115 protein-coding genes and 1 riboswitch (1 of these 116 running past the window's edge) are annotated in these 113,770 nt (G+C 68.2%); of the genes, 46 read left to right on the top strand and 69 right to left on the bottom strand.

Annotation, left to right across the window (positions count from 1 at the left end; all coding sequences use genetic code 11):
* Positions 1 to 468: the 5' portion of a DUF4097 family beta strand repeat-containing protein gene (locus tag EV651_RS10130; RefSeq protein ID WP_133784378.1), read on the bottom strand. It extends 381 nt beyond the left edge of the window; 468 of the gene's 849 nt are visible here — the first part of the coding sequence; the start codon lies at positions 466 to 468; the stop codon falls past the left edge of the window.
* On the bottom strand, positions 456 to 1,232 hold the full coding sequence (locus tag EV651_RS10125; protein WP_133784376.1) for a hypothetical protein: 777 nt from the start codon (positions 1,230 to 1,232) through the stop codon (positions 456 to 458). The genes EV651_RS10130 and EV651_RS10125 overlap by 13 nt, the downstream gene beginning before the upstream one ends.
* A gap of 100 nt (positions 1,233 to 1,332) precedes the next feature.
* On the opposite strand from EV651_RS10125, the gene EV651_RS10120 reads away from it, so the two are divergent.
* Positions 1,333 to 2,127, top strand: a complete 795-nt coding sequence (locus tag EV651_RS10120; RefSeq protein ID WP_133784374.1) for an SDR family NAD(P)-dependent oxidoreductase — start codon at positions 1,333 to 1,335, stop codon at positions 2,125 to 2,127.
* On the opposite strand, the gene EV651_RS10115 is transcribed toward EV651_RS10120, so the two are convergent.
* On the bottom strand, positions 2,062 to 2,823 hold the full coding sequence (locus EV651_RS10115) for a CPBP family intramembrane glutamic endopeptidase (RefSeq protein ID WP_133784372.1): 762 nt from the start codon (positions 2,821 to 2,823) through the stop codon (positions 2,062 to 2,064). The genes EV651_RS10120 and EV651_RS10115 overlap by 66 nt on opposite strands.
* Positions 2,732 to 3,412: a TetR/AcrR family transcriptional regulator gene (locus EV651_RS10110; RefSeq protein WP_166658556.1), complete on the bottom strand. Its 681-nt coding sequence runs from the start codon at positions 3,410 to 3,412 to the stop codon at positions 2,732 to 2,734. The genes EV651_RS10115 and EV651_RS10110 overlap by 92 nt, the downstream gene beginning before the upstream one ends.
* 187 nt (positions 3,413 to 3,599) lie before the next feature.
* On the opposite strand from EV651_RS10110, the gene EV651_RS41290 reads away from it, so the two are divergent.
* A complete protein-coding gene (locus EV651_RS41290) occupies positions 3,600 to 5,756 on the top strand; it encodes a hypothetical protein (RefSeq protein ID WP_166658555.1) in 2,157 nt (718 codons plus the stop codon).
* Here the strand turns inward: EV651_RS41290 and EV651_RS10090 are convergent.
* Positions 5,729 to 6,112: a hypothetical protein gene (locus EV651_RS10090; protein ID WP_202870249.1), complete on the bottom strand. Its 384-nt coding sequence runs from the start codon at positions 6,110 to 6,112 to the stop codon at positions 5,729 to 5,731. The genes EV651_RS41290 and EV651_RS10090 overlap by 28 nt on opposite strands.
* Positions 6,113 to 6,217: 105 nt before the next feature.
* On the opposite strand from EV651_RS10090, the gene EV651_RS10085 reads away from it, so the two are divergent.
* The gene (locus EV651_RS10085; protein WP_133784364.1) at positions 6,218 to 8,713 is read left to right on the top strand and encodes a polysaccharide lyase family 8 super-sandwich domain-containing protein; all 2,496 of its coding nucleotides are present in this window, start codon (positions 6,218 to 6,220) and stop codon (positions 8,711 to 8,713) included.
* Here the strand turns inward: EV651_RS10085 and EV651_RS10080 are convergent.
* The 9 genes from EV651_RS10080 to EV651_RS10040 are packed head-to-tail and all read right to left on the bottom strand — an operon-like array spanning position 8,691 to position 15,774.
* Complete coding sequence (locus EV651_RS10080; protein ID WP_133784362.1) at positions 8,691 to 9,200, bottom strand: MarR family winged helix-turn-helix transcriptional regulator; 510 nt, start codon at positions 9,198 to 9,200, stop codon at positions 8,691 to 8,693. The genes EV651_RS10085 and EV651_RS10080 overlap by 23 nt on opposite strands.
* Positions 9,197 to 9,796: a DJ-1/PfpI family protein gene (locus EV651_RS10075; RefSeq protein ID WP_202870248.1), complete on the bottom strand. Its 600-nt coding sequence runs from the start codon at positions 9,794 to 9,796 to the stop codon at positions 9,197 to 9,199. The genes EV651_RS10080 and EV651_RS10075 overlap by 4 nt, the downstream gene beginning before the upstream one ends.
* Before the next feature lie 32 nt (positions 9,797 to 9,828).
* On the bottom strand, positions 9,829 to 10,224 hold the full coding sequence (locus tag EV651_RS10070) for a type II toxin-antitoxin system VapC family toxin (RefSeq protein ID WP_133784358.1): 396 nt from the start codon (positions 10,222 to 10,224) through the stop codon (positions 9,829 to 9,831).
* The gene (locus EV651_RS10065; protein ID WP_133784356.1) at positions 10,224 to 10,457 is read right to left on the bottom strand and encodes a hypothetical protein; all 234 of its coding nucleotides are present in this window, start codon (positions 10,455 to 10,457) and stop codon (positions 10,224 to 10,226) included. Before EV651_RS10065 ends, EV651_RS10070 begins: the two co-directional genes overlap by 1 nt.
* 24 nt (positions 10,458 to 10,481) lie before the next feature.
* On the bottom strand, positions 10,482 to 11,654 hold the full coding sequence (locus EV651_RS10060; protein WP_133784353.1) for an MFS transporter: 1,173 nt from the start codon (positions 11,652 to 11,654) through the stop codon (positions 10,482 to 10,484).
* Entirely contained in the window at positions 11,651 to 12,775 is a 1,125-nt protein-coding gene (locus EV651_RS10055; protein ID WP_133784352.1) for a MerR family transcriptional regulator, read from the bottom strand. Before EV651_RS10055 ends, EV651_RS10060 begins: the two co-directional genes overlap by 4 nt.
* A 34-nt stretch (positions 12,776 to 12,809) precedes the next feature.
* Positions 12,810 to 13,328, bottom strand: a complete 519-nt coding sequence (locus EV651_RS10050; protein WP_238156779.1) for an AAA family ATPase — start codon at positions 13,326 to 13,328, stop codon at positions 12,810 to 12,812.
* A 15-nt stretch (positions 13,329 to 13,343) separates the two neighbouring features.
* Positions 13,344 to 14,495, bottom strand: coding sequence for an anhydro-N-acetylmuramic acid kinase (locus tag EV651_RS10045; RefSeq protein ID WP_133784350.1), 1,152 nt, complete (start codon positions 14,493 to 14,495; stop codon positions 13,344 to 13,346).
* A gap of 1 nt (position 14,496) precedes the next feature.
* Entirely contained in the window at positions 14,497 to 15,774 is a 1,278-nt protein-coding gene (locus tag EV651_RS10040) for an MFS transporter (protein WP_133784348.1), read from the bottom strand.
* Positions 15,775 to 15,906: 132 nt separating this feature from the next.
* Here EV651_RS10040 and EV651_RS10035 point away from each other — a divergent pair, with 132 nt between their 5' ends.
* From EV651_RS10035 to EV651_RS10025, 3 genes are all read left to right on the top strand, one after another.
* Positions 15,907 to 16,413, top strand: coding sequence for a SigE family RNA polymerase sigma factor (locus tag EV651_RS10035; RefSeq protein WP_133784346.1), 507 nt, complete (start codon positions 15,907 to 15,909; stop codon positions 16,411 to 16,413).
* Entirely contained in the window at positions 16,410 to 17,261 is an 852-nt protein-coding gene (locus EV651_RS10030) for a hypothetical protein (RefSeq protein ID WP_133784344.1), read from the top strand. The genes EV651_RS10035 and EV651_RS10030 overlap by 4 nt, the downstream gene beginning before the upstream one ends.
* A 158-nt stretch (positions 17,262 to 17,419) precedes the next feature.
* A complete protein-coding gene (locus EV651_RS10025; protein ID WP_133784342.1) occupies positions 17,420 to 18,319 on the top strand; it encodes an endo-beta-N-acetylglucosaminidase H in 900 nt (299 codons plus the stop codon).
* A 40-nt stretch (positions 18,320 to 18,359) separates the two neighbouring features.
* Here the strand turns inward: EV651_RS10025 and EV651_RS10020 are convergent, their stop codons facing one another.
* The gene (locus EV651_RS10020; RefSeq protein WP_133784340.1) at positions 18,360 to 18,869 is read right to left on the bottom strand and encodes a histidine phosphatase family protein; all 510 of its coding nucleotides are present in this window, start codon (positions 18,867 to 18,869) and stop codon (positions 18,360 to 18,362) included.
* An 81-nt stretch (positions 18,870 to 18,950) separates the two neighbouring features.
* Here EV651_RS10020 and EV651_RS10015 point away from each other — a divergent pair, with 81 nt between their 5' ends.
* From EV651_RS10015 to EV651_RS09990, 6 genes are all read left to right on the top strand, one after another.
* On the top strand, positions 18,951 to 20,810 hold the full coding sequence (locus tag EV651_RS10015) for an acyl-CoA dehydrogenase (RefSeq protein ID WP_133784569.1): 1,860 nt from the start codon (positions 18,951 to 18,953) through the stop codon (positions 20,808 to 20,810).
* Between the two features lie 332 nt (positions 20,811 to 21,142).
* The gene (locus EV651_RS10010; RefSeq protein ID WP_133784338.1) at positions 21,143 to 22,357 is read left to right on the top strand and encodes a hypothetical protein; all 1,215 of its coding nucleotides are present in this window, start codon (positions 21,143 to 21,145) and stop codon (positions 22,355 to 22,357) included.
* Positions 22,354 to 22,998, top strand: a complete 645-nt coding sequence (locus EV651_RS10005; protein WP_133784336.1) for a hypothetical protein — start codon at positions 22,354 to 22,356, stop codon at positions 22,996 to 22,998. The genes EV651_RS10010 and EV651_RS10005 overlap by 4 nt, the downstream gene beginning before the upstream one ends.
* Positions 22,995 to 24,215, top strand: coding sequence for a hypothetical protein (locus tag EV651_RS10000; protein ID WP_133784334.1), 1,221 nt, complete (start codon positions 22,995 to 22,997; stop codon positions 24,213 to 24,215). Before EV651_RS10005 ends, EV651_RS10000 begins: the two co-directional genes overlap by 4 nt.
* A 117-nt stretch (positions 24,216 to 24,332) precedes the next feature.
* Positions 24,333 to 25,103 (top strand): DUF4097 family beta strand repeat-containing protein, encoded by a 771-nt coding sequence (locus EV651_RS09995; protein ID WP_133784332.1) that lies wholly within the window; start codon positions 24,333 to 24,335, stop codon positions 25,101 to 25,103.
* A gap of 99 nt (positions 25,104 to 25,202) precedes the next feature.
* Complete coding sequence (locus EV651_RS09990) at positions 25,203 to 25,661, top strand: tautomerase family protein (protein ID WP_133784330.1); 459 nt, start codon at positions 25,203 to 25,205, stop codon at positions 25,659 to 25,661.
* A gap of 31 nt (positions 25,662 to 25,692) precedes the next feature.
* Here the strand turns inward: EV651_RS09990 and EV651_RS09985 are convergent, their stop codons facing one another.
* From EV651_RS09985 to paaN, 9 genes are all read right to left on the bottom strand, one after another.
* On the bottom strand, positions 25,693 to 25,941 hold the full coding sequence (locus EV651_RS09985; RefSeq protein ID WP_133784328.1) for a DUF6458 family protein: 249 nt from the start codon (positions 25,939 to 25,941) through the stop codon (positions 25,693 to 25,695).
* Between the two features lie 60 nt (positions 25,942 to 26,001).
* Positions 26,002 to 27,780: an NHL domain-containing thioredoxin family protein gene (locus tag EV651_RS09980; protein WP_133784326.1), complete on the bottom strand. Its 1,779-nt coding sequence runs from the start codon at positions 27,778 to 27,780 to the stop codon at positions 26,002 to 26,004.
* 55 nt (positions 27,781 to 27,835) lie between these two features.
* Entirely contained in the window at positions 27,836 to 29,470 is a 1,635-nt protein-coding gene (locus EV651_RS09975; protein ID WP_238156778.1) for a hypothetical protein, read from the bottom strand.
* A 142-nt stretch (positions 29,471 to 29,612) separates the two neighbouring features.
* A complete protein-coding gene (locus EV651_RS09970) occupies positions 29,613 to 30,512 on the bottom strand; it encodes a carbohydrate ABC transporter permease (protein WP_133784324.1) in 900 nt (299 codons plus the stop codon).
* The gene (locus tag EV651_RS09965; protein WP_133784322.1) at positions 30,509 to 31,408 is read right to left on the bottom strand and encodes a carbohydrate ABC transporter permease; all 900 of its coding nucleotides are present in this window, start codon (positions 31,406 to 31,408) and stop codon (positions 30,509 to 30,511) included. Before EV651_RS09965 ends, EV651_RS09970 begins: the two co-directional genes overlap by 4 nt.
* A gap of 37 nt (positions 31,409 to 31,445) precedes the next feature.
* Positions 31,446 to 32,723: an ABC transporter substrate-binding protein gene (locus EV651_RS09960; RefSeq protein ID WP_133784320.1), complete on the bottom strand. Its 1,278-nt coding sequence runs from the start codon at positions 32,721 to 32,723 to the stop codon at positions 31,446 to 31,448.
* 220 nt (positions 32,724 to 32,943) lie between these two features.
* Entirely contained in the window at positions 32,944 to 33,462 is a 519-nt protein-coding gene (locus tag EV651_RS09955) for a flavin reductase family protein (RefSeq protein WP_133784318.1), read from the bottom strand.
* A gap of 115 nt (positions 33,463 to 33,577) precedes the next feature.
* Positions 33,578 to 34,945 (bottom strand): serine hydrolase, encoded by a 1,368-nt coding sequence (locus EV651_RS09950; RefSeq protein WP_238156777.1) that lies wholly within the window; start codon positions 34,943 to 34,945, stop codon positions 33,578 to 33,580.
* A gap of 132 nt (positions 34,946 to 35,077) precedes the next feature.
* Positions 35,078 to 36,751, bottom strand: a complete 1,674-nt coding sequence (paaN, locus tag EV651_RS09945; RefSeq protein WP_133784313.1) for a phenylacetic acid degradation protein PaaN — start codon at positions 36,749 to 36,751, stop codon at positions 35,078 to 35,080.
* A gap of 71 nt (positions 36,752 to 36,822) precedes the next feature.
* Here paaN and paaI point away from each other — a divergent pair, with 71 nt between their 5' ends.
* The 6 genes from paaI to EV651_RS09915 all read left to right on the top strand — a co-directional run bounded on the left by paaI (position 36,823) and on the right by EV651_RS09915 (position 41,833).
* A complete protein-coding gene (paaI, locus tag EV651_RS09940) occupies positions 36,823 to 37,242 on the top strand; it encodes a hydroxyphenylacetyl-CoA thioesterase PaaI (RefSeq protein ID WP_133784311.1) in 420 nt (139 codons plus the stop codon).
* The gene (gene pcaF, locus EV651_RS09935) at positions 37,239 to 38,441 is read left to right on the top strand and encodes a 3-oxoadipyl-CoA thiolase (RefSeq protein WP_133784308.1); all 1,203 of its coding nucleotides are present in this window, start codon (positions 37,239 to 37,241) and stop codon (positions 38,439 to 38,441) included. Before paaI ends, pcaF begins: the two co-directional genes overlap by 4 nt.
* 9 nt (positions 38,442 to 38,450) lie before the next feature.
* On the top strand, positions 38,451 to 39,746 hold the full coding sequence (gene paaK / locus EV651_RS09930; RefSeq protein WP_133784306.1) for a phenylacetate--CoA ligase PaaK: 1,296 nt from the start codon (positions 38,451 to 38,453) through the stop codon (positions 39,744 to 39,746).
* Between the two features lie 284 nt (positions 39,747 to 40,030).
* On the top strand, positions 40,031 to 40,564 hold the full coding sequence (locus EV651_RS09925) for a DinB family protein (RefSeq protein ID WP_133784304.1): 534 nt from the start codon (positions 40,031 to 40,033) through the stop codon (positions 40,562 to 40,564).
* Positions 40,561 to 41,076 (top strand): DinB family protein, encoded by a 516-nt coding sequence (locus tag EV651_RS09920; RefSeq protein WP_133784302.1) that lies wholly within the window; start codon positions 40,561 to 40,563, stop codon positions 41,074 to 41,076. The genes EV651_RS09925 and EV651_RS09920 overlap by 4 nt, the downstream gene beginning before the upstream one ends.
* A gap of 130 nt (positions 41,077 to 41,206) precedes the next feature.
* A complete protein-coding gene (locus EV651_RS09915) occupies positions 41,207 to 41,833 on the top strand; it encodes a TetR/AcrR family transcriptional regulator (protein WP_133784300.1) in 627 nt (208 codons plus the stop codon).
* A gap of 35 nt (positions 41,834 to 41,868) precedes the next feature.
* On the opposite strand, the gene EV651_RS09910 is transcribed toward EV651_RS09915, so the two are convergent.
* The gene (locus tag EV651_RS09910) at positions 41,869 to 45,114 is read right to left on the bottom strand and encodes a BTAD domain-containing putative transcriptional regulator (protein WP_166658554.1); all 3,246 of its coding nucleotides are present in this window, start codon (positions 45,112 to 45,114) and stop codon (positions 41,869 to 41,871) included.
* 85 nt (positions 45,115 to 45,199) lie between these two features.
* Between EV651_RS09910 and EV651_RS09905 the strand changes: the two genes are divergently transcribed.
* The gene (locus EV651_RS09905) at positions 45,200 to 46,552 is read left to right on the top strand and encodes a serine hydrolase (RefSeq protein WP_133784297.1); all 1,353 of its coding nucleotides are present in this window, start codon (positions 45,200 to 45,202) and stop codon (positions 46,550 to 46,552) included.
* Between the two features lie 103 nt (positions 46,553 to 46,655).
* On the opposite strand, the gene EV651_RS09900 is transcribed toward EV651_RS09905, so the two are convergent.
* The 6 genes from EV651_RS09900 to EV651_RS09875 all read right to left on the bottom strand — a co-directional run bounded on the left by EV651_RS09900 (position 46,656) and on the right by EV651_RS09875 (position 51,582).
* Positions 46,656 to 46,973, bottom strand: coding sequence for an NYN domain-containing protein (locus EV651_RS09900; protein ID WP_202870247.1), 318 nt, complete (start codon positions 46,971 to 46,973; stop codon positions 46,656 to 46,658).
* A gap of 184 nt (positions 46,974 to 47,157) precedes the next feature.
* Complete coding sequence (locus EV651_RS09895) at positions 47,158 to 47,601, bottom strand: VOC family protein (protein WP_133784293.1); 444 nt, start codon at positions 47,599 to 47,601, stop codon at positions 47,158 to 47,160.
* 35 nt (positions 47,602 to 47,636) lie between these two features.
* On the bottom strand, positions 47,637 to 48,452 hold the full coding sequence (locus EV651_RS09890; RefSeq protein WP_133784291.1) for an ABC transporter permease: 816 nt from the start codon (positions 48,450 to 48,452) through the stop codon (positions 47,637 to 47,639).
* The gene (locus tag EV651_RS09885; RefSeq protein WP_133784288.1) at positions 48,449 to 49,438 is read right to left on the bottom strand and encodes an ATP-binding cassette domain-containing protein; all 990 of its coding nucleotides are present in this window, start codon (positions 49,436 to 49,438) and stop codon (positions 48,449 to 48,451) included. Before EV651_RS09885 ends, EV651_RS09890 begins: the two co-directional genes overlap by 4 nt.
* A gap of 99 nt (positions 49,439 to 49,537) precedes the next feature.
* Positions 49,538 to 50,854, bottom strand: coding sequence for a nitrate/nitrite transporter (locus EV651_RS09880; RefSeq protein ID WP_133784286.1), 1,317 nt, complete (start codon positions 50,852 to 50,854; stop codon positions 49,538 to 49,540).
* Positions 50,851 to 51,582 (bottom strand): GntR family transcriptional regulator, encoded by a 732-nt coding sequence (locus EV651_RS09875; RefSeq protein WP_238156776.1) that lies wholly within the window; start codon positions 51,580 to 51,582, stop codon positions 50,851 to 50,853. The genes EV651_RS09880 and EV651_RS09875 overlap by 4 nt, the downstream gene beginning before the upstream one ends.
* A gap of 254 nt (positions 51,583 to 51,836) precedes the next feature.
* On the opposite strand from EV651_RS09875, the gene EV651_RS09870 reads away from it, so the two are divergent.
* Positions 51,837 to 53,222: a S8 family serine peptidase gene (locus tag EV651_RS09870; protein ID WP_133784281.1), complete on the top strand. Its 1,386-nt coding sequence runs from the start codon at positions 51,837 to 51,839 to the stop codon at positions 53,220 to 53,222.
* 931 nt (positions 53,223 to 54,153) lie between these two features.
* Here EV651_RS09870 and EV651_RS09865 read toward each other — a convergent pair.
* The 6 genes from EV651_RS09865 to EV651_RS09840 form a co-directional block, all read right to left on the bottom strand.
* Positions 54,154 to 54,447, bottom strand: a complete 294-nt coding sequence (locus tag EV651_RS09865) for a barstar family protein (protein ID WP_166658553.1) — start codon at positions 54,445 to 54,447, stop codon at positions 54,154 to 54,156.
* 122 nt (positions 54,448 to 54,569) lie between these two features.
* Positions 54,570 to 54,926 carry a nuclear transport factor 2 family protein gene (locus tag EV651_RS09860; protein WP_133784276.1) on the bottom strand — a complete coding sequence of 119 codons (357 nt, stop codon included), beginning with the start codon at positions 54,924 to 54,926 and terminating at the stop codon, positions 54,570 to 54,572.
* A gap of 133 nt (positions 54,927 to 55,059) precedes the next feature.
* A complete protein-coding gene (locus tag EV651_RS41285; protein WP_166658528.1) occupies positions 55,060 to 55,386 on the bottom strand; it encodes a hypothetical protein in 327 nt (108 codons plus the stop codon).
* A 498-nt stretch (positions 55,387 to 55,884) separates the two neighbouring features.
* A complete protein-coding gene (locus tag EV651_RS09850; RefSeq protein ID WP_133784274.1) occupies positions 55,885 to 56,796 on the bottom strand; it encodes a hypothetical protein in 912 nt (303 codons plus the stop codon).
* A gap of 185 nt (positions 56,797 to 56,981) precedes the next feature.
* Positions 56,982 to 57,419, bottom strand: coding sequence for a hypothetical protein (locus EV651_RS09845; RefSeq protein ID WP_133784272.1), 438 nt, complete (start codon positions 57,417 to 57,419; stop codon positions 56,982 to 56,984).
* A 182-nt stretch (positions 57,420 to 57,601) separates the two neighbouring features.
* Positions 57,602 to 58,432 (bottom strand): EamA family transporter, encoded by an 831-nt coding sequence (locus EV651_RS09840; protein WP_202870246.1) that lies wholly within the window; start codon positions 58,430 to 58,432, stop codon positions 57,602 to 57,604.
* 204 nt (positions 58,433 to 58,636) lie between these two features.
* Here EV651_RS09840 and EV651_RS09835 point away from each other — a divergent pair, with 204 nt between their 5' ends.
* Positions 58,637 to 59,593, top strand: coding sequence for a hypothetical protein (locus EV651_RS09835; protein ID WP_133784270.1), 957 nt, complete (start codon positions 58,637 to 58,639; stop codon positions 59,591 to 59,593).
* A 33-nt stretch (positions 59,594 to 59,626) separates the two neighbouring features.
* On the opposite strand, the gene EV651_RS09830 is transcribed toward EV651_RS09835, so the two are convergent.
* Genes EV651_RS09830 through pdhA form a run of 3 tightly spaced genes read right to left on the bottom strand, consistent with a single transcriptional unit; the run spans position 59,627 to position 63,192 of the window.
* Entirely contained in the window at positions 59,627 to 61,051 is a 1,425-nt protein-coding gene (locus EV651_RS09830; protein WP_202870245.1) for a dihydrolipoamide acetyltransferase family protein, read from the bottom strand.
* Positions 61,051 to 62,025, bottom strand: a complete 975-nt coding sequence (locus EV651_RS09825) for an alpha-ketoacid dehydrogenase subunit beta (RefSeq protein WP_133784268.1) — start codon at positions 62,023 to 62,025, stop codon at positions 61,051 to 61,053. The genes EV651_RS09830 and EV651_RS09825 overlap by 1 nt, the downstream gene beginning before the upstream one ends.
* A gap of 3 nt (positions 62,026 to 62,028) precedes the next feature.
* Entirely contained in the window at positions 62,029 to 63,192 is a 1,164-nt protein-coding gene (gene pdhA / locus EV651_RS09820) for a pyruvate dehydrogenase (acetyl-transferring) E1 component subunit alpha (RefSeq protein WP_133784266.1), read from the bottom strand.
* 459 nt (positions 63,193 to 63,651) lie between these two features.
* On the opposite strand from pdhA, the gene EV651_RS09815 reads away from it, so the two are divergent.
* Both EV651_RS09815 and EV651_RS09810 read left to right on the top strand, forming a co-directional pair.
* Positions 63,652 to 64,590: an EamA family transporter gene (locus EV651_RS09815; RefSeq protein ID WP_133784264.1), complete on the top strand. Its 939-nt coding sequence runs from the start codon at positions 63,652 to 63,654 to the stop codon at positions 64,588 to 64,590.
* A 467-nt stretch (positions 64,591 to 65,057) separates the two neighbouring features.
* Positions 65,058 to 65,651, top strand: coding sequence for a hypothetical protein (locus tag EV651_RS09810; protein WP_133784262.1), 594 nt, complete (start codon positions 65,058 to 65,060; stop codon positions 65,649 to 65,651).
* 347 nt (positions 65,652 to 65,998) lie between these two features.
* Here the strand turns inward: EV651_RS09810 and hisC are convergent, their stop codons facing one another.
* Positions 65,999 to 67,078: a histidinol-phosphate transaminase gene (gene hisC, locus EV651_RS09805; protein WP_133784260.1), complete on the bottom strand. Its 1,080-nt coding sequence runs from the start codon at positions 67,076 to 67,078 to the stop codon at positions 65,999 to 66,001.
* Between the two features lie 155 nt (positions 67,079 to 67,233).
* Here hisC and EV651_RS09800 point away from each other — a divergent pair, with 155 nt between their 5' ends.
* On the top strand, positions 67,234 to 68,106 hold the full coding sequence (locus EV651_RS09800; protein WP_133784258.1) for a dimethylarginine dimethylaminohydrolase family protein: 873 nt from the start codon (positions 67,234 to 67,236) through the stop codon (positions 68,104 to 68,106).
* A 6-nt stretch (positions 68,107 to 68,112) separates the two neighbouring features.
* On the opposite strand, the gene EV651_RS09795 is transcribed toward EV651_RS09800, so the two are convergent.
* Positions 68,113 to 68,730 (bottom strand): S-layer protein, encoded by a 618-nt coding sequence (locus EV651_RS09795; RefSeq protein ID WP_133784256.1) that lies wholly within the window; start codon positions 68,728 to 68,730, stop codon positions 68,113 to 68,115.
* A gap of 19 nt (positions 68,731 to 68,749) precedes the next feature.
* Entirely contained in the window at positions 68,750 to 70,375 is a 1,626-nt protein-coding gene (locus EV651_RS09790) for a phage tail tip lysozyme (protein WP_238156775.1), read from the bottom strand.
* A gap of 170 nt (positions 70,376 to 70,545) precedes the next feature.
* Between EV651_RS09790 and EV651_RS09785 the strand changes: the two genes are divergently transcribed.
* On the top strand, positions 70,546 to 71,214 hold the full coding sequence (locus tag EV651_RS09785) for a GntR family transcriptional regulator (protein WP_133784252.1): 669 nt from the start codon (positions 70,546 to 70,548) through the stop codon (positions 71,212 to 71,214).
* 3 nt (positions 71,215 to 71,217) lie between these two features.
* Here EV651_RS09785 and EV651_RS09780 read toward each other — a convergent pair whose 3' ends face one another.
* From EV651_RS09780 to EV651_RS09745, 8 genes are read right to left on the bottom strand one after another with little or no spacing between them, the layout of a single operon-like run.
* Complete coding sequence (locus EV651_RS09780; protein ID WP_133784250.1) at positions 71,218 to 73,251, bottom strand: hypothetical protein; 2,034 nt, start codon at positions 73,249 to 73,251, stop codon at positions 71,218 to 71,220.
* Positions 73,248 to 74,462 carry an enolase C-terminal domain-like protein gene (locus EV651_RS09775; RefSeq protein ID WP_133784248.1) on the bottom strand — a complete coding sequence of 405 codons (1,215 nt, stop codon included), beginning with the start codon at positions 74,460 to 74,462 and terminating at the stop codon, positions 73,248 to 73,250. Before EV651_RS09775 ends, EV651_RS09780 begins: the two co-directional genes overlap by 4 nt.
* Complete coding sequence (locus tag EV651_RS09770) at positions 74,459 to 75,214, bottom strand: SDR family NAD(P)-dependent oxidoreductase (RefSeq protein WP_133784246.1); 756 nt, start codon at positions 75,212 to 75,214, stop codon at positions 74,459 to 74,461. Before EV651_RS09770 ends, EV651_RS09775 begins: the two co-directional genes overlap by 4 nt.
* Before the next feature lie 10 nt (positions 75,215 to 75,224).
* Positions 75,225 to 76,034 (bottom strand): carbohydrate ABC transporter permease, encoded by an 810-nt coding sequence (locus tag EV651_RS09765; RefSeq protein WP_133784244.1) that lies wholly within the window; start codon positions 76,032 to 76,034, stop codon positions 75,225 to 75,227.
* A complete protein-coding gene (locus tag EV651_RS09760) occupies positions 76,021 to 76,908 on the bottom strand; it encodes a carbohydrate ABC transporter permease (RefSeq protein WP_133784242.1) in 888 nt (295 codons plus the stop codon). Before EV651_RS09760 ends, EV651_RS09765 begins: the two co-directional genes overlap by 14 nt.
* Positions 76,905 to 78,194, bottom strand: coding sequence for an ABC transporter substrate-binding protein (locus EV651_RS09755; RefSeq protein WP_133784240.1), 1,290 nt, complete (start codon positions 78,192 to 78,194; stop codon positions 76,905 to 76,907). Before EV651_RS09755 ends, EV651_RS09760 begins: the two co-directional genes overlap by 4 nt.
* An 18-nt stretch (positions 78,195 to 78,212) precedes the next feature.
* Entirely contained in the window at positions 78,213 to 78,920 is a 708-nt protein-coding gene (locus EV651_RS09750; protein WP_202870244.1) for a FadR/GntR family transcriptional regulator, read from the bottom strand.
* A complete protein-coding gene (locus EV651_RS09745) occupies positions 78,917 to 80,023 on the bottom strand; it encodes a DUF4185 domain-containing protein (RefSeq protein ID WP_133784238.1) in 1,107 nt (368 codons plus the stop codon). The genes EV651_RS09750 and EV651_RS09745 overlap by 4 nt, the downstream gene beginning before the upstream one ends.
* 103 nt (positions 80,024 to 80,126) lie before the next feature.
* On the opposite strand from EV651_RS09745, the gene EV651_RS09740 reads away from it, so the two are divergent.
* Both EV651_RS09740 and EV651_RS09735 read left to right on the top strand, forming a co-directional pair.
* Positions 80,127 to 80,513: a phage holin family protein gene (locus tag EV651_RS09740; RefSeq protein ID WP_133784236.1), complete on the top strand. Its 387-nt coding sequence runs from the start codon at positions 80,127 to 80,129 to the stop codon at positions 80,511 to 80,513.
* The gene (locus EV651_RS09735; RefSeq protein ID WP_133784234.1) at positions 80,513 to 80,935 is read left to right on the top strand and encodes a low molecular weight protein-tyrosine-phosphatase; all 423 of its coding nucleotides are present in this window, start codon (positions 80,513 to 80,515) and stop codon (positions 80,933 to 80,935) included. Before EV651_RS09740 ends, EV651_RS09735 begins: the two co-directional genes overlap by 1 nt.
* On the opposite strand, the gene EV651_RS09730 is transcribed toward EV651_RS09735, so the two are convergent.
* Both EV651_RS09730 and EV651_RS09725 read right to left on the bottom strand, forming a co-directional pair.
* Positions 80,926 to 82,137, bottom strand: coding sequence for a pyrophosphate--fructose-6-phosphate 1-phosphotransferase (locus tag EV651_RS09730; protein WP_133784232.1), 1,212 nt, complete (start codon positions 82,135 to 82,137; stop codon positions 80,926 to 80,928). The genes EV651_RS09735 and EV651_RS09730 overlap by 10 nt on opposite strands.
* Positions 82,138 to 82,215: 78 nt before the next feature.
* On the bottom strand, positions 82,216 to 82,683 hold the full coding sequence (locus tag EV651_RS09725) for an Lrp/AsnC family transcriptional regulator (protein WP_202870243.1): 468 nt from the start codon (positions 82,681 to 82,683) through the stop codon (positions 82,216 to 82,218).
* A 63-nt stretch (positions 82,684 to 82,746) separates the two neighbouring features.
* Here EV651_RS09725 and EV651_RS09720 point away from each other — a divergent pair, with 63 nt between their 5' ends.
* The 4 genes from EV651_RS09720 (at position 82,747) to EV651_RS09705 (ending at position 87,071) form a co-directional block, all read left to right on the top strand.
* Complete coding sequence (locus tag EV651_RS09720) at positions 82,747 to 83,646, top strand: DMT family transporter (RefSeq protein ID WP_133784230.1); 900 nt, start codon at positions 82,747 to 82,749, stop codon at positions 83,644 to 83,646.
* Complete coding sequence (locus EV651_RS09715) at positions 83,643 to 84,617, top strand: TIGR03560 family F420-dependent LLM class oxidoreductase (protein WP_133784228.1); 975 nt, start codon at positions 83,643 to 83,645, stop codon at positions 84,615 to 84,617. Before EV651_RS09720 ends, EV651_RS09715 begins: the two co-directional genes overlap by 4 nt.
* A 148-nt stretch (positions 84,618 to 84,765) precedes the next feature.
* A complete protein-coding gene (locus EV651_RS09710) occupies positions 84,766 to 85,458 on the top strand; it encodes a response regulator transcription factor (RefSeq protein ID WP_133784226.1) in 693 nt (230 codons plus the stop codon).
* A complete protein-coding gene (locus EV651_RS09705; RefSeq protein WP_202870242.1) occupies positions 85,455 to 87,071 on the top strand; it encodes a cell wall metabolism sensor histidine kinase WalK in 1,617 nt (538 codons plus the stop codon). The genes EV651_RS09710 and EV651_RS09705 overlap by 4 nt, the downstream gene beginning before the upstream one ends.
* Before the next feature lie 15 nt (positions 87,072 to 87,086).
* Here the strand turns inward: EV651_RS09705 and EV651_RS09700 are convergent, their stop codons facing one another.
* A complete protein-coding gene (locus EV651_RS09700; protein WP_133784224.1) occupies positions 87,087 to 87,413 on the bottom strand; it encodes a MerR family transcriptional regulator in 327 nt (108 codons plus the stop codon).
* Between the two features lie 683 nt (positions 87,414 to 88,096).
* Between EV651_RS09700 and EV651_RS09695 the strand changes: the two genes are divergently transcribed.
* The 3 genes from EV651_RS09695 to EV651_RS09685 all read left to right on the top strand — a co-directional run bounded on the left by EV651_RS09695 (position 88,097) and on the right by EV651_RS09685 (position 90,806).
* Positions 88,097 to 89,497, top strand: coding sequence for a S1C family serine protease (locus EV651_RS09695; RefSeq protein ID WP_133784222.1), 1,401 nt, complete (start codon positions 88,097 to 88,099; stop codon positions 89,495 to 89,497).
* An 89-nt stretch (positions 89,498 to 89,586) separates the two neighbouring features.
* A complete protein-coding gene (locus EV651_RS09690; RefSeq protein ID WP_133784220.1) occupies positions 89,587 to 90,093 on the top strand; it encodes a DinB family protein in 507 nt (168 codons plus the stop codon).
* A gap of 5 nt (positions 90,094 to 90,098) precedes the next feature.
* A complete protein-coding gene (locus EV651_RS09685; RefSeq protein ID WP_133784218.1) occupies positions 90,099 to 90,806 on the top strand; it encodes a pirin family protein in 708 nt (235 codons plus the stop codon).
* Here the strand turns inward: EV651_RS09685 and EV651_RS09680 are convergent.
* From EV651_RS09680 to EV651_RS09670, 3 genes are all read right to left on the bottom strand, one after another.
* Positions 90,803 to 92,326 carry an FAD-dependent monooxygenase gene (locus EV651_RS09680; protein WP_202870241.1) on the bottom strand — a complete coding sequence of 508 codons (1,524 nt, stop codon included), beginning with the start codon at positions 92,324 to 92,326 and terminating at the stop codon, positions 90,803 to 90,805. The genes EV651_RS09685 and EV651_RS09680 overlap by 4 nt on opposite strands.
* Positions 92,323 to 92,886 carry a hypothetical protein gene (locus EV651_RS09675; RefSeq protein ID WP_202870240.1) on the bottom strand — a complete coding sequence of 188 codons (564 nt, stop codon included), beginning with the start codon at positions 92,884 to 92,886 and terminating at the stop codon, positions 92,323 to 92,325. Before EV651_RS09675 ends, EV651_RS09680 begins: the two co-directional genes overlap by 4 nt.
* A 92-nt stretch (positions 92,887 to 92,978) precedes the next feature.
* Positions 92,979 to 93,308, bottom strand: coding sequence for an L-rhamnose mutarotase (locus EV651_RS09670; protein ID WP_133784212.1), 330 nt, complete (start codon positions 93,306 to 93,308; stop codon positions 92,979 to 92,981).
* Between the two features lie 230 nt (positions 93,309 to 93,538).
* On the opposite strand from EV651_RS09670, the gene EV651_RS09665 reads away from it, so the two are divergent.
* Positions 93,539 to 95,440: a penicillin-binding transpeptidase domain-containing protein gene (locus EV651_RS09665; RefSeq protein ID WP_133784209.1), complete on the top strand. Its 1,902-nt coding sequence runs from the start codon at positions 93,539 to 93,541 to the stop codon at positions 95,438 to 95,440.
* Positions 95,441 to 95,704: 264 nt separating this feature from the next.
* The gene (locus tag EV651_RS09660; protein WP_238156774.1) at positions 95,705 to 95,989 is read left to right on the top strand and encodes a zf-TFIIB domain-containing protein; all 285 of its coding nucleotides are present in this window, start codon (positions 95,705 to 95,707) and stop codon (positions 95,987 to 95,989) included.
* Here EV651_RS09660 and EV651_RS09655 read toward each other — a convergent pair.
* Positions 95,986 to 96,396, bottom strand: coding sequence for a PaaI family thioesterase (locus EV651_RS09655; RefSeq protein ID WP_133784205.1), 411 nt, complete (start codon positions 96,394 to 96,396; stop codon positions 95,986 to 95,988). The two genes, EV651_RS09660 and EV651_RS09655, sit on opposite strands and share 4 nt — an antisense overlap.
* Before the next feature lie 62 nt (positions 96,397 to 96,458).
* On the opposite strand from EV651_RS09655, the gene EV651_RS09650 reads away from it, so the two are divergent.
* The 6 genes from EV651_RS09650 to EV651_RS09625 all read left to right on the top strand — a co-directional run bounded on the left by EV651_RS09650 (position 96,459) and on the right by EV651_RS09625 (position 102,471).
* Positions 96,459 to 96,923, top strand: a complete 465-nt coding sequence (locus EV651_RS09650; RefSeq protein ID WP_370352372.1) for an N-acetyltransferase family protein — start codon at positions 96,459 to 96,461, stop codon at positions 96,921 to 96,923.
* 394 nt (positions 96,924 to 97,317) lie between these two features.
* On the top strand, positions 97,318 to 98,340 hold the full coding sequence (locus EV651_RS09645) for an ATP-binding cassette domain-containing protein (RefSeq protein WP_133784201.1): 1,023 nt from the start codon (positions 97,318 to 97,320) through the stop codon (positions 98,338 to 98,340).
* Entirely contained in the window at positions 98,337 to 99,185 is an 849-nt protein-coding gene (locus EV651_RS09640; protein WP_133784199.1) for an ABC-2 family transporter protein, read from the top strand. Before EV651_RS09645 ends, EV651_RS09640 begins: the two co-directional genes overlap by 4 nt.
* Positions 99,186 to 99,300: 115 nt before the next feature.
* A complete protein-coding gene (locus EV651_RS09635) occupies positions 99,301 to 100,122 on the top strand; it encodes an ABC transporter permease (RefSeq protein ID WP_133784196.1) in 822 nt (273 codons plus the stop codon).
* A gap of 18 nt (positions 100,123 to 100,140) precedes the next feature.
* On the top strand, positions 100,141 to 101,217 hold the full coding sequence (locus EV651_RS09630; RefSeq protein WP_202870239.1) for a DNA polymerase IV: 1,077 nt from the start codon (positions 100,141 to 100,143) through the stop codon (positions 101,215 to 101,217).
* A 48-nt stretch (positions 101,218 to 101,265) separates the two neighbouring features.
* Complete coding sequence (locus tag EV651_RS09625) at positions 101,266 to 102,471, top strand: Fic family protein (RefSeq protein ID WP_202870238.1); 1,206 nt, start codon at positions 101,266 to 101,268, stop codon at positions 102,469 to 102,471.
* A gap of 9 nt (positions 102,472 to 102,480) precedes the next feature.
* Here the strand turns inward: EV651_RS09625 and EV651_RS09620 are convergent, their stop codons facing one another.
* Genes EV651_RS09620 through EV651_RS09610 form a run of 3 tightly spaced genes read right to left on the bottom strand, consistent with a single transcriptional unit; the run spans position 102,481 to position 105,433 of the window.
* On the bottom strand, positions 102,481 to 103,443 hold the full coding sequence (locus EV651_RS09620) for a phosphotransferase family protein (RefSeq protein ID WP_238156773.1): 963 nt from the start codon (positions 103,441 to 103,443) through the stop codon (positions 102,481 to 102,483).
* 39 nt (positions 103,444 to 103,482) lie between these two features.
* Positions 103,483 to 104,322 (bottom strand): amidohydrolase, encoded by an 840-nt coding sequence (locus EV651_RS09615; RefSeq protein ID WP_133784188.1) that lies wholly within the window; start codon positions 104,320 to 104,322, stop codon positions 103,483 to 103,485.
* Between the two features lie 19 nt (positions 104,323 to 104,341).
* Positions 104,342 to 105,433 (bottom strand): mandelate racemase/muconate lactonizing enzyme family protein, encoded by a 1,092-nt coding sequence (locus EV651_RS09610; RefSeq protein ID WP_238156772.1) that lies wholly within the window; start codon positions 105,431 to 105,433, stop codon positions 104,342 to 104,344.
* A gap of 149 nt (positions 105,434 to 105,582) precedes the next feature.
* Here EV651_RS09610 and EV651_RS09605 point away from each other — a divergent pair, with 149 nt between their 5' ends.
* Genes EV651_RS09605 through EV651_RS09590 form a run of 4 tightly spaced genes read left to right on the top strand, consistent with a single transcriptional unit; the run spans position 105,583 to position 108,170 of the window.
* The gene (locus EV651_RS09605) at positions 105,583 to 106,287 is read left to right on the top strand and encodes a GntR family transcriptional regulator (RefSeq protein ID WP_133784186.1); all 705 of its coding nucleotides are present in this window, start codon (positions 105,583 to 105,585) and stop codon (positions 106,285 to 106,287) included.
* 10 nt (positions 106,288 to 106,297) lie between these two features.
* A complete protein-coding gene (locus EV651_RS09600; RefSeq protein ID WP_133784184.1) occupies positions 106,298 to 107,146 on the top strand; it encodes a fumarylacetoacetate hydrolase family protein in 849 nt (282 codons plus the stop codon).
* A 34-nt stretch (positions 107,147 to 107,180) separates the two neighbouring features.
* Entirely contained in the window at positions 107,181 to 107,783 is a 603-nt protein-coding gene (locus EV651_RS09595) for a class I SAM-dependent methyltransferase (protein WP_166658551.1), read from the top strand.
* A 9-nt stretch (positions 107,784 to 107,792) separates the two neighbouring features.
* On the top strand, positions 107,793 to 108,170 hold the full coding sequence (locus EV651_RS09590; protein ID WP_133784180.1) for a VOC family protein: 378 nt from the start codon (positions 107,793 to 107,795) through the stop codon (positions 108,168 to 108,170).
* A gap of 5 nt (positions 108,171 to 108,175) precedes the next feature.
* On the opposite strand, the gene EV651_RS09585 is transcribed toward EV651_RS09590, so the two are convergent.
* The 8 genes from EV651_RS09585 to EV651_RS09550 all read right to left on the bottom strand — a co-directional run bounded on the left by EV651_RS09585 (position 108,176) and on the right by EV651_RS09550 (position 113,332).
* A complete protein-coding gene (locus EV651_RS09585) occupies positions 108,176 to 108,556 on the bottom strand; it encodes a hypothetical protein (RefSeq protein ID WP_238156771.1) in 381 nt (126 codons plus the stop codon).
* Positions 108,553 to 109,794, bottom strand: a complete 1,242-nt coding sequence (locus tag EV651_RS09580; protein WP_133784178.1) for an alpha/beta hydrolase — start codon at positions 109,792 to 109,794, stop codon at positions 108,553 to 108,555. Before EV651_RS09580 ends, EV651_RS09585 begins: the two co-directional genes overlap by 4 nt.
* Positions 109,795 to 109,860: 66 nt before the next feature.
* Positions 109,861 to 110,247 carry a hypothetical protein gene (locus tag EV651_RS09575; RefSeq protein ID WP_238156770.1) on the bottom strand — a complete coding sequence of 129 codons (387 nt, stop codon included), beginning with the start codon at positions 110,245 to 110,247 and terminating at the stop codon, positions 109,861 to 109,863.
* 55 nt (positions 110,248 to 110,302) lie between these two features.
* Positions 110,303 to 110,674: a hypothetical protein gene (locus tag EV651_RS09570; protein WP_133784176.1), complete on the bottom strand. Its 372-nt coding sequence runs from the start codon at positions 110,672 to 110,674 to the stop codon at positions 110,303 to 110,305.
* Complete coding sequence (locus EV651_RS09565) at positions 110,671 to 111,780, bottom strand: alpha/beta hydrolase (RefSeq protein ID WP_133784174.1); 1,110 nt, start codon at positions 111,778 to 111,780, stop codon at positions 110,671 to 110,673. Before EV651_RS09565 ends, EV651_RS09570 begins: the two co-directional genes overlap by 4 nt.
* Before the next feature lie 63 nt (positions 111,781 to 111,843).
* On the bottom strand, positions 111,844 to 112,392 hold the full coding sequence (locus tag EV651_RS09560) for a histidine phosphatase family protein (RefSeq protein ID WP_133784172.1): 549 nt from the start codon (positions 112,390 to 112,392) through the stop codon (positions 111,844 to 111,846).
* Entirely contained in the window at positions 112,389 to 113,129 is a 741-nt protein-coding gene (locus EV651_RS09555) for a CbtA family protein (protein ID WP_133784170.1), read from the bottom strand. Before EV651_RS09555 ends, EV651_RS09560 begins: the two co-directional genes overlap by 4 nt.
* 5 nt (positions 113,130 to 113,134) lie before the next feature.
* Positions 113,135 to 113,332, bottom strand: coding sequence for a CbtB domain-containing protein (locus EV651_RS09550; RefSeq protein WP_133784168.1), 198 nt, complete (start codon positions 113,330 to 113,332; stop codon positions 113,135 to 113,137).
* Positions 113,333 to 113,368: 36 nt separating this feature from the next.
* A riboswitch (cobalamin riboswitch) is annotated at positions 113,369 to 113,500 on the bottom strand.
* Positions 113,501 to 113,770 lie beyond the last annotated feature (270 nt).

The raw sequence follows: 113,770 nt of genomic DNA, 5'->3' as shown, positions 1-113,770 counted from the left end.
GTCGATCGAGCCCGAGCCGGTGCCGGCCCGGACCGCGCCGGCGACCGACTCGACCTTGACGTCACCGCTGCCGGTGTTGACGCCGAGCTCGTTCTCGACCCGGGTCAGCCGGACGTCGCCGGAGCCGGTCGCGAGCCGTGCCGAGCCGAGCGGGACGTCCGCGGTGATGTCGCCGGAGCCGGTCTTGACCCGGGCGTCGAGCACCACGGAGGTGGCGATCCGGACCTGGATCTCCGGCCCCCGGCGGACGTTGCGCGGCCCCTCGACGATCAGCTCGCCGTCCACGACCTCGACGACGACGTCCTCCTCAGGCCCACTGTCGACCTCGACGGTGACCGCGGTGCCCTCAGCGTCGGGGTTGGCGCCGATCTCGACCAGGCCGGAGCCGATGTCGATCCGGATCCGCTCGATCCGGTCGTTCTCGTCGTCGATGATCTGCTGGCTGAAGCCGCCCATCACTCCGCCCATCCCGTCAGTCGCTGGCCCGGGCCGTGTCCGCCACGGCGGCGTTCCTTGTCCTCGCGTCGCCGGTCCTTGTCGTCCCGGCGGCGGTCCCGGTCGTCACGACGCCGGTCGCGCTCCCAGCGGCCGCGGTCCTGGCCGAAGACGCCTTCCTCGCCGAAGGGGCCGTTCGGGCCGAACACGCCGTTCGGGCCGAAGACCCCGTCGGGGCCGAGCGGTCCGTTCGGACCCAGCGGGCCCTCCGGACCGAACACCGGGCCACGCGGCGCGCGCGGCGGCCGGGGTGGGCGCGGGCCGCCGCGGCGGCGCTCGCTGAGCGCGGTCATCACGGTGCGCATCAGCCACGCGTTCGAGGAGATGCCCTCGGCGTTGGCGGCCTCGTCGACCTTGTTCTTGATCGACATCGGCAGCCGCAGCGTGATCCGCGCGGTCGGCTCGTCGGCGTCGAACACGAACTGGTCGTCGGCCTCGGCGTCGGTCTCGTCGTCGATGTCTTCGTCGGTCTCGTCCGGACCGGTCAGCTGGCTGGGCGCCGGCGTGACCACGAACTCCGGGCGGCCGCCGGCCATCCGGAGCTCGACCGAACCCGGGGACAGCTCACGGCTGATCTCCCCGGCGGCGTCGGACAGGGCTGAGATGAGGGCCAGGCGGCCCGCGTCATCCAGCGTTGCCCCGAGGCGCTGTGCCACGGAGCGAGTTTGGTCGTCGGCCAGGGCGGTGGCGTTCTCAACGCTCCGCCGGACCGACTCGAGGTAGTGATCAAGTTCCATGACAGCAAGCATGACGTCATCATGACGTCACTGTCAACCCTCTCTGATGTCACGATGGCGGCAAAGGCAGAATGTCATGCAGTCACCCACAGGAGGAACCATGTCCAGAGGAGTACTGATCACCGGTGCGTCGAGGGGGGTCGGCGCGGCTGCCGCGCGGGCGTTCGCAGGCGCCGGCGACCGGGTCGTGCTGCACTGCCGGGGCGCCGTCGACCGCGCCGAGGAGGTCCGCGCCGGGCTCCCCGGTGCGGGCCACGCGGTGATCGCCGCGGACCTCGGCGATGCGGCCGCAATCCCTTCCCTGGTTGCGGAATCGGCCGCAGCGCTGGGTCGCGTCGACGTCCTGGTGAACAACGCCGCGATGTTCGTCGACGAACCGGTCGCGGGCTCCCGCCGGGTCGGTCACCCGCTGACGGAGACGTCGTACGAGGAATGGGTAGCGACCTGGCGGCGTACCCTCGCCGTCAATCTCGAGGGCGCGGCGCACGTGACCTGGTGCGTGGCGCGGCAGATGCTCGACAAGGAACCCGCGGCGGGCGTACGGCGGGGCGCGATCGTCAACGTCGGATCCCGTGGCGCCTACCGCGGTGAGCCCGACGTGCCGGCGTACGGTGCCTCGAAGGCCGGGCTCCACTCGCTCGGACAGTCGTTGGCGGCATCGTTGGCGCCAGATGACATCACCGTGACGTCAATCGCGCCTGGTTTCATCGCGACCGACATGACCGAGACGTTCCTCGCGGGTCCCGGCGGCGACGCGATCCGGGCGCAGAGCCCGTTCGGCCGGGTCGCGACCGCCGAGGAGGTCGGGAACGCGATCTACTGGCTCGCCTCAGCCGAGGCGAACTGGGCCAGCGGCGCGGTCCTCGACTTCAACGGCGCGTCGTACCTGCACTGAACTGACCGCGATGGCCGCGATCGTCCAGACCGCTGCGAGGACGGCCATCGGGAACAAGTCGCCGTCCTCCTCGGTGAACAGCAGGATCAGCGAGAGGTTCACCGCGGCGTGGGCCGTGGTGGCGACGACGAGGTTGCTACGACGCGCGCCCCGCAGTACGCCGCCCATCACCACCGACAGCGCGGTCGCCATCACGACGAACAGCCCCATGTACGCCGGCCCGTGCGAGAACCCGCCGATGTGCCAGAAACCCCACAGCACGCCGACGATCAACGAGGAACGCAGTACCGAGAACCGGGTCTGCAGGTAGGGCTGCAGGTACGCGCGCCACCCGAGCTCCTCGCCCGCCGCGCCGACGACCATAGTGATCACCAGCGCCCAGAACGGGAACGGCAGACTCTCCGCCCGCCACGTCCGCCCCGCGACCACATAAACGACCACGGACACGAGCATCGCCGCCACGACGATGCCGACCACCAGCGCACTCCGCCCCGCAGCGACGGTCGCAGGTGTGAACCGCGCGTCGACCCGAGTCGTACGGCGAAACACCACGAACATCACGCCCACGCCGAGGGCCGGCGCGAACTGGACCAGCTGGATCAGATCAGGACTCGGGCCGGTCGCTGCCTGCAGCGCGTTGAGGATCCCGCTGAAGACCATCGTGACCAGGTAGAAGACCAGAACGCGCAGAAACACCGTCACTCCTGAGATAGGGGGCGATCATCAGGTCGAGCTGCTCGGTCAGGAACTCGGACAGCGAGCCCCAGCCGTTCACCGCCCAGACCTGGAGCGCGCCGTTGAAGCAGACAAGGGTGTGCCGAGCCAGCGCCGGTACGTCGGTGTCCTCGCGGAGCTCACCGACCTCCACCGCGGCTCGGTAGAACGCGTCGCAGCTGTCGACGATCGCCGCAGAGTGCGCCAGCGCGTGCTGCCGGAACTCCGGATCCGCGACGTCGAGCTGGACGAAGCCGAGACCGTTGCCGAGCTCCTCGCGGCGCTTGATGTGCGCGACCGCCGACAGCGCGAAGTCGCGCAGCGTCGCCAGCGGGGAGGTGTTCCGGGCGGCGGCCTCCTCGGCCGCGAGCTTGACCATCAGCGGCGACCGCGCCGCGGACGCGAGCAGCAGACCGCGCTTGGAACCGAACCGCTGCATCAGCGTCGGCGGCGCCAGACCGACCCGGGACCCGACCGCCGCGAGGGTCAGTTTCACCGGGCCGAGCTCCGCCAGCACCTGACGGGTGGCGTCCAGGATCGCGTCGTCGCTCACCAGCCGTGGCCGGGCCATGTCAGCGCCTCCGGGTTTGTGAATGGCCATTCGTTAACACACGGAATCGTAACAGATCCTTGTTGGCTCAGTTATTCAGTGACAACGGGTGAGCGTCCGGATACCTGGAGAGGGGTCCGGGCCAGTGCACCCGCCGTCCGGTGCACCCGTCCGTGGGCCGGGCTCGTCGGACAACGGGAGCCTCTTCATGCGTTTCGCCCGCATCACCTTCGGTCTGCTGCTGGCACTTTCAGGCCTGCTCGCCGCCATCGCCGGGGCCGTCGCAGCCTTCTGGCTCGTCGGCCCGGACAACACGATCTCGACACCTCGCCGTGAGCTCGCCAGCACGGGCCTCGCGGTCGTCACCGCCCCGTCCCTCCTCGACCGGCACGGCCCGACACTGCGCGTGAGCGCGTCGGGCGACAAGCCGCTGTTCATCGGCGTCGGACAGGACCTGGACGTGCGCGACTACCTCGCGGGGACCGCGCACACCCGGCTGATCCAGTTCGAGCCGCCGGCCACGTTCGGCACGCAGGAGCTGCGCGGCGACACCAAGAAGCTGACGCCGCCGGGCGAGCTGGACTGGTGGGTCGCGCAGTCCGCGCCGGGCTCGCAGGCCGTCAATTGGCCGATGCAGGACGGGCTGTACGACGTGGTCGTGATGAACGCGGACGGTACGCCGGCTGTCGGCGCGCAGGTCTCGTTCGGGATCGAGGTGCACCGGCTGTTCGGTATCTGCCTGCTGGTGCTCGGGGCCGGCATCGTGGTGCTCGCACTCGGCCTGGCCTTGGTGCTGCGCCGCCGTCCGGTGGTGAAGGAGATCTCGGACACGACCGAGATCCCGGTCATCACCAACACTCGGATCCCGGTCCTGGTGACGACGGCGCCGGTCGAGCGCGAAGAGGAGGAGAACGCTCCGGCGTACCGCGTCTCCCCCTTTGCCCCCGATCGAGTCAGCCCGTTCGCCCCGGTCGCCGCGAAGAAGGAGCAGGCCGGGAACGAGACGGCACCGGCCGCAACCACCGCGGCTCCGGCGCAGGTCAGCTCGGCTCCGGCTCCGGCTCCGGCTCCAGCTCCGGTGAAGGCGCCCGTGCGGCAGGTGCCTGTGCGGCCGGCTCCGGTTCGGCCGGCGGCTGCTGTGCCGGCGGCGCCGATGTTCATGTCACCTGCTGCGATCCAGCGGGCCAAGTCGCCCGCGCTCATCGGGGCGGGCGCCTCCCAGCGGTACGACGAGCCCGCGCAAACGACGTACGCCGAACGCGTCGACGAGCCGGCACGGACGACGTACGCCGAACCTGTCGACGAGCCCACCGGGAGTGTTGCGGAGGAGACCGTCCCGTTGGCGGCGTCACCGGAGTTCGTGAAGAGCGACGAGGCTGTTCGGCGTACGGCGGCGTTGCTGGCCAGCGGCGCGATGTTGCTGACGGCAACCAGCTGCGGGCTGATGCCGCCGAAGAACACGATGACCGCGGCGGACTCCCGCCCGGCTGTCACGCTCGCCGACGCGCAGGCCGTCGTCCAGCGGTACAACCAGCTCAACAACCAGGCGAACAAGACCCGCGACGGGAAGCTGGCCGCGACGATCGAGGGCAATCCGACCCGCGCCCAGACCCAGGCGGGTTTCCTGATCGGCCGGAAACTCGACGCCGCGGGCAAGAACGTGTCGAAGCCGTTCAGCTACACCGACCCGGAGATCGGCGCGCCGCAGTTCACGTCGTACCCGATGCGGTTCGTGGTCAGCTCCGGCGTCTCGGACGCGCCCGGGAACCGTCAGCTCGGCGTCTGGCAGCGGGAGAGCGCCGGGAGCCCGTGGCTGCTGACGCACTCGGTCTACCCGCCGAAGGCGGTAGAGCTGCCGTCCGTCGACGGGCTGCGCACCCCGGACGCGGACGACCTGAGCAAGCTCCAGGGCCGGCCCGAGGCAGTCGCGAAGGACCTCGCGGCGTACCTCACGGGCGGTAAGAACGCGCCGCAGTCGCAGCTCTTCACGCCGGGCCCCAGCCTGACCAACATGCTCGACCTGCGCGCGAAGTCCAAGGTCGCCGACACCGCGGAGCCGTACATCGCCGACGTCACCGACACGTTTGCGCCGTCCGGTGTCCCGTTGACGTTCATCACGGAGTCCGGCGACGCGCTGGTGTTCCTGTCACTCACCGAGCGGTATCTGCAGCGCGTCGAGCCGGGCTCGAACGCCTACTGGACCAGCGGCGAGGCCACCGCGTTCAGCAGCATGGTCAAGTACACCCAGACCCTGCACCAGGACTACCTGCACCAGGTCGCCGTTGTCATACCGGCCAGGTCGACCGGTGACGCAGTACAGGTCCTCTCAATCGACCCTCAACTAGTAGGCGCCGGCGGCGCCTGACCGGACAGCAGCCACCGCCACCGTGGCTGTTCCGTCACCACACATGCAGCCGCGAGCACGCTGACGCCGACTGCCGCGACAGTCGGCCAGGCGAACCAGGCAGCCACAACTGCGGCGACCAACTGCAGAAGCACCAGCAGGACAGTGACGAACCCGGGGACCGGTACGACGACACGCGGCTTGTCACCCCGCGTCTGGAAGACCGTCGGCAGGCCGATCAGGACCACGACCGAGGCGATCGCGAGCAGGACGGAGTGCGGAGCGATCGCCCACGGTGTTCCGACCCACGCGATGAGCTCGGTCGCGAACCGCAGGACAGAGGCGAGACGGCTGTCGGGCGCCGTGCGAGTGGTCACGAGCAGAACGATCTCACGTCTTACTGAGCAGTCAGCGGTTGTCGAAGGATAGTTCCGACTGATTGACTTCGCTGGTTAGGTTTTCCCATCCGCCCGGGAGTACCAGTGGATCTCACCCGCCGTCGCCTGCTGTCCTTTGTCCCTGCGACCGCGTTGCTGACTGCGGTCAACCCGGCTCCGGCCGCCCGCGCCACCATGGGGGTGGTGGACGCCGACCCCAGCCGGCTACTGGCCAACGCGATCGCGATCTACGCCGGTACGGCGGAGTCGAACGCGCGCCCCGAGGTCGCCGCGAAGGTCACCGCGATGGACAACACCGCCCGGACCTGGCTGACCGCACTCGACCGCGCCGGCAGCGGGGAGCTGTTCGCGGGCCTCCCACTCGGGACCAGCGATCCGAACCTGAGCTCGTCGTACCAGCACCTCTACGAGATCGCCCTCGCCTACCGGCGACCCGGACCGGCCTCGGACCTGCAGGGCAACGAGCAGGTCCGCGCGCGGATCGTGGAGAAGCTCGTCTGGCTGCACGACAACTACTACGGCGACCAGTCGAAGGGGTACTACGGCAACTGGTTCACCTGGGAGATCGGCATCTCGACGTACGTCTCGAAGACGCTCGCCCTGATCGACGCCCCGGCCGACCTGATCACGCGGTACGTCGCCTCGATGGACGCCTACCTGCGCAACGGCAAGGACGGCGACGTCGACCTCGACTCGCGCTTCCACACCGGCGCGAACCTCGTCGACATCACCGCGAACCGGGTCCTCCAGGGCGCTCTGCTGAACGACGACGCGCGCATCCGGAAGGCGTTGCAGGACCAGTTCACGGTGTTCGCGACGGTCGACCCGTACAACCTGCAGCACGGCGTCACCGACGGGTACTACGCGGACGGCTCGTTCATCCAGCACGCGTCGGTCGCCTACACAGGCTCGTACGGAAAAGGGCTGCTCAGCAGGGTTGTGCAGACCATCAAGGTGCTCGCCGGGACGGAGTACGCACAGAGCGACGACCTGGTCGGCGTGGTGCAGGGCTGGGTCGAGCACGGGTTCGCGCCGCTGATCTTCGAGGGCTGGATGATGGAGATCGTCAAGGGCCGCGCGGTGTCCCGGACGACGACCGGGTACGACGACGTCGCGGTCGTCGTCGAGGCGATCGTCGACCTCGCGGACTACGCGACCGGCGCGGATTCCCTGCGATTGAAGGCCTTCGCGAAGTTCACCGCGCGGCCGACGATCAACGTGAATTCCTTCGTCTCACCGGTGAGCATCGGGCGCTTCGCGGACATCAAGAACGATCCGGCGATCGTCCCGGCCGATCTCAACCCGGCCGCGAGTACGACGGCGTTCAACGCCATGGACCGGACGGTGCATCGCAGGCCCGGATATGCGTTCGCTCTGGCGCGGAACTCGTCGCGGATCAGCAAGTACGAGTACATGAGCGGCGAGAACCTGATGCCGTGGTTCCAGGGCGACGGCGCGCACTACCTGTACCTGGCCGGTCAGGATCAGACGCAGTCCTTCGGCGTCGACTACTTCACCACAGTGTCGCCGTACGCGCTGGGCGGCGTGACGGCGCCGGTCGAGACGCGCAAGTCGATCCCGGAGCTGTACGGGACGGCGTACTACGACAACCCGCCGACTTTCACCGCGTCGTCGGAGGCCCAGAACACCTACGTCTACTTCCCGGTCGGGACGAATGAATACTCCGGAGGCGCGACGCTCGATGTGTACGGCGCGGTCGGCTGGGTGCAGTCGGACGACTTCGCGTACGCGTCGCGGGCGAGCCTGCCGGACGACTTCGTGGTCTACCGGAACGCGTCGGCGACCAAGTCCTGGTTCCTGCTCGACGATGAGATCGTCGTACTAGCAGCCGGTGTCGGCGACGCGACCCGCGCGGTCACGACCACCCTCGACACCCGCATCGCCGGCGCCACCGATCCCGTGACGATCACCGGCGTACGACGTGATGGTCGGGCCTGGACCGGCACCGGGGAACCGCGGTGGCTTCGCTACGCCAACGGCGCGGTGTCCGTCGGCTACTACTTCCTTCAGCCGACCGAAGTGTCGGCAGATCTCCAGACAGTCACGCGGAGCCGCCGGATGGTGCGGACCTCCAATCCGGATACCGCGGTCACCAAACAGGTCTTCGCGCTCACCGTCGCGCAACCGGCCGGCACGAAGCACGCACTCGCTTACGCATTGGTGCCCAACGCAACGGATTCCGCCTTGAAGTCGTATCTACACGGCCGGATCGCGACGCTCTCGAACACTGTGAAAATGCAGGCGATCCAGCATCTCGGCCTGCGCCTCACCGCCGTCAACACGTTCACTCCCGGTCCCCACAACCTTCCCGGGTTGAGCATCGACGGTCCGGTTTCGCTGCTCATTCGCCGGCAGTCCTCGAGTGTGCAGGTCGCCGTTTCCGATCCGACGACGCAGCGCGACAGCGTCACGCTCAACCTGCGGGCGCAGTACCTCAGGCCCGCGGCACCGGTCGACGGGGTTCAGGTGACGCGCACGGTCACCGGGACGCGGCTGACGTTCACCACGCGGCAGACCTACGGGCGGAGCCTCGCGATCAAGCTTCTTCCAGCTTGGTGATCAGGGTCTGCAGCGTGCTGAGCGTCGTACGAAGGTCGTCGACGTCGACGGCCTTGGCGAGTTCGGTGGTCCACGGGCCCTGAGCGAGTGAGATCTGCCGGATCGCCCAATAGCCGGCCTCGGTGCAGGCGAGAAGCTTCGCGCGGCGGTGCGCCGGGTTGGGCCGGTACTCGGCGAGACCTCGCTCGACCAGCAAGTCCGCGATCCGCTGCACGGCTTGTCTACTGACACCCATGATCCGGCCGGCGTCGGCGACCGACCGCGGCTCGTCGAGGACGCCGCCGAGGACCTGCCACCAGGCCGCCGTGATCCCGCCGTTCGCGGCCAGGCCTTGCGCGGCCTCCATCAGCCGCGCGTTCAGCCGGAAGGTGGCGAGGACGACGTCCGTCAACACCACACCACCTTCGGACCGCTTCCCGACCTCCGGCCACTCCGCACGCGGCGGGACGGCCGCGCGCTCGGCCGGTCCTTGATCCTTCGCCGTCATCCGACCAGCGTTGCGTACGCCGCCGGGTCGGCGCGGTGGAACACGCCCTCGTACGCCTCACGCTTCCGCTCGTCCGCGAGTCCGAGCCGCTCCATCACAGCCCGCGCGAACTGCACCGGCGAGTCCGGTCCCGCCGTGATCAGATCCCGGTCGACGACCGCGCGCGCATCGACGTACTGCTCCGAGCCCTGATACCCGGTCGCCTGCAGGTACTCCTTGGCCGCACTCGTGTGCTTCCGCTCATCGAGCAGCCCCGCCCGAGCCAGCCCCGCCGTCGCGCCACAGATCGCCGCAACCGGTACCCCGGCATCGAGGAACTGCCCCGCCAACTTCGCGAACGCCTCACCACCACCCATGTCCCACTGCCCCGACCCGGCGAGCACGAGCAGATCCCCCGCGTCAGGCGTCACGTCCGCGATCGTCACATCCGGCACGACCCGTATCCCACCCATGGTCACCACTGACTCCAGCGTCTCCCCCACCGTCACCACGCCCCACGGCACCCCGGTGAACCGCCCAGTCCGCAGCTCCACCACCAAATGCCCGATCTCCCAGTCCGCCAACGTCTCGTACACCGCCACATATGCTGTCCTCATGGACAACATGCTGTCATAACGACAACATGTTGTCAATGGCTCGCGGGTGCGTCGACGGTCAGTCCGGCGATTCGGGCCGCGTCGGCCAGGCGCTTGTCGTAGGTGACGAACGACGTGAGCGGCTGGACGCGCAACGCGGTCGCCAGGTGAATGGCGTCCAAGCTCCGCACCGTCGCCGGCCGCACGGTCTGCGCGAGGATCCGGGCACCGGCATCCAGCTCGCGGAGATCGATCAGGTCGAGCACGCGGGGCAGCCGCGAGACCGCCTCCGGAACATGTCGCGCGAGGGCGCGGAACGACTCGATCTCCGCGAGCACCGAACTCACCCACCCCACCTCCGCCCGCTCATCGAGCCACTGACGCAGGGCGTGCGACCCGGACTCCGCATGCACCAGCTTCACGATCGCGGCCGAATCGAGGTAGATCATCAGCGCTCGCCGTCCCGCTCCCGGGAGAGCTCGGCACCGACGTCGATCCCGTCCGGATCGCCGATGTGCATCCGCAGTACTTCGCGACGCATCGCCGCCGCCCGCTCGCGGCGCACCGCGGCTTCGAGGACCGCCTGCCTGATAACCGCCGACCGCGAGCTCCCGTCATGCGTCAGCACGTCCAGCGCATGCTCGGTCTCCGCGTCGGTGCGAATCGTGATGGTGTCTGCCATGACACCAGTGTAAGACGATCTGTCTTACACCGCCACGAGGCGGGTGGAGGGTTTGAGTTTGAGGAGGAGCAGGCCGGCTAGGGCTGTTGTGGTGGCGGTGAGGGTTAGGGATTGGTGGATGGGGAGGGTGGCCAGGAGGTTGGTGGAGGCGATCAGGGGGACGGTTTGGGCCAGGGAGAGGAGGGATTGAAGGCGGGTCAGGTGGGATCTTGGTGTGCTGCGGACGAAGAGGGGTGCTAGGTGTGAGGTGAATAGGCCGATGCCCACGCCTTGGATGAGGGTTGCGCCGATGGCGGCTGGGACCGAGGGAGCTAGGGCTAGGCCGGCCATTCCGAGTGCGGCGAGTAGGCAGCCGAGGCCGCCGGTCAGTTCGGCTCGGGTGAAGGTGCCGAAGCGTGCGACGAGGACTGTTACCAGCAGTCCGCCGGCGACGTTGCCCGCCACCACGAAGCCTGCCTGTTTGGCTTCCCAGCCTTGTGAGCGGGCGAGGAGCGGGACGCACAGGGACGTGACGGGTAGTACGAAGGCTGCGACCAGGGCGACGACTGCGAGGATCATTCGTAGTACGGGATCGGCGACGGCCACGCGGAGTCCGTCCACGGCGTCGCGGATGACCGATGGGCGGTCGCGTTGCGGTGTCACGTCGTACGGCGGTCTGAGCATCAGGAGGATCGCGAACTGGACGGCGAACGTCAGGCCGTCGAGGGTGAGGGCCCCGACGAGCCCGACCGTCGCGACGAGGAGACCGCTGATCGGTCCGCCGGCGAGGGTGACGAGCTGCGTGGCCGACGTACGCAATGCCATTGCTCTGGGCAACTGATCGTCGGGCACGAAGAGCCGCGGGAGGACGCCGGCGGCCGGTAGTGCGAAGGCGTCGACGGTGCCGACGACGACCGACGTGGTCAGGAGCAGTCCGGCCGAGACTCCGCGGATGCCGATAGCGATGGCCAGCAGGAAACAGCACGAGCCGACGATCGCGGTGCAGGCGAGTAGGAGGCGACGTGGGCCGATGCGGTCACCGAGTACGCCGCCGAGCAGGAGGAGTACGGCGCGGGGCAGGGTGAACCCGGTCAGCACCAACGCGGCGACCCGCGGGCCGATGCCCGTCGCGGCCCAGCCGAGCGCGAAGAACAGCGCGGTGTCGCCGAGAACCGAGAGTGTCGAACCTGCCAGCCAGCCGTAGTAGGACCGGTTCACCCGTCCAGCCGGACGGGCATGACGAGGGTGGTGAACGTGCCCTGGTCGGCCGACCGTACGACGACCGGTCGCGCCGGCTCACAGATCTCGAGCAGCACGTCCGGCCCGACACTCGCCTCGAGCGCGGCCGCCAGCAGGCTTGCGGTGAACCCGATCCGCACCGAACCGGTGCCGATCGCGTCGAGCTTCACCTCGTCGCCGATCCGTAGACTGTGCTGATCGATGTCAAAGGCAACAACATCGCGGCCTGTCAGCACGTCCAGTAGTCCCAGGCGGTCGACCACTACACGGCACGCCGGCGGCGTCAGCCCGTCGAGGATCTGACCGTACGCCGGATACTCCGCGTCAACCGTTTGCAGTTCACGCGACTCGTCTCCTCGCACCAGCGTCAGACCGCCGTTCACCTCCACCCGTACGACGTCCCCCGCTGCGGCCCACCTACTCACCTCAGCCAGCTCGTCGGCCCGTACCAGCACCCGCGCCGCCACCCCGCTGAACTCCACGGGCCGCACGGTCCGCACCGCCAGCCGATACCGATCCGTCGCAACAAACACAACCTCATCCGCCCCCAACTCAATCAACACACAACTCAACACCAACCCCAGGTCGTCACCCCCCTCCCCACTACCCGAGCCAACTGCCCTAACGGTGGTGGAGGAGTCGCCGAACCCGTTCCCGTCATCCGAGTCAGCCCCGGCGCGGACGACGCCCGCCCGCGCGGGTGGGGCTGCGGTGGGGGTTACTTGGCGGATGGCGCTGGATAGTTCGGGGCCGCCTAGGAGGGCAGTGGTTTTTTGGGAGAGGAGGTTGGTGAGGAGGCGGGTTGCGGCTGTGCGGGTGGCGGTCGACTTGGCTTCCAGGGTGTGGAGGTGGGCGCGGACCAGGTCGGCGACCTCCGACGGAGCGGCGTCCAGGGCGAGGCGGACGTCTGGGAGTGGGAGGTCGATCTCGCGGAGGTCGCGGAGTAATTGGGCCCGCGGTTGTTGCGACCTGTCGTAGTACCGGTAACCGTTCGTCGCGTCGACCTCGGCGGGTGGGAGCAGACCGCAGTCGTCGTAGAACCGCAGCGCACTCGGCGCCAGTCCCACCAGCCGTGCGAACTCACTGATTGTCAGCCTCATGGGCCCGACCTTCATCCCTGCACCAACTCGAAGGTCAACTCCGGAACCGGCCCCACAGGCTCAGTGTCTTGCCGAAGCGTTCCCCGCGGATCCAGTCCAGGATGCTCCTCGCGACCCGCTCCGGCGAGACGTCCCCGCGCACCGACCGCGGTACGAGCTTGCGGATCTCGGCCGCATCCGCGAGCGCCTCGTCGATCTCGGACTCCTCCCAACCACGTCGCGCCAGCCGCTTCCGCCGTACGGCATCCGGACAGTCCAGGTGCAGCCACCGTCCCTCGGGCAGCTCCGCCGGCTGCGCCGGGGACAGCAGCAGAACCGGTATGCCGGAGCGCCGGATCAGCTCGGTGATCCGCAGCCACAGCGCGTTGTACGCCGGCCAGATCGGCGCCGCCATCGGACTCGCGATGTCGAGCCCGAGCAGCCGGCCGTCGTCGTCCAGCAGCTCGTCCATGTCCATCACGACCAGGTTCCCCGGATTCAGCCGCACCAGCTCCGGCACGACCGTCGACTTCCCCGACCCAGGTGCCCCAGTCACCACGAACAATCTCGTCACAGGACTAGTGTGCGGTCACTCGAGCAGGAGACGCATGGGTGGTCGTGCCTCGCCTGAGATCGTCGGTAGTCCGCTCAGGCCGGGGGTCACCGAGCCGAGGACGCTCGAGTGCCCTGCGCCGGTGCAGCTCGGGACTGTTCCACCGAGGCCGTGCACGGTGAGGAAGCCGAGTACGGCGAAGGCGTATGCCTCCTTCGCCGCCGACGGCATCCCCAGCTCGTCGGTGGTCCGGACCGGAATGTCCAACTCGTCCGCCAGCAGATGCATCAGCGCCGGGTTCCGGATCCCGCCACCCGACGCCACCACCTCGGTCCCGCCGTACCGCCGTACGGCGTCAGCCACGGTCCGCGCCGTCAGTGTGGTCACCGTCGCGACCAGGTCCTCCGCCGGGATCACTGGCAGTCCCTGCATCGCCTGGGCAAGGTACGCGAGGTTGAACAGCTCCTTCCCCGTCGACTTCGGCGCCGGCCGCGCGTAGTACGGCTCGGCCAGCAACCTCCCGAGCAGCTCCTCGTGCACCTGACCGCGCGCCGCCATCACCCCGTCCGCGTCGAACGGCTGCCCGGTCAGCTCCATCACGACCGCATCGATCAGCGCGTTCGCCGGACCGGTGTCGAAGGCAACCGGTTCGTCCTGAACGACAGTGATGTTCGCGATCCCGCCGAGATTCAGTGCCACGGGTACGCCGGGACGCCCGCGCAGCCACAGCACGTCGAGAATGCTGACCAGCGGCGCCCCTTGCCCACCCGCCGCGACGTCCCGCGCCCGCAGGTCCGACACCACCGGTACGCCGGTCGCCTCCGCGATCCAGGCCGGCTGCCCGAGCTGCAGCGTCCCGCGCACCGACCCGTCGTCGACCCAGTGGAACACCGTCTGCCCGTGCGACACGATCAGGTCCGCGTACCCACCGCAGAGCTGCTCGACCGCCTGCCCCGCCACCGCCGCGAACGACTGCCCGATCCCGGTGTCGAGCTTGCACACCTGCTCGACCGAGGTGGACGCCGGCGGCAACGACCCCGCCACTGCCGCCCGCAGCTCGTCCGGATACGGCTGGCTCAACATCCCCAACGGCGTCAGCACCAACTCGTCGCCGTCCAGCCGCAGGTCCGCGGCAGCGGCGTCGATCGCGTCGTACGACGTCCCGGACATCAATCCGATGACTCGCATGTCAGTCCCGCAGCTCCCGTCGGTAGTCGTCGCCTCGCAGTGTGAGCAATGCGATCACACTGACGGCACAGGTGACCACCACATACCAGGCCGGAATGTCGACGTTCTTCGTCCGCTTGATCAGCTCGGTGATGATCAGCCCGGCCGATCCCGAGAAGACCGCGTTCGACAGCGAGTACGCCAACCCGAGCCCGGTGTAGCGCGCCCGGGTCGGGAACATCTCCGCGAGCATGGCCGGGCCCGGGCCCGCCATCAGCCCCACGACGAGCCCGGCCACGAACACCGCGAGCCCCTTGGCGGCATTCCCCGACTCCTTGTCCTGCAGCAGGTTCATCAAGGGAAACGCGAGTACGACGACCAGCGCCGCGCCGGCTACCATCACCGGCCGCCGCCCGATCCGGTCACTCAGCCACCCGGCCGGAAGGATCGAGACCGCGAACCCGGTGTTCGCGAGCACGGTCGCGACCAAGGCCTGCTGGAACGTCGCGTGCAGGGTCGCCTGCAGGTACGACGGCATCACCACAAGGAACGTGTATCCGGCCGCGGACCAGCCCATCAGCCGGCCGATGCCGAGCGCGATCGCCTTGGCCACCTCACCAGCCGCGGCGGGGCGTGGCTCCTCCTGGACGCGCGTGAAGCTCGGCGTCTCGTCCAGTTTGAGCCGCAGCCACAGCGCGACCAGGCCGAGTGGCAGCGCCACCAGGAACGGCACCCGCCAGCCCCAGTCCGACAACGCCTCCTTGCTCAACGTGGTCGCGAGAATCGCCGCGAGTCCGGCTCCCGCGAGCAGTCCGAGTGCGACGGTGAACGACTGCCAGGCGCCGTACAGGCCGCGCTTCGTCCGCGGCGCGAACTCGGTCATGATCGATACCGCGCCGCCGAACTCACCACCCGCCGACAGCCCTTGCAACGCCCTCACCAGCGTCAGCAACCACGGTGCGGCCGCGCCGACACTCGCGTAGGTCGGCAGCAGGCCGATCAGGGTGGTCGACAGCGTCATCAGCAGCAGCACGAGGATCAGCGTCGGCCGCCGCCCGATCCGGTCACCGACCCGGCCGAAGATCGCGGCGCCGATCGGCCGGAAGAAGAACGCCAACGCGAACGAGGCGTACGTCTTGATCAGGCTCTCCGCGTCGCTGGTCGCCGTACTGCTGAAGAAGTTCGCGGCGATCACGGTGGCGAAGAAGCCGTAGGCCCCGAACTCGTACCACTCGACGAAGTTGCCGACCGTCCCGGCCAGCAACGACCGCCGCGTCCTGACGTCGGTCGCGACACTCATCCGAACCCTCTTTCGTAACTTTTTCCCACCCGCCACGACCATCTTGGTCTATCTTTTCCTCATCCCGCGACTCCAGATGCAACCATCCGGCACCGGTCGGTGTTTTCCTGCGTAGCAGAGGAGGGTGGACGGATGGCCACACGCGGGGACGACTTCGACGACTTCGTCCGCGGCAGCGCGACGCGGCTGCTGCGGACGGCGGTACTGCTTACCGGCGACCGCGGCGCCGGTGAGGACCTGGTGCAGGAGATGTACGAACGGATCTACGTCCACTGGCCGCGGATCCGGACCGGCGCCCCCGAGGCGTACGCCCGAAAGACCCTGACCAACCTGGTCGCCAACCGCTGGCGCACCCGGCTGCGCCGACCGGCCGAAGTGACGCTGTCGGAGAACCACGACGAACCGGCCCAGGACGATTCCGACGCGTACGCCGTCCGCCACGAACTGCTGCGCGCACTGCAGGACCTCCCGCCCCGGCAACGCGCCACCATCGTGCTCCGGTACTACGAGGACCTGACCGAGGCGCAGACCGCCGAGATCCTCGGCTGCTCCGTCGGCACCGTGAAGAGCCAGACCTCGCGCGCCCTGGACCGGCTCCGACTGATCACCGAACCCGCGATCCTGGAGGGACTGCGATGACCGAGACCCAGCTGAAACAGCGCCTGAGCGCCGGTGTCGAGGACATCGACGCTCCGTCCGACCTGCTCGACCGCGCCCGCCTCGGCGGTGCCCGCCGGTTGCGCCGGCGCCGGATCACCGCTCTCGCCGCGAGCTCGCTGGCGGTCGCCGCGATCGCCGGCGCGACCTTCGCCGTACCGGCTGTTCGCGACCGTGCCGACCAGGCCCCGGTGGCCACGCCCACGCCGTGGAAGGATCCGATCACGCCCAACCCGCTCGACCGCTACGCGCGCCTGATGACCAAGGAGACCGGCGGCGACCTTGCCGGGGACAGCACCTATCTGGCCCAGGTTCTCGCGACCTGGCACGACACACAGCGCAAGGAGCGCGGGAAGCTGATAGATCCCGTCGCCGGCGACGTGTGGGCCAACCTGCGCGAAGAACCGAGGATCTATTGGGCAGGGAAAACCCCCGCCGGCCGGGTCGCCCTCGTGGTGCAGCACTACCAGGGGCGCCTCCCGGACCCGGCTGCCACTTCCTCGGTCAAGCGGCCTCCGGCACCTACTGCCCAGTCCACGCCCAGGGGGATCGGCACCGTCGTCGCCATGGTGCGCGACGACGACCAGGGCCGGCCGAAGGTCAGGGAATTCGTGACGCCGTACGACGACTTCGCCTTCCCCTACTTCACGATCCGGGACCCCGGGCAGGCCGATGCCTACTTCGTGGCCGTGGGCATGGGGAAGCGGCTCGGCTGGGGTCTGTCGCGTGCCGAACTGACTCCGATGGTCTTCCAGGACGGTGTCGCCGTGACGAAGATTCCTGCAGATGTCATCGGCCGGATGTACGTCGGCCCGCTCCCGGCACGGTAGGCCCGCCGACCCCTTGACAGCGGGTTGTCGCCGCTCGATGATCGGTGACGCTATACCGGTTTACCTCCTGTCGCCGCCTGGCTGAATGTCACGGCGGCGACGGGTACTTAACCGATATAGCGACACCGCCCATCGTTTGACGAGGAGTCGATCAGCTCATGAAGCGAAGGACCCTGTTGTCAGCCCTGGCCGTCGGAACCGCCGCGGCCGCCACCGGTGCCGCGCTGCCCGCCGAGGCCGCAGACAAGCGCCGCCCGCGCGCGAAGACCGGACCGGTCACCGTCGCGTACATCGAGGTCAACGACCACAGCATGCTGAACGCCGGCAAGTACACGCTGGCGAGCAACGGCGCGCAGGTGATCGACGTCGCGGTGATCTTCGCGGCGAACATCAACTACGACGGCACGAAGGCGTACCTGCACTTCAACGACCAGGTGACGAACGTGCTGAACAACGTCGCCACGCAGGTCCGCCCGCTGCAGCAGAAGGGCATCAAGGTCCTGCTCTCGATCCTCGGCAACCATCAGGGCGCCGGCTTCGCGAACTTCCCGGACCAGGCATCCGCGGACGCCTTCGCCCAGGAACTCGCGGACGCGGTCAACCAGTACGGTCTGGACGGCATCGACTTCGACGACGAGTACGCCGAGTACGGCAACAACGGCACCGGCCAGCCGAACGATTTCTCGTTCGTCTACCTGGTCCAGGCGCTCCGCGCGAAGCTGCCGAACAAGCTCATCACGCTCTACGACATCGGCCCGGCCGCGGATCGGCTCACCTACAACGGCCAGAGCATCGTCGACACCTTCGACTACGGCTGGAACCCGTACTACGGGACGTGGGGCGTCCCGTCCGCACCGAGCGCCAAGTCGCGCGTGTCCCCCGCCGCGGTGTCGTACACCGCCACCAGCTCCTCAACCGCTGCAAGCCTCGCCCAACGCACAGTCAGCGAGGGGTACGGCGTCTTCCTCACGTACAACCTCACCGAGTCCGACACGTCGTCGTACATGAGCGCCTTCACCCAGAGGCTGTACGGCAGCGCGACGGTCTACAAGCCCTGAAAACAACGGGATGGCCGGCCAACCCGGCCGGCCATCCCGGTCAGTACTCCCAGCCCGGCTGCCAGTTGACGCCGTCGGCAACCAACTGCTCCATCGGGGCGCGGCCGCCCACGAGGTGCTCGAGGGACCAGCGGTTCGCCGAGTGGGCCACTACGAGTACCACCTGGTCCTCGTACCACCGCTCGACGTCAGCGAGGAACGAGCGCGTCAGTTCGAGTACGTCGTCGTACGACTGACCACCGGGAAACGGCGTACCGACGCGCTCGACCCGCGGCTCGAGCGCGTCTCGCGGCGCGCCGTTCAGTTCGCCGTAGTTGCACTCGCGCAGCCGCCAGTCCTGGAAGTGCGGCACGGTCAGCCCGGACAGCTCGACCGTCTGTACGGCGCGCCGCAGATCCGAGCTGAACACGACGTCGACGTCCCGCCGGCGCTCGCCGAGTTCCCGCGCCTGCTCGCGGCCCGCGGCCGACAGCTCACCCGGCAACCAACCGGTCGCGATCCCGCGTTCGTTGTCGACCGTGGTCGCGTGCGTCTCGTAAATCAACTTCATACCTCACAGTCAATCTCCCTTTGCCCTCATTACCGGCGGGTATATACTTAAGTTACTGGCGAGTAAAGTTGGGGAGTGTCTGTGACTCACTACAAGTCGAATCTGCGGGACATCGAGTTCAACCTGCTCGAGGTGCTGGGCCGGGGCGACGTGCTCGGTCAGGGCCCGTACGCCGAGATGGACGTCGACACCGCCCGCGAGGTGCTCGCGGAGATCGACCGGCTGGCCAAGCACGAGTTGGCTGAGTCCTTCGCGGAGGCCGACCGGAACCCGCCGGTCTTCGACCCGGAAGCCCACGAGGTCCGGATGCCCGAGGCGTTCAAGAAGAGCTACCACGCCTACATGGACGCCGAGTGGTTCAAGCTCGAACTGCCGGCCGAGCTGGGCGGTCAGCCGACCCCGCCGTCACTGCGCTGGGCCGCCGCCGAGCTGGTGCTGGGCGCCAACCCGCCAGTGCACATGTACGCCGCCGGCCCGAACTTCGCGCACGTGCTGTGGCGCAACGGGACCGAGCGGGACAAGTTGATCGCTCACCACATCATCGAGCGCGGCTGGGGCGCCACCATGGTGCTGACCGAGCCGGACGCCGGCTCCGACGTCGGCGCCGGGCGGACCAAGGCCACGCTGCAGGACGACGGCTCCTGGCACATCGAGGGCGTCAAGCGGTTCATCACCTCGGGCGAGCACGACATGACCGAGAACATCGTCCACCTGGTGCTGGCCCGTCCGCAGGGCGTCGAGGGCGTCGGCGGCCCCGGCACGAAGGGCCTGAGCCTGTTCGTGGTCCCGAAGCACCACTTCGACCTGGAGACCGGTGAGCTGACCGGTGAGCGCAACGGCGCCTTCGTCACGAACGTCGAGAAGAAGATGGGCATCAAGGTCTCCACGACCTGCGAGGTCACCTTCGGCGATGGCATTCCGGCCAAGGGCTGGCTGCTCGGCGAGGTGCACGACGGCATCGCGCAGATGTTCCAGGTGATCGAGTACGCACGGATGATGGTCGGCACCAAGGCGATCGCGACGCTGTCGAGCGGTTACCTGAACGCGCTCGAGTACGCGAAGGAGCGGGTCCAGGGCGCCGACATGACGAACCCGGCCAAGGACGCGCCACGGGTCACGATCACCCACCACCCCGACGTACGGCGTTCATTGCTGACGCAGAAGGCGTACGCCGAGGCGCTGCGGGCGCTCGTGCTGTTCACGGCGACGTACCAGGACCGGGCCGAGCAGGCGCGGTACGCCGGTGAGCACGACGACCTCGCCGAGCGGGTCAACGACCTGCTGCTGCCGCTGGTGAAGGGCTACGGCTCGGAGAAGTCCTGGACACTGCTCGGCACCGAGTCGCTGCAGACGTTCGGCGGCTCCGGCTTCCTGCAGGACTACCCGATCGAGCAGTACGTACGCGACGCGAAGATCGACACGCTCTACGAGGGCACGACCGCCATCCAGGGCCAGGACCTGTTCTTCCGCAAGATCATCAAGGACCAGGGCAAGGCGCTCGGCCATCTCGCCGAGCAGGTGCAGGCGTTCGTCGCCTCCGAGGCCGGCAACGGGCGGCTGAAGGAAGAGCGCGGGCTGCTCGCGAAGGGCCTCGAGGACACCCAGAAGATCCTGGGCATCATGGGGCAGGCCCTCATGGCCAGCAACCCCCAGGCGGAGAACGGCGACCCGCGGAATGTCTACAAGGTCGGCCTGAACACCTCGCGGCTGCTGTTCGTCCTCGGCGACGTGGTCTGCTCGTGGCTGATGCTCCGGCAGGCCGAGGTCGCGCTGGAGAAGCTGGGCGGCGAGCTGTCTCCGGCCGACCAGGACTTCTACACCGGCAAGGTCGCCGCGGCGCAGTGGTTCGTGCGCTCGACGATGCCGTCGGTCCGCGCCGAGCGGATCAAGGCGGAGCTCACCGACCTCGAGGTGATGGACCTTCCTGAGTCCGCGTTCTGAGGTTGCGGACTCCTCCGGCTCGGCCACTTGCGCGGGTCGAGCCGGAGGTTCGGGGCCCAGGGCAAGAATGCTCAGGGCAAGGATGCTCAGGACAAAGTCGGGGCATGAAATCGGCTGATCTGCCCCAGGTTGCCCCACGATCTGCCCTGTTGCGGAGCGTGTTGGTGTAGCAACGTTTCTGCCCTGAAACACCGTGACCCTGGCTTGGTCTCCCCTGTCCGAGCCAGGGTCGCGCCCAACTCATCAGATGCCCTCTCACGGGGTGGAACCAGTTGCCGTGTGCTTGCGTCCGTGTGAATGTGTCCAGGCTCGGTCGTCGTACGCTGTCCGCGATGCCTGTCCGATTCGTCACCGCCCTGCTCGCGGCAGTCGCGTTCCTCCCCGTCCTGCCGGCGCGTGCGGAGACACCGGAGCCGCCCGACCGGATCGCCGCCGCCTGGCGAACCGATCACCTGTCCGTCGACCCGCGGCTCGCGATCCCCACGACCGAGTTGGACCGGATCCGCGGCGCGATGCGCACTGCGGGCCTTCCGGTGTACGTCGCGCTTGTGCCGCGCACGCCGTACCTGGCGAAGAACAGACTCGACTGGCCGACCCTGCTGCACGCGCGGGTCGGCGAACCGGGGCTGTACCTGGTCGCGCTCGTCGACGACAACTACTGGTCGACGGCCGCGGAGCTGTACCGGCAGGGCGGGCTCCGGGGCCGCGACCTGACCAGCGTGCGGGCCGAGGACAAGCAGCGCCTGGACCTCCTCACGGATCGCCCGGCGCCGCAGATCGTCCGCACGATCCAATATGCGTCGACGGCGTACGACGGTCGCGCGCTGCCGGCTGTCCCGGCCGCCGATCTGGAGCCGGAGCGCCCGCACCGCGGCCTCTCGGTGACCGACAAGTCGGACCGGGCCGCGTACGTCGGCCTGGGGGTCGGAGGGATCCTCGGGCTCGTGCTGACGCTGGTGATCGCACTGCGGCGTCGTGGCGGGCCGAAGCGTTCGCGAACCAGTCAGCGGGCAGTCGATCCGCGGGACGTACAGCTCAAGGCGGACAGCAAGATCAAGCAGGCCGAAAGTGCCCTCGGGCGACTGGACCGGCGTCGCAACAAGACGACCAAGCAGCTGGATCAGCGCGACGACGCGTACCGCCGGCTCGACGCGGCGCGGACGCTGCGCGCGGACCAGCCGGAAGACGTCCTCGCCGCGGCCGGCGCGCTCGTGCTCGCCCGGCAGGCCGAGCGGATCGCCTCTGGTGCGGCCCTCCAGCCGCCGTGCTTCTTCGACCCGACACACAACCCCGGAACGGTGAAGGTCGACTGGTCGGACGAGGTCGAAGTACCTGCCTGCCAGCAGTGTGCGAGCGTCGTACGCCGGGGTGGTACGCCGCGCGGTCTGCTGGTGCCGGCCAATTCCCGGCTTCTCGGTGGCGACCGCAAGCAGGTGCCGTACTGGACGCTCGACCCGGAGGACAGCCCGATGGTCGCGACCGGCTTCGGCGCGCTCTCCGACGACCTGGCCGACCGCATCACCGGCCGGAAGGAGGATGTCCGATGAGACGGCTCGTCCTCTTGCTCACGGCAACAGTTGCGCTGCTGACCGGGACCGCGTGGGCGGCGACTCCGACCGATCCCCGGATCACCGCCGCGGTCGCAGCCTGGGCGCAGCAGAACCTGTACGTCGACCCGGACTTCACGTCGATCGCGGATCGCGAGGCGACGCTGCAGGTGATCTCGAACGCCAAGGTGCCCGTGTACGTGGCCGTCGTACCGAGCGGCGAATGGTTCCCGGAGAAGGGCGACACCACGCTGCTCGCCGGCCGGCTGGCAGCCGCGAACGGCAAGCCGGGCGTGTACGTCGTGATGGACGGCGACCGGTCGTACGGCGTCACGCACCAGCTCGGCGCGTATGTGCCGACGTGGACGTACGCGGACGGGAAAGAGGCGCTGAGCAAGCAGCTCTCGGAGTACCTCGACGGTCTGCGGGAGTCGACGTACAGCACGCCGAAACCGGCCCGGACCGAGCCGCTGCCGCCCGAGCCGGAGGAGACGTACCCGGAGGAGAAGTTCACCGTCGGCAAGGCGATCGGGAACGGCCTCGGCGGCACCGTGCTCGGCCTGATGGGCGGCGGTCTCCTCGGCGGAATCGTGTTGATCGTGGCGGCCCTGGCCCGCCCACGACGAAAGGGACGCGCGTGAAGGCCCGTTTTCTCCTCACCTGCCTCGCGGCGACGTTGACGCTGCTCGTTGCGGCGCCGGCCGAGGCCGGTACTGCGCGGACTCCGGCGGAGCGGGCGCAGGAGATCGCGACCGCGTTGAAGAAGGACCCGGTCTACATCGACCCGGCGTACAAGACGGCGCTGCCCGCGAAGCTGCTGGACGACCTGCGGACGAAGGCGAAAGCGCTCGGGTACCCGGTGTACACCGTCGTCCTGCCGCTGACCCCGAGCGACGAGTTCGAGGGCGAGGAGAGTACGGCGCTCACCCTGGTGATGGACGCGCTCCGGCAGCCGGGGCTGTACGTCGTGGTGGACGGCGGCAGCCGCTTCCCGTGGTACGAGACGCGGGACGTCTCACAGGTCAGCGAGGAGAAGCTGGAGGCGGCGCGGACGCGCGCGCTGGATGACACGGGGTACGACGCCGGGCCGACCGAGGTGGTGGCCCGGATGTACGAGCTGCTCGCCCAACCGGGCATCCCGAAGACCTCGACCCGACCGGAGTCGGGTCGGCCGTCCCGGGACATCTCGGAGCCGGGCGGTCATGGGTGGATCGTCGCGCTGTCGATCGTCGGCGGTCTCGTCGTCCTGGTCGGTCTCGGGCTGCTGATCGGGCGCAGCCGGGGTTCAGGTTCCAAGGCGTTCCGGATCCCGCCGCACGTGGCAGCGACGGTGGCGGCCGAGCGGCGCCGGCGGCTGACCCAGGAGACGAACGCCGAGCTCACCAGGCTCGGCTCGGAGCTGGCCGCGCTCCCGACCACCGAAGGCGCAGGGCTTGTCCACCAGCAGGCCGCGCTCGACGACCACGCTGCCGCGTCGAAGGTCCTCGACTCGTCCCCCGGCCTCGTCGACCTGGTCGGCGCGATGGTGCTGCTGGACAAGGCACGACGGGAGTACGACGCCGCGGTCGCGATCGCAGCCGACCGGAAGGTGGACGCCGTACCGGATCTGTGCGCGTTCAACCCACTGCACGGTCGCACGTCCGGTCGGCCGACCAAGGTGGAGTCCGACGGCACCACGCTCACGCTGCCGTTGTGCAACGAGTGCCGGCAGGCGCTCAAGCGTCGCTCGGCACCTACTTCGCTGCCCGGCAACGACGGGCCGTACTGGTACGAGGACTCGGTCTGGGCGCGGACCTTCTTCGGCACCACCGGCGACGACCTGGCCGCGGCCGTGTCCCGGGGCGAGCTGCGTCGGTGAGGGTGCTTCCCTGAGAGCGGTTCAGGGACGCGTCGGGGGATCTGCCGGATCCTGGGGCCCGGCTCCGGAGCCTACTGTCGGAGCGACAACGTGGGTGGGCTCGAGAAGAGGCGGACGATGGCGGAGAACAAGCAGCTCGGCGTGATCTTGCTGGTGGCGGCGGCCGGGCTGGCGTTCTGGCAGTTCGGGGATCGGGACTCCGACGACACGCACAAGCTCGACGACAAGATCACCACCGTCCAGCTCGCCGCGGGCCATGCCGACATCACGATCAACGTGTCCGACGACGACCGGGCCAGCGTGCGGGAGAAGCGCAAGTTCTGGTTCTGGAAGCACGGCGACGCCTACTCGGTGAACGACGGCGTACTCAAGCTGGACGGCGACTGCGGCTGGCAGTGCACCGCCGACTTCGAGGTGACCGTGCCGCGCGGCACCAAGGTCACCGGCGAGAACGGCAGCGGTGACCTCGAGATCAAGGGCGTGGCCGGGGTCGACGCGAAGTCCAACTCCGGCAAGATCGAGCTCCGCGAGGTCAAGGGCGACGTCGATCTCGATGTCACCTCCGGCGACGTGTCCGTGCACGACCTGACCGGGAAACTCGACGTCAAGGCCAACTCCGGCGATATCGAGGCCAAGGACCTGAGCGGCGGCGCGGTGAACGTCGAGACCACGTCCGGCGACATCGAGCTCGACCTCTCCGAGGCCAACGACATCCGCGCCAAGGGCACCAGCGGGGACATCAAGATCACCGCGCCGAGTAGCGACTACAACGTCACCACCGAGAGCCGCCACGGCGACGTCGACAACGAGCTCGGCAACGGCACGAACGGGTCCCACACCATCACCGCCACCACCACGTCCGGAGACATCGAGCTCCGCGCGGAATAGACGCTCCAGGCAACGATAGTGTTCGATGTGCGGCAAACACTGATATGGTTGACGGCCATCGAACACTTGCCGCAACGCCGTCCGAAAGCGAGCGTCCTCATGCCTCTGGTCCGCATCGATCTGTCCGCCGACCGGCCTGCCGCCCAGCGGCGCGCCATTGCCGACGGGGTGCACCATGCCCTGGTCGAGGCCATCGGCATCCCCGCCGACGACCGGTTCCAGATCGTCACACCGCATGCTGCCGGGGAGCTGATCTTCGATCCGAGCTATCTCGGCGTGGACCGGCGCGACGTCGTCTACATCCAGATCACCCTGGTCCAAGGGCGCTCGCGGGAGCTCAAGCTGGAGTTGTACCGGCGGATCACCGAGCGGCTGACGCAAGCCGGGGTGCGAGCGGAGGACGTGACCATCACTCTCGTCGAAACTGCCCTGGACGGCTGGTCCGTGGGCAACGGCAAGGCACAACTGGTCGAGCTCGGCACCGTCCCGGGCGCGGACCTGGTGGCCGAATCCGTGGCCCCGGACGACCCGGGTGCGCCCGAGCCGTCCGGTCTCTAGTCGCCGGCGACGAAGCCGGTCGGAGGGTCGATCATTCCCTGACGTCGCGGTGGTGTTCCTCGACGACGCGGTACTCCTCTTCGACGGCCGGGTCGATAGCCGCGGTCTCCACCCGCCGGCGGCGGTTGGTGATGTAGAAGGAAAGCAGGATGCCGGCCAGGCCCGCCAGCAGCAGGATGTAGCCGACGACCTGCAGGTTCACGGCATCCCAGCTGTCGCGGACGGCGAACGCGAAAATGCCGCCGACCACCATCAAAAAGATCCCGACACCGATGCTCATCCCGGCCTCCCAGCGAGTCCTTGGTCCTACACCTTCGACGGTACCCCTTCGGCAAACAAGTTACTTACCGCCGGAGAGAACGAGTTCGACGCGGTTCGGGCCGTCAGGGGTGATGTGGACCGGGACGCCCCAGTCCTGGCGGTGCATGTGGCAGGCGGGGAACTCCACCTCGGCGGAGTCGTCGCACGAGGCGGCCTGGACGGCCACGTGGAGGACCCCGGACCCGGCGTGCGGGTCGACGACGAGACGACGTACGAGATCGGTGGAGTCGCCCGCACCCTCACGGAGCAGGTTGTCCGGAGTGGACGAGACCAGAAGCCGCGTGGACGGGCCGTAGCGCTCGTCCAGCTTCTGCCCCGGCGGCGGGTTGAAGACCACCTCGAGCGTGACCTCTCCAGCGGCGAGATCCATCGGCGGACGCTGCGACCGCGTACTGAACTCGTCGGCCGTCGCGGAAGCACCGAGCGGGATCCGGGTCAGGCGGTGCGCCGCGGACTCGACGACGAGCAACTCGTTGCCCACGACAACAGCCCCGCTCGGCTCGGCCAGCCCGGTGGCCATCGTCTCGACCGTCTCGGTCCGCGGGTCGTACCGCCGTACGGCGCCGTTGTAGGTGTCGGCGATCGCGACGGATCCGTCAGGAAGGACCGTCACGCCGAGCGGATGCTGCAGCAACGCCTCGCTCGCCTTGCCGTCGCGCAGCCCGAAGTCGAAGAGCCCGGTGCCGACCGCGGTGTGCACCTCGGCGTCGATCCAGCGCAGCGCCGAGATCTCCGAATCGGCGAGCCACAGCCGATCGCCGTCCGCCGCGAGCCCGCTCGTCTGCGCGAACCACGCCTCGCCGAGCGGCCCGTCCTTCAGCCCTTCGTTGGTCGTACCTGCCGCGACCGCCGTCTGTCCGGTGGACGGATCGAACGTCCACAGCTGGTGTACGCCGGCCATCGCGATCCACACCTTGTCGCCCCACCAGGCGACATCCCACGGCGAACTCAGTACGTCGGTCCCGTCGCCGTCCATCCATTGCTTGCCGGTGCCGACCAACGTCGTCACCTGCCCGTCTGCGAGCGACACGCCGCGCAGAGCGTGGTTGACGGTATCCGCGACCACCACGTCGTACCCGACCTTCTCGGCCACGTCCGACGGAAGCACCACCAGACCGTTCGGCTCGGAGAAGCTCGCGGCACCGGCGGCTCCGTCGGCGAAACCACGATGGCCCGATCCGATCCGGCGTACGACGGTGGTCGCGTCGGCGGCGAGCTCGACGATGCTGTGGTTACCGGCGTCCGCGACCAGGAACCCGTTGTCCACCGCAACGACCTTCGCCGGGAAGCGGAGATCGGTCGGCTCGGGCGTCGGAGCGACATACGGCGACCGACCCCGGGTCAGGGTGCCTGCCTCCTCGTGCTGCACGATCAGCTCGGCCAGCAGGGCGTCCAGGGCGTGCTCGTGGCCTTCACCGGAGTACTGCGCGACGACGTACCCGTTCGGATCCACCAGGACCAGCGTCGGCCAGGCGCGTGCGGTGTAGTTCTGCCAGGTGATCAGCTCTGGGTCGTCCAGCACGGGATGCCCCACCTCGTACCGCTCGACGGCGGCCCGTACGGCGGACTCCTCACCCTCATGCGCGAACTTCGGCGAGTGCACCCCCACGATCACCAGCGCGTCGCCGTACTTCTCCTCCAACGGCCGCAACTCGTCCAGCACATGCAGACAGTTGATGCAGCAGAACGTCCAAAAATCCAGCAACAGAAGGCGTCCACGGAAGTCCGCGAGCGACAACTCCCGCCCGCCCGTGTTCAACCACCCACGACCCTTGAGCTCCGGCGCACGCACATGCATGCCCCCATTGTCCGCCGCGGCTCAACAGCAGCCGCCACAGGCCCGGCGGATGAGATCAGCGCGGCAGGATCAGGGTGTCGGTCAGGAGTTTTGCGGTTTTGCGCAGCGTTGCCGGGGAGGACGAGAGGTCGGTGGCGAGGGTGTAGGGGGTGAGGGTTTCGCCGGGGCCCACCAGGCGGTGGCGGTGGGCGAGGAGCCAGACGATGGCTCGGGGCCAGGTGGACAGGCGGGCCTTGGCCAGGAGGTCGGGGGCGTCGCGGACCAGGCGTTCGGCGATGTCGAAGGCGTCCGGCGCGTACGCCGTACCGAGGGTTTCGCCGGCCATCAGCCAGGCGTGCGGTGCGAGGACCGAGAGCGTCGCGGCTTGCTGGTTGTCCAGGCCGCGGAGGTCCGGCTGGGGCGGTGACCCGAGGCCGGCCAGGGCACGGTAAGCGTCTTCCAGGTCGTTGGACGCGTCGTCGAGGAAGACCCGCTCGCCAGGCCTCGAGCCGACCGGGTCGATCATCGCGGCGGCTTCCAGCGCCGGCTGCCAGACGTCGACGGCGTCGATCGCCTCGTCGACCGTGTCCAGCGGGAGGTGGGTCCGCTCGCCGGCGAACTCCAGCCAGGCCTTCACCACCACCGGGACCGCGTCGAAATAGGTGCTCTCAGCAAGCACCTTGCGCGGCAGCCAGTGCGCGAGGAAGAGCTCGACCAGTACGCCGCTGACGCGCAGCGGACCGCCGACCGTGTGGTCGACCGCGTGATCGATCCACAGTCGGGCGATGTCCGCGGCGTCGTCGGACAGACCAACGGCATACCGCGAATCGAGGAACTCCTCGACCAGTTGATCGCGCTGTCGCGGAGTCATCAGCGGACGGATCGGCGGCCGGACCGGGCGCTCGGGCATCTGGGTCAGCCGGTTCACCAGCAGGCCGGTGAAGAACTCGAAGTCCTCGCTCACCGGCGGATCGTCGTAGTCGCGGGTCTCGCCGAGCGCCTGCAGGATGATGCCGGCGGCGATCGGCGGGCGCACGGTCCGGATGGTCACCCGGCCGCCGCGCTCGTACGCCTCCAGGACACGGTCCACCGGCGGGCCGACGAACACGTCCTTGATGATCGCGCCGAGATTGTTGTCGATGAACACCACCACGGTGTGCGGATGCTGCTCGTCGTCGTAGTCGAGCACGACGCTCAGCCCGTCACCGGTGATGTCCTCGGACACGATCGCGCTGGTCAGCCGGAAGCCCGCGATCCGCGTCACCCATTCCGGTACTTCGTCCTGCGTCCGCAACCGGGACACATGCGCCCGCTGCAGCGGCAGCCGTCCGGCCGGGCCGACCGTCCGGGCCAGGCTGGTCAGCAGGACGAACGACTCGAGGTCACGGCGCTCGCCGAGCACCCGCGCCGCGTCGGCCCAGAAGAATCGCTCCACCTCGCCGATCTCGTCCGGGAGCCCGGCCGGCCACAGTTGGTCGGCCAGCATCGCCGCCGAACGCGCCACCGAGGCCTCGGCGATCACCGGATGCAGAGCGGCCGGAACCGCGGCCATGTCGAGGGCAAGCGTTTCCAGCAAGGTCTCCAGCACGGCGACGCTCGGCGTGGTGTCGACATCCACAGCCACCGCCGGCGCGGGCGGCTCGCCCGGGTCGGAGCCGACGAGCCGCAGATGGCTGCGCCGTCCGTCCCGTCCACTCGGAGACTTGGTCACCTCCGTGAGATTACCGTCCGCACCCCGTCCCCCGCAGTCCTGTCAGCGCGCCCTGTGGACAACTCCGCCGTACAGCCATGAGCACCCACCAACCGTTTCGCGGGTGGAAATGTGGTTGGTGGGTGCTCGAGGACGGCTGGTGTCAGCCCTTGAGGGCGCCGGCCATCAGGCCGCCGATGAACCAGCGGCCCAGGAGGATGTAGACGAGCAGCGTCGGGAACGACGTGATCAGCGCACCCGCCATACTCGCCGCGTAGTCGACCTTCTGCCCGCCGGACAAAGCCGCCAGGCCCAAGGTCACGGGCCCGTTGTTCTGCTGGGTCAGGAACAACGCGAACAGGAAGTCGTTCCAGACAGAGGTGAACTGCCAGATCAGCGTCACCACGAACCCGGAGATCGAGATCGGCAGGATGATCCGCGCGTACGTCTGGATCAGGCCGGCCCCGTCCACCCGGGCCGACTCGATGATCTCGTTCGGGACGATGGTGGCGTAGTAGTTGCGGAAGATCAGCGTGCAGATCGGGATGCCGTAGATGCAGTGTGCGACGATCAGCGTCGGCACGCCCCGGGTGATGTCCAGCTCGGTGAACGTCGTCCGCAGCGGCAGCATCACCGCCTGGTACGGGATGAACATCCCGAACAGGATGAACGCGAACACGATGTTCGCGCCGGGGAACCGCCAGCGGGCCAGCACGAACCCGTTCGCGGACCCGATCAGCGACGAGATGATCGCGGCCGGGATCGCCAGCGACAGCGACCGGATCATGTACGGCTGCAGCACGTCCCAGGCCTTGCGCCACGGCTCCAGCGTCCATTCCTTCGGCAGGTTCCACTGCGCGGCGGCCGTGGTGTCGCCGGAGGTCTTGAAGCTCGTCACCACCACGACGTACACCGGGGTCAGCACGAACAACAGAAACAGCAGCAGCAGGAGGTAGCGGATCGTCCGGCTACGGCGGGTCGAACCGTCGGCGATCGCCCCGCGCCCCGGCTTCTGGCGGATCGCTGCGGCGGCGTGGCCGGTCGCAGCCTCTACGGCGGTCATTCCTCGTTCTCCTGCCGGACGGTCCACGCGAGATAGGGGATGACGAGTACGGCGACGACCGCGAGCATCACGATCCCGATCGCGGCCGCCTTGGCCTGGTCACTGCGTAACAAGGTGTTCCACATCAAGATGGCCGGCACCTCGGTGCGGAACTGGTTCGGCCCGGTGATCGCGTAGATCAGGTCGAACAGCTTCAGCGAGATGTGGCCGAGGATGATCAGCGCCGACAAGGCGATCGGCGACAGCTGCGGGAACAGGACGTGACGGTACAGCTTGAACTCCGACGCGCCGTCCACCCGGGCAGCCTCCCGCAGCTCCGGCGGGATCCCCCGGAAGCCGGCCAGGAACAGCGCCATGATGTAGCCCGACATCTGCCAGACCGCCGGTAACGCGATGGACATCATCGTCGTCCACCGGCTCCCGCCGGTCCACCACGGATTCTCCAGGAAGTTCAGATGGAGAATCGAGAACAGGCGGTTCAGCCCGCGGGCGTCGTCACCCTGGGACGGGTTCAGCAACCAGCCCCACACCACTCCCGAGGCGATCATCGAGATCGCCATCGGGAACAGGTACACCGACCGGAAGATCGACTCGCCGGGCACTCCCTTCTCCAGCAGCAGTGCCCAGAGCAGGCCGAAGATCAGCGTGCCCACGATGAACGCCACCGTGAGCACGCCGAGGTTCTTCAGCGAGTTGAGGAACCGGTCCTCGGTGAACAGGTGCCCGTAGTTCTCGAACCCGACGTAGTCCGCCGGGCCCTTGCGAGCCGTGTGCCGGCTCGTCAGCGAGGTGTTGAAGGACCACGCGATCAGCCCGTAGACGAAGTACCCGAGCAGCAGCACGGTCGGCAGCAGCACCAGGGCACCAGGCCCCCACGTGCGAATTCTTCCGTGCACCGTCAGTCCCCCAACCGGGTCCGCAACTCGACCTGCATCAGCTCGTCTTCATCGCGGTGCCGAGCGCCGCCTGCAGCTTCGCGACATCCTGACTGCCGCTGAACTGGCTGAGCGCCGACAGGATGTCGTTGTTCTGGCCGGCCGTGCACGCGGCACCGTGGGCGCAGGACGGGACGATCGTGTCCTTCTTCCAGTCCGCCATCGCGGTCTGCTGGTACTTCGGGTAGTCGGCCGGGTCGGCGTCCGAACGGGCCGGGATCGAGCCCTTCTTGGTGTTGAACGCCTTCTGGCCCTCGGCGGAGCCGACGACCTTCAGCCAGCACTTCGCACCGTCGGGATCCGCACCGTTGGTCGGCAGCGTGAACGAGTCCGCGAGGAACTGGAACGAGTCGCCCGTACCCGGGGCCGGCCAGTAGGTGTACGCCGTCTCCGGAACCTTGTTGGCCAGCTGCTGTGCGGCGACCCAGTCACCCATCAGGGTGTAACCGGCCTTGCCGGCGTTCACGTAGCCGAGCGAGTCCGACCAGTCGATCGCCTCGCGGTCGGCGTTGCTGAACGACAGCAGCGTCTTGTACTTGTTCAGCGCCGCGGTCACGTCGGCGCCGGCCCAGTCGGTCTTGCCGTCCCAGAGACCCTTGAACTTGTCCGGACCGAGCTCGGCCAGCAGAGTCGTCTCCACCAGCATCTCCTGGGCGAAGCCCTTGGACAGCCCCAGCGGCGCCGCCACACCGGCGGCCTTCAGCTTGGTCAGGTCGGCGATCCACGCGTCCACGTTGGCCGGAGCCTTGGTGGCGTCGATGTTCGCCTTCTTCAGGACCGTCGGGTTCGTCCAGACCACGTTCGCCCGGTGGATGTTGGCAGGGATCGAGTAGATCTTGCCGTCGACGGTCAGATTGTCGATCAGGTTCTGCGGGAAGGCCTTGTCCAGTCCGTAGTCCTTGTACAGCTGGCTGACGTCGTCGACCTGGCCGGCGTTGATGTAGTCCTTCAGCTCCGCGCCCGCGTGCGCCTGGAACGTCGACGGCGGCTTGCCCGCCTGCAGGTCGTTGGCCAGCACCTGCTTGGCGTTCGCGCCGGCACCGCCGGCTACGGCCGAGTTGACGAACTTGTAGTCCTTGCACTCCGTGCCGAACACGGACACCAGTCCGTCCAGACCGGCCTTCTCACCACCGTCGGCCCACCAGGTGAAGACAGTGACGTCCTTGTTGGCGGACGAGTCTCCGCCGCTGCTGTTGTCGCTGTTCCCGCAGGCGCTCACCGCGAGAAGACCCGCAGCGCCCACCAGCGCCAGGGTCTTGCTCAGACCACCACGCATGATTTCACTCTCCGATCAATAGATGGAGCCGCCTGTGACAACGATGCCCCCTTGACGGTGCAACTCTGGGACGGCGCGCAGCGGGTGTCAACGTTCCGCGCAGGCGCGTTGCGCAGCCGTGACCCCGTACACCTTGACAGTGTGAGAGCGCGCACATTCCGGGTTCGATCGGTCCCTGCGCGCATCCGCACTGCGCAAAACGTCAGGGTGTGAGCAGCACTTAGATCGTCGCGTACCGTCCGCGGCGGTGGACCAGCGCGGGTACGTCGTCCGCGGCGAGCTCTACGTGCGCGATCTCCAGTTGCACCTGGAGCGCCCAGCCGATTTCGGGCGGGTCGGGGTCGACGAGGGTGCAGCCGGCCCAGGTGCTGACGCCGGCCGGCGCCGGGCCCCAGGCGGTGTCCGTCCAGTCGATCATCCGGAACGGTCCGCCCGGAGCGGGTGCGACGTACCCGAAGGCGTCGGCCAGTTGGCGGTGCGGTTCGCCGAGCAGCGACACCACCGCGGTCCTTGCCTCGCGCAACGTTTCCCACAGGTCCGAGTCCGGGTCGAGCAGCCCGATCACGTACCCGGGCTCGCCGTCGGCCACCAGCATCGACGACACCGTGAGCCCGGCCCGCTTCCCGTCGTACGCCGTCGTCCACAGCCCGACCGGCGACGGCAGCCGTCCCCGCAACCGCCGTACCGGACTCCGCTCAGCCTCAGGCGGCAGAAACGGATGGTCGCCGTGAATGGTCATGGGGCCTCCCGTCCTGGACTGAGGAGCGGAGGGAGCGAAGCGACCGGAGCGACGAGGGAAGGACGGGAGTTAAAGCCCCATGACCCGCCGCGCCGGAGGCGTGGCATGTGTACTGTCACTGGGCCACGGTAACTCGCTCGGGGAGGGTGAAGGTTTCGATGGGCTCGAGGCTGAGGCCGCTGGAGCCGTGGACCGTCTTGACCGCACCGTCGGCGTCGAACGTGAAGCGGTACGACTCGCCGTACGAGCCGTAGCCGTTGCCGCCGGTGACGCGGAGCGTGTCGCCGTCCGCCTCGAGCGGCTGGGGTTCGTCGGCCGGGTTCAGGCCGGACGGATCGGTCGCGTACAGGCGACCGCCGATCACGACGAAGTCGGTGACGCCCCACAGGTTCGCGAAGCGACCGGTGAAGCGGTCGAGGTCGCCTTCACCGCGGTCCTTCGACTCGGCGAGGTCGAGGAGCCTGAAGAGACCCTCGGCCAACTGCGACGCGGGCCCGTCGATCGCGTTGGTCAGCACCGAAACGACGATCCGGTGCTCGGGGTCGACCAGGGTCCTGGTGATGTGGCCCGGATACCCGCCCCCGTGGCCGAACACCTCCCGGTCGCCGACCTTGTTCACCGCCATGCCGAGGCCGTACCGCGCCTTCTCGTCCGCCCCGGTCGTCCACAGCGGGTGCTGCATCTCGCGCTTGGACTTGTCCGAAAGCAGCCGGTTGTCGCCGGGCAGGTGCGCGGAGAAGTACGTCACCAGGTCGCGCGCGTTGCCGAAGAACCCGGTCGCCGAGGCCAGCGCACGGGTGTCGACATGCTCGATCGGGACGCGGGTGTCGGCGTACGTCAGCGCGCTGTACCCGGCGGCGTACTCGTTCAGCCGGGCCGGATCCAGCTCCGGGCCGAGGCCCGACAGCCCGAGCTTGTCCACGATCGCGGTCTGAACATACGAGTTGTACGGCGTACCGCTCGCCGCCTCGACGACGAGTCCGAGCAGGCCGTAGCCGATGTTCGAGTACTTGAAGCGCTCGTTCTCCGCGATCACGGCCGACGACTCGTCCCGCAGTACGTCGAGCAACTGGTCGCGGTCCGGGAAGGCTGTGGACAACTGCCACCAGTTCGCGTCCAGGCTGTCCCGGGTCAGGCCGCCGGCGTGCGCGAGCAGCTCGCGGACGGTCCGCTCGCCGGCCGGCGTACCGACGATCTCGGTGACGTGCTGCGACACCTTGTCGTCCAGCCGCAGCCGGTCCTGCTCGACCAGCTGGAAGATGGCGGTGCCGGTGAACGTCTTCGAGTGCGACGCGATCCGGAACAGGTGCTGGTCGGTCAGCGGTACGTCGTTCTCCACGTCCGCCATCCCGTACGACGTCGAGAACGCGATCGCGTCCTCGACGTACACCGCGACCTGGACGCCCGGCACCCGCTGGTACCGCTGGTTGAACGCCAGCCAGCTGTCGTAGTAGGCGAGTGCCTCGGTCACGGTTTGTGTCACGGCGGTTCTCCTGGCGGATCGGCGGATGGAGATTTCTGTCATGCCTTCCGCATCAGGGTCCGCTCAACGACGCCGGGCCAGCAACTTGAGCGCCGCGAGTCCTCTCCATTCCTGCCGAAACGAATCGACCCACTACCCAACGTGGCGGCGGGACTGGATGACCCGGAAGCGGCTCGCGACATAGGCGCCGTCGGTGTACGTCGCGTTGGCCGCGGGGTTCGCCCCGGTGCCGTGGAAGTCGCTGAACGCGGCCGACTGGTTCACGAACACCTGGCCGGTCAGGTTCTCCGACAGCGCGACACCTGCGTCGAGGGCCGCGTCACGCGCTTCGTCGAGGACCTTGGAGTCGGTCGAGTAGATCCCGGCGGTCATCGCGCCGCCCTCGGCGACGGTCTTCCGGAACAGGTCGATCGATTGCGCGGTATCGGCGGTCTTGACCAGGAACGAGACCGGCCCGAAGCACTCGCGCCCGTACACCTGGGCGTCGCCCGCGTCGACCGCCACGAGCAACGGCGTACGGACCACCGCGTCCGGGAACGCCGGGTGCTGGATCGCGCGGGACTCCAGCACCACCTCGCCGTACTCCGGGGCGAGGTCGAGGCGGTTGATCACCGCCTGGTTCACGATGCCGCCGAGGATCTCGACCGCGCGGGCGTCGTCGCCGAGCAGTCTGCCGATCGCCGTCGCGAGCGCGGCGCCGACCTCCTCGAAGGACTTGTGGCCCTCGTCGGTCTCGATCCCGCCGGCCGGGACGAAGAGGTTCTGGGTGGTGGTGCACATCTGGCCCGAGTAGAGGGAGAGCGTGAAGGCCAGGTTGCTGGTCAGTGCCTTGAAGGAGTCGGTGGAGTCGATGATGACCGCGTTGACGCCGGCCTTCTCGGTGAAGACGGTCGCCTGGGTCGCGTTCTGCTCCAGCCACTCGCCGAACTCGCTGCCGCCGGTGAAGTCGATCAGCTTCACCTCGGGCCGGGTCGCCAGCGGCTTGGCCAGGCCGTCACCGGCGCGCTCGGTCGCCAGGGTGACCAGGTTCGGGTCGAAACCGGCCTCGGCGAGCACCTCGCGGCAGACGTCGACGGTGATCGCCAACGGCAGCACGGCCAGCGGGTGCGGCTTCACGACGACCGCGTTGCCGGTGACCAGCGAGGCGAACAGGCCGGGCCAGGAGTTCCAGGTCGGGAACGTGTTGCAGCCGATCACCAGCGCGACGCCGCGGCCGGTGACCGTGAACGTCTTCTCCATCCGGATCGGGTCGCCCTTGGCCGGCTTCTCCCAGGTCGCGGTCGCCGGGTACCGGTTCATCTCCTCGTGCGCGTACGCGACCGCCTCCAGCGCCCGGTCGAGCGCGTGCGCGCCGCCGGCCTGGAACGCCATCACGAACGCCTGACCGCTGGTGTGCTGGACCGCGTTGGCGAGCTCGAAGATCCGCTGGTGCAGCCGGTCGAGAATCTCCAGCGCGACCCCGGTCCGCCCGTCGATGCCGGCCCGGCGCCAGTCCGCGAGGCCCTGCTGCGCCGCGGTCAGCAGCTCGTCCAGACCCTCCTCGACCACCCGCGGGTACGAGACGTCCATCGCGATGCCGTACGGCGACTGCTCGGTGACGACGGTGCCGCGCGATCCAGGGATCTCGAGCGCGTACGTCGTACCGAAATGGGCCTCGAAGGCCGCCTTGCCGTCGGCCGCCGCGGTCTCGCCGTACACCCGAGGGCTCGGTGACTCCGGGAACGCGGAGTGGTAGCCGCGCTCGTGGATCGCCTTCAGCGCACCGTTGAGGCGCTCGCGGTGGGAGGAGAGCAGGTCGGTGGTCATGAGGGCGATGTTACAGTCGTTGACGCGATTCGTACTAGAGTGTCACAAGCCTCTTCTCGATTGGGCAACGGATGGACGACTTGGCGGCCCGCGTGGCGGCGGCGATGTGGGCGGAGGACACCGCCAGCGCCGGGCTGGGGATGCGGCTGGTGGCGGTCGGCGAGGGTACGGCGCGGCTCGAGATGCCGGTGCGCGCGGACATGGTCAACGGGCACGGGATCGCGCATGGTGGATTCGTGTTCTGTCTGGCCGACTCGGCGTTCGCGTTCGCCTGCAACTCGCGCAACCAGGTGACGGTCGCGCAGGCCTGCGACATCGTGTTCGTCGCCCCGGCACGCCGTGGCGATCTGCTGGTCGCCGAGGCCCGCGAGCGGACGTCGTTCGGCCGGAACGCGATCTACGACATCACGGTCACCCGCGACGACCAGGTGATCGCCGAGTTCCGCGGCCGCAGCCGCCAACTGTCCGGAACCATTGTGGAGGCCCCATGACGCGCGAAGCTTTTCTGGTCGACGGAGTCCGCACGCCGATCGGGCGGTACGGCGGTGCGCTCGCGATGGTCCGTCCGGACGACCTCGCCGCGCACGCGATCTCGTCGCTGCTGAACCGGACCGCGTTCGACCCGGCCCGGATCGACGACGTGATCCTCGGCTGCGCGAACCAGGCCGGCGAGGACAACCGGAACGTCGCGCGGATGGCGGTGCTGCTCGCCGGTCTGCCGGACTCGGTCCCGGGGACGACCATCAACCGGCTCTGCGGCTCGGGCCTGGACGCGGTCGCGTACGCGGCCCGGTCGATCATTGCCGGGGACAACGACATCGTGGTGGCCGGTGGCGTCGAGTCGATGTCGCGGGCGCCGTTCGTGATGCCGAAGGCAACGACCGCGTTCTCCCGGCAGGCGGAGGTCTTCGACACCACGATCGGGTGGCGGTTCGTCAATCCGGTGCTGAAGGAGCAGTACGGGATCGACTCGATGCCGGAAACGGCGGAGAACGTCGCCGCGGAGTTCTCGATCTCTCGCGAGGACCAGGATCTGTTCGCGTTGCGCTCGCAGCAACGGGCCGCCAAGGCGCAGGCCAACGGACGACTCTCCGAGGAGATCGTTGCGGTCGACGTACCGGGCAAGCGCGGGGCGGTGACAGTTGTTGATGCCGATGAGCACCCGCGCGAGACCTCGCTCGAAGCGCTTGCCGGATTGAAGACTCCGTTCCGATCGCCCGGGACGGTGACGGCGGGGAACGCGTCGGGGGTGAACGACGGGGCGGCGGCCTTGCTCGTGATGAGCGGTGAGGCTGTGGAGCAGTACGGCGTGACTCCGTTGGCCCGGGTCGTGGGGACGGCCGCTGCCGGCGTACCGCCTCGGATCATGGGGATCGGGCCGGCGCCCGCGACGCGGAAGCTGCTCGACCGCACCGGTGTCGCGTTGTCGGACGTCGAGGTGATCGAGTTGAACGAGGCGTTCGCGTCCCAGTCGCTCGCCGTACTGCGGGAGCTCGGCCTGCCCGACGACGCCGAGCACGTCAACCCGAACGGCGGCGCCATCGCCCTCGGCCACCCGCTGGGGATGTCCGGCGCCCGCCTCGCGCTCACCGCGGCGCTGGAGCTCCGCCACCGCGACGCCCGGTACGCGCTGGCCACTATGTGCATCGGCGTCGGCCAGGGCATCGCGACCCTGCTCGCCCGTCCCTAGGGAGTCCTTATGCTCGGTGACGCCTGTCCTCCGGAGTTGCGTGATGCCGGCGAGCAGTTGTCGGTCGACGAACTGCGGGCGCAGCAACTCTCGTTGCTTCAGGCAACCGTACGGCGGGCGTACGAGAACGTCCCGCACTACCGGGCCGCGTTGGACGCGGTCGGGTTCAAGCCTGGCGACCTTGGCGATCTGAGCGATCTGAGCCGGTTGCCGTTCACCGCGAAGAAGGATCTGCGCGACAACTACCCGTTCGGCATGTTCGCCGTACCGCGGACCGAGGTGGTCCGGGTGCATGCTTCGTCCGGTACGACGGGACGCCCCACGGTGGTCGGCTACACGAAGAGCGACCTGGACAACTGGGCCGACCTGATGGCGCGGTCGATCCGCGCCGCCGGTGGGCGGGCGGGGGACGTCTGCCATGTCGCCTACGGGTACGGCCTGTTCACCGGCGGACTCGGTGCGCACTACGGCGCCGAGCGGCTCGGGTGCACCGTCGTACCGGTCTCCGGCGGGATGACCGAACGCCAGGTGGACCTGATCCGGGACTTCGGCGCCCGCATCATCATGGTCACGCCGTCCTACTTCCTCGCGATCGTCGACGAGATGGAGGCCCGCGGCCTCGATCCGCGGGACACGTCGCTGCGGATCGGGATCTTCGGCGCCGAACCGTGGACCGAGCAGATGCGCACCGAGGTCGAGGAACGCACCGGCATCCACGCCGTCGACATCTACGGACTGTCCGAGGTGATGGGGCCCGGCGTCGCGCAGGAGTGCGTGGAGACGAAGGACGGCCTGCACATCTGGGAGGACCACTTCTACCCGGAGATCATCGACCCGGTCACCGGCGACGTACTTCCCGACGGCTCCGAGGGCGAACTGGTCTTCACCACGCTGACCAAGGAAGCCTTCCCGGTCCTGCGCTACCGCACCAGGGATCTGACCCGGTTGATGCCGGGAACGGCCCGCCCGGGAATGCGCCGCATGGAGAAGATCACCGGCCGCACCGACGACATGATGATCGTCCGCGGCGTCAACGTGTTCCCCACCCAGATCGAAGAACAGATCCTCCTGGTCGAAGGCCTCACCCCGCACTACCTCTGCGTCCTCACCCGCCCCAACCGCCTCGACGAACTGACAGTCCAGGTCGAAGCGGCCCCCGACCTGGCGGATCGCTCAGCCGCGGCGACCACCTTGGCCCGCCGCATCAAGGACCGGGTAGGCGTCACCGCCGCCGTCGAGGTCCTCGACCCCCACGCCCTGGAACGCTCCCTCGGCAAAGCCAAACGCATCAAGGACAACCGCTAACGACAGGAGGTAGTCCCCCGCTACGCCCGCGCCGGAGCCCGGCTGAGGAGGGAACGATCGAGCGGCAGCCGACTACCTCCTGTCCTTAGCTCAGAGCAAGGTCCGTTGCCGAAAAGTGGTTGGTGGGTGCTCACGGCGGTGTGTACGGTGCTCCTGCCGGTGGCTTCGACACCGCCGGCGGCGAGAGGAGGTGAGCGCGATGTCGAGTCCGACCGTCGTGCTGCCCGTTCGCCGTGCCTGCGGCTGACCAGGGTGGCTTCGTATCACCAAGGAGTTCGTCGCACATGACCGAAGTACAACGTCCGCCGCTGACCGCCGACGAGCGCGTGCAGCTGACCGGATGGCTCGACCTGCAACGTTCCTTAGTCCGGATGAAGTGCCAGGGGCTGACCGAAGAAGACGCGCACCGCAAGGTGCTCCCGACGTCACCGCTGATGTCGATGGCGGCGCTCGTGGCGCATCTGCGCTGGAACGAGTGGTCCTGGTTCCAGCTCAACCTGATAGGCGTCCCCGACACCGGCCAGACGCCGTGGACCGAAGGCGGTCATCCCGACGCCGAGATGTTCGTCGACGACATCCCGCTCGCCCAGCTCCTGGACGAGTACGACGCCGAATGCCGGCGATCCAACGACACGATCGCGCCGCTCGACCTCGCCGTCGTAGAACAAGGCCCGTACGCCGCCAAGGGCGAGGCCGCATCACTGCGCTACATCCTTTGCCACATGATCGAGGAGACCGCACGCCACGTGGGACACATGGACATCATCAGAGAACTCGTCGACGGCAAGACCGGCTACACGAAGCCGAACGAAGCATGAGGCCGCCGCTGACCGCCGACGAGCGGACCCAGCTCACCGGGTGGCTCGACCACCTCCGCTCCCTCGTCCGGACGAAGTGCGAAGGCCTCTCCGAAGTCGATGCCCACCGCAAGGTCCTGCCGACGTCACCGCTGATGACGGTTGCCGGGCTGGTGGCTCACCTGCGCTGGGTGGAGTACTCCTGGTTCACCGAGAACCTGCTCGGTACGCCGGACGAAGGCCAGACCCCGTGGAAGGAGGGCGGCCATCCCGACGCGGAGATGTTCGTGGACGACGTACCGCTGGCCCAACTGCTCGACGAGTACGACGCCGAGTGCAAGCGATCCAGCGACATCGTCGCCGGGTTCGAGCTCGACGAGGTCGAGCGGGCCGTCGGCATCCGGGACACGGGCGCGGCGTCGACGCGCTACATCCTGTGCCACCTGATCGAGGAGACCGCCCGGCACCTGGGTCACCTCGACATCATCCGGGAGCTTCTGGACGGCGCGACCGGCTACGAGCGGCTGAACTGAGCCGTTGACGGGAGGGTCTTCGCGGTGCTGATCTCCGCGAAGACCGTCCCACGGCGTAACCCGGTTACGCGCGGGCCGAGGGGTGGATAGGATGTCCGGGATCTGGCACGGGGTAGCGACAAGAGGTGTGATGAGGGAACCCTCCGTACGCCGTTATTCCGGGCGGTCAGTCGAGGAGTGGAAGGCCGCGCGCCGGGAACGGCTGCTGGCTGCCGCGCTCGAACTCTTCGGGACCGAAGGATATCCGGCGACATCCGTGGAACGCCTGTGCACACAGGCGAAAGTGTCCACACGGCACTTCTACCACGAGTTCCAGAACAAGGAAGCGGTGCTCCTCGCGGTGCACGCGCAGGTGATCGAGCTGGCGGTCGGGACCACCGGGGACGCGCTCCGCCGGACCGCCGACCGGCCGGTGCGGGAGCGGATCGCCGCAGCCGTCGACTCGTACCTGCGCACCATCATGGCCGACCTCCGGCGGGCCCGGATCTCGTTCGTCGAGGTGGTCGGCACCAGCCCGGCGGTCGAGGAGCAGCGGATCGCGTTCCGGGAGCTGCTGATCCGCAACGTCCAGGCCCTCGGCGACTCCGCGGTCGAGCGCGGTGAGATCAAGCGCAAGGACTTCCGGTTCCTCGCGCTGTCATTCTTCGGGGCGGTGAACACCGTCGTCTACGACTGGATGCTCGCCGACCCTCGCCCACCGGAGCAGAACGTCCAGCAGTCCCTCCGCGACCTCGCCGTCCAGCTGATCACGGCTTAGTGGTGTAGCGCTTCCGGAGTTCGGCGACCGGGTCGTTAGTCGGCGGTGTAGCGCTTCCGGAGTTCGGCGACGGCGTCGGCGCGGGTCAGGGCTGCGCCTTCGCCGTACGCCGTCTCGTAGGTTTCGTTGCCCAGGGCATCGCGGAGCCGATCGACGAGACGCTGTACGTCGGCGTCCGGGATCGCCCGCGTGCCCTTGATCGCGGCGGCAAGGCCGAGCGTCCGGGCAGCCGCCGACAGCTCGGCGGTGTTGGTCCCGGCGGCCAGCACGAGCGCGTCCGTCGACGCCTCGACGACGGCAGCCGCGACCGGCATGTCCTCGGTGCTGAGCGCCAGCCCGACCGCTTCCCGGCCGCGCCGTTGGGCTTCCTCGACGTCGCCGGTGGACGCATAGATCCGGCTCAGCTGCGAGAGGACCATCGACTGTCCATGCGGCGCCACGCGCTCCGCCACGAGATCGAGCATCGAGTAGGCCCGCTCCGCGAGCTCCCTGGCCTCGTCGAAGTTGCCGACGCGGTGCGCCAGTCGCGCCAGTCCGATGTACGCCATCGTCTGGCCGGCCTGGGACCCGGTCTCCTCGGACAGCCGGATGGCACGCTCCAGATCGGCGCGGGCGCCGTCGTGGTCACCAAGTTCCATGCGGCTCATCGCGGAGCCGCCGAGCAGTTGCGCGACGCCGTCCGTCGTACCGAGCTCCTCGACCAGCCGGAGTGCCTCGAGAAGTGACTCCAGGGCCTTCTGGTGCTCCGCGTGGCTGGCCTGGTAGCCGGCGAGTCCGCGCAGCGCCATCGACGAACCGAAGCGGTCGCCGAGCTCGCGGAAGCCGTCGAGGGCGATCGTCAGGGTGGCCGCCATCTCGTCGACCTCCCCTTCGTTCTCGCGGAACATGGCGCTCGTCATCAGGCCCATGTTCCGGATCCAGGGATCCGGGTGCCGGGCCGCGGCCTCGAGCTCGGCGAAGCAGGCCGCCTTGTCCCGCCGGATCGCCGCCCACATCGCATTGGTGAACAGGCCGATCCCGGAGTCGACGAGGATCCGGTGCCGCCGGGTCATCCAGCGGACCGTGGCGAGTCCACGGATCATCTGCTGGAACGACGTGGACGGTTCCCGCTCGGTGGACATCCGGCCGAGCGCGAGCAGGTACAGCGCCTCGGCCTTGTCCAGCGGAACGCTCTTGCCCGGTACGGCGAGGGCGGCCTGCATCCAGTTCACCGCTTCGGCCGGTCGGCCGCTCATCGTCCAGTACTCACCGAGTACGGCGACCATCTGGACGGCGAGCCGCGCCGACCCGATGTCGATCGCCGTCCGGAGCGCGTCGATCAGGTTCTCGTTGTCGGCGGTCAACCGGGCGATCCACTCGATCTGCTCACCGGTCCGCAGCTTCGGCCGCGCCTTGCGCAGCATGCGGCTGAAGTACATGGTGTGCGCGTGCCTGAACCGCTCGTACTCACCCGAGGCCTTCAGCTGTTCAGCGCCGTACGCACGGACCGTCTCCAGCATCCGGTAGCGCACGGACCTCTCGTCGGCCGCCGCTTCGACGAGTGACTTGTCCACAAGCGATGCGAGTACGCCGAGCACGGACTCGGCGGGGATGCTCTCGTCGCTGCAGATCTGCTCGGCCGCATCGAGGGTTGCGCCGCCGGAGAACAGGGAGAGTCGCCGAGCGACTGCCTGCTCGTCCGGGTCCAGCAGGTCCCAGCTCCACTCCACGACCGCTCGCAGGGTCTGGTGGCGCGGCAGTGCGGTCCGGGAACCGCTCGTGAGCAGCCGGAACCGGTCCGCGAGCCGGTCCACGATCTGCGGCGGGTTGAGCGCCCGCAGCCGAGCTGCCGCGAGCTCGATCGCCAGAGGCATCCCGTCGAGCCGCCTGCAGATCTCGGCGACCGCCTCCCGGTTGGCGTCGGTCAGCTGGAAGTCAGGACGTACGGCGCGGGCGCGGTCGACGAACAGCTGCATCGCGGGGTACTCGTCGGTGACCGAGTCCTCTGGGGGAAGACCGAGCGGACCGACTGGATGCAGGTGCTCACCGGGGATGCTCAGCGGCTCGCGGCTGGTGGTCAGGACCCGGAGTCGCGGGCACGACGCCAGCAGGGAGTCGACGATGCCGGCGACCTCTTGGACGAGGTGCTCGCAGTTGTCGAGGACGAGCAGGATCCGGCGGTCGCCGATGACCTCGACAAGTCGCAGGGTCGCGGCGCGGCTCGTCGGAACGTGTTTCGGCCCGAAGGGTGCCGACGGCAGGTCGACGTACTCACTGGCGCCGAGCGTAGACAGGACCGCAGGCGCTACGTCGGCTGCATCACCGAGTGGTGCGAGCTCTACGAACCAGATGCCGTCGCCGGACTGTCCTACGAGGGTCCTACCGGTCTCCGTGGCCAATCTGGTCTTGCCGGCACCACCTGGTCCGACCATGGTCACCAGACGGGTCCCATTGCTCAGCAGACGCGTCAGCTCCGCCACGTCCTCGCGGCGACCGACAAAGCTCGTCATGGGCGCGCGCAGGTTGCTGCGGGGCGCTGCTGGCGCTGGCACGGTAGTTGTCTTCGCAGTCGGGTCTACTGCGTCACCGCGCAGTACCGCGATATGCAGGTCGCGCAGGCGCGTGCCGGGGTCGGCTCCGAGCTCGTCAGCCAGGTTGGTCCGGATACGTTCGTACGCCGCCAACGCTTCCGCCTGGCGGCCGTCGGCGTACAGGGAGCGGATGAGCAGCTCGTGTACGCGCTCGCGGAGCGGGTGGGTGACGGCGAGCTGTTCGAGATCGGTAATCAGGTCGCGGGCGTGACCGCAGCTGACGGCTGCCTCGGCCTGGTCCTCTGCGGCGGCGAGGCGCAGCTCGGCCAGCCGGTCCGCCTCGACCGCGGCGAACGGGAGGTCGCGCAGGTCGGTGAGGGCGTCGCCGCGCCACAGCTTCTCGGCCTGGGTGAGGAGCGTGTGCGCCTGCTCCGGGTCGGACATGGGGAGCGCCCGCCCCCGCCGTACCAGCTCTTCGAACTGGAGGGCGTCGACGCAGTCCGGGCCGATCGTCAGCGTGTAGCCCGCCGGACCGGACTGGACGGAGATGCTCGACTCGGTGGCCGGCAGACTCGCCCGCAGGCGGGACACGAGTGACTGCAGAGCGTTCGCACTCGGGGCCTCACTGCCCCATAGTCCGTCGACCAGGGTCTCGACGCTGACCGGCCTGCCCGCGCTCAACGCGAGGCGCGCTAGCAGCCCGCGCAGGCGGAGGCCGCGGATGTCGAGCGGAGTCCCATCGGCCGCCCACATCGCGAGAGGCCCAAGCACCGCTATGCGCACCCCACCAGCCTCGCACATCCAGCCGACCAAACACCCTGCCTTTTGTCACTCCGCTCCCTTAGGGTCGGAACTCGTGACAGAAATTGCCGCGCAGACGCAGGTCGCGCTCTCCCGCATCGTCGCCGAACGTCAATCCAAGGGCCGGGTTCCCGGCGTGGTGGGCGCCGTCGCCCGCGCCGGGTCGCTCGCCTGGTCGACCGGGGTCGGGTCCGCCGACCTGGACAATCCCGGCGTACCGCCGACCGCGAACTCGCAGTTCCTGATCGCGTCGCAGAGCAAGACGCTGACCGCGGTGACGATCATGGCGTTGCGTGACGAGGGCAAGCTCAGCCTCGACGACCCGATCGAGAAGCTGATTCCGGACAGCAAGCACGAGGGCATCACTGTCCGGCAGATGCTCAGCCACGCCAGCGGAATGCAGCGCGAGCCGGTCGGCGACGTGTGGGACCTGATGAAGTTCCCGTCCCGCGAGGAACTGGTGCCGGGCTGGAACGCCGCCGAGAGGATCGGCAAACCGCACCACCGGTTCCACTACTCGAACCTGGTGTTCTCACTGCTCGGCGAGATCGTCGCGCGGATCGACGGCCGGTCCTGGTACGACGCGGTCAAGGCGCGGATCCTGGACCCGCTCGAGATGCGCCGTACGACGGTCGGGATGGACGGCGGACCGGCGCAGACCGGGTACTACGTGCCGCCGTGGTCCGACGTACCGGTACGGGAGCCGCTGCTCGACATCGGCGCGATGGACGCGTGCGGCGGGCTCGCGTCGACCGCGGAGGACCTGGCGAAGTGGGCGATGTTCGTCGCGAACCCGGTCGACGAGGTGCTGTCGAAGGACACGCTGGACGAGATGTGCCAGGTGCAGATCATGGCCGATGTGGACCGTTGGCAGCTCGCGTTCGGGCTCGGGTTCATGCTGCTGCGCCGCGGCGACCGGCTGTTCGTCGGCCACGACGGCGGCATGCCAGGCCACATCACGTCGACGTTCGTCGACCGCTCGTCCGGTACGGCCGGGATCGCGCTGTTCGGCTCCACGTCGGCGCCGGCGCCCAGCGCGCTGGCCACCGACCTGATCATCAAGGTCCTCGAGGACGACCCGCTCCCGCCGGAGCCCTGGGTCCCGGGCACCGAGGTCCCCGCCGAACTCGCCGGCGTCCTCGGCACCTGGTTCAGCGAAGGCTCGCCGTTCGTGTTCTCGGTGAAGAACGGCGTACTCGAGGCCAAGTCCCCGGCCGCCGCCGAGTACCAGTCCCCCGCGGTCTTCGAACGCCTCTCCGAAGACAACTACCGCACCGTCTCCGGCCGCGAAACCGGCGAACTCCTCCGCATCACCCGAGACCCCTCAGGCACCCCCACAAAGTTGCACTGGGCAACCTACCTCTGCACCCGCCAACCCCTCGCCTTCGCCGACATCACCCCGGGCTGAGTCGTGTTGCCCGGAGGTGAATCGTCGGCTAGCCTGTGAGTATTCCCCCAGTTGCTTCGGTGGCTGGGTGCGAGGCCCCACCTCTGGTGGGGCTTCTGCTTTTTCACCACCCGGCCGGCTTGTGGATCACGAGTCCCGCGCCGTCCTTCAGCCGCTCGGGAAACTGGCTGGCACCCAGGACTCCCGCACGGATCTGCTTGGCGAAGGTCGGACGGCAGGTCAGCAGCCGCTGGCTCGCTACCGGCTGGGGATTGAGCAAGCCCACCACCTTCCCGAGCTCGTGCCGGACGATCCGGATCGGTTCGGTCAGGTCGGAGTCGTTGCTGACGACCGCGAATGCGTCGGCGTCGTTCCGGAAGGCATCCACCAGCAGGTACGTCGCAAGGTTGACGTCGGAGCCCTTCTCCTCGGTCTTGATCACCTCGACCGTCCGCGGCCCCGAGCTGGGCGGGTTCGCCAGCAGCCGTAGGACAGGTTGAAACCATCGATATACACATTGATCCGCACCGAGTCAGGCTATCCAGCGCGCGAGCAGAAATCCGCGCCCTGAAATGCCCTTTGTGGACAACGGGCTTGATCTGCCCCTGGATGCCCCGCCGGCGGGGTCATACGATGCAGAACTCGTTGCCTTCGGGGTCTTGCATCCACAGGTGGTCGAGGGTGGTGGAGTTTTCCATGGGGATCTCGCGGACAAGGGTGGCGCCGGCTTCGACGAGGGTTTCGGCGGTGGCGCGGATGCGTTGTTCGCGGAGGTCCTGGGGGACGGCGCGGCCGCCTGCTACCTGGAGGTCCAGGTGCAGGCGGTTCTTGACGGTGCGGGGCTCGGGGACCTTGAGGAACGAGATGCTCGGGAGGACGCCGTTCGGGTCCGAGATCGAGGCGCCGTCGTTCCACTCGTCCTCGGGAACGTTCAGATCGGTGAGCCAGTCCTCCCAGGTGTCCCAGCCCTGCGGCGGATCCGCCTCCGTGTAGCCGAGCGCCGCACACCAGAAGCGCGCAACGAGGGCCGGATCCGCGCAGTCGATGGTGAGCGTCCAGTTGGTCGTCATACCGGCCACTGTGCCGCTCACCACCGACAATTTCCTCAGGTACGGCGGCGGTAGGCGCGGATCGCCAAGGGCGCGAAGACCGCGACCAGACCGACCATCCAGGCCAGCGTGATCAGGAGCGGCTTCTGGAGTGCACCGCCGCCCATCAAGGCGCGCTCGGTGTCGACCAGATAGGTGATCGGACTGACCTTGGTGAAGGCCTGCAGGAAGCCGGGCAGTGTGCTGGTCGGGACGAAGATGTTGCTGCCGAAGGTCAGCGGGAACATCACCAGGAAGGCGACGCCCTGCACGCCCTGGGCGGTCTTCATGACCAGGCCCAGCCAGACCCAGATCCAGCACATCGACAGCGCGAACAGCAGCACGATCAGCATGCCCAGGAGGCCGTTGCCGACCCCGTTGTCGAAGCGGAAACCGAGCACGAACCCGCTCGTCATCAAGATCACGATCGACAGCGAGTAGCGGACCGCGTCTCCGAGGACGGCACCGATCAGCGGCGAGACCCGGGCGATCGGCAGGCTGCGGAACCGGTCGAAGACACCCTTGGCGAAGTCGTCGTTCAGGCCGACACCGGTGCCCATCGTCGCGAACACCACGGTCTGCACGAGCAGGCCGGGCAGCAGCTGCGGCAGGTAGCCGCGCCAGCCGCCGCCCCCGGCGATCGCGCCTCCGAAGACGAACAGGAAGAGCGCCAGGAAGATGATCGGCTGGAACGTCACGTCCGCCAGGGCTTCCGGGTTCTGCCGGATCCGGACGATGTTCCGCCAGGCGAGCGTCAGGCTCTGCTGGACCCAGGCGAACGGCCGCGACCGGTAGCCCACATGCGCAGCTGGTTCGAGAGTTGCGGTGCTCATCGGCTCGCTCCTTCCAGGACGGCGTCGGACTTCTTCTCTTCGGCGGTGTGCCCGGTCAGCGCCAGGAACACCTCGTCCAGGCTGGGCAGCCGCAGCGACAGCTCGGTCACCGCGATCCCTGCCTCGTCCAGCCGCCGTACGACGACCGGCATTGACGAACCGTCGCTGACCGGAACGCTGACGAGGGTGTTCACCACGTCGACGCTCGGACGTGCCCCCGTCGACTCGGCGACGATCGCGGCGACCCGCTCGAGGTGGGCCGGCTCGGCCGGGCGGACGTCCAGCGACTGCTTGCCCGCCTGCGCCTTGAGCTCGGCGGGCCGCCCGTTCGCGACCACGGAGCCCTTGTCGAACACCACGATCGAGTCGGCCAGCGCGTCGGCCTCTTCCAGGTACTGCGTGGTGAGCAGCACCGTGGTCCCGTCGAGCACCAGGTTGCGGACCGTCTCCCAGACACCGTTGCGGGCATGCGGGTCGAGTCCGGTCGTGGGCTCGTCCAGGTACAGGATGCTCGGGTTGCCGACCAGGCTCGAGGCGAGATCGAGGCGGCGACGCATACCGCCGGAATACGTTTTCGCGATCCGGTCACCGGCGTCGACCAGCTCGAACCGCTCCAGCAGCTCGTCCGCCTTGGCGCGGGCCTGCGGTCGCGAGTAGCCGAGCAGGCGGCCGATCATGATCAGGTTGCGGCGGCCGGACATGTCCTCGTCGACAGAGGCGTACTGCCCGGTCAGCCCGATGATGCTGCGGACCTTGCCCGCCTCCCGTACGACGTCGTACCCGCCGACGGTGGCGTGGCCGCTGTCCGGCCGGAGCAGCGTGCCGAGGATGCGGACCGCGGTCGTCTTGCCGGCGCCGTTCGGGCCGAGGACTCCGAGGACCGTGCCGGTGGGCACGCTCAGGTCGACGCCGGCAAGCGCGGTCGTACTGCCATATTTCTTGACCAGACCGACCGCCTCGATGGCGACCTGGTTCGTTGTGGTCATCGGTTCCTCCCAGCTTTCGCACTTCACTGGGACTACCGTGCCGCGGAGGCCTGGCACCGCTCTGGCACTCGGCTGTCAGGCCGTGACAGCGCGCTGGTATCAACCCTTGAGCGGGACGATCTCGTTGGCGAGCAGGGCCTGGTAGGCGTCGGGGTTGTACCGCGCCAGGTTGCCGCGGGCCTTCCGCCGGTACTTGAGGATCTGCCGGGTGCCGATCGCCCACAGCACGTACTGGAACGCCAGCGCGAACTTGAAGTCGTCGATCGCCTGCGGTGCACCGCCTGACGACGCGTCGAGCAGTACGCCGACCATGCCGATGCAGATCAGGGTGGCGATGAACCCGCCGGTGTTGACCATCCCGTTGGCCGCACCGAACCGCGTTGTGGGGTTGAACGTCCGCGCGTAGTCCAGACCGAGCATCGAGCCCGGTCCGCCGGCCGCCTGTACGACGATGAGCGCGAGGAGCACCGGCAGCGGCGCACGACCCGGCCAGAGCAGTACGACGGTCCACATCACGACCGAGCCCGCGATCACCGCCAGCACGATCCACGAGCGGTAGAACGGGAACTTGGCGGCGTACCGCCCGACCAGCGGGCCGTAGCAGAGCCCAGCCAGCACGGGAATGATCAGCATGGCCGCAGCGGTCGTCGGAGCGAGTCCCTGTCCCTGTACGAGGAACGGGTAGCCCCAGAGCAGTCCGAACGTGCTACCGGAGAAGCTGGTGGTGAAGTGCGTCCACAGGCCGAGTCGCGTACCCGGCTCCTGCCAGGCGCGGCGCAGGTTCTTCTTGACCTCGTGCAGCGGCTGCTTGGCCCGGCGGAGCGGTTCGTCGTACGGCGTGTCCTTGATGAGGAACAGGACGAGTACACCGGCCAGGAGGCTCAGCACGCTCGCACTGGCGAACGTGGTCGTCCAGCCGAAGGCGTGGAAGGCAGCGGCCATCGGCACGGTCGACATGATCGCTCCGAGACCACCGAGCATTCCGGTCGCCTGTGACATCACGGGCTGCCGCAGCGCGGGGAACCAGGACATGACCACGCGCAGCACGCTGATGAAGACCAGTGCGTCGCCGACACCCAGTACGGCGCGTGCGGCAAGCGCGGCGGGGTACGAGTCGACCAGGCTGAACGCCGACTGCGCTACGAACAGCAGTCCGGACGCGGTGATCAGGAGGCGCTTGGAGCCGTACCTGTCGAGTAGTACGCCGACTGGGACCTGCATGGCGGCGTACACCGTCAGCTGTACGACGGTGAAGCTTGCTAGAGCGGATGCAGAGATGTCGAAGCGTTCTGCGGCCTGGAGGCCGGCCACGCTCATCGAGCCGCGGTGCAGCACGGTCACGAGGTACGTCAGGACAGCAGTGGCCCACACCGCCCAGGCTCGCCGTCCGCCCAGGGGGAAGAGGAGTTCGGTCACCGAGTGCCCCGCAGGTCGCTCGCGGCTTCGGCGATGTGGGCGACGACGAGCTCACGGAAGCGCTTGACGCTGTTGGCGCCGAGCGCGTCGATCATCTCCTGGTGCGCGGTGATGGACTTGTCCATCCGCACCGGCTGAACCTCGATCCCGGGCACGCCCATCCGGACCTGACGGTCCCGCAGGCTGTTGTAGAGCTTCGCCAGGATTTGGTTGCCCGCGGCATCGACGATGGCCTCGTGGAAGGCCCGGTCGGCCTCGAGGAAGCTCTTCGCGTCACCGGCCTTGCGGTGCGCGCGCATCTCGTCGACGCGCTCGGTCAGCGTCTCGATCAGCCGCTTGCGCCGCGGCCAGACCTTGGCGGCCGCGTGCGTCTCGATCAGCTCGCGGGCCTCGAGGACGTCGTCGATCTCCTGCGGCAGCACGGGCAGGACGAGCGCGCCGCGCTTCGGGTACAGCTTGACGAGGCCGGATTCCTCGAGCCGGAGCAGCGCCTCGCGTACCGGCGTACGGGAAACACCGACCGCAGTCGCCAACTCACCCTCGGTGACCAGTTCACCGCCGGGATAGACGCGGTCCAGAATCGCGGCCTTCACGTACGCGTACACACGCTCGGCCGCGGGGATCTTCTCCACCCCCGGCGCCGCCTCGACCACCACGCGAGCGATCTCCGCGGTCTCGTCACCCAAGATCAACGCATCCGGCGCCTGCGCCGGCTCCCCGCCTACCACTGAACTCCCACCCATACGACTCGTATCTCTGTTGTATCTATCTTACACACATCCTTAATCCACCGCCGAGGCCAGGTATTCCCCAGCTTGTCCACGAGTTATCCACAGGCCGATCCACAGGATGTGGGGAACAGGACCTCTGCGTGATGCAGGGTTTCCCCTGTGTTGTGGATGAGGGACTCCGTCGGTGGCGAATCCGTCCTAAAGTCTCGGCATACCGGGCCCGTCCGCCCGGTCAGCCCTGAGGAGGCATCTTGTCCCGAACGTCTCGCCCCCGCCGACTGGCGGCCGGCCTCTCCGCCATCGCCCTGGCGTCTGTGTCGCTGGGTGCTGCGACCACGGCGCACGCCGACCCGACTCCCGGCCCGCTGATGAACTACGTGGTGAACACGAAGGCCACGCCCGGTCACGTCCGGAAGACCGAGGACGCGGTGAAAGCGGCCGGCGGCACCGTCCTGGTCTCGTACCGCCAGCTCGGCGTGGTGATCGCGCAGTCGACGAACCCCGACTTCAAGACCGACGTCCGCGTTTCGCGTGACGTGCAGTCGGTCGGCGCCACCCGGACCGCCGCGGTCAGCGAAGGCCCCGGCGGGCTGAACTCGAACGACCTCGCCGACGCGACCCCGGTCGCCGACCCGCGCGAGGGCGAGCAGTGGGACATGGTCCAGATCAAGGCGGACCAGGCGCACGCGGTGACCGACGGCTCCCGGAGCGTGCTGGTCGGCATCAACGACAGCGGCGTCGACGACACCCACCCCGACCTCGCGCCGAACTTCGACGCGGCGGACTCGGTCAGCTGCGTGAACAACGGCGTACCGGACACCACCACGGGCGCCTGGCGGCCGACGACCAGCGCGCACGGCACGCACGTAGCCGGCACGGTCGCCGCCGCCCGGAACGGCGTCGGGATCGTCGGAGTCGCACCCGGCGTACGGATCGCGTCCGTCAAGGTCGTGAACGACGCCGGCTTCATCTACCCGGAGTACTCGATCTGCGGGATCGTGTGGGCCGCCCAGCACCGGATGGCCATCACGAACCACAGCTACTTCATCGACCCGTACGAGTTCTGGTGCAACGACAACGGGGACCAGGGCGCGGTGCAGGAAGCCGTACGGCGCGCATACGCGTGGGCGACCGACCAGGGCACGCTCTCGGTCGCGGCGGCCGGTAACTCGAACTACGACCTGTCCAACAAGACCACGGACGCCAACAGCCCGAACGACTCGACCGCCGTCACGCGGACGATCAACAACGACTGCCTCGACATGCCCACCGAACTGCCCGGCGCCATCACCGTCGCCAGCACCACGCAGGCCCGCGTGAAGAGCAGCTTCTCCAACTTCGGCCTGAACAAGATCGACGTCGCCGCCCCCGGCAGCTCGATCCTGTCCACCGTCCCCGGCGGCTACGCCAAGTTCAGCGGTACGTCGATGGCATCGCCGCACGTCACCGGCATCGCGGCCCTGATGAAGTCCACCCACCCGTGGTGGGGCCCGCGCGACATCGAGCGCGCCCTCCACCAGGAAGCAGACGACACCGCCTGCCCCACCACCCCCGACCCCCGCTGCACCGGCACCACCGCCAACAACGCCTTCTACGGCGAAGGCATCGCCGACGCCCTAGACGCCGTAACCCCCTAATCCGAGCGGGGGTCCCCCGCCCGGGACCCCCGCTCACACCACCGTCGTACCGGCGAACCGCGTTGCCCGGGGAACTGCCGGGTCGACGACAAGATGAGATTTGCCCGGGGGATGAAGAGGTGTGCTGGCACGAGCACGATCTGGAGTGCCGGGGAACTGTGGGTCAGCCCACACGGTGCTACGCACGGCTCCTCCGTCGCCGCGCTACGCGCCGCCCACCCACCCTCCGGCTAAGCGCCGGCAAGTTGCGGCTGGCGCCGCCTTCTGCTCGCTAACGCTCGCGGGGACGACCAACTCAACGCCCGCGGCACGGGTCGACTGTCCTCCGGGCAACCGAGACGTCACCACCACGGCCGACCAACCCACGACGCGACGCGCACTTGCCGCCTTACCAGGTGCGATCTCCTGGCGTCCGCGACCGAAGTAGTCAGGGCCACGTCACAGCTCTTGCGCCTGGGCGGCAGTTTGCCGCTCAGAATTGGCAGGTTTGATCCCAGCCTTCTGATCCGTGGGAGCCTGCAATGCTCGACGCCCATCGCCGTCGCTTGTGAGAAGCACGCACACGCTAGCTCAGGTCGGAGTCCACTCACCGCGAGTGCACCGGACAGCCGCAGTTGAGGACGTTCCGATCAGGCATCCTGAACCCGTGACGCGACTCTTTGAGCGTTGGCGAGAACGACGACAACTCGCAAGGCGCCTCGCCGCCCTCTGTGACTGTGGCGCTTGCGGCCATCCCTGGGCGGAGCATCCCGGCTCGGGTAACGTATGCGACGGCATGTGTGGCGAGTGCTTCTACGAGTTCGAGCACGAGCAACGCGAGTCTCCAGCGCCGGGTTGCCGACTGCCATGCCCGCCGCTCATCTGACGAGCCCGCCCTACTCGCAGCATGATCCGACGGTCGTCCGCCACGCCGCAGATGCGTGCGTCGCCGTTAGTGAAGCTCGAACTCGAATCGTTCCCTCCAACCGAACGCAAGATCCTGGGCCGCCGCCTCGGCGAAGACCCCAACAATCTTGTCGAAGACATCCCCGCCGAGCCGCGATCGACTGATGCTCGAGTCGAGCCAGACGATACGCACCGGCCGGGGTACGTCCGTCAGGAGCCGATCCCGAAGTGCGGCGATGTTTCGCCCGTAGTACTCGCCAAACTCAAGTTGCCGATCGAGGGTTCGGTGCACGTCGAGCTCCGTCCGAACCTCCGCGCCGATGATACGGATCTCGGCCATGTACCAACGGTATGTCCTGGTCGGTTCAGGTGCGCGCACTGCGTCCGCACATCGGCATGACCGCGCGATCAGCGGCATGAGGGGACGGGGCGGTGCGTAGTTGTTGGCCGTCGCGCGGGTGGCTATTGGGAAGGAGCCATGAACGACGCGATTTCGCCATAGGCGCGCATCGCGGCGATCCGATCACCGGCAAGGTCATAGGCTACGCAGTAGGGAATGCGGGGTCTGCCGTCCTTTCCGGCGCAGGTTCCCTCGAGGTAGGCCGTGCCGTCTGCGACGATCAGTTGGCGGGTCTTCAGATCGGACATGCGGGCGTGCAGTCCGTTTATGGCCTCTTCGACCGCTTGGGCGCCGCGCACGTCGGCGCCGTTCTGGATCGTAGTCCACGTGACATCGTCCGTGAGGAACTGTCTGAAGTGACCCGTCCCGAGTGCTTCGAAGTAAGCGTGCATGAGGCGACTGGTGTCATCGGTCGACACTTAGGTCTCCGTGGCTCGGTGCAAGCTGAGTCGTCACGCTTCAGTGTGCGCGCCGTCCTGCTCTTCCGTCATCGCCTCGATACCGATCCATTGCACCGCTGTTGCGGCATGAGCGTGCGGCCGAGGCGTAGGTCTATCTGCTCATGGCTGTTGCGAGCAGTGGCCCTGCGTACTCCTCGACGAGAGCCACCCACTCCGGCCAGTCCAACGTCCGACCAAGGAGGCGTACCGCAGTCCAGTACTCGATCATGCTGTCAGTGGACTGCAGCAATCGCTCAATCCATGCGAAGACATCGCGCAGGGCAGCCGGATCGCCAATTGCGTGGGGCATCACATCGTGGCGGAACACCCAGTCGACGCGCCCCGCGGGATCTGCGCCATCGTCGGCCTCAAGAGCCGCGGCGGCCTGCGGAAAGGTCCTTAGGAACTCCTCCTGGATGTTGTCGCTTGTGAGGAGCACGCTGACACGCTAGCCCAGGTCGGAGTCCACTCATCGTGAGCGCACCGGACAGCGGCATGTCCGTGCGTTGTTGGCCAAGAGGCCGGAGGGCATACATTTTCAGCACATCCTCCGCGATCTCGATGGGGGTCTCGTGATCCGGAACCGAGCATGTCCGGGTCGGTGACCTTCCAGCCTGGGCAATGTAGGTCACCCGGTCGGGTCGGGTCAGTCGCGAACAGCGTCGGTGAGTTGCTGGTCTGAGAGTTGAGGTCCTTGCCGAGGAAACGAGCATGCATGAGTTGTGCCTCCTTGCTCGAAATCGCGCTAGAAATCTGCCTCGCACGAGGAGGCTCTCGCGGGGTCAATCGCGCAACATCGGTGGCGAGTCGCTCCGACAGGACCGGCATCGCAGCCTTGATGATGGCCACCCGCAGACCTACGCGTCACGCGTCTCGGCGGGGAGGGCGGTGCTCTCAGGCCGGATGTCCGGGCTCGCGGCTGGGCACAGCCGGTGTGCTACTGGATGTGAGGGTAGAGCGTAAGTCTGCCGCCTGTGGCGGCGCTGATGACGGCTCGGTCGCCGAGGGGCTCGGTAAGGGTGACAGTCGCTGGTGTGCTGGCACCGACGCCCTCACCACAGCCCCGCAGCGGACTGTGGCTCCCACCGATGATCACCATGTCCTTCAACTCAAGGACATGGGCTCGAAGGTCGCGGTCACACGTCCCGTAATTGAGGATGAACGTGAGCGTGCGGTCGTCGACCCCGGTGAGCCATCCGACCTGCACGAGGCTGGGTTCCAGCCTCTGGTCGAGTCCGGGCGGTGGGGTTGGCTCCACCAAAGGTTGCAGCACCTCTGTGGAAACTGCCAGCACGACGATCGGTCGCGACAAGCCCTTAGCAGTAAAGGACCACGCAGGCACTGTCGCGCGACCGTTGCTGGTGTCGACGTCAACTGTCTTCAACGAAGCGCCGGTGATCGTGAGCTTGCACTTCGACGCCGGTACCGCCATGTGGCCGCAGTTGTCGTACGGCGTTCCGATCGCCTGAGTCAGCGCAGGCCGCGGCTCGAGAACGGTCACCGAGCGGCTCGATCCGTCGCCGAAATCGATGCGGGTCGTACCACCTGATGCACCTTGTAGGCCCGGCGCGATGCTGACGTACCCGGCGCCCCACGCAGCCTTCTGCTCGATCGTGTCGAAGCCCAACTCCGGGGCCAGGGACGAGTACAGGAAGATGCCTTCCCGAGGCTTCGGGAGCCCCGCAGCCCGGACGGCCTGCTCGACGGCGCGCGCCCGCTCCAGAAACGCGGCGGTCGCAGGACCTGCTGGAATCTGCGTCGCATCCGCCTCCCGAGGCGCCGTCGAACGAATGCTGGGCGTCGCACTGCTCGGCCCGGAGGTTGGCGCTACCTCATTCCCACAAGCCACCACAGCAAACAGAACAAGAACGACAGCAGGAACCAAGCAGTCACGACACCGCACACCACGACCGATGGCTCTCATGCTCAGTGGACGCGCATCGCGTGGCGAATCGTTGCAGTGGCTGTCATAGCCCGAGTATCCGCCCACCCCACCAAGCCATCAACCAACCGCAACGGCCAGGGCCGGAGTGCCTAGAGCCAGGGTGGGTCGTATCGGGCCACATAGGCGCGGGCGCGTTCTGTTGGATCTGCCCAGTACTGGTGCGGTTGTCGGTGCACGTGTTCTTCACAGAACTCGCGGAGGTCACTTGTGATTGTCTCCACCTGACGGACGGGGAGACCCTCGAAGTCACTGTTGACCTGCAGGAGTTCGGACTCGAGGTTCCAGCCCGACGCATCGAACGCCCACGTGTCCCACCTCGCGTACACGTGAAGCGGATGCTCGAAGTCACCCAGGTACAGCGCGGCCAAGGCGATTCCCTGATCGGCATAGAAATCCCTGCACGTCCAGGCCAGCACGTGGCATGCCCCACTGGAGAAGAATGCCTGATCCGTTCGCTCCCACGAGACCCGTTGATCTGCCCGTTCGATCGCGGTACGTCGAAACACCCCAGATGCTGTCACTGCCACGGGTCGATGCTAGCGAAGCGTTCCCCCCGTCCTCGGCGATTGTCTTGGGACGCGGAGCACGCACTTCCTGTAAACCTCACTCGTCGTCGAGTCGTGGCGATTGGCTCCAACCCCGAGCGCCGAGTCGTGGATCGAGGCTCGAATCTTCAGCCAAACCCCACGACTCGACGGCCGACGGGTGGCTAGCCGGTGGTGATCAAGACGATTCCGGCTACTACTACCGCGGCGGCGGTGGCTCGTTTGGGGCCGAAGCGTTCGTGGAAGAAGATTGCGCCGATGATGGCTCCGAAGATGATGCTGGTTTCGCGGAGGGCGGCGATCGCGGCCAGGGTGCCTCGGGTTTGGGCCCAGAGGACGAGGCCGTAAGCGACCATCGAGACGACGCCGCCGGCCAGCCCGGAGAGGATCGCGGGGCGGGGCAGGTTGAACGCGTGCCGGCCGCGCCAGAACAGGACCGCCAACGGCACCGCGAACCCTTGCAGCATGAACACCCAGCCCATGTACGTCGCGACTGGCATCTTGTGTACGGCGACCCCGTCGACGACCGTGTACGACGCGATCATCAGCCCCGTCCCGATCGCCGCGAACAACGCCGGGACCTGACTGCGCCCCGGACGCCCGATGAACACGAGCGCGATGAGCCCGGCCGAGACGAGCAGTACGCCGACCAACTCGAGTACGGCCAGGGTCTGGTGCAGTACGACGATCGACACCACGGCCACGACCCACGGCGACGTACCGCGGGCCAACGGGTACATCTGGCTGAACTGACCCAGCTGGTACGACGCCAGCAGCCCACCGAGATACGCGAGGTGCAGCAACGCGGACGCGATGATGTACCACCACGTCCCCGCTGGCGGCAGCCCCATCACCAGCACCGCGACGAGCCCGATCACGCCCGCCGCAAGCTCGAACAACGCCAACCCCGCGACCCGATCCGGCGCCCCGTGAGCCATCGCGTTCCACGTTGCATGCAGAACCGCCGCCCCGAGCACCACCAAGATCACCAGCACCGCCCCACCCTCTCACCGTCCAGCCGACACAGTCAGGCGGATTTGGCTCGCTGTGACGTGCAGCTCGACAGGATGTGTCACGTGATCGGGTAGCGCACCTGAGCGTGAATGCGTCCGTGCGTACAGCGTCTCGCCGGTGCACTACCTGTCGAGGTTGCACACAACGACCGCGAAGAGCCAGCAAGCAACCCTCATCATGGTCTGGTGGAGACCTCGCCCGCGGAGCGCTTGTACGACGCGGCGGCCCGTTGCTCCGCGGACCCGTACTGGGCCAACTCCACCCGCCTGATCGAGACCGCAACCCAGGCCCTTGTAGACGGCCTCGACTCCCCCGGACTGCGAGAACTCGCCGCCGCGTCTCACTCGGCCCGGATCCGCAAACTTCGCCGGCTCCTGCTCGACGCGCTCGACGAACTCTCGATCCCGCGCCCCGAAGCGTCGCCCGGTCAGCACGTCAGCGGTACGAGGTACGCCCGCCTTCCCACCGACACGCTGCGCTTCGAAATCAAGCCGAGCGGGGAGGTGCTGATCTACGTCAACGACCTCGAGATCACCGAAGCGGGCGCCGGAATGGGCATGCACCCGTTCAACCTCTTCGTCCCCAGCAACCAACTCGTGGCGACCGCCGAGCCGCGCCACGTGGTGGTCGCTCGCTGTACCTGTGGCGAGTCGGGTTGCGGCTCGACCGAGGCGCGGATCACGCGGATCGGCAGCGTCGTCCATTGGGATTGGTACGTCGACCCGCCGCTGGGTCACGGGATGTCCTTCGAGGCCGCGCAGTACGACGCCGAAGTCGAGCGGATCGGCAACGACCGGAGCTGGCAGCGGCCCGTGGACAGCGTCACGCGGTTGGTGATCGAGGCGGTCGATCGGGAGCGGTGGTTCATCCCAGGAGGTCTGGAGCTCAGCTGGGCGGGGGTCGATCATCGGGACCCGCAGCAGTTCCTGGTGGCGCTGTTCGTGAAGGACGAGCAGTTTCAGGTCTTCCTGCGGTTCCCGATCGGCGATCAAGCGCCCGAGCAGCTCGCGGACGACGTGCTGCGAACGCTGCGCCAACCGCCACGCACCTGGCGTGCCACCTTCCACTCGCTGACTGTGGGTCGGCGCGGGCGACCGTCCATGGCGGGATGGCGCTGGCGTTCAGAGGATCCCTGGGGATAGCAGGCCCGGGTGCAGCACGCGGGCCTGCCGCGGTCAGAACATCAGGGCGCGGGCCGGGTCTTCGAGGATGCCGGCGACGTCGGCGAGGAAGGTGGAGCCCTTCTCGCCGTCGATGAGGCGGTGGTCGAAGGACAGCGCGAGTGTGGTGATCCAGCGCGGGACGATCTCGTCGTCCACCACCCACGGCTGCTTGCGGACCGCGCCGAACGCGAGGATCGCGGCCTCGCCCGGGTTGATGATCGGCGTACCGGCGTCGACACCGAACACGCCGACATTCGTGATCGTGAACGAACCGCCGGTCTGGTCCGCCGGCTGCGTCTTGCCCTCGCGGGCGGTGGCGACCAGGTCGTTCAGCGCCCGGCACAGGTCGGGCAGGGTGAGCGAGTCGGCGCCCTTGATGTTCGGGACGATCAGCCCGCGCGGGGTGGCCGCGGCGATGCCGAGGTTGACCGCGCCCTTGTAGACGATCTCCTGCGCCTGCTCGTCCCAGGCCGCGTTGATGATCGGCGTACGCCGGGCCGCCAGCGTGACCGCCTTCGCGACGATCAGCAACGGCGAGACGCGCAGATCCTTGAACGCCTTGTCCGACTTCAGCCGCTCGACGAGTTCCATCGTGGCGCTGACGTCGACGGTGATCCACTCGGTCACATGCGGCGCGGTGAACGCACTGGCAACCATCGCCTGCGCCATCGCCTTCTGCACACCCTTGACCGGGACGCGGGTGTCTTCGCGCCCGCTGACAACCGGAGCAGGCTCGTACGCCGGAACGTCCGCGACTGCAGGCGCCGCCGCGTAACCCTCGACGTCGGCCCGCGTGATCACTCCACCCGGACCGGTCGCCGGCACCACAGCCAGGTCGATCCCCAGATCCTTGGCGAGCTTCCGCACCGGCGGCTTCGCCAGCACGTGAACAGACCCGTTGCCCCCAGCAACCGGCGCCGGGCTGGACGGGGCAGCCGGGGCCGCCGGCGCGACGGCGGGGGCCGACGCAGACGGGGCAGGCGGCGCAACGGCCGGGGCCGGCGCAGGCGGGGTAGGCGGAACCGGCGCTGGGGCGGCTACCCCCGTAGCCGGAGCCGGCGGAGTGGACGGCTTGCGTTGGCGGCGTTTGGCGTCGGTGGTCTTCGGCCCGTAGCCGACCAGGACCGCGGTACGGCCGCCGGTCTCCTCGGGCTCCGGGATCGTCGGAACCATGTCGTCGGCGAGGGCTTCGGCGGACTCGGTCTGCACCGAGATGATCGGCGTACCGACCGGGACCGTCTCGCCCTCCGGGACGAGCAACTCGGTGACCACGCCGGCGAACGGAACCGGAAGCTCGACCAGCGACTTCGAGGTCTCGATCTCGACGACGGTGTCGTTGAGCTTGACCGTGTCGCCGGGCTTGACCTTCCAGCTGACGATCTCGGCCTCGACGAGTCCTTCGCCGACGTCGGGGAGGCGGAACTGCTGGATGCCCATCAGTACCCCATCACCTTGTCGACGCCGTCCAGCACCCGGTCGAGGTCCGGAAGGTAGTCGTCCTCCATCCGCGACGGCGGGTACGGGGTGTCGTATCCGGTAACGCGCAGCACCGGTGCCTCGAGGTGGTAGAAGCACTCCTCGGTCACCCGCGCCGCGATCTCCGACCCCGGCCCGAACGAGTACGGCGCCTCGTGCACGACAACCGCACGCCGCGTCTTCTTGACGGAGGCGAAGATCGTCGCGAGGTCGAACGGCGCGATCGTCCGCAGGTCGATGACCTCCAGGTTGCGGCCGTCCTCGACCGCGGCCTCGGCCGCCTGCAGACAGGTCTTCACCATCGGGCCGTAGCAGAGCAGCGTCGCGTCGGTGCCCTCGCGGAGCACCTTCGCCTTGTGCAGCGGCATCGGCGGCACGGACTCGTCCAGCTCGGCCTTCTCGTGGTACCGGCGCTTCGGCTCGAAGAACACGATCGGGTCGTCGGACGTGATCGCCTGCTGGATCATCCAGTACGCGTCGACCGGGTCGCCGCAGGAGATCACCTTGAGGCCCGGCACGTGTGCGAACAGCGTCTCCGGCGACTCCGAGTGGTGCTCGACTGCACCGATACCGCCGCCGTACGGGATCCGGATGACGATCGGCATGGTGATCTTGCCCATCGACCGGTAGTGCATCTTCGCGACCTGGTTGATGATCTGGTCGTACGCCGGGAACACGAAGCCGTCGAACTGGATCTCGCAGACCGGGCGGTACCCGCGCAGCGCGAGGCCGACCGCGGTGCCGATGATCCCGGACTCGGCGAGCGGGGTGTCGATCACCCGGTCCTCGCCGAAGTCCTTCTGCAGTCCTTCGGTGACCCGGAACACGCCGCCGAGCTTGCCGATGTCCTCGCCCATCACGACGACCTTCGGGTCCTTCTCCATCGCGGCCCGGAGTCCGGCGTTGATGGCCTTGCCGAGAGTGATCTTGGTCATCGCTCAGCCCTCGCCTTCGAACGAAGCGGCGTACGCGATGAACTGGTCCCGCTGCTCGGCCAGTTGCGGCGTCTCCTCGACGTACACGTTCTGGAAGAAGTCGGTGAGCACCGGGTCCGGCAGCGCGAGGCAGCCGGCCCGCAGCTCGGCGGCGATCTTGTTCCCCTCGGCCTCGACCTCGTCGAAGAAGTCGTGGTCGACGGCGGCGTGCCGGCTCAGGTACGCGTGCACGCGCTCGATCGGGTCCTTGAGCTTCCAGTGCTCGAGGTCCTCGTTCAGCCGGTACTTCGTCGGGTCGTCGGACGTGGTGTGCGCACCCATCCGGTACGTGTACGCCTCGATCAGCGTCGGGCCGCTGCCCTCGCGGGCCCGCTTCAGGGCCTGCTGGGTGACGGCGTACGTCGCGAGTACGTCGTTGCCGTCGACGCGGACGCCGGGGAAGCCGAAGCCGGCGGCGCGCTGGTACAGCGGGATCCGGGTCTGCCGGTCGATCGGCTCCGAGATCGCCCACTGGTTGTTCTGGCAGAAGAACACCACTGGCGCGTTGAACACCGAGGCCCAGATGAAGGCCTCGTTGACGTCACCCTGGCTGCTGGCGCCGTCGCCGAAGTAGGCGATCGTGGCCTCGCCGCTCTCGGCGTCGCCGATCGCGTGGTCGCGCTGCTGGCCCATCGCGTATCCGGTCGCATGCAGCGTCTGCGCGCCGATCACGATCGTGTAGAGGTGGAAGTTGTTGTCCTTCGGGTCCCACGCGCCCTGGTCGACGCCGCGGAAGAGGCCGAGCAGGTTGAGCGGGTTGACCCCCTGACAGAACGCGACGCCGTGCTCGCGGTAGGTCGGGAAGACCATGTCCTTCTTGTTCAGGGCCCGGCCGGAGCCGATCTGCGCGGCCTCCTGGCCGAGCAGCGACGCCCACAGCCCGAGCTCACCCTGGCGCTGCAGGGCAGTCGCCTCGGTGTCGATCCGGCGGACCAGGACCATGTCCCGGTAGAAGCCCTTGATCGTCTCGTCGTCCAGGTCGAACGTGTAGTCCGGATGCTCGACGCGCTCGCCTTCGGGCGTCAGGAGCTGGACGAACTCGACCTCCTCGGAGGCCTGGGGCGGACTGACCGGCGCCTTGTGGGGCGCGAACACTTCCGGGGCAGGGCCCGGCACCGACTCACTCACATGCACTCCTCGGGTTCGAGCGCGGGATCGCCGCGACCGCAACGTTGCACGGGGCCGGCCCGGTGCGCCGGATGAGGCTTTCGCAGGCTGGTCCGCGTGATTCCAGGGGTTGATGCACTGCTGGCAGTGGACCTCCTCACTGGTCTCACTCCCATCTTGCCGGACACCGTACCGACGAGGTGCCTGATTCGCTAACTGTCTGGACTCCGGCGGGTACGGCGGTACCGAAAACGGTCCTACGGTGAGACACCAGTCCATCCACTGGTCCTATCGGCACGCTCATATTACAGAGATCTGGCATCTCGACATCAAGTGTCACAAATGGGTCTCGACGTACGCCGGGTTGGCGGGAATCCGTGGATCGGTGGCCGGATACCGCCTTGCGGGCAGCCGTCGCGGGCAATAGCGTAAGCATCGTTCGTGCAAAACACCCCTGACATCCGTTCGAGGAGGTTCCCGATGGCCGCGTCCGCTCCCGCCGAAGTGGTCGAGTCCGGTTCCCGGACGGCCTCGGGCGCGATGATCTGGACCGCCCTCGCCGTCGTGTACGTCGTGTGGGGTTCGACGTACCTGGCGATCCGGGTCGTGGTGGAGGCGGACATCCCGCCGATGCTCGCGATGGCCACCCGCTTCCTCACCGCCGCGTTGCTGATGGCCGCCGGCCTGGCCGTGAAGTCGGGTTGGCAGCGGCTGCGGATCACCCGCCGCGAGGCCATCGGCGCGGCCACGGTCGGGGTCCTGCTCCTTGCCTTCGGCAACGGGGCGGTGGCGATCGCGGAGCAGACGGTGCCGTCCGGGCTGGCCGCGTTGCTGGTCGCCGCGATCCCGTTGTGGCTGATGCTGCTGCGCGTCGGCGGCGGTGAGCGGCCGCGGGCGATGACCTGGGTCGGCGTACTGATCGGGTTCGGCGGCGCGGCGCTGCTCGCGTTGTCAGGTGGCAACACGAGCGCGAAGCCGCTGTCGGTGGCGATCCTGGTGGTCGGCACGATCTGCTGGGCCACCGGCTCGCGGTACGCGCCGCAGCTTGGGCTGCCCCGGGATCCTCTGGTGACAGCGCTCTACGAAATGGTCTTCGGCGGTACGGCGATGGTGCTGCTCGGCGTACTGCGGGGAGAGCCGGGGCGGCTGCACCTGGACCGGATCGACGGATCCGGGTGGATCGCACTCGCGTACCTGGTGGTCTTCGGGTCGCTGCTCGCGTACACGGCGTACTCGTATCTGCTGGCGAACGCGCCGATCTCGCTGGTGGGCACCTACGCGTACGTGAATCCGGCGGTCGCGGTGTTCCTCGGCTGGCTGATCCTGAGCGAGAGCCTGACCTGGCAGATCCTGCTCGGCGGCGCGGTGATCATCGTCGGCGTCGCCCTCGTGGTCACCTCGGAGCGCCGGCGCTCGTAGCGCCGTACGAAAGGAAAGACCCGGGCCCAAGGGACCCGGGTCTCCCACCGCTGCCGATGCGCGCGGCAGCGGGTCTGGCTGCCGGTCGCGCCGTGCCCCGAAAAACACGGCGCGAATCTCCGGCAATGCTTCCAACATATTCCGACGAATCGTGCTATTGCCAATTCGGCAGCCACCGAGCCCGCCGAAACAATCTTCAGATTCACCGGGCTTCCGTCACCCGCGCTGACTCAACGACGCACCGGGGGCTCGGTTACGGGACCTTCCGTATCAACTTCCACTCACTCCCATCACCGGCAAGTTGCCTGGTCAGCACGAGATTTGTTGCTCCGTCAGGGAACTCATCACCGGACTGCTCTGCAGGTCCGCACCCGGAAAATAGTTGACGAAAAAGTTTGTAACCGCCTGCGCCAGGTGTCGTTAGCACTAAGACGAATCCGTCAAAACCCGAAAGGAAACCTGGCATAATGCAGGTAACTCGTAAGATCGTCGCCGCTGCAGCGGTGGCGACTGTCGCAACCCTCGGTCTGGCCACCGTCGTGAGCGCCAACGTTCTCGACGACGCCCAGCAGAAGGCTCAGGGCGCCGGCCTGGCCGACGCGGTCTCCTCGGCCAGCAAGGGCTACGACGGCGACCACGCGCGCTGGTGGGCCATGCACAAGGACGGCTCGCTGGTCGCCATCGACCGCAACGACCTCGGTGCGTTCCAGGCCTGCCACAACTTCGGTTCCGCCACCGGCATCGGCGGCAACGTGCCGGCGCAGGACATCACCGGCATCGTGGGCTGGGGCAACTCCGGCAACTCCGTCACCGCGGTCAAGACCTGCGAGCAGGACAACGAGCAGAACCGCAAGTGGTACAAGGCCGACGGCAACGGTGTCGTCTCCGTGAGCGACAACAAGGTCGGTCCGTGGCAGGTCTGCCACAACGACATCTCGGGCTCCGGCATCGGTGGCAACGTGCCGCTGACGAACCCGGTCGGCATCCTGGGCCTGGACAACGTCGGCAACTCCGTCGACTCGCTCAAGACCTGCGAGCAGAGCAACGAGCAGAACAACTGACCCTCCCTGGTCAGTGATGCGGGACCCGAACCAGTCACCTCGGTGGATTGACTGATTCGGAGCAACACAAGAGCGGCGCCGGGAGCAAGCCTCACTCCTCCCGGCGCCGCTTCTTTGTGCCTGGACCTACTCCAGCCCACGCGTGCTCAGCTAACCCGAAGCAACTGCCCGTACCGGGGGGGTGAACAGGTTCTGGCGGTGGCGGACAGGAAATTGCCTGTTCAGCGGGTCCGGTTGGGGTGCACAGGTGCGGCTGGGATCAGAGGGCGAGCGCGGCGCCGATTCCGGCCGAGGCACCCGAGATCCAAACGAGAGCGCTCACCGGCAGGAACCCCGTCCGCCAACGGTCACTGGCGCCACGTGCGGGCGACGGTGAGGAACAGGTCGTTGGCCTCGCGTTCGCCGATCGTGACGCGGACGCCCTCGCCGGGGAACGGGCGGACCGAGACGCCCTCGGCCTGGACAGCCTCGGCGAACCGGACGGTGTCCTCGCCGAGCTCGAGCCAGACGAAGTTCGTCTGCGACTCCGGGACCTCCCAGCCGGCGGCCTGGAGCGCGGAGACGACCCGCTGACGCTCCTCGACCAGCGCGTCGACCCGCTCCAACAGCTCCTCCTCGACGCCGAGGGACGCGATCGCCGCCGCCTGGGCCACGTAGCTGACGCCGAACGGGAGCGCGCACTTCCGGATCGCCCCGACGACGGCCGGGTGACCGATCGCGTACCCGACCCGGAACCCGGCCAGCCCGTACGCCTTCGAGAACGTCCGCAGGACCAGTACGTTCGGCCGGTCGCGGTACAGCTCGACCCCGTCCACGACGTCGGTCTCCCGGACGAACTCGCGGTACGCCTCGTCGATCACGACCAGCACGTTCGACGGTACGGCGTCGAGGAACGCGAGCAGCTCGTCGCGTCGTACCACCGGGCCGGTCGGGTTGTTCGGCGTACAGACCAGCACGACCTTGGTGCGGTCGGTGATCGCGGCCTCCATCGCCTTGAAGTCGTGGCGGGCCTCGGCGGTCAGCGGCACCTTGACCGACGTCGCGCCGGTCAGCTGGACCGCGATCGGGTACGCCTCGAACGAGCGCCACGCGTAGACGACCTCGTCGCCCTCGGCGACCGTCGCCTGCAGCAAGTGGTACAGCAGCGCGACCGACCCGGTCCCGACCGCGAGGTCGCTCACCGGTACGCCGAACCGGTCCGACAGCGCCTCGAGCAGGTCGACGGCGCCCATGTCCGGGTACCGGTTCATCTGCGCGGCGGCCTCGGTCGCGGCGGCCAGCACCCCCGGAAGCGGCGGGTACGGGTTCTCGTTGCTGGACAGTTTGTACGTCGGGCGACCGTCGGAGCGCTCCGGCGGACGACCCGGCTTGTAAGCCGCGACATCGTCCAGGCAGGCGCGAAAGCGAACCTCGTTGTCAGGGGTCATGCCCGCAGGTTAGCCCTTACCCGCACCCCGGAACCACCCTCCGGAAAGCGACGTACAGCACGCCGTTTGACTCCGGAAACCTCGAGCCTCAAACTGACTGATTGTCGGACAATCAGGGGATCTGGCAAGATCCGAAACGTCGTCAGGAGGGGCTCATGGGGCAGCCGCTGGAGTGGGGTCGTCGCTATCTGATGGTCCGGCCGGACCACTTCCGGATCGACTACGTGATCAACCCGTACATGTCGACGCACGACCAGCCGGATCCGGCCCTGACCCTCAAGCAGTGGGAGTCGCTGCGGCAGGCGATCGTGGACGCCGGCGGCGAGGTCGAGGTCCTCGCGCAGCGGGCCGACTCGCCGGACATGGTGTACGCGATGAACCTCGGACTGGCCGCCGCGGACGGTCGCGCGATGCTCTCGCACATGCGGTTCGAGCCGCGCCGCAAGGAGTCGCTGAGCGCGGCCGAGTGGTTCACCGAGGCCGGGTTCCGGCTCGACCGGACCGGCAGTGAGGGCGTCGGGCCGCACTTCGAGTCCGGGGACGCGTTCGTGTTCGGCGACAGCCTGGTCGTCGGGTACGGGCCGCGGACCGAGGAGGCGGCGCTCAAGCACCTCGCGACCGAGTGGAACATCCGGGTCCGCGGGCTGCGCATCGCCCACGAGGGGATGTACCACCTCGACCTGCCGTTCTGTCCGGTGGACAGCACGCACGCGATGATCTACCCGCCGGCGTTCGACGCGGCGAGCCAGGCGGAGCTGTCCGGGGTCGTCCCCGACCCGATCGTGCTCACCGACGAGGAGGCGTTCGCGTTCAGCGCGAACTCGATCGTGGTCGGCGAGACGATCATCATGCCGGCCTGCTCGCCGCGGCTGCGCGACGTCTTCACCGGCCTCGGGCTGCGCGTCGTCGTCCTGGACCTGTCGGAGTTCCACAAGGGCGGCGGCTCGATCCGGTGCCTGACGAACCCGCTGGACTTCCCGCTGTCCCGGATCGGCACGCCGGGCGGGGAGGTCGTCCTCCCCGCCTGACCTGCGCTACTTGCCGGTGGTCCAGATGACGTCGAGGGTGTCGATGTCCCAGCCGTAGCCGTTGATCCACTGGAGGGCCTTCGTCCTGCCCTGCGGACCGAAGACCTCGATGACGATCGAGATCGCCTCCGGGTTCGTCGGGTCGCTCTTGGACTTGGTGTACGTCGCCTGGAAGCCGTCGCCGACGTACGGGAGCTGGCTGAGGATCGGGTACTTCTGCTTGAGGCGGGCCTGGACCTCGTCGTACCTCCGGCCGGCCTCGGCCTCGGCCTCACGCTGCTGCTCAGGATTGTTCTTGGCCCACTCCCGGCCTTCGGCGCTGTTGGCGTAGAGGAACATCTTGTAGCTCAGCCGGTCGCTGCCCGAGGTGAAGGTCTGGGTGTAGCTCTGGAAGCCACGCCGCGAGCCCTCCAGGGTGTGCTTGCCTTCCTTGATCTTGACCTCGCCGTTCGCCGGGATCTCGTGGCCGTCCAGCTTCAGGGTCAGGTCGTTCGGTATCGACTGCACGGTCAGCGTCGTCTCCGATCCGCCGCCGTGGAACAGCACGACGCCGCCGATCACGATCAGGACCACCGCCAGCACGACGACGCCGATCATGAAGGGCCGCCGGTTTTCATCCAGCATCCGCTGCTCCTGTCCTTGCTCAGCTCGCCGGTTTCGGCGCGTTCTTCAGCCGGTAGACCGTGAAGTTGCCGGAACCGCCGCCGACGTCGTACAGGTGGCCGGCCTCCGGCACGTGACCGTGCAGCGAGGCGGACGCCGCGTTGTACCCGCCCCCGTCCTTGCCCCACGGACCGACGTACAGGTAGGTGTGGCCGGGCCCGTTCAGGATGTCACCCGGCTTCATGCCGCCCGGAGGCTCCCCGTGCCACCAGTCGTACTTCCCGGAACTCTCCAGGTACGTCCGCTGAACGTCCGTGCCCACGTTCGGGTAGTTCTTGTCGGCGCCGCTCATGTGCATCACCGTCGCGACGAAACGGCCGCAGTCACTGTAGGGGTCGATGCCGCTGGAGCCGTCGTTGAACTTCTCCATCGCCTCGACGTACTCCTTCTTCGCGATGCTCGCGTCGACGCCGTTGTGACCGTCCTCGGGCCAGGCCAGGTTCTTCGCGACCTCGGCGATGTTGCCGCTGCCTTCGCCGCACCCGCCGGCACCGGCGGTCTGCGCGCCCCCGCTCGACGCCGGCGCCGAACCGGCGAACTGGTCGAACACGTGCCGCGCGTTCGCCTTGCGCTCGGCGTACGTCGGGTGGTTCGGGTTCTCGTGCCCGCCGAATCGCTCGAACTTGTCGCCGAACTCGTACGCAGCCTGCTCGACCGTCGTCGCCGATTTGATCGCTCGCCCGGCCGCCCCTTCCCCGATGGGTCCGTCGCCGTTGAGCTGCTTGACCAGGAATTCCAGCTGGTAGCCGAGGGAGGCGATCTGGTCGTCCTGGACCCCGGCGTCGCGGGACGGGTTGATCATCTTGCCGGCCGGTGTCCACTGCACGATGCCCCAGCCGAGCGGGGAGTTCACCACTTTGTCCGGCGGGGTGACGACGCCCGGAGCCGTGTTCTGCAGGCGAGCCGGCTCCACGCTGGACTCGGCGATCATGTTGCCGACGATGCCCGCGGCCTGCTCCTTGGAGTAGCCGTTCTGGACGAAGAAGTTGAAGGCCTTCTGCTGGTTGTTGGCCCCGGAGAGGTTGCCGTCGACGCAGCTGCAGCCGCCCCCGCCCTTCGAGGTGTCGAGCTCGAACGGGTTCTCCTCCGGCTTCGGGACGATGGACCACTTGTTGTTGTTCTTCTGGTCGGCCCACATCTCCCAGTGCACATGCGGGCCGACGACCCCGATCGGGGCACCCTCGGCGTCGGTGCCCTCGCTGCCGGTACCGGCGGTGCCGATCGGGTCGCCCCGCTTGACGTCGGCGCCGTTGCTGACGGTGATGGTCTTCAGGAACTTGTACCGCGTCTCGACGCTCTCCAGGCGGATCCGGACCTCGTTCCCCGAGGCCTGAACGACCTTGCCGTCCTGGGAGGCGTAGACCTTGTCGTCCTCTTTCACCTGGAAGTCGTAGCCCTGGTGAAAGATGGTCCAGTCCCCGTCGATCTGGTGCCGATCCGTCGGCCAGCCCATCAGGCTCTGGTCCTGGCTGTGCTCCGCGCACTGCGCTTCGGCCGTGTCCAGCCCGCTCAGGACGCCGAGCAGCATCAGCAGGACGATGATCAACGGCAGCAACAGCACCAGCCCGACCGCACCGAGGAGCTGAAGCGGACTGATCTTTCCCACGCTCTGCTCCTCGCTCCTCCGTGTGACTCCCCGCGCCGGTCCGCGGGGAGGGGCGGTCACCAGGGAAATGCTGCCCGAAAACCGGGTCATCTGCCGGAAGTTATCCACAGGCCGCCCGTCCGGGACGGGTCGGGCGCGACAACGGACCGGGTCTGGACGAGAATCACACCATGTACGAACGGCTGCGGGTGGACCGCTCGACCACGGTGGACCGGGTGGTCGACGCACTGCGCGCCGCCCTGTTCGCCGGTGATCTGGAGCCGGGTACGCCGCTGCGTGAGCAACCGCTCGCCGAGGCGCTCGGGGTTGCCCGCAGCACCATCCGCGAGGCGATGACGATGCTGGTCACCGAGGGCCTCGCGGTCCGCGAGCCGAACAAGGGCGTCAGCGTGGCGATCCTGCACCCCGACGCGGTGGCCGACATCTGCCGCGCCCGGTTCGTGCTCGAGTCAGCCGGGATCCGGGCCTGGTACGACGCCGACGAGGCGGCCCGGGAGCGGGTCCGGGAAGCGATGCGGGTGTTCGCCGCGACCGCCAAGGACGGCGCCGACCCGGAGGCCCTGACCGAGACCCACCTGGCCATCCACCGCAGCCTGGTGGCGCTCACCGGCAGTGAACGGTTGATCGCGACCGCCGACTCGATCACCGGCGAGGCGCGGCTCGCGCTGGCCCGGGTGGACGCGCTGCGGCAGGACGCGCGCCAGCAGGTCGCGTCCCACCGCAAGCTCGTCCGGTTGCTCGAGCGGGGCGAGCTCGACGAGTGCGTCGAGGAGCTCCGCCGTCACCTCGCCGGCGCCGAGGAGTCCCTCCTCGAGGCCATCGCCATGCCCCCGTCCTGACGCTCAGACCAGTCCGTCGGCCGTCACGTCGTACGTCGTCGAACCGACGCGCAGGCCGGTCAGGCGGGCCTCGGGGTCGAGCGCCGCGACCTGCGGGTTCGCGGTCACGGTGCCGTCCAGTGCGACCTCGATGCCGAAGACGCCCTCCAGGACCAGGCTGACCCAGGCGCCGGACGACGAGCAGGACCAGTCGATCAGGTACGGGAACTGCGGCGGCGACTTCCGCGCCCCACCGGCCATCGGCGGCTGCGCCTCCTCGACGAAGTGCGCCTGCCCGCACGGGCCCTGGTTCGCGGACTTGGCCAGCCCCGGAAGCCAGTCCAGCAGTACGTCGCCGCGCCCGAGCGCGAACAGTGCGCGACCGGCGTCGGCCGGCCACGCCGGGTACGCGCCGTTCCACTGGTGGTCCGGCCGCACGCTGAACGCGGCGTCCGCGTCGTACGGCGACAGCGCGCGCATCCACGTGGGCGTCTGGAGCTCCCGCTGGAAGAACGACACCATCTCGGCGCACTGCGACTCGGACAGGTCGTCCGGGATCGTCGTACCGACGATGTTGAAGTCGTAGCAGTGCCGGACCGGGACAAGCGTGCCGTCCGGCTGCCGCGCGTGCCAGAAGCCCTCGCCCTCGACGTACAGCTCGTTGACGTGGCCTGCCTGCGCAGACGCCTCCTTTCGGAGCAGAGCGGCGCGGTCCGCGTCGCCGGCGCGATCTGCGATCTCAGCCGCTACTCGCATGCACCAGACGTTCGCGGCGTTGAAGCTGGCCACCTCGTGCACGTAGCTGCTCACGCACTCCAGGAGGTTGTCGATGCCGCCGTAGTCGGCCAGCGCGTGCTCACCGCGCAGTCCGCGCCAGGCGGTCGCCCAGTCGTGCACATGTTCTCCGACTGGCTTCGGGCCAACGGAAACGTCCAGGAACGCCGTGTCCCCGGTGAAGCGCACGTAGTCGCGCACCAGCCGGGTCATGGCGAAGTCGTTCACGGAGTACCAGTAGCCGACCGGTCCGCCGGTCAGCCACTCGGTGCCGAAGTGCTTGTGCGTGTCGAGGTCGATCCAGTGCTCGATGTGCTTCCGCATCGGCTCCGGGTCCAGCAGCGCATGCGTCAGCGAGGACAGGCTGTAGTCCCAGATGAACGTCGTGGTCTGCCAGTACCGCGGCATCAATGTGTCGTAGGTCCGCCCGATCACACTGGCCGGGTTGTCCCGCCGGAACCAGATGACCCCGAGCACGCCCCACCAGTACAGCTTCTGCAAGGCCTCGTTGGAGGTCTCCAGCACGGGCAGCGATCCGCTGAACCCGTCGCTGTCAGGGTCGAACGCGTCGGCGAGCGCCACGTCCCACATGCTCTCCGCGACCGCGATCACCGAGGGTACGTCGGCCACGCAGACATCGAAGTGCTCCGTCGCCTCCTCCAGCGTCCCAGCCAGCACATGCACGTAGGACAACCGCCCGCGCCCCGACTCGTCCAGTACGACGGTTGCCTCGAGCATCGCCCTGTCCACAGTGCTGGGCACATCGAGACCCTGCACGCTCACGGCCGATCCGGACCCGCCGGTGCCGACAACCCGATTGTCCACAACCTGCAGCGTGTTGGGCTCGGACGGCGGCTCCGGGCGCAACCAGCCCGTCGGCGAGCGGGTCGCGGTACTTGCCAGCGCAAGTCCCAGTCGGACGGACCGTCCGGCTTGTCCTGAAACGTCCAGTTGTACGACGACAGCCGGCCTGCCCGGAGCGCAGGCGGTGGTCGTCCGCAGTTCCAGTCCGTCGACGGTCGTGGAGCGGACGACGCAGTCCGGACGCCACACCACCTCCACGGTCCCGCCGTACGAGCGCGCCAGGCGTCCGTCGACGTACAGCTGTCCGGTGACGGTGTCGCCGTGCGAGTACGGCGGGAAGTTGACGCTCCTGATCGCCACGACGTCGTGGTCGACCTGCGCCGTACCCAGGAAGTTCGTCAGCCCGGGCGGGTTGAACATGTCGTCGTAGGTGTGGACAAGAACGTCGCTCGCCAGATCGGCAGAACGCGGAATCGTCATGACGGGTCGGCCCAATCGGTGTTCGGGAGCAGGGGGTACCAGTCCGGGCGGGCCGGATCGCGGTCGTAGGGGTACGAGCCGAGTTCGCGGAACAGTTCGGCGTACTCGGCCAGCTTGTCGCGGTCCAGCTCGACGCCCAGGCCGGGTGCGTCGGGGACCGCGATCGCGCCGTCGGCGTACGGAAGCTTGCCGCCGGCAATGATGTCGTCACGCAGATGGTGGTAGTGCGCGTCCGCGGCGAACGACAGGTTCGGTACGACGGCGCCGAGGTGCAGCATCGTCGCGAGCTGGATGCCGAGCTCGCCCGACGAGTGCACCGCGACCCCGAGCTGGAACGTCTCGCAGACCCCGGCCGCCTTGATGCACGGCCGGATGCCGCCCCAGAACGTGGTGTCCAGCAGGATCACGTCGACCGCGGGGTCGCGGACGTTGGCGGCGAGCTGCTCGAAGTTCACCACGACGGTGTTGGTGGCGAGCGGGATCGGGGTGTTCTCGCGGACCCGGCGCATCCCGTTCAGACCCCAGGTCGGGTCCTCGAGGTAGTCGTTGTCGAGGTCCTCGATCCCGCGGGCGAACCGGATCGCCTCCTCGACACTGAACGCGCCGTTCGGGTCGAACCGCACACGATGCCCCGGGAACGCCTCGGCCAGCGCACGGAAGCACTCGCGCTCGTAGTCCGGCGGGAACACGCCGCCCTTCAGCTTGTGCACGCTGAACCCGTGCTGGTCGACCAGTTCGCGGGCGTGCGCGATCAGCTGTTCCGCCGTACGGATCTCGCCCGTGCCGTCCTCGGCGGGATGCCGGAAGAACAGGTAGCTGGCGAAGGGGACGTGCGAGCGCACCTTCCCGCCCAGCAACGCGTGCACTGGTACGCCGAGCTCCCGGCCCTGCAGGTCCAGGCAGGCGAACTCGATGGCCGCCAGCAATTGGGTGCGGTTGTTGTACAAGCTTGCTGTCGGGTTGGCGAGCATCCAGCGCAACGCCTCGGTGCGCGCCGGGTCGTGACCGAGGAGATACGGTTTGAGCCCGGTGACTGCGGCCTCGGCGCTCTGCCCGCCGCCGCCCATCTCGCCGAGTCCGATCAGCCCGTTGTCGGCCTCGACCTCCACGACAGTCCGCACGAAACGTCCCCAGTGCGCTCCGTTGCTGTGCCGCAGCGGCGCCTCCAACGGCATCGTCACCGTGGTCGCGCGTACGTCGACGATTTTCACTTCGCGTCCTCCGGCAGTACGACGGCCAGCCCGGCGGTCAGCCCGCCGTCGACCTTCACGTCCGCTCCGGTCACGAACGACGCGGCCGGGGAGGACAGGAAGTAGATGACCTCGGCAACCTCTTCCGGTGTCGCGACCCGCCCGAGGGGGTGCGAGCGGCCCCATTCGGCGACCACCTCGTCGGTCGTCCGGTCGCCGGCGAACTGCGCGGCCGACGTACGCAACATCGGCGTGTCCACCGACCCCGGACAGACCGCGTTGACGCGGATCCCGTCCGGAGCGTGATCCACCGCCATCGCCCGGACGAGGCTGAGCAAGGCGCCTTTGCCCATCGAGTACGCCGCGACGCCCGTCTGGGCCGCATACGCCTGCACGGACGACACCACGACGACACTGCCGCCGCGCGACATCCGAGGGACGAACGCCTGGCACGCGAAGAACACACCGCCGACGTTCACCGCCATCACCTCGTCGTACACAGTCGAGGGAGTATCGACAACAGTTCCGTAGCGTTGGATGCCCGCAGCACACACCAGTGCGTCCACCGCGCCGACATCTTCTGCGACGGCTGCGACCGCGGCCCGGTCCGAAACATCCACTTGGACGCCTGTCACCTGATCGCCCAGGGCTGCAAGGGAAGAGATGTCGCGGTCGAGGACGACCAGGCGGTCGCCGGCTGCCAAGAAGCGTTCTACTGCACCGCGACCGATCCCGGCGGCACCGCCGGTCACGACGACTGTGCGGCTACTCATATGTGTCCTCTCAGAACTGGCCCAGGGCGAGGCCCCGGGAGAAGAAGCGTTGGGCGGCGAGGAAGAGGATGACCGTGGGCAGCGAGACGAGCAGGCCACCTGCCAGGACGGTCGGGAGCGAGGCCCCGCCGTACGTGCTCTGCAGGCCGGTGAGGGCCGGCATGATCGGCCGGACCGAGTCCGACTGGCTCAGGGTCAGGCCGAGCAGCAGGTCGTTCCAGACGAACGTCGCCTGCAGGATGAAGATCGCGGCCAGCGCCGACCCGGCCATCGGCAGGTAGATGCTGCGGAAGATCCGGAACAGCCCGCCGCCGTCGACCACCGCGGCCTCGAACACGCTGCGCGCGATCCCGGTGAAGAAGTTCCGCATCACGAACGCCGAGAACGGCACGCTGATCGCGGTGTAGACGATGATCATCCCGACCCGGGTGTCGTACAGCCCGGAGTTCGCGTACCCGGAGAACAACGGCATCAGGATCATCTGCAGCGGAAAGATCGTCCCGCCGAAGATGAACACGAACCACAAGAAGCCGCGCTTCAACCGCAGTACGACGATCGCGTACCCGGCGGCCGAGCCGATCAGCACAGCGACCACCGGCGCGATCACGCTGTACATCGTGGTCGCGACCAACGTGTCCCCGAGTGCTGCCTTGCTCCACGCGTCACCGAAGTTCGCGAACAACGAGAACCCGGCCGGCTTCCACACGGTCTTCGCGTCGTACCCGTCGACGGACTTGGACGCGTTCACGACCAGCAGATAGATCGGCGCGAGCCAGACCAGCCCGAGTACGACGAGGATTGCGGTCTTAACCCTGCTCACGCGCGTCCCCCAACTGGTAGCGGAGGTAGAGGATCGAGGCGGCGAAGGTGACCAGGCTCAGGAACAGCGCGATCGCCGCACCCTGTCCGTAGTCGTTCAGCACGAACGTCTCCTTGTACATGGACAGTGCCAGCGTCTCGGACGACGTACCCGGGCCGCCTTGCGTCATCACCCACACCACGTCGAACGTCTTCAGGCTGCCGACGATCGATAGCCCGATGACCACGGTGGTGATCGGGCGGAGCTGCGGCCACAGGTGGTGGCGGAACAGGCTGAACCCCTCCGCGCCGTCCAACCTCGCAGCCTCCAACGGCTCGGCCGGGATCGACTGCAGTCCGACCACGAACAGGAGCGCGTTCACGCCCGCTGCCTGCCAGGTAACCGCGACGATCATCATCAGCGTGTTGCCGGGACCTGCCTGCAGCCAGCCGGTGTGGGCACCCGGGAGCCCGAAGAACCCGAGTGCCTGCCCCAATGCGCCGTCGGGCTGCAGTACGAAGCCCCAGATGACCCCAACGGCCACACCTGAGATCGCGTACGGCAGCAGGAACGGCAGCCGCAACCACGTGCCCCACTTGTGCCCGTAGGTCAGTACGGCGATCAGTAGGCCGAGCGCCACGGGCAGCGTCACCATGCCGACCACCCACAGCAGCGTGTTGACCAACGCCCCGATCAGATCGGGGTCGCTGAACATCGCCTTGTAGTTGGCCAGCCCGGACCACACCGGTGACGCCAGCCCGTCGTAGTCGGTGAAGCTGACGTACGTCGTCCACAGGAACGGCACGTACAGCAGCAGTGCGACGACCGCTACGGCTGGTAGGCCGAACAGGGGCGCCTTACGCGCCCCCGTCCGGTCAAGGGCCTGATTGCTCACTTCTGCTTGGCCCAGTACGCGTCCGCCTCGGCCTGGATCTTCTGCAGGCCCGGCATCGGGTCACCCGGCTTGGTCACGAACGCGCCGAACACCTCGAGTGCCTTGTTCGCAACCGGTACGGGCGTCGCCTCGAACCACCGGTTGATCAGCCGGTACCCGTCGCCGCCGACGTCCTTGTTCAGCTTCGACAGCGCCGGGTCCTTGACCTCGGCCTTCGGGTTGAACGACAGGTCGCCGCGCGAGTTCGCCCAGGCAGTCTGCGCCTGCGGCGTGACCCACCAGTCGGTCCACTTCTTCACCGTCGACGCGTGCTCGCTTGCCGCGGCCGAGCAGACCGGTCCGGTCTCGAAGATCATCGAGGTCTTCGGCAGGTCCGGGTTGACGTTCGGGATGACGAAGAAGTCGTAGTCGGTGCCGGCCTTCATCTTCAGTGTGTTCAGGTTGCCGCTGAACCAGGTGCCGAAGTTGATCATCGCGACGTCGCCGTTCTTCAGCTGCGCCTGCGGCTCGGTCTTCGCGCCCGGGTCGCTGAAGTACCCGGCGTCGATCATCTTCTTCCACTCGTTCATCACCTCGACCACACCCGGGTCGGTGTACTTCGCCTTACCGGCGGCGAGCGCGTCGTACAGGTCCGGGTCCTTGCCGGCCAGCAGCGTCTCGAACCAGACGAACGAGAACAGGATGTTGGTCTGGTAGAACGGCTTCACGCCGGCGGCCTTCACCTTGTCCGCCACCTGGGTCAGCTCGGCCCAGGTCGTCGGGGTCTGGGTGATGCCGGCCTTCTTGAAGACGGCCTTGTTGTAGTACATCACCCAGTAGCCGGCGTTCAGCGGGACGCAGTACTGCTTGTCGCCGTAGGTGAAGTACTGCTTGAGCTGCTCGGGGATGTTGCCGTCAGCAACTGCCTTCGTCCACTGGTCGGTGGTCTCGGCAACGAGCTTCTGGTCCACCAGGTCCTGAAGTTCCTTGCCGGTGTGCCAGGTGAACAGGTCGGCCTTCTCCTTGGTCCGGAACGAGGACCGGATGAACGCGGTGTACGTGTTCGAGTCGGAGTACCCGACCGGCTCCATGCCGACGCCGACGTCCTTCTTGCTGGCCGCCCCGACCTGGGTGAACGCGTCCTTCCAGCCGCCCTTGTCGTTGTAGAACTTCAGCGAGTCGACCGGCTTGTCCTCACCCTTGGCCGGCCCTGCGGTCCCGCCACCGCCTCCTCCACAGGCGGAGAGTGCGAGCGCGCCGGCGATCACCAGGGCAGCCAGCGCCTTGCGGTTGGTGTTGCGTTGCATGTGATGCGTCCTTCCAGCTCAGGGATGCTGAAGTCGTTCGTTGATGACGGCCAGGACGCCGTCCAGGTGCTCTCGGGTGAGCAGTTCGGCCAGGTCGGCGTCGCCGGACCGTACGGCGTCGTAGATTGCGCGGTGCTCGTCCAGGTCGGCCTGCCGGTCGCCGTGGATGTGCAGGATCTCCAGCTGCTCGCGGGCGTTCACGACCGTGACCGACTCGACCACCTCGGCCAGCGTCGCGTTCCCGGAGGCCTGTGCCAGTGAGCGGTGGAAGTCCATGTTCACCTCGGCCAGTTGCGCATGGTCGCCGGAAGCGATCAGCTCGGTCGCAGTGTCCAGGTCCTTGCCCATCTGCTCCAGCGCGGCCTCCGCGCGCGTCTGCGCCGCCAGTGCGGCAACGGGCGGCTCGATGAGGGCACGTGCCTGCAGGAGTTCCACCAATCGGTCCGGACTCGGTGCAAGCGCCAGAGGGTTGGCCAGGACCAGCCTGCCGACGTTCGGACCGACGTACACACCAGAGCCGTGCCGGAGCTCGACAGCTCCGGTTGCCTCCAGTCGGCGCAGCGCCTCCCGCACAGTCGGTACGGCGACCTTGAACCGCTCCGCCAGCGACCGCACGGCCTCGAACTGATCACCCGGTGCCAGCTTGCGCTCCGCGATCAGGGCGAGCATGGACGTCGCAAGGTCGTCCAGCAGACTCCGCCGTACGACGCCTCCCGTGGCACTCACTTGGAAGCCGCCAGCGTGACCGAGACGAACCGCGGTCGGTAGATGCTCACGTCGCCGTACAGTTCGTCGCTGACCAGGCTGTTGACGTTGTAGCTCACCAGGAGCGAGGTACCGCGTCGCAGGTCCGGGTGCTCGTGGGAGTTGTACGTGATGATGTTCCCGCCCGTCTCGGGGGTCTGGTACAGCTCGACCGGCTTAACCCACGGACCGGTCGGCGAGCAGGAGAAGTACCCGAGGACACGCTTGCTGAACAGCTCGTTGGTGTCGTGCGTGACCAGCAGGTAGCCATCGCTCCAGCGGGTCACACTGTGCTCGTTGGCGACGCCCTGGAGCACCCGGGCGGAAGCGGTCTCGTCACTGGACCAGCCCGAGCCGGTCCAGTACTCCCAGGGCTTCGCGGTCAGGTCGTCACCACGCACCCGGGCGACGTGCTGGTACTTCGCTGCGCCCAGGTCCTCGACGCCGTAGACGTACGTGTACCCGTGGTCGCGCAGCAGCCAGCCGGACCACTGCACGTTCGCACCCGACGGAATCGGAGTGAGGCTCTTCAGCTTGAACGTGGTGCTGTCGAACCGCGCCAGGTAGTTGCTGGCCCAACGCCAGTCCCACTGACCTGTCCCGGTCTTCTCGAAGCGCAGCGCGACCACGTCGAGGTCACGGCCGGCGTGGCTGGTCTGCGCTGCCCCGAACCAGTACCAGCCGTTGGACGGCGGTGGCACGAGTGCCGTCGGGTTGGCCGCCGTACCGCCCGTGACCGTCGTCAGCTTCGTGCCCTGCTGGATCACGAACGAGTTGTTGATGAACGGCGCAGTGGTCGGACGGGAGCCGTCCGGGTTCACCGGGCCGAGGAACGTGTCGGAGAAGACCCACGCCGTACGGCCACCGGGAAGCGGGACGGAGTAGGTGCTGTCCGCACCCGTCCACCCCTTCCCGCTGTCGCTGTAGGCGTTGAGCAACCCCTCGGGGGCGGCATGAGGCGTCGCCTGCGCGGTCCAGTTCGTCTGGACAGCACCACAGCTCGACGACGGGCTTGCAGCGGCCGGGACAGTCAGACCTACTGCTGAGAGCGACAAGGCGACTACAGCAACCAATGGACGGGACATGAAAATGATCAGATCACTTGGTCATTTTCCGTGTCAAGAGTCAGGGACGGATCAGGGCGTGTACCGGGAGTGGTGTTACCCGGCGGATGGGAGGATCGACGGCATGAAGAACTTGATCATCAGGTTGCTGGTCAACGCGATCGCGTTGGCGGCGGCGAGCTGGATCGTCTCCGGAATCACCCTGCAGGGCGCGACCACCGGCAAGCGCGTGCTGACGCTGCTGATCGTGGCCGCGATCTTCGGTGTCGTGAACGCGATCGTGAAGCCCGTGGTGAAGGTGCTGTCCTTCCCGCTGCTGATCCTCACCCTGGGTCTGCTGACCTTCGTGATCAACGCGGCGATGCTGATGCTGACGTCCTGGATCACCGGCAAGCTCGACGTCCAGTTCCACGTCGACGGCTTCTGGTCCGCGCTCTTCGGCGCCCTGATCATCAGCGTCGTCGGCATGATCCTCAACGCCGTCCTGCCGGAGAAGGCCGAAGTTCACTAGTGCGCGTCGAGATCGTCTGCACGGGCAACATCTGCCGGTCGCCGATGGGCGAGGTGGTGCTGCGCGCCAAGCTCGCCGAGGCCGGCCTCGACGACGTCGAGGTGACCAGCTCGGGCACCGGCGGCTGGCACGTCGGCGACCGGATGGACCCGCGCGCGGTGGCCGCCCTGCGGCGCCGCGGGTACGACGGCAGCGCGCATCGGGCCCGCCAGTTCGAGCGCGCCGGGGACCCGGACCTGATCCTCGCGATGGACTCGAGCCACCTCGACACGCTCACCCGGTACGGCGCCGCGGCGCAGTTGTTCGCCCGCGACGACGTACCCGATCCGTACTACGGCGAGGACGACGGTTTCGACGACGTCCTCGCCCAGATCGAGAAGGCGGCCGACCAGTGGGTCGACCGCCTCCGCGATCAGCTCTGACCGATCTCCGACTTCAGGGTGACGAACCAGTCGGCGGTCGGGTCGAACTCCTTGCCGCCGGCGATCCGCGGGAACTCGATCGCGCGCAGTTCGTCGCCGCGCTCCTCGTCGTGGCCGACGACGCCGGACTCACCGCGCAGCGCCGCATCGACCGCGTAGTCGGTGCACTCCTTGATCAGCGCGAGGTCGCGGTCGTTGGCCGCGGCCGAGCGGCTGAAGTACCCGCTCTTCTGCACCATCGTCTTCTCCGCACCGATCCGCTCGGCGAACTGCTTCGCGAACCAGGCGCCCGGGTTGATGGTGTCCAGCTTGACGTGCCCGAACGGATCCCGGCCGACCTCTTCGCCGCGGGCCTCCATCTCGGCCACGATCGACGGTACGCCGGCACCCTCGGACAGGAAGATGTTGACGCAGTCCTCCTCGTCCATGACCTTCCGCAGCCGCTCCGCCTCGGCATCCAGGTCGATCGTTGCCTCCGGCACGTACACGGCGTGCACCGACCAGCCGGCCTTCTCCAGGCCGATGCCCGGGTTCCACTCCTGCTCGTCGACCCACTGCTGGTAGGCCTGCGCCGTCGCCGCGGTCAACCAGCCGCAGTTCCGCCCCATCACCTCGTGGACGATCAGCATCCGCGGGTTCGAGGTGTGCTCGGCGATGATGTTGCGGGCGAACAGCGCGCCCTGCTCGGCCGCGGTCCATGCACCCAGACTCTGCCGGATCGGGATCACGTCGTTGTCGATGGTCTTCGGCAGGCCGACCACGGTCAGGTCGTAGTTGTGCTCGTGCAGGTACGCCGCGAGGTCGGCGGCCGTGGTGTTGGTGTCGTCACCGCCGATGGTGTGCAGTACGTCGACACCGTCCGCGACGAGCCGCTCGGCCGCGACCTGGAGGGCGTTCTGCCCGTCCTGGATCAGCCCGCGCTTGACCAGATCCGCGGTGTTGGTCAGCTTCACCCGGCTGTTGCCGATCGGGCTGCCGCCGAACTTGTGCAGCACGGACGCGTTCTCCCGCACCTCCGGCGTCACGGTCAGGAACCGGCCGCTGAGCAGGCCGTGGTACCCATTCAGGTAGGCGATGATCTCCACGTCGGGCGCCACCTCGGTGTAGCGCTCGATCAGCCCGCCGACGGCGGACGACAGGCAGGGCGCGAGCCCGCCGGCGGTGAGCAGGGCAACTCGGCGGACAGACTTGTCGGCAGCCATGGTCCAGATCCTTCCGGATACGTCGCTGAAATCGCCACCAGACTAGTGATGCAGACCACTCTCAGCGGTGGTTGGGGTTCAGTCTGCGGACAACGGCACGCTGCGTGGCGGCACCGGCGTGGAGACGACGAACGAACTGGTGGTCTGCCCGTGCACCTGGAACCTGTCCAGCACGCTTTCGAGCGCGGGGATCTCGGCCACCTGGACGCGGATCAGGAAACAGTCCTCGCCGGAGATCCGGTGGCACTCGACGACCTCCGGGGTGCGCTCGGCCAGCTCGATGATCTTCGGGATCTGCCCCGGTCCGGGCCGGAGCCGGACCCAGGCGGCGACCGGCCGGCCGAGCGCGGCCGGGTCGATGTCGATGCGGTACCCGCGGATCACGCCGGACTCCTCCAGGCGCGCGACCCGCTCGCGCACCGTCGGCGTGGAAACGCCCAGCCGGCGGGCAAGCTCCGTGGTCCGTAGCCGGGGGTCGGCTGTGAGCTCGTTCAGTATCCTGATATTGAGTTCATCCAGGAGCTGACTTCTCGTTTCGGTAAGCAAAACCGCCTCCTAGGCTCCGATCCGTTATGGATCCTCGCACATCTCATTCCTACTCTAGTGAGGGTGACAACTCTTACCGAAGCTCCGCCGCGGGCCGGTCGGCTCGCGGCCGGCGCCGCCGCCATCACGGTCGTCCTGTGGGCGTCGTCGTTCGTCGCCATCCGCCATGTCGGCACCGAGATCTCCGCCGGTGCGCTGTCGCTGGCCCGGCTCGGGCTGGGCAGCATCTTCCTCGGCGCTCTCCTGCTGAAGCGGTCACGGCCTGCCGTACGTCGTTGGCCGACGAAGCGCGACTGGCTGCCACTGATCGCGTGCGGCGTGCTCTGGTTCGGCGTCTACAACCTGGCGCTCAACGAGGCCGAGCGGCGGCTCGACGCCGGGACGGCTGCCATGCTCGTGCACATCGCCCCGCTGCTGATCGCCGTACTCGCCGGAGTCGGTCTCGGCGAGGGCTTCCCGCGGCAGCTGGTGATCGGAGGCTTGGTCGCGTTCGCCGGCATCGTCGTGATCGGTACGTCGACCTCCAGCGGCCGCGCCGAGACGTGGGGGGTTGTGCTCTGCGTCGTCGCCGCGATCTCGTACGCCGTCGGCGTGGTCACCCAGAAGCCACTCCTGAGCCGTCTGCCTGCCGCAGAGGTCACCTGGCTCGCCTGCACGATCGGAGCGGTCGTCTGCCTGCCGTTCGCGCCCACTCTGGTCGAAGAGGTCCGCTCCGCCGACGCGGCGACCGTCTGGTGGATCGTCTACCTGGCAGCGTTCCCGACTGCGCTCGGCTTCACCACATGGGCCTTCGCGCTCCGGCGTACAAGTGCTGGACGGATGGGGGTCACCGTGTACGCGGTGCCGGTTGTCGCGATCGTGCTGGGCTGGCTGCTGCTCGGTGAGACTCCGACGGTGATGGCGTTCGCCGGCGGCGCGCTGTGCCTGGCCGGGGTCGCTATCTCGCGGAGGAGGACCTCATGAAGTTCGGTGTGTTCGTCCCGCAGGGCTGGCGGATGGACCTGGTCGAGCTGGACGACCCCGTCGAGCAGTGGGAGGCCATGACCGCTGTAGCCAAAGCAGCCGACGCAGGTCCGTGGGACTCGATCTGGCTCTTCGACCACTTCCACACCGTCCCTGAGCCCGCCCGCGAGACGGTCTTCGAGATGTGGACGACCACGGCCGCCCTGGCGCGTGACACGTCGCGGGTGAACCTGGGCCAACTGGTCGGCTGCAACGGGTACCGCAACCCGGCCCTGTTCGCCAAGATGGCCGCCACCGTCGACGTCGCCAGCCACGGCCGCATGTACGCCGGCATCGGTGCCGGCTGGTCGGAACACGAGTGGAAGGCGTACGGCTATCCCTGGACGAGTCAGAAGGAGCGGATGGGCTCGTTCGTCGAGTCGGTCGAGCTGCTGCACCGGTTGTGGACCGAGGACGACGTGGTGTTCCAGGGGCAGTACCACTCGGTCGACAAGCCGTACGTCGTCCCGCGGCGCAAACCCAAGCTGTGGATCGGCGGCGGGGGTGAACGCGTTACATTGCGACTAGTTGCAAAGTACGGCGACGCCTGCAACTTCGGCACCGGACGGGTCGACGTGATCGAGCAGAAGCTGGCGATCCTCCGGAAGCACTGCGAGGAGGTCGGCCGCGACTACGACGAGATCATCAAGTCGACCAGTCTGAACGTCTTCCCGATCGAGGACGGCGCCGACCCGGTGGCTGCGACGGCCAAGGCACGTGGGCGATACAGCCTGGAGGAGTTCCAGGAGATCGGCTCCGGCGGGACATCCCACATGCTGGCAGAGGTGGTCACGACGAAGCAGCTGAGCGAGCACGTGGAGCAGCTCGGCGAAGCAGGCATCGATTACGTGATCTCGTACATCCCTGGAGTCGCTTACGACCACGAGCCGCTGGAGCGATTCGCGGAGGAGGTCGTGCCGCAGTTCAGCTAGGTGCTCGTGGATCCCGTCGTACTGGGTCCGCGTCGGAGAACCTAAGGTGTGCATGAGGTGTTGTGCGCGCGATCAGCGGGTTCTCAGGCGATTCTCACAGAAGCGACCTACTCTCGGTGGCGGAACTTCGAGTGAAGCGGGGCAGACGATGCGGGTACTGGTGGTGGACGACGACCGGGCGGTCCGGGACTCGCTGCGCCGTTCGCTGGAGTTCAACGACTTCGAGGTGGTGACCGCGTCCGACGGCGCCGAGGCACTCGCGGTGATCGGCAACGTCGAGCCGGACGTCGTGGTGATGGACGTGATGATGCCGCGGCTGGACGGGCTGGAGACCACCAAGGCCTTGCGGGCCGCGGGCAACAATGTGCCGATCCTGGTGCTCACCGCGCGGGACGCGGTCGCGGACCGGGTCGACGGCCTGGACGCCGGCGGCGACGACTACCTGACCAAGCCCTTCGCGCTCGAGGAGCTGCTGGCCCGGCTGCGCGCGCTGCTGCGCCGCAGCAGCACCCCTGGCGACGGCGGCCAACGCGGCGAGGTGCTGCAGTACGCCGACCTCGTGGTCGACGTCGACGCGCACGAGGTGCATCGCGGGGACGTGGCGATCCAGCTCACCCGGACCGAGTTCTCCCTGCTCGAGCTGCTGATCCGCAACCCACGGCGCGTGCTGGAGCGGGCGGTCATCCTGGACGCGGTCTGGGGCTACGACTTCCCCACCACTGCCAACTCGCTCGAGGTCTACGTCGGCTATCTGCGCCGCAAGACCGAGGTCAACGGCCTGCCTCGCCTGATCCACACCGTCCGCGGCATCGGGTACGTGCTGAGGGACACCCCGCCGTGAGTGAGCAACACCCCGAGCAGTTCCCGTCGTACGCCGACCGTCCGCAGCAACCGCAGGAACCGCCGCAACCGCCGACGCAGTCCCGGCCGCCCGTTGCCAGTAGCAACGGCAACCGTGTCGCGGCGACCGCTGCCCGGACCCAGACGTGGTGGAACGAGACGCTCCACAAGCTCACGCTGCATGCCCGCGTGACGTTGCTCGCGGCGGTCGCGGTCGGCCTCGCGGTGGCGATCGTCAGCATCGCGGCGTACGTCACCGTCCGCCAGCAGATGTACCAGAACCTCGACAACAGCCTCACCCAGCGTGCTGCCCAGGCCGCGAAGAAGGGCGTCCTGACCGATCTCACGATCCTGCAGGGCGTGCCGTCGGACGCTCTCGGCCTGAGTGACATCCGTGTCGGCGTGATCAGCGCCGAAGGGCAGCAGTTCGGGCCGCCGAGCAGCCTGCTGCCGCCGATGGGCCAGGACGAACTCCAGGTGGCGCGCGCTCAGGGGGACGAGGTCAGCCTGCGGACCGTCGGCGTACGCAACGTCGGCTCGCATTTCCGCGTGGTCGCCGTCAGCGCGAGCTACTGTCCGCAGGGCCTGAGCCAGGCCTGCCGGGCGGAACCGGAGAACTACCTCCAGCCCGGGGCTCTGGTCGTCGGGCAGTCGTTGGGGCCGATCGATCAGACGCTGCACAACCTCGGCATCGTGCTGTGGGCGTTCGGGCTGATCGGCGTGATCGGGGCGGCGCTCGCGGGTAACGCGGTCGCGCGGTCCGGTCTGCGGCCGTTGGCGCGGCTGACGGGAGCGGCGGAGCACGTCGCGCGGACCGAGGACCTGAAGCCGATCCCGGTGACCGGGACCGACGAGATCTCCCGGCTGGCGATGGCGTTCAACGCGATGCTCGGCGCGCTCGCGCAGTCCCGCGACCGGCAGCGCCGGCTCGTCGGCGACGCGGGCCACGAACTGCGTACGCCGCTGACCAGCGTCCGCACGAACCTGGATCTGCTCGCCCAGGCGGACAAGCGCGGCGGCCTCCGGCCAGAGGACAGGCAGCAACTGCTGGACGACGTACGCGCGCAGATGGACGAGCTGACGCAGCTGATCGGCGACCTGACCGAGCTGGCCCGCGACACCCCGCAGGTGCGGAACGCGGAGCTGATCGAGCTGTCCAACGTGGTCGAGGACGCCGTCATGAAGGTACGGCGTCGCGCGCCCGGACTGGAGTGGCACGTCCAGCTCACGCCGTTCCCGGTCTGGGGTGACGAGCGGCTGCTCGGGCGCGCGGTAACGAACCTGCTCGACAACGCGGCGAAGTACAGCGTTCCTGAAGGTACGGAGCAGCGCAGCGACGGACAGCCCGTCGGCCACGTGACGGTCCGGCTGCTGGACGGCGTACTGACGGTGACCGACTCCGGGCCGGGGATCGCCGAGGCGGATCTGCCGCACGTGTTCGACCGGTTCTACCGCTCCAGCGAGGCGCGTAGCCGTCCTGGATCGGGCCTGGGCCTGGCGATCGTGAAGCACGCCGCGGAGCAGCACGGCGGCATGATCTACGCCCGCAACGTGCCCGGAGCCGGCGCGCAGTTCACCCTGTGGCTGCCCCACGCGGCGACACAGACCCGATAGCGGACGGGGCTCGAGTCAGGCTTCCTCGTCCGGTGCGCTGAGCTCGGCGTTGATCCGCATCGCCTCGGCCAGTTGGTCTTCCAAGATGATGATCCGGCAGGCGGCGTCCAGCGAGGTCCCGTTGTCGACCAACTCGCGAGCGCGGGCGGCCAGCCGGAGCTGGTAGCGGGAATAGCGGCGGTGTCCGCCCTCGGAGCGCTGCGGCGTGATCAGCTTCGCCTCGTCCAGGCTGCGCAGGAATCCAGGCGTGGCACCGAGCAGTTCGGCGGCCCGCCCCATCGTGTAGGCGGGGAAGTCCTCGTCGTCCAGATTGGTCGCTGGTGTTTCAGGGTTTTCCGACATCGTTTGCTCCGCTTGCTGGCCTGGGGTCATCGCACCTCCGTGTCGAGGGCCCCGGTGCCGAAGCACCGGGGCCCTGGGTTTGGATTTTCACCATCTACTGACTCTCGAGTCAGCCTCTACTTCCGCGGTCCGCCTTGCAGGCCGGACGTCGCTGGGATCGCACAATGCGTAACCGAGAACCACCTTCCAATCACGATGGGACTGCGGTACCCGCCCGGCGAAACACAGCCTCAGCGGGCGATCCTGATGATGTAATCCACTCCTCTTCTTCAGTGTTCCGACTTCTTACTGCACCCGGCCGTCTTACAACTGCATGTTGCTGGTACTGCGACTGCGGTTACTGCACTACTTGACTGCGAACTACAGGTACTGCACTACAGGTACTGCACTGAACTACAGGTATTGCACTACGAACTCGTCGGCCGGGTCCTGCTGATACTGCGCGTACTGCTGGGCGGTCGTTGGCCGCCCGCGTCAGCTTCTCTTGTTCTCTCGTGGCAACAGAAGAGACTCTAGCCACTCGATCGGCAGATGTCTACTCTCGCCAGCGCAGTTTTTCGTAAGCAGCGAGTTAAGTGTCGCTCCGGCCGCGCTGCCCTCTTCAGAGGATCTTCATGGAGTTCTTCGGTCACTCCGAGGGGATCTTCAGGGCCTTCTCAGGTCCGGCCGACAAAGTACGTGCCATGACCGAGAACCAGCCGCAGCAGCCGCAGAACCAGCCCGGCCAGAACGCACAGGGACCGCAGGCGCCGGAGCGGACGCAGCAGTTGCCGATGTACGGGCAGCATCAGCAGCAGCACGCGCCGCAAGGTGGGCAGCCGCGGCTGGACTCGGGGCCGCAAGGGCAGCGGCCGGGACAGTACCCCTCAGGTGGGAGTACTTATCCGCAGTTCGGGGCGCCGGGGATGCATCAGGGGACGTCTCCGGGCCCGAACTGGCCCATCGGGCCGCAGCCGGCCACCGCCACCGCGGTGAAGCCGAAGCGCCGAGGCGGACTGGCTGCGGTGGCGCTGACCGCGCTACTGGTCGGCGCCGCGAGCGGTGTCGGCGGCGCAGCCGTCTACTCGGCAACCAATGACCACACCACGAACACCCCGTCTGTGACCTCCCCGCTGAACGGCAGCCAGGCGGCTCCCGTGTCGGCACCGGACGGCTCGGTGCAGAGCGCCGCCGCGAAGGTGCTGCCGAGCGTGGTGAAGATCGCGGTCGCGACCCCGCAAGGCGAAGCGACCGGGTCCGGCATCGTGATCAGCAAGGACGGCCTGATCGTCACCAACAACCACGTGGTCTCCGGGGCCGGTCAGGGCGCGAAGCTCAGCGTGATGCTGAACGACGGCCGCACGGTCAGCGCCACGATCAAGGGCACCGACCCGCTCACGGACCTCGCGGTGATCCACGCCGACGCGACCGACCTGACCCCGGCGACCCTCGGCCAGAGCGGCAAGCTCGCGGTCGGGCAGGGCGTGGTGGCGATCGGCTCGCCGTTCGGCCTGGAGGCGACCGTGACCAGCGGCATCGTCTCGGCGCTGAACCGCCCGGTGACGTCGGGCGACGAGCAGCAGGACAGTACGACAGTCTTCCCAGCAATCCAGACGGACGCCGCGATCAATCCGGGGAACTCCGGCGGCGCCCTCATCGACCTCGCCGGCCAGGTGGTCGGTATCAACAGCGCGATCAAAACCGCCGGCGGATCGGGACAATCCGAAGGCGGGAACATCGGCCTGGGGTTCGCGATCCCGATCGACCAGGCCAAGCCGATCATCGACGAGCTGGTGGCCAAGGGCAAGGCCACGCATGCGCGGCTCGGTGTGACGGTCGGCGACGCGCAGTCCTCCGACGGGCTCACCAGCGGAGCGCGGCTCGGCGAGGTTACGTCCGGCGGTGCGGCGGACAAGGCCGGTCTGCAGTCCGGTGACATCGTCACCGCTGTGGACGGTAAGGCGATCGCGTCAGGGGACGCGTTGGTCGCCGCGGTCCGTTCGCACCGCCCGGGCGATCAGGTGACGCTCACCGTCACCCGCAACGGCAAGCCCCAGTCCGTCAAAGCCACGCTCGGCTCCGACAACGGGAACCCGACGGGCTGACCGGACGTCTCACCAATAGACCGGACTGCGCCGCCCACCGAGCGGCGCAGTCCGTTTTCGTCACCCGGACAGGACCTAAGGTTCCGGGTATGAACCTGCGCGACAAACGACCGCCGATCGTGGCCGACGAGCGAACCCAGTTGGTCGGGTGGCTGGACCTGCAGCGGATGCTGGTACGGCGGAAGCTCGAAGAACTGCGGCCCGAGGACGAACATCGTGCGGTGCTTCCGAAGTCGCCGTTGATGACGCCTGCCGGGCTCGTGTCGCACATGCGGTGGACCGAGCACTGCTGGTTCAACGTGATCTTCCTGGGCGAGCCGGAGGCGACCAACCCACAGTTCCGGAAGGAACCGGAAAGCGCCGACATGCGGGTGGACGGCGTACCCCTGGCGCAGCTGCTGGACGAGTTCGAGGCGCAGTACGCGCAGTCGAACGAGATCACCGCGGCGCACTCGCTCGACGAGATCGGGAAGGACCCGGACTACCAGCCGTCGCTGCGCTGGATCCTCATCCACATGGTCGAGGAGACCGCGCGGCATGTCGGCCACCTGGACGCGATGCGCGAACTGCTCGACGGCGAGACCGGGTATTACTAGAACCTGTGGAGATCCATCGGGCGGACGAGCGGTTCCGGACCGCGAACGAGTGGCTGGACTCGCGGCATTCGTTCTCGTTCGGACCGCATTACGACCCGGCGAACGTCGGGTTCGGGTTCCTGCTCGCTCACAACGACGAGACAGTTGCCCCGGGCACCGGGTTCGGCACGCATCCGCACCAGGACCTGGAGATCGTCACCTGGGTACTGCGGGGCGCACTGGCGCACCGCGATTCGCAGGGAAACAGCGGCGAGGTCCACCCGGGGCTCGCGCAGCGGATGAGTGCGGGGTCGGGTATCCAGCACTCCGAGTGGAACGACGGCCCTGATCCGGTGCACTACGTCCAGATGTGGGTCCGGCCCGATCGCCTCGACCTTTCCCCGTCGTACGAACAGGCCGAACTCGACCTCACCACCGGCGAGCTCGTCCCGGTCGCCTCCGGCCTCGCCAAACATGCCACCACCACGGCCATCCGCTTGAACCAACGGTCCGCAGGACTGTCCGTCGCCCGCCTCACCCCCGGCGCCGCGATCACCCTTCCCGCAGCGCCGTACCTGCATCTCTTCGTGACGGCGGGTACGGCGAACCTCGAGAACGCGGGCGATCTCGGGACCGCGGACGCCGTACGCCTGACCGGCTCGGACGGTGAGCGCGTCACCGCAGGCGCCGCCGGGACCGAACTCCTCATCTGGGAGATGCTCGACAGGACCTAGACAGCGCCGGTCAGGCTGAGCCACCGTGCCAGCTGCGGAGATGCTGCCTCAGTGGTCCGGAGACCGATGTAGCCGTCCGGGCGTACGGCGATCAGGCCATGACCGTCACGATCCAGCAGCCGGTGCACCTGGATCGAATCGTCTGAAACGAGGTGATCGATGGTCGGCGCATCGCGGAGCAGCAGGACATGAGTACCTGGCCGCGCGGTGAGCGTCTGAAGCCGGGTGCGGCCGTCTGCGACGGTGACAGGCAGGTCCGGCAGCCGTTCACCAACTTGGAGCGGGAGCGACTCGGGCATGCCGTCGTCGATCGACAGCCGGCTGTCCGGATACCTGACGCGGAGCTGCGCGAGGATACGGAACCCCGCGGCCGTCAGTTGCCGACAGTGCAGGACGGATGGCACCAACAGCGGAGCGCCCAGCGGGAGCAGGACGGTCCGGACCAGCGATGCCGGCGGATCAAGGCCGGACTCCGCCCAGAAGACGAGGTTGGTCCAGGCGGTTGTGGTACGCGCGACAGGCCGGCGCTCCAGCTCGTACGAGTCGAGCAGCGTCTCCGGATCTGCGGCGTTTGCGGCCCGGGCCAGTTTCCAGCCGAGGTTGATCGCGTCCTGGATGCCGGTGTTCATGCCCTGACCGCCGGCCGGTGAGTGAACATGCGCGGCGTCGCCGGCCAGGAAGACCCTGTTGTTCCGGTAGCGGTCGGCGAGCCGATGGCGCATGGGCACGAGTTCCGACCAGGCGACCCGGCCGACGCGCGTTCCGAGCCCGGCCGCATCGAGCATCTCCTGCACGTCGCTCGGCGAGATCGTGTCGCCGGCAAGCCCACCGCTCACCGCCCGGGTCGCCAGCAATCGCCACGTCGCCTGATCGCCGTGCGGAAACAAGAAGACCAGACCGGAGCGGGTGGTCGCCACATGGGCCGTGTCCGTCCCGACACCACCGTCCAGCTCGATGTCGGCCTGCACGACTTCCCGGTCGTAGTCCCCACCGGTCCACCCGATGTCGACTGCCTGGCGAACCGTGCTGTCGGCGCCGTCGCACCCGACCAGGTAGTCGTAGGCGGCTGTCGTCGAGCCGGCTCCCCGGAGCTGCGCCCGTACGGCGTCCCTCGGTGCGGACGTGAGGCCGGCAAGCTCGACCCCACGCTCGACCGGAACACCGCGGCTCACCAACGCGGCGGCCAGGACCGACTCCGCCCGAGCCTGGGGCAGCAACGTGAGATGGGGGTACGCCGTGTCCGGTACCGCGAGGTCGGCGATCTTCACCCGGACGATACGACCGCGCAGATGGAGCTGCACGGTCGGCGCGCGATCGGCGTACTCGAGCAGCGACTCGACGACACCGAGCGGGCGGAGTACCTCGAGCGTCCGTGCGTGCATCATCATCGCTCGCGAGGGCCGTGCCGCGTCGGGGCGTCGGTCGATCACCCGGACGGCGGCACCTGACGCATGCGCCTGCAGGGCGAGGGCGAGCCCGGTCGGTCCGGCGCCCACCACCAGCACCCGGGGCCTGGTCACCAGGACTCCGTCGGCCGCCACCACTGACCGGGTTCGACCGGCCCTTCGACGGTGCTCGGATCGGTGACCACGTCGTCACGACGGAGGCCGGGAAGCACGTGGTAGCGGATCGAGCTGAGCTCGGAGACCAACGCCAGTGGCCACCACAGAGCCCGCACGTAGGCATCGGCCTGGTCCGGCCCGTCCCAGTCGTAACAGCCGCGATAGACGCCGAACTCGTCGGCGGCGAACCAGAGCTTCGACACGAAGCCCGGGAAGCCGACGAACAACGGCGTGTTCAGCAAGCTCTCGTCCCGGAACAACTTGTGGCCCCGCCCTCTGATCAGCCGCAGCCGGAACTGGACGATCAACACGCACGGATCCAGCGGAGCCGGTCTGTCCAGCCGGGTCTCGCGGTAGACCCACGACGTCGAGCCGTCACCGAACCGCACCCGCATCCCGACGCGATCCCGAGGCAGCCGGATCCGGCGCTGGAACAGTTCTACGCCGGTCCGACCCGCACATTGCCCTAGCCGAGCCAGTGCGGTCGTCAACCGGAGGTGCTCCACTTGTCCGTCCACGGCTACCTCCCCCATTACCGTCGTCCTCGCCGGCCGCGCCGGACAACGTCAAAAGGTCCCGAGACCTGCGGGACCTTCGACTGGGAGGGGAGCTAGTCGGTCTGCTCGCTCATCGTCCAGACGTGGCGCAGGGACTGGCCGGCGACGCCCTCGGGGTTCTCGGCGAAGCCCTCGACGAACTGGCTCATGTGCTGCTGCCAGCGCTGGTCGGTCGGGTCGTTGCGCAGGTACGCGACCGCGGCCTCGAAGTCGTCGGTCACCACCAGGTGGAAGAGGTCGCGGCCGCTGCGCCAGATCGACCAGTCGCTGATCCCGGCGGTGCGCATCACGGTGATCAGCTCCGGCCAGACGCGAGCGTGCTCGAGCTCGTAGGCCTCTTCGGTACCGGGAATCAGGCGGCTGTGCAGAGCAAGGCGGGTCACAAAGGAGCAGAATACGCCTGGCGGCGCACCGCTGGAACGCGGTTCCAGAATCCGGGTACGCCGATTCGCGCAGCGTCTCGCTCCCGATTCACCCACCCTCTGACGCCAACTCCCGAGCGGGTACGCGCGTCGTACTTGGGCGGGTTGAGTAGTTTCGCCCTCGTGGTCAGGTAACCACACGCCGAAGACTGTGCCCGGTGTCCATCCGTCGTCGTGCGAGAGTTGGGATTGTGAAGCGAACCACTGCGATCGTCTGCCTGAGTAGTCTGCTGATCACCGCTGGATGTTCGGACAGCAAGTCCGGCGGCGGCGGAAAGTCCGGGAACGACGAGCAGCAGGCGTCCGGTGCGGTCATCAAGCAGTTCGCCGACGCGTGGGTGAAGGCGTGGGCGCCGAACGGGAAGCCGGACGCGGCCGGGGCGCTGACCGACAACCCGACGGTGTTCGCCAAGCGGCTCGACGACGTCGACACCGCGCTGGTCGCGAGCACCGTGACGGTCACCCCGCAGGGCGATCCGAAGTGCACCGACGGCAACTGCACCCAGGAACTGGCCGTCGAGGCGCAGTTGCGCGGTATCGGCGCGATGAAGTGGACCAGTACGGCGACCGCGGTGAAGACCGGCGACGCGTGGAAAGTGAAGGCGTCGGGCGACACGATCTACCCCGGTCTCGGCGACAGCAACTACCTGAAGCGGGTCCGCACGCTACCGGCCCGGGCCTCGATCCTGGACCGCAACGGCGTCGCCCTGACCGCGAACCGGCCGGTTGTGATCGTCGGCGTCGCCGCGGGCACCAAGGCGACGGCAGCGACGTACGCCGCGTTCACCAGGTACCTCGACGTCGACGGCGCGAAGCTCGCCGCACGGGCGAAGGCGGCCCCGGCCGGGCAGTTCGTGGACGCGATCACGATCCGGGCCGAGGAGTGGGAGGCGCTCCGGCCGACGATGAGCAAGCTGCCCGGCGTGCTGACCATGGGCGGCACGCAGTCGCTGCCGCCGACCTCGACGTTCGCCCGGTCGCTTCTCGGCACCATGAAGACCGCGACCGACGAGACCCTGAAGAACGCGGGCCCGACCGCGTCGGCGCAGGATCAGGTCGGCACGACCGGCCTGCAGTACGCGTTCCAGCAGCAGCTCGCCGGTACGCCGGGCGGCACGGTCGCGCTGCGGGACGGCAAGACCAAGCTGACGATCAAGACCGTCTTCAGCCAGAAGGGCGCCGCCGGCAAGCCGGTGAAGACCACCCTCGACACGAACATGCAGAAGGCCGCCGAGGCAGCGCTGGCGACCAGCAAGCTGCCGGCCTCACTGGTCGCCGTCCAGGCGTCGACGGGACAGATCCTCGCCGCGGCGAACGGGCCGCAGGTGGCCAGCTACAACCGCGCGTTCCAGGGCCGGTACGCGCCGGGCTCGACGTTCAAGATCGTCACCTCGGCGGCGCTCCTGGGCAGCGGGCTGACCGCCGCGACACCGCTGCCGTGCACGAACACGATCAACGTGTTCGGCAAGACGTTCAAGAACTACGACGCGCTGGCGGCGTACGGCAACGGCACGATGCAGCAGGCGTTCAACCAGTCCTGCAACACCGCGTTCATCTCGCAGCACGCGCGGCTGCCGAAGGACGGGATGACGAAGGCCGCGGCGATGTTCGGCATCGGGCGGGACCTCAACCTGTCGATCTCGGCGTACGGCGGCCAGGTGCCGGCGCCCAAGGACGACGTCGAAGAGGCCGCGTCGATGATCGGCCAGGGCACGGTCACCGCGAGCCCGCTGGCGATCGCCCTGGTCGCCGCGACGGTCGACCACGGTACGGCGATGAAGCCGGTGCTCGTACCGGGCAAGGACGCCGCCGGCGCGGCCGCCTCCCCGTTGCCCGCGGCAACTGTCGCGGCGCTGCGGACGTTCATGCGCACCACGGTCACCGGCGGTACGGCGAAGGTGCTGGCCGGCAACGGAGCGGTCGCCACCAAGACGGGTACCGCCGAGGTCGTCGCGAACGGCAAGGTGACCACCAACGCGTGGATGGCCGGCTACCGCGGTGACGTGGCGTTCGCGGTCATCGTGGAAGGCGGCGAGTCCGGCTCGCACACCGCCGGCCCGATCCTGAAGACCTTCCTCAGCACCTTCAAATGAGGACTTCCTGAGAGTTCGCTGAAAGCGCGCCGTCACGGGAAAATCGTCACTTAGGGTTGCCGGATGGAGAGCTTGGTTTGCCCTAGGTCCTGCCTGGTGATCCAGCGCCGTAGCGAGGAGGTGCTCGGTGCGGTGGCTCGGCGTGCGGGGGCGAAGGTCTCGATGCGGAGCATCGTGGCCTTTGCACCCGTGCGGCGAGGTGCCGTGCCGAGTGCCCCGCAGTAGGCGATGGATCACCAGGCAGGACCTAAGTGCCGCGGCGCGATGCGGACGTACGAGCGCAGCGGGATCACCGTCGACCAGTGCGGTGACTGCCGCGGCATCTTCCTCGACCGGGGTGAGCTGGAGCGGCTCGTCGACGCCGAGGCGCGGTTCAACACACCGCAGCAGTCGCAGCAGCCTCGGTACGAGGAGAAGAAGCGGTACGACGACGACCGGCGCTACGACAACGACCGGCGCGACAACGACCGGCGGTATGACCCGCGGTACGGGAACCAGTACCCGCACAAGAAGAAAAAGAAGTCGTTCCTGGAAGAGCTCTTCGACTAGCGGGCGATGATCGTGCCTTGGGCGATCGCGCACAGGGTCGACGTACCGGCGTCGTCGAGCGTTGTGAGTTCGCAGGTGCATGTCGCCTGTCGCCTGCTCGAATACGCGACCTTCGCCTCGGCACGGAGCAGCACGCCCCGGGCCGGGCGGAGGTAACTGATCGTGAAGCCACCGGTCAGCACCTCGGAGCCGAGCGCCGTACCGCCGGCGAAGGTGAGGGCGTTGTCGGCCGCGTAGCTGAGTACGCCGCCGTGCAGGAAACCGTTCTGCTGCAGGAGATCCGGCCGGATGTCGAGCTCGAGTGTCGCGCCGCCGTCCCCGAACGCGGTCACCCGGGCACCGACCAGCACACTGAACGGCTGCGCCGCCAACAACTTCTGAGCCACCTCTAACGTCAAGTCCACCACCCGCCGCACGATATGCCAGGCGATGCCGGACACCGGGTGCGGGCGGGTTTATGGTCATGGTCGTGACGACGCCAGCGGTGATCCTCCGCCCGATAACCGACAGCGAGTACCCGAGCTGGATGGAGCGCGCCGCCGCCTCGTTCGCGGCCGGAGTCGGGCCGGCCCGCGGGCTGACGCCGGACGAAGCACTCGCGCTCGCCTACGAGCAGACCGAGCAGCTGCTGCCCGAGGGACCGGCTACCGACCGGCAACTGATCTGGATCGCGGTCGTGGACGACGAGCCGGTCGGCAGCCTCTGGATCAGCACCAAGTCGAAGGTGCCGTTCATCTACGGCATCGAGGTGGACCATGCGCACCGCGGCAAAGGCTACGGCCGGGCGATCATGCTGGCCGGCGAGGAGGAGTGCCGGCGGCTCGGCCACACCCAGCTGGACCTGAACGTCTTCGGCGACAACACCACCGCGATCTCCCTGTACGACTCGCTCGGCTACACGGTCATCTCGCAGCAGATGCGCAAGGACCTCTGAAGGCCGACGGTGTGCAAGGTCGACAGGACGTGTCGGGTGGCTGGGTAGTGCACCTGAGCGTGATTCGGGTCGGTGCGTACAGCGTCTCGCGGTGCACTACCTGTTGAGCTGCCGGTCGTGCGCCCGCAAAGTCGCTGGACGACGCTTTCCGGGACGTTTTACGGTGGTGGTGGCAGCCGCACGTCGGAAGGACCCACAGGGAGCGATGTCGACACGCCGTCGAGACAAGGGTTGATATCCGTTCAACCCCCGCGGTCGGACCGGACCGCGTAGCCGGGACGGACCACACAGGGTCCGCCTGGCCGATCTCACCTGGCGTGAGCGGCCTGCGCTCTGCGCGTTTGCGCGTGGACGCTGCCCGGTCCTGACACTCTCTCGAAAGCGGTGCTTTCACGTGACGCCTGTTCACGACCTGTCGCCGGTCATCGCGGCACAAGATCTGACCAAGACCTACACCTTCCACCAGCAGCGCGCCGGACTCGGCGGCGCACTGAAGAGCCTGGTGAAACGCAAGTACGAGACCCGGCTCGCCGTCGACCGGGTCACCTTCTCCATCGGCCGTGGCGAGGTCGTCGGACTGCTCGGCCCGAACGGCGCCGGCAAGACGACCACGCTGAAGATGCTGTCCGGCCTGCTCTACACCACGTCCGGCGACCTGCAGGTGCTCGACCACACGCCGTCGGACCGCAAGCACGACTACCTGCGCCGGATCGCGCTCGTCATGGGCCAGAAGACCATGCTGTGGTGGGACGTTCCGGCGATGGAGAGTCTGCTGCTGCACAAGGACATGTACGGCCTGTCCACCGCGGAGTTCGACCGGAACGTCGCCGAACTCGCCGAGCTGCTCGAGGTCGAGCACCTGCTGAACGTGCAGGTCCGCAAGACCTCGCTCGGTGAACGCATGAAGCTCGAGCTGATGGCGGCCCTGGTCCACGGCCCGGAAATCCTGTTCCTGGACGAGCCGACGATCGGTCTCGACGTCGTCGCGAAGGCCCGGGTCCGGTCGTTCCTCGCCGATGTCAACCGGCTCCGCGGTACGACCATCCTGATCACCAGCCACGACATGGACGACATCGCGGCGCTCTGCTCGCGGGTGATGATCATCGACCACGGCCGGCTGCAGTTCGACGGCGGTCTGGACGACCTCGTCCGTACGGCGCAACCACGCAAGCTCGTGCGCGCGACGTACGCGAGTCCGGTCGCGGCCGACCGGCTGGTCGGGCTGGACGGCGTGAGCGCGGTCGAGGTGTCCGGGCCGACGGTGAAGCTCGAGGCGGATCGGGAGCGCGCCGGATCCGTGATGGAGCAGCTGACGCGGCTGGGCCCGCTGGTCGACCTCGACGTCGCGGACGCAGACATCGAGGACATCATGCGCGACCTGTTCCTGCGCCGCAGCACCCTCGGAGACGCGTCATGACTGTATCGATGCCACGCCTCCGGCGCGGCGGGTCATGGGGCTTGACGCGCAACCTCCGCGTCGTACGGCGGATGACGGCGGCCGATATCGCGCAGCAGTCGGTGTACCGCGGGGCGTGGATCATCTTCATGCTGGCGAACATCTGTATGCCGATCATCTCGTTGCTGATCTGGCGGACGGCGCTCGCGAGCGGGGCCCGGTTGCCGGTCGACGAGCGCTACATCACGACGTACTTCGTGCTGCTCGGAGTCGTCACGATGGCGACCTCGTCCTGGATGGCCGGGTTCCTCGCCCAGGACATCCGGATGGGCAAGCTGTCCAGCTGGATGATCCGGCCGGCGTCGTTGCTGACCGGGTTCGTCGCGAACAACCTGTCGGAGAAGTTCCTGAAGCTGTTCGCGCTGGTTCCGATGATCGGCATCGTGTGGTGGATCTTCCGCGACTCGATGAACATCCCGGCCGGCCCGGGCCGCTGGGCGCTGTTCGCGATCAGCATCCTGCTCGGGGCGATGCTGGTGTTCATCATCGACATCCTGATCGCGTCGCTCGCGTTCTGGATGGACGACGTGAGCGCACTCGTCCAGGCCCGCGTGATCATCGCGAGCGTGCTGTCCGGTGCCGTCGTACCGCTGGCGCTGATGCCGGAGTGGTCGCGGGGGTTCGTCGACCACCAGCCGTTCCGCTACACGGTGTCCTTCCCGGTCGAGATCGTCGCGGGTCAGCTGACCGGCCGCGAACTCCTTGCAGGGCTGGGATTCCAGCTCGGGTACGTCGTGGTGTTCGCGGCGATCGCCCGACTCGTGTGGTCCGCGGGGATCCGCGCGTACTCGGCGGTGGGCGCATGAGCTGTATTGAATGCGCGCCTCCGGCGCGCGGGTCATGGGGCTGTGACTTCCGGTCTTCCCTCGTCGCTATGGTCGCTTCGCTCCCGCCGCTCCTCAGTCCAGACCGGGAGGCCCCATGAGCACGCACGATCGGACCTGGTGGCACAAGCAGTGGCGGCATCTGCGGTTGTGGCGGCGGTTCTTCGCGCAGGCAGTGGTTCGGGAAACTCATTTCCGTGCGCATTTCCTGACCACGCTGCTCGTCGGGCTCGTCCAGCTCGGGCTGGGGATCGTGCCGACGTTGCTGCTGTTCGGGTTCACGTCCGAGGTGGGCGGGTGGTCGCGTGCGGAGGTGATCGCGCTGGTCGGTGTGTTCCAGATCGTCACCGGGCTGATGGCGACGTTCGTGGCGCCGAACCTGAACCGGATGACGACGTATCTGACCGAGGGTGAGCTGGACGGCGTCCTGCTGCGGCCGGTGTCGAGCCAGTTCTACCTGACGCTGCGATGGATCAACGTCGCGGAGCTCACGAACGTCGCCAGCGGCGTCGCCGTACTGGTGATCGGGCTGGTGCAGGCCGACCTCGCCCCTGGAGCGGGCCAGGTTGTGCAGGCCGTCGTACTCGTCGGCTCCGGGTTGGTGCTGCTCACCGCTGTGTGGTCGGCGATGTCGTTCCTGGCGTTCTGGCTGCAGTCGGTGAACCCGATCGGGTTCGTGTTCCTGAGCCTGATGGAGGCCGGGCGGTACCCGCTGGTGTTCTTCCCGGTCGCGGTGCGGACGTTCCTGACGTTCGCGTTCCCGGTCGCGTTCGCGACGACGTTTCCGGTGCGCGCGCTGGCGGGCGATCTCGGCTGGGGAACAGTGGCCGTCGGCGTCGGGTTCGCGGTGGTGGCGATGCTGCTGGTGCGGTTGCTGTGGCGGCGCGGGCTGCTGACGTACTCCAGCGCGTCCAGCTGATGTGGTTACCTGTCAGCTATGAGCTGGTGGCTCCTGCACGTGGACATGGATCAGTTCATCGCTGCCGTCGAGATCCGGCGGCGGCCTGAGCTCCGTGGGCTGCCTGTCGTGGTGGGCGGGTCCGGCGACCCGACCCAACCACGGCAGGTGGTCGCCACCGCGTCGTACGAGGCACGGGAGTACGGCGTGCATTCCGGGATGCCGGTGCGGGCGGCGTACAAGAAATGCCCGGACGCCGTTTTCCTTCCGACGGATCCGGCGGCGTACGACGCGGCGTCGGCCGAGGTGATGGACACGCTGCGGTCTTTCCCGGTCGTCGTCGAGGTCTGGGGCTGGGACGAGTGCTTCGTCGGCGCGGAGGCCGACGACCCGGAATCGCTCGCTTTCAAGCTGCGGACTGCCGTCGCCGATCGGACCGGGCTGACCTGCGCGGTCGGCATCGGCGACAACAAGACCCGCGCCAAACTCGCGACTGGATTCGCCAAGGAGAAACGCTCGCACGCCGAACCGTTCGAGGGCGCCGGCCCGGCCACCGGGGTCTACCGCCTCACCGCGGCCAACTGGCGCGAGGTGATGGACCACCGTCCCGTCCGCGACCTCTGGGGCATCGGCCCCCGGATGGAACGCAACCTCGGCGAGCTCGGGGTGCAGACGGTCGCCGAGCTCGCCGCGGCCGACCTGGACGTACTCAAGAAACGCTTCGGACCCAAGATGGGCACCTGGTACGCCGCTCTGGGTCGCGGCCTCGGCGACACCGAGGTCACCGACGTGCCCCGCGAACCGGTCTCCCGCAGCCACGAGGAAACCTTCCCAGCAGACCTCGCTGACCGCCCGGCCGTGGAACGCGAACTCCGCCGCATCGCCCTCGAGGTCACCCGCGAGGTCGTAGCCGAAGGCCGCACCATCCAACGCGTCTCGGTCAAGGTCCGCTTCATCAACTTCTACACCCCCATCAAGAGCCGCAAACTCAAAACCCCCACCCAAGACCCCGAGCTGATAGCCACCACAGCCCTCTCCCTCCTCGAAAAGTTCCCCCTCACCCGCCCCATCCGCCTCCTGGGCGTCCGCGTCGAGTTCGTCCCACCGACGCCCTGAACGAGCCGCTATATAACTTTATTCTAGTAAAGTTATATAATGGCCGGTGTGAACCAACCCGGAGATCTTCAGCTTGCGGTCGGGTGGGAGCCGTCCGAATGGGACGCGGGCGACATCCCGATGTCTCGTCGTGAGCGGGCGGAGTCGACGGGGTCCTATCTGGCGTCCGTCCCGCCTGCGATCTCGGACCTGGATTTCGACATCCCTTCGGAGGTTGCCGCCGGTGCGGAGGACGCGCTGGTCGAGATCTCCCGCTTCGACGCCGAGCTCGCCGCGTCGCTCCCGCGAGCCGATGGCGAGCTCGCGCCGCTCGCCGTCGTCCTGCTGCGCACCGAGTCGGCGTCCTCCTCGCAGATCGAAGGTGTCACCGCAGGAGCGAAAGCGCTGGCCATCGCCACCCTGAACGAGTCCTCGGGTCAGAACGCCCGGATGGTCGCTGCCAACGTCGAGGCCATGCAGAAGGCGATCGATCTGGCCGATGACCTCAGCACCGACTCGATCCTCGCCGCTCACCGGGCACTGATGCACGACCAGGCCTATGCCCATCCCGGGCGGCTACGAGACGGTCAGGTCTGGATCGGGGGCGGGCCGACCCCACACACTGCGACGTTCGTCCCGCCCCGGCACGAGCGGGTGCCGGCGTTGATGGACGACCTGGTCGCGTTCTGCCGGCGGACCGACCTCCCGGTCCTCACCCAGGTCTCGATCGCACATGCCCAGTTCGAGACGATCCATCCGTTCAACGACGGGAACGGCCGCACCGGCCGGACTCTCGTCCACGCGATGCTGCGCCGGTCCGGCGTGACCAGGCGGCTGACCGTCCCGGTCTCAGCCGGCCTGCTCACCGACACCGATGCGTACTTCGCGGCGCTCGGCTCGTACCGAGACGGCGACCCCGTCCCGATCATCACGCAGTTCAGCCGAGCGTCGTTCGCTGCCGTCGGCAACGGCCGCCGGCTGGTCAGCGACCTCACCGAAATCTACGCCGACTGGCAGCAAGTCCTCCCGTCACGGAAGGGCTCGGCTGCCCGTCGCCTCCTGCCGCACCTGCTCAGCCAACCGGCCGTCACAATCGCGCACGTCCAGCAGCATCTGGACGTGTCACAGCCGGCCGCGCAGCGCGCCGTCGATCAGCTTGTGGAAGCAGAGATTCTGAAGCAGATCTCGACGGGGAAGCGCGACCGGGCATGGATCGCACGCGAGGTGATCACCGTGCTGGACGAGTTCGCAGCGCGCTCCGGGCGCCGCGGCTGATCTCGCCGCTCAGCTGAGTTGGGTGAGGATCTTGGCCATCGTGGTGTAGCTTTCGCGGACGGCTTTGGGGTTGTTGAGGCGGTGGCGTTCGAGGCGGAGTGCGGCTAGGTGGCGGGCTTCGTAGAGATTTGCTCTCCAGAGGGCGGCGGGGGTTCGGTTCAAGGCGCCGTACGAGTCCCAGAAGGACTCCCGTTCGTCGTGTTTCGCCTGGGCCATGCGGATGGTCCAGTCCGCGGCGGGGTCGCCGAACTCGGTTCGGTCGAAGTCGAGTACGCCCGAGATCAGCGGCTCGGGCGCGTTCGCGTCGAGGAGGCAGTTCACCGTCCACAGGTCGCCCGTCAGCAACCGTGGCTCCTGTACTTCGTCCAGCGTCGTGCGGCCCTGCGCAGCCAGCTCAGCGGCCTGTCGTACGTCGGTGCCGTCGAGACCCGCTTGCTCCAGGTCGTCGGCGATCTGCGTGAAGGATGCGATCACCACCTCACTCCAGGACGCGTACGACGGGCCGGCCACGCGACCGAAGTGCGGTCCGCGTACGTCGTGCACGGTCCGGGTGATCGCGCCGAGTTGGCGGAAGAACGTCGTACGGCCGGACCGTGGATAGCGGCCGAGCTGCTCCGGCGCCGGAACTCCCGCCAGGCAGGTCTGGATCATCCAGTCCCGGGCGACGATGTCGTGCGACCAGTCGACGGCCAGCACCTGCGGCATCAACGGCGCGATCGCCGCGAGCCAAGGAACGCTCGCGTATTCGTTCCGCATCAGGTGCAGCTCGGACCCGAACTGCGACGCTTCCGGCGGTGCCACCCGCAGGATCACCGGGTCGTTCCTCCCGGCCAGGTCCACCCGGTAGACGCTGTTGTAGCCGCCGTACCCCAGCCCCACAGCCCTCACCGCACGAGAACCGAACGCCCGCCGGCAGATCGCCTCGATCTCCCCCGCCGTCAGCCCGCGCTGGAACGCCCCCGCTCCCCGCACAACACCTTGTAGCTCCACCTTCCGAATAGCAGCTGACCGCTACAGGTTGTAGGTGCGGGTGGCGGTGGTGGTGAAGATTGCTTCTTGTTCGGTAGGTGACAAGTTGGCGGTGAGGGTTTCGGCGGTTTCTACTACTTCGGCGTACGACGCGGCGAGGAGGCAGACGGGCCAGTCGGAGCCGAACATGACTCGGTCGGGGCCGAAGGCGTTCAGGACGACGTCGGCGTACGGCTGGAGATCGGCGGGTTTCCAGGTGGTCCAGGGGGCTTCGGTGACCATGCCGGACAGTTTGCAGGTGACGTTGGGGAGGGCGGCGAGCTCGCGGAGTTGGGTCGCCCACGGTTCGAGGGGCTCGCCGATGGCCGGCTTCGAGATGTGGTCGACGACGAAGGTGAGCTGCGGGAGGTTGCGGGCGGTCTGGATCGCTGCCGGGAGATGCGGTGTCTTGGTGAGCAGGTCGTACACCAGGCCGGCGTCGGCGACGGCGGACAGCCCGCGCTGAACGTCGGGGCGCAGGAGCCAGTCGACGTCCGGCTCGTCGTGGACCTGGTGCCGGATGCCCTTCAAGTACGAGCCGTCCGGGCGCGCGGTCAACCCGTCCAGAGCGGTGGCGACGTCATCGGCCGTGAGGTCGACCCACCCGACCACGCCCGCGACCAGGTCGTTGCCAGCAGCAACCTCCAGGAACTCGACGGTCTCCTCGACCACGCCAACGGTCTGCACCAGGACCGTGGAGGTGACGTCGGCGGCCGCGGCCAACGGCGCGAGGTCGTCGATCGAGAAGGTCCGCCGGATGGAGTCCAGCTTCGGGCCCACCATCCAGGACTGTTCCCGGACACTCAGATCCCAGATGTGGTGATGGGCGTCGACTCTGCTCATGCTGGTGTGGTCCCTTCACTCAGGCAACGCGCCGGTCGTCGATGGCATCAGCATTCCAGTCGATCCCCAGACCGGGTACGTCGGGCGCGACCGCGTGTCCGTCGACCACGGCCATCTCGGACCGGGTGATCGCCCGCAACTGTGGGATGTGCTCGACGTACCGCCCACTGGGTACGGCGGCCGTGAGGCTGACATGCAGTTCCATCAGGAAATGCGGGCACACCTCGAGGTTGAACGTCTCGGCCAGATGCGCCACCTTCAGCCACGGCGTGATCCCGCCGACCCGCGCCACGTCCACCTGGACGATCCCGGCCCCGCCTGCGGCGACGTACTCCCGGAACTGCGAGACGGAGTACAGCGACTCCCCCACGGCGATCGGGATCGACGTGGACGCCGCCAGGTGCACGTGCCCCGTGAGGTCGTCGGCCGGCAACGGCTCCTCGAACCAGGACAGGTCCACCGCCTCGAATGCGGCAGCACGTCGGCGAGCCTCGGGGTAGGTCATCGACTGGTTGGCGTCGACCATGATGTCCAGCCCGGGTCCGACCGCGTCTCGAACCGCCTGCAGCCGCTCCAGGTCCTCGTGCGCCCGCGGCTTCCCGACCTTGAGCTTCACACCCGGCCAGCCGGCCTTCTGTGACGCCAGCGCTCCGGCGACCAGCTCATCCGTTGACAGGTGCAACCAGCCGCCTTCGGTGTCGTACAACGGCACCCGTTGCCGGTAGCCACCGGCCAGCCGCCACAGCGGCTCACCGGCGCGCAGGCACCGCAGATCCCACAGAGCGGTGTCAACGGCCGCCAGAGCGAGGGAAGTGATCGCACCGACAGTGGTGGCATGCGTCGACCAGAACAGGTCGGACCAGATCGCCTCCACGTTGCGGGCGTCCGCACCGACGATTCGCGGCAGCAGGTGGTCCCGCAGCAATGCGAGCACGGCTGTGCCACCGGTGCCGATCGTGTACGAGTACCCGAGTCCGGTCAGCCCGTCGGATGTCGACAAGGAGACGAAGATCGTCTCCTGCTTCAGGAAGGCCTGGACGGCGTCGGTGCGGACCGTCTCGACCTCCAGGTCGACCAGGTACGCCTCGGCCCGGACGATCGCAGAGCTCACCGATTTCCTCCAAGATCCTATAGGATATTGCGTACCTGATGCTCCCGCTTCACACTGGACCCGTCAAGACGGACTGCGAGTCGGGCAGAATGAGCCCGGCGTTGGAGTAACACAGCGGGCGGAGCACAGTGCGGGAGGAGCGGGCGACAGTGACGGATGCGCACGTGGGCCTGGCGGGGCAGCTCGCCCGCCTGCCGCAGCGACAGGTGCTGAGTGACGACGTCTACGAGACGGTCAAGGGCCTGATCATGGACAGCGTGGTGGAGCCGGGCACCCGGTTGAACATCGACGCGCTGACCCGTGAGCTGGGCATTTCCCAGACCCCGATCCGGGAGTCGCTGGCCCGGCTGGAGTCCGACGGCCTGGTGATCAAGGAGCCGTTGCGCGGGTACCGGGTGTCGTCCCGGCTGACCCGCGAGGAGTTCGACGACCTCTTCGAGTACCGCCTGCACATCGAGCCGTGGGCGGCCGGGCGCGCCGCCGAGCGGGCGGGCGCCGAGGACCTGGCCCGACTCAAGGCCGAGATGCTCAGCTACACCGACGTACCGGATCGTCCGTCGTACGAGAGCTATCGGGCGATGGCCGCGCACGACCAGCGGTTCCACGACCTGGTGCTGGAGCTGGCCGGCAACGAGACCGCGCGGCTGTCCTTCCAGCGGACACACTGCCACCTGCACCTGTTCCGGCTGTACTACGGTGGCGGCATCGCGACGAAGGCGTTGCGAGAGCACAAGGCAGTGGTGACCGCCGTCCGGAAGGGCAATCCGGAGGAGGCGGCCGCGGCGATGCGGTCGCACATCGAGGCCTCCCGCGCCCGGCTGCGGCCCATGTTCGACAAGAGCGATCCGTCCTAGGGAGATATCTGTGGAACTGCTGCGCCTCGGCGCGGTGCGCGAGGAGCGCCCGTACGTGCGGGCCGCCGACGGCACCGTTCACGACCTGAGCCCGCTCACCGCCGATATCGACGGGGCCTTCCTCGCCGCCGACGGCATCGCCCGGACCCGTGCCGCGCTCGAAGCCGGCGAGCTGCCGGTCGCCGACACCGAGGGCCTGCGCGTCGGCGCGCCGATCGCCCGGCCGGGCGCCGTGGTCTGCATCGGCCAGAACTACGCGGCGCACGCCGCCGAGTCGGGCGCCGAGCCGCCGAAGCAGCCGATCGTCTTCTTCAAGCACCCGAACACCGTCGTCGGCGCGTACGACGAGGTCCTGGTGCCGCGCGGCTCCGCGAAGACCGACTGGGAGGTCGAGCTCGCGGTCGTCATCGGCAAGCAGGCACGGTACGTCGAGACCGACGCGGAGGCGCTCGCCTGCGTCGCCGGGTACGCCGTCTCGAACGACGTGTCCGAGCGCGCGTTCCAGATCGAGGTCTCCGGCGGCCAGTGGTCGAAGGGGAAGTGCTGCGAGACGTTCAACCCGCTCGGGCCTTCGCTGGTTCCGGCGGACGAGGTCGACCCGACGAACCTGAACCTGCGCTCGTGGGTGAACGGCGAGCCGCGGCAGGACTCGAACACGCAGGACATGATCTTCTCGGTGGCGGCGCTGATCCGCGACCTCTCGCAGTACATGGTGCTGAGCCCCGGCGACATCGTGAACACCGGCACGCCGGAGGGTGTAGCGCTGTCCGGCCGGTTCCCGTACCTGTCGCCCGGCGACACGATGGAGCTGGAGATCGAGGGGCTCGGCCGCCAGAAGCAGTCACTCGGCAAAGCATAAGAAACTGTCCCCGGCCGGCTCTAGGGTCGGCCGGGTGACCGACTATCTCGCCGATATCAGCACCTCGTACGACACCGTCGCGCCGTCGTACGCCGAACTCGTCGTGACCGGCGCCGACTGGGAGGACGAAGCCTTCGACCTCCTCACCGAGCTCCTGCCCGGCGACTCCAGGGCCGTGCTGGATGTGGGGTGCGGGCCGGGGCGGACGACCGGTCTGCTGGCTGCGCGTGAGCTGCGGCTCGTCGGGATCGACCTCTCACCCGGGATGATCGAGGTCGCCCGTCGCGACCATCCCGAGCTCGACTTCCGCGTCGGCTCGATGACGGCGCTCGGCGTACCGGACGACGCGGTCGCCGGCGTCGTGTCGTGGTGGTCGATCATCCACCTTCCCCGCGACGTCGTTCCGCAGGCGTTCGCCGAGTTCCACCGTGTGCTCGTCCCCGGCGGCGTGCTGCTGATGGGTTTCCACGTCGGCGAGGAATCGACCCACAAGACCTCCGGGTACGGCGGCCATCCGATGAACATCTACGTGCACCGCTGGATCGGGCCCGCCCTCACCGAGATCGCGGTCGCCGCGGGCTTCACGCCGTACCTGGACCCGGAAATTCCCGAGGACCGATTGTTCTTCCGGAAGTAGCCTCTGCGCATGACTTCTCGCGTGCGTACGGTGACGTTCGATGCCCACAACCCCTATGAGATCGCCGGTTTCTGGCTGCAGGTCCTGAAGGCCGAGCGTCCCGACGACGACCACCCAGGCGACCCGTACGCCGCGGTCCCGGCCGACGGCCTCACCGTGCTCTTCGAACAGAACAACGACGAGAAGGTCGTGAAGAACCGCGGGCACCTGGACCTCGAACCCGACGGCCCCCGCGACGAGGAAGTCGCCTGGCTCCTCACTCTCGGCGCGACCATCGCCCACGACCACCGCAACCCGGACGGCACCGGCTGGGTCACCATGCAGGACCCCGAGGGCAACGAATTCTGCGTCCTCCGCAGCGCATCCGAACGAGCCGCGACCAGCTGACAGGGCTACTCCGGGATCGCGGGGGTTTCGCCGGAGAGGGTGAGGCGCCATTCGTTGTCCCAGGCGTGGACGGTGACCTGGAAGCCGTCGCGTTCGGCGCTGGCTCGGTGGTGGCCGCTCTCGACGGGCGCGACGGTGGTTCGCCAGCCGCGGCTGGTCAGGGCCGCGACAGCGGCGGCGAGTTCGCCTGCCGGGTCGGTGACGGACGGGTCGCCGTTCTCGACGGTGATCGAGCAGATCGTGTCCGGACCGCTCCCGTCGGACAGTACGGCGGGGTTCACCGGGCCCACGTCGTGGGTGACCACGCCTTCGTAGCCGGGTACGGCGGCTGCCGCGACCGCGAGCAGCTCCGCGCGGAGGAGGTCGCGAGCCTCGGTCAACGTCATCGTTCGGGTCCTTCCTGTGTGCGTGCGCGCCGGGCGCCTTCGAGGACGGTCTTCCTCGACGGCGTCGAGGCAACCGTACGCAGCGCCGCGAGTCCGTCGAACGCCTTGGAGATCGGTACCGCCGCCTTCGACTGGCCGAGCGTACGCAACGGCCCGGACCACGACGTGCCGAGCAGGCGGGTCTCCTCCTCGGGTGTGGTGCGGGCGGCCAGCGTCACCGCGTCCAGATCACCACGGACGATCCGGCCGACGTTGGTCATCGACTCACTGTTCTTGTCGAAGTAGCTCACGTGCCCGGTGATCTGGACCTGCGGGTTGTCGGTCTCGATCCGTACGACATCGGGAAACGAGGCGGGATCCGGCCCGTGCTGTTCGGCGTACGACACGTAGTCCCCGCGCGACCGCGCCACCGCGAAGAGCTCGGTGCCAGGAGGTGTCATCTGCGCCGCAGAGGTGATGCCCGGGTCGACACCGGGACTGCCGGTCAACAGGTACCGGTGAGCGCGAGCTCCTTCGAGCATCGCCCGCCCGACGACCTGGGCACCGTAGCTGTTCCCGATCAGCGTGACCTTGGCGTCCGGCGCGCTGACCACCGCGAGCCCTTCCTGGAACCGGCACAGCAACGGCGCAGCCGCACGGGAACTCTCGGTGGACCTTCCCTCGGTCAACCCGAGAGGCGCGTGATATCCGAGCCACACCACCATCGCCGTACCCGGCCCAGCTTCCTCACCGATCTCCTTCGTCCGCACCGACTGAGAACGCACGCGTTCCAGGTCGTTGTTCATCCCCGGCACCAGTACGGCGATGTTGCGAGCTTTCCTCAGATCGCCCTGGACCTCGATCATCCGGCCCTGTCCCTCGGGATCGACGAGAAGGAACTGCCGAGGTACGTCGACCGCGACACGGTTCCCGTCCGCGTCGACGTCGAGGCGTTTGCCGGCCGGCTGCAGCATCGCGGTGAGCGTCGCCAGCCGCCGGCGCTGCGCAAGCGTCGCGTCCCGGCTCTCGACCAGCGCGTGCAGTCGCTGGTGCGCGGCCACCAGGATCAGGTGGTTCGCGCGATACCGGAGCTCCGGCGGCGCACCTTCCAGCGGTCCGACCTGCTCAGGCCGGCTCTCCGCCAGCGCCCTCGCCGTCTCGGCGGGCAGCGACCCGAAGAACGCGTCCACCTCCGCGACCGCCCGGTCGTGCGGCAGGTCCCGCACCCGCAGGATCAGCGCATCGAGGTCCTCGGACATCGCTCACCTCACGAGACACTGGGACAAACGCTTGCCGGTGCATCGTAGGCGACGGTGAAGGTCCTCCTAGAGATCGTCGACGTACGGCGTCTGGCCGGTGAGGGTCAGGCGCCAGTCGGTGGTCTTGGCGGTGACGGTGAGGTCGTAGCCCTGGCGGCGGGCGGTCAGTTCGTGGCGGCCCTCGGTGGGCTCGGAGATGGTGACCTTCCAGCCGCGGGACTCGAGGGTCTCGGCGGCGAAGCCGATCTGTGCCTCGGGGTCGGGCGTCGTGGTGGGGTCGCCGGTCTCGACGGTGATGGTGCAGACCGACTCCGGACCGCTCTCGTCGGACAGGGCGCCCTGGTCGACAGGACCGACGTCCTGGGTCACCGCCGGTGTCTGGTCGGGCACGACGGTCGCCGCCACCGCGAGGAGTTCCGAGCGGAGGTGGTTGCGGGCTTCGGTCAAGGTCACGCTTCCGTGATACACCGTGCAGCCAAGCCCCGCGAGGACACGCCGCGTTTCGGGGTCAAGAAACGACGGGAGTCTCCCCGGTGAACGTTATCCGCCAGTCCGCCGACCACGCGTGGACGGCGACCTCGAACCCGTCGCGGGCGGCTGCGACCCGATAATGACCGCTCTCCGGCGGTACGACGTCCGCGGTCCAGCCGCGGGCGCGCAACGCCGCGGCCGCAGCGTCGACGGCGGCCGCCGGGTCCGGGGACCGCGGGTCGCCCGTCTCGACGGTCACCCTGCAGACGGTGGCCGTCCCGCGCCCGTCGAACAGTACGCCGGGATTCACCGGCCCGGGGTCGTGCGTCACAACCGGCCGCTGATCAGGTACGACTGCTTCCGCCACCGCCAGCAACTCGCTCCGCAGGAACTCCCGATCGCCCGTCATCGCCGCCGCCCTTCCGAGCCCCGTCCCGCGCCGTTCGTCGTCCGCCCCGCCGCAGCCTGCCCGGCGGCGGCTCCGGCCGACTCCTTCGACGGTTTGGTGAGGGCCACAACTCCGTCGTACACCTTGGACGCCGCCCCGGCGGCAGCGTTCAGCGCGCCGCCCCACGACGTACCGAGGAAGAGCTCGGTCTCGGCGGATCGGCTGGTGTTCGTGGTCGTTACGGACGTCAGGTCGCCCCGGACCACCCGCCCGATGTTGCGCAGCGACTCACTGTTCGGCCGGTAGTACTCGTTGTGCCAGTGGACCGATACCGGGTCGTCGCCCGCCCGTGGATCGCTGGTCGCCATCCGGATCGCGTCCGGGAAGTTCGCCGGGTCCGGTCCGTGCCACTCGGTGTACGAGACGTAGTCTCCCGGGGCGCGCTCGGTGTACAGCCTGGTCGGCGGCTGGACGAAGTCGGCGGCCTCGTCGACGTACTTCGCGATCCCCGGCGAGCCCGTCATGACCAGCCGCTTCGGCCGGGCGCCCGCCATCACCGCCTGCGCGGCCACGTCGGTTCCGTACGAATGCGCGACCAGCGTGACCTCCGCATTCTCGGCCTTCAGTTCGTCGACCTCGTTCATGAACGCCGCGAGCCGTGGTCCGGCCTCGATCGCCGCGTCCTTGCTCGCGGCCTGCACCAGGCCCTGAGGTGAGTCGTAGTCGAGCCACACGACAACCGCCGTACCCGGTCCGGCCTCTTGCTTGATCAGATCACCGCGGTCCGACTGCCCGCGGAACGTGTCCAGACTGTTCCCCATCCCGGGGATCAGCACCGCGATGTTCTTCGCCGCCTGGAGATCACCGAGGACCTCGACCGCACGGCCCTGCCCCTCGGGATCGACCTCGAGGAACTGCCGCGGCCGTTGGACCTCGACAACGTTGCCTTTGGCGTCCACATCGGTGGCGGGGACAGGGGTGAGCAGCTCCTTGACGGTGTCCAGCCGCTTCCGCTGCTCGTCACTCGCCGTACCGGCGTCTTCGGCGGCCTGCAGCCGGTCCCGAGCCGCGACGAGCACGGCATGGTTGGCACGGAACCGTTCGGCAAGCTGGTCGGACTCAGTCATCGTGACTCCCCGTGACAGCCGGTCACCTGGGCGTGCAACCGGGCCAACCGCAGTTTGTCAGGCCTAGGGGGTGAAGGCCAGCGACCAGTTGCCGGAGTGGTACGAGAGGTTGACCGTGGCCAGGGGGCGTACGTCGACGTGCCGCAGCGACTCCGCAGGCGCGTCGACGACGTACAGGACGATCGCGCGGACGATCGCCGGATGGACGACCGCCAGCGTGGAACCGTGCTCCCGCGCCGCGAGATCACCCAACCAATCGGCAACCCGAGCGAGCACGTCGTTCTCGGTCTCGCCGCCGGGCGTGGCGGTGTGCGGCCGCTCGAGCCACGCCGGGGTTCGCGCTGGCTCGGACGCGAGTAGCTCCTCCAGTTCGCGTCCTGCCCACTCGCCGTACTCACGATCCCGCAGCGCCGGCTCCACCACCGGGTCGTGCCCGAGTACGGCGGCGGTGCGTACGGCGGCCCGCTCAGGCCCGGCGTACACGGCATCGGCAGACAGTTTCAGCTCGCGCGCAGCCTCGAGACTCGCCGGATCGGGCTCGGCGTCACCACCGAGTACGAGTCCGCGCAACGTGGGTGTCAGGGCGTGCGCGAGCACTGTAAGAGCCGTCAAGCGGCAGCCACCTTCGATCGGATCGGCCGGCGGTCCACCGCGACCGCGTACCCGAACCCGAGCAGGAGCCACAGCGTCGCCTGCGTACCGAGCGAGGCGAACCGGAACTGCCACAGCAGCGTAGCGGGGAACGTCTCCGGAACCTCGTTGATCCGCGGCAGAATCAGGTACGCCGCCACCACGGTGACGACCAGCCCGACGACACCGCCCGCGAGCCGGGCAACCTCGCCGTACCGCGCTGCCCACCGGGAGAGGGCGACACCGGCCCAGACCGCGAGCAGACCGATCACCAGGGTCAGGAGATAGGTGACCGTACGGCGGGTGATCGTGTCCGGATCACCGACCGCGGGCGGATTCGGCGGGTACTTGAGGAACGGGACCAGCACGATGCCGACGAACCCCGCCGCGGCGAGTCCGAGCGCGGCGTACGCGTCGTTCCCGGTCCGGAGCTTGCGGCGGAGCAGTGTGAACGCGACGGCGAACAGTCCGCCGAGCGCAACGCCGTACAGGCTGGTGGCGAGGAACAGGCCCGCCCGCTGGCCGTCGCGGCTGACGAGCGGGTCCTCGTGGTGGTCTTCTTCATGAGCGTGAGTGTGCGCGTGACTGTCGGCCTCTTCGATCGCGATCGCCGCGTCGACGCGCGACTCGCCCACTGCGTAGGCGAACGTTCCGGCCAGCAGGCCGGCGAAGAGTCCGACGATCAGTCCGCGCACCAGGAGCGATCCGAAGGTGCGCATCGTCGCTAGTGACAGGGAACGCCGAGAAGGTGGCGACCGTCGTGCATCAACTCGTGCAGGTACATCCCGGACCGGGACACCGCACCCTGGTCGAACCCGACCAGATAAGCGAGCAGGAGCATCACGCCGACGCTGAGCAGCGCGACGGCGAGAAGCTTGGAAGAAAGCGCCGGTACGGCGACCGACTGGGCAGGAGCTGCCATCTGAACTGAACCTCCTGGGGAAGTGCGCGTCCCCTTAGAAAGGCTGCGAGTGCCCGAGCGTCCTGACTTACGAGCCGAAACTCGATCACAGTGGCGCGGCCGCGCCGGCTTCTCACCGGCTTCCCTCATGGCACCGCAGGTTGACCCTCGAACCGTAGGTGCCACCCCACCCCCCGGTCAACGCACCACGGCGCGCCGGTGACCTATCCCACCCAGCGGGAGGTAGATGCGGGCGTGCCCGCGCGCCGGGGGCGCTGAACAGGATATTGCCTGTGCACCGCCCCGCGTTCCTATGCACACCCCCTGTTGGTGGGCGGGGCGGCGGACCTGCTGGTCGGCGGATTACCCCTGGCAGCGCGACGGCGTCGCATCTACTCTGGGGGGATGCCGTCCGCTCATCATCTGGTTGCGTTTGCGATTACTGCGTTCATCATCATC

The sequence above is a fragment of the Kribbella sp. VKM Ac-2571 genome (assembly GCF_004362255.1).
In the GTDB taxonomy this organism is placed as follows: Bacteria; Actinomycetota; Actinomycetes; order Propionibacteriales; family Kribbellaceae; genus Kribbella; species Kribbella pratensis.
This window is presented reverse-complemented; position numbering and strand designations above follow the sequence as displayed.

Bases quoted from the DNA above. Each gene is read 5' to 3' on its own strand.
- EV651_RS10125 (WP_133784376.1), bottom strand. From the start codon at position 1,232: ATGGAACTTGATCACTACCTCGAGTCGGTCCGGCGGAGCGTTGAGAAC.
- EV651_RS10120 (WP_133784374.1), top strand. From the start codon at position 1,333: ATGTCCAGAGGAGTACTGATCACCGGTGCGTCGAGGGGGGTCGGCGCG.
- EV651_RS10110 (WP_166658556.1), bottom strand. From the start codon at position 3,412: ATGGCCCGGCCACGGCTGGTGAGCGACGACGCGATCCTGGACGCCACC.
- EV651_RS41290 (WP_166658555.1), top strand. From the start codon at position 3,600: ATGCGTTTCGCCCGCATCACCTTCGGTCTGCTGCTGGCACTTTCAGGC.
- EV651_RS10080 (WP_133784362.1), bottom strand. From the start codon at position 9,200: ATGACGGCGAAGGATCAAGGACCGGCCGAGCGCGCGGCCGTCCCGCCG.
- EV651_RS10075 (WP_202870248.1), bottom strand. From the start codon at position 9,796: ATGAGGACAGCATATGTGGCGGTGTACGAGACGTTGGCGGACTGGGAG.
- EV651_RS10070 (WP_133784358.1), bottom strand. From the start codon at position 10,224: ATGATCTACCTCGATTCGGCCGCGATCGTGAAGCTGGTGCATGCGGAG.
- EV651_RS10065 (WP_133784356.1), bottom strand. From the start codon at position 10,457: ATGGCAGACACCATCACGATTCGCACCGACGCGGAGACCGAGCATGCG.
- EV651_RS10055 (WP_133784352.1), bottom strand. From the start codon at position 12,775: ATGAGGCTGACAATCAGTGAGTTCGCACGGCTGGTGGGACTGGCGCCG.
- EV651_RS10045 (WP_133784350.1), bottom strand. From the start codon at position 14,495: ATGCGAGTCATCGGATTGATGTCCGGGACGTCGTACGACGCGATCGAC.
- EV651_RS10040 (WP_133784348.1), bottom strand. From the start codon at position 15,774: ATGAGTGTCGCGACCGACGTCAGGACGCGGCGGTCGTTGCTGGCCGGG.
- EV651_RS10035 (WP_133784346.1), top strand. From the start codon at position 15,907: ATGGCCACACGCGGGGACGACTTCGACGACTTCGTCCGCGGCAGCGCG.
- EV651_RS10030 (WP_133784344.1), top strand. From the start codon at position 16,410: ATGACCGAGACCCAGCTGAAACAGCGCCTGAGCGCCGGTGTCGAGGAC.
- EV651_RS10025 (WP_133784342.1), top strand. From the start codon at position 17,420: ATGAAGCGAAGGACCCTGTTGTCAGCCCTGGCCGTCGGAACCGCCGCG.
- EV651_RS10020 (WP_133784340.1), bottom strand. From the start codon at position 18,869: ATGAAGTTGATTTACGAGACGCACGCGACCACGGTCGACAACGAACGC.
- EV651_RS10010 (WP_133784338.1), top strand. From the start codon at position 21,143: ATGCCTGTCCGATTCGTCACCGCCCTGCTCGCGGCAGTCGCGTTCCTC.
- EV651_RS10005 (WP_133784336.1), top strand. From the start codon at position 22,354: ATGAGACGGCTCGTCCTCTTGCTCACGGCAACAGTTGCGCTGCTGACC.
- EV651_RS09995 (WP_133784332.1), top strand. From the start codon at position 24,333: ATGGCGGAGAACAAGCAGCTCGGCGTGATCTTGCTGGTGGCGGCGGCC.
- EV651_RS09990 (WP_133784330.1), top strand. From the start codon at position 25,203: ATGCCTCTGGTCCGCATCGATCTGTCCGCCGACCGGCCTGCCGCCCAG.
- EV651_RS09985 (WP_133784328.1), bottom strand. From the start codon at position 25,941: ATGAGCATCGGTGTCGGGATCTTTTTGATGGTGGTCGGCGGCATTTTC.
- EV651_RS09980 (WP_133784326.1), bottom strand. From the start codon at position 27,780: ATGCATGTGCGTGCGCCGGAGCTCAAGGGTCGTGGGTGGTTGAACACG.
- EV651_RS09970 (WP_133784324.1), bottom strand. From the start codon at position 30,512: ATGACCGCCGTAGAGGCTGCGACCGGCCACGCCGCCGCAGCGATCCGC.
- EV651_RS09960 (WP_133784320.1), bottom strand. From the start codon at position 32,723: ATGCGTGGTGGTCTGAGCAAGACCCTGGCGCTGGTGGGCGCTGCGGGT.
- EV651_RS09955 (WP_133784318.1), bottom strand. From the start codon at position 33,462: ATGACCATTCACGGCGACCATCCGTTTCTGCCGCCTGAGGCTGAGCGG.
- paaN (WP_133784313.1), bottom strand. From the start codon at position 36,751: ATGACCACCGACCTGCTCTCCTCCCACCGCGAGCGCCTCAACGGTGCG.
- paaI (WP_133784311.1), top strand. From the start codon at position 36,823: ATGGACGACTTGGCGGCCCGCGTGGCGGCGGCGATGTGGGCGGAGGAC.
- pcaF (WP_133784308.1), top strand. From the start codon at position 37,239: ATGACGCGCGAAGCTTTTCTGGTCGACGGAGTCCGCACGCCGATCGGG.
- paaK (WP_133784306.1), top strand. From the start codon at position 38,451: ATGCTCGGTGACGCCTGTCCTCCGGAGTTGCGTGATGCCGGCGAGCAG.
- EV651_RS09925 (WP_133784304.1), top strand. From the start codon at position 40,031: ATGACCGAAGTACAACGTCCGCCGCTGACCGCCGACGAGCGCGTGCAG.
- EV651_RS09920 (WP_133784302.1), top strand. From the start codon at position 40,561: ATGAGGCCGCCGCTGACCGCCGACGAGCGGACCCAGCTCACCGGGTGG.
- EV651_RS09915 (WP_133784300.1), top strand. From the start codon at position 41,207: ATGAGGGAACCCTCCGTACGCCGTTATTCCGGGCGGTCAGTCGAGGAG.
- EV651_RS09895 (WP_133784293.1), bottom strand. From the start codon at position 47,601: ATGACGACCAACTGGACGCTCACCATCGACTGCGCGGATCCGGCCCTC.
- EV651_RS09890 (WP_133784291.1), bottom strand. From the start codon at position 48,452: ATGAGCACCGCAACTCTCGAACCAGCTGCGCATGTGGGCTACCGGTCG.
- EV651_RS09885 (WP_133784288.1), bottom strand. From the start codon at position 49,438: ATGACCACAACGAACCAGGTCGCCATCGAGGCGGTCGGTCTGGTCAAG.
- EV651_RS09865 (WP_166658553.1), bottom strand. From the start codon at position 54,447: ATGGCCGAGATCCGTATCATCGGCGCGGAGGTTCGGACGGAGCTCGAC.
- EV651_RS09830 (WP_202870245.1), bottom strand. From the start codon at position 61,051: ATGGGCATCCAGCAGTTCCGCCTCCCCGACGTCGGCGAAGGACTCGTC.
- EV651_RS09825 (WP_133784268.1), bottom strand. From the start codon at position 62,025: ATGACCAAGATCACTCTCGGCAAGGCCATCAACGCCGGACTCCGGGCC.
- EV651_RS09815 (WP_133784264.1), top strand. From the start codon at position 63,652: ATGGCCGCGTCCGCTCCCGCCGAAGTGGTCGAGTCCGGTTCCCGGACG.
- EV651_RS09810 (WP_133784262.1), top strand. From the start codon at position 65,058: ATGCAGGTAACTCGTAAGATCGTCGCCGCTGCAGCGGTGGCGACTGTC.
- hisC (WP_133784260.1), bottom strand. From the start codon at position 67,078: ATGACCCCTGACAACGAGGTTCGCTTTCGCGCCTGCCTGGACGATGTC.
- EV651_RS09800 (WP_133784258.1), top strand. From the start codon at position 67,234: ATGGGGCAGCCGCTGGAGTGGGGTCGTCGCTATCTGATGGTCCGGCCG.
- EV651_RS09795 (WP_133784256.1), bottom strand. From the start codon at position 68,730: ATGCTGGATGAAAACCGGCGGCCCTTCATGATCGGCGTCGTCGTGCTG.
- EV651_RS09785 (WP_133784252.1), top strand. From the start codon at position 70,546: ATGTACGAACGGCTGCGGGTGGACCGCTCGACCACGGTGGACCGGGTG.
- EV651_RS09780 (WP_133784250.1), bottom strand. From the start codon at position 73,251: ATGACGATTCCGCGTTCTGCCGATCTGGCGAGCGACGTTCTTGTCCAC.
- EV651_RS09770 (WP_133784246.1), bottom strand. From the start codon at position 75,214: ATGAGTAGCCGCACAGTCGTCGTGACCGGCGGTGCCGCCGGGATCGGT.
- EV651_RS09755 (WP_133784240.1), bottom strand. From the start codon at position 78,194: ATGCAACGCAACACCAACCGCAAGGCGCTGGCTGCCCTGGTGATCGCC.
- EV651_RS09745 (WP_133784238.1), bottom strand. From the start codon at position 80,023: ATGTCCCGTCCATTGGTTGCTGTAGTCGCCTTGTCGCTCTCAGCAGTA.
- EV651_RS09740 (WP_133784236.1), top strand. From the start codon at position 80,127: ATGAAGAACTTGATCATCAGGTTGCTGGTCAACGCGATCGCGTTGGCG.
- EV651_RS09730 (WP_133784232.1), bottom strand. From the start codon at position 82,137: ATGGCTGCCGACAAGTCTGTCCGCCGAGTTGCCCTGCTCACCGCCGGC.
- EV651_RS09715 (WP_133784228.1), top strand. From the start codon at position 83,643: ATGAAGTTCGGTGTGTTCGTCCCGCAGGGCTGGCGGATGGACCTGGTC.
- EV651_RS09710 (WP_133784226.1), top strand. From the start codon at position 84,766: ATGCGGGTACTGGTGGTGGACGACGACCGGGCGGTCCGGGACTCGCTG.
- EV651_RS09700 (WP_133784224.1), bottom strand. From the start codon at position 87,413: ATGTCGGAAAACCCTGAAACACCAGCGACCAATCTGGACGACGAGGAC.
- EV651_RS09695 (WP_133784222.1), top strand. From the start codon at position 88,097: ATGACCGAGAACCAGCCGCAGCAGCCGCAGAACCAGCCCGGCCAGAAC.
- EV651_RS09690 (WP_133784220.1), top strand. From the start codon at position 89,587: ATGAACCTGCGCGACAAACGACCGCCGATCGTGGCCGACGAGCGAACC.
- EV651_RS09660 (WP_238156774.1), top strand. From the start codon at position 95,705: ATGCGGACGTACGAGCGCAGCGGGATCACCGTCGACCAGTGCGGTGAC.
- EV651_RS09640 (WP_133784199.1), top strand. From the start codon at position 98,337: ATGACTGTATCGATGCCACGCCTCCGGCGCGGCGGGTCATGGGGCTTG.
- EV651_RS09635 (WP_133784196.1), top strand. From the start codon at position 99,301: ATGAGCACGCACGATCGGACCTGGTGGCACAAGCAGTGGCGGCATCTG.
- EV651_RS09630 (WP_202870239.1), top strand. From the start codon at position 100,141: ATGAGCTGGTGGCTCCTGCACGTGGACATGGATCAGTTCATCGCTGCC.
- EV651_RS09615 (WP_133784188.1), bottom strand. From the start codon at position 104,322: ATGAGCAGAGTCGACGCCCATCACCACATCTGGGATCTGAGTGTCCGG.
- EV651_RS09590 (WP_133784180.1), top strand. From the start codon at position 107,793: ATGACTTCTCGCGTGCGTACGGTGACGTTCGATGCCCACAACCCCTAT.
- EV651_RS09585 (WP_238156771.1), bottom strand. From the start codon at position 108,556: ATGACGTTGACCGAGGCTCGCGACCTCCTCCGCGCGGAGCTGCTCGCG.
- EV651_RS09580 (WP_133784178.1), bottom strand. From the start codon at position 109,794: ATGTCCGAGGACCTCGATGCGCTGATCCTGCGGGTGCGGGACCTGCCG.
- EV651_RS09570 (WP_133784176.1), bottom strand. From the start codon at position 110,674: ATGACGGGCGATCGGGAGTTCCTGCGGAGCGAGTTGCTGGCGGTGGCG.
- EV651_RS09565 (WP_133784174.1), bottom strand. From the start codon at position 111,780: ATGACTGAGTCCGACCAGCTTGCCGAACGGTTCCGTGCCAACCATGCC.
- EV651_RS09555 (WP_133784170.1), bottom strand. From the start codon at position 113,129: ATGCGCACCTTCGGATCGCTCCTGGTGCGCGGACTGATCGTCGGACTC.
- EV651_RS09550 (WP_133784168.1), bottom strand. From the start codon at position 113,332: ATGGCAGCTCCTGCCCAGTCGGTCGCCGTACCGGCGCTTTCTTCCAAG.